This is a genomic window from Streptomyces sp. NPDC056486 (assembly GCF_042795295.1).
Classification (GTDB): Bacteria; Actinomycetota; Actinomycetes; order Streptomycetales; family Streptomycetaceae; genus Streptomyces.
Genome location: NZ_JBHTSF010000010.1, coordinates 1 through 108,406, shown reverse-complemented (window position 1 = coordinate 108,406; position 108,406 = coordinate 1). Strand labels below are relative to the sequence as shown.

Annotated in this window: 78 protein-coding genes and 1 pseudogene; 23 read left to right on the top strand and 56 right to left on the bottom strand. The window is 69.7% G+C overall.

Features of this window, described 5'->3' with window-relative positions:
• Positions 1 to 65: 65 nt before the first annotated feature.
• Complete coding sequence (locus ACFQ7F_RS07370; RefSeq protein WP_383267447.1) at positions 66 to 1,217, bottom strand: glycerate kinase; 1,152 nt, start codon at positions 1,215 to 1,217, stop codon at positions 66 to 68.
• A 300-nt stretch (positions 1,218 to 1,517) separates the two neighbouring features.
• On the opposite strand from ACFQ7F_RS07370, the gene ACFQ7F_RS07365 reads away from it, so the two are divergent.
• Both ACFQ7F_RS07365 and ACFQ7F_RS07360 read left to right on the top strand, forming a co-directional pair.
• On the top strand, positions 1,518 to 2,579 hold the full coding sequence (locus ACFQ7F_RS07365; RefSeq protein WP_383267444.1) for an ADP-ribosylglycohydrolase family protein: 1,062 nt from the start codon (positions 1,518 to 1,520) through the stop codon (positions 2,577 to 2,579).
• 54 nt (positions 2,580 to 2,633) lie between these two features.
• Positions 2,634 to 3,125, top strand: a complete 492-nt coding sequence (locus ACFQ7F_RS07360) for an NUDIX domain-containing protein (protein ID WP_383267441.1) — start codon at positions 2,634 to 2,636, stop codon at positions 3,123 to 3,125.
• 43 nt (positions 3,126 to 3,168) lie between these two features.
• On the opposite strand, the gene ACFQ7F_RS07355 is transcribed toward ACFQ7F_RS07360, so the two are convergent.
• The 6 genes from ACFQ7F_RS07355 to ACFQ7F_RS07330 form a co-directional block, all read right to left on the bottom strand.
• Positions 3,169 to 3,669: a methylated-DNA--[protein]-cysteine S-methyltransferase gene (locus tag ACFQ7F_RS07355; RefSeq protein WP_383267438.1), complete on the bottom strand. Its 501-nt coding sequence runs from the start codon at positions 3,667 to 3,669 to the stop codon at positions 3,169 to 3,171.
• Positions 3,670 to 3,728: 59 nt separating this feature from the next.
• A complete protein-coding gene (locus ACFQ7F_RS07350) occupies positions 3,729 to 5,234 on the bottom strand; it encodes an AlkA N-terminal domain-containing protein (RefSeq protein WP_383267468.1) in 1,506 nt (501 codons plus the stop codon).
• A 190-nt stretch (positions 5,235 to 5,424) separates the two neighbouring features.
• A complete protein-coding gene (locus ACFQ7F_RS07345) occupies positions 5,425 to 5,841 on the bottom strand; it encodes a hypothetical protein (protein WP_383267435.1) in 417 nt (138 codons plus the stop codon).
• A complete protein-coding gene (locus ACFQ7F_RS07340; RefSeq protein WP_383267432.1) occupies positions 5,838 to 6,356 on the bottom strand; it encodes a hypothetical protein in 519 nt (172 codons plus the stop codon). Before ACFQ7F_RS07340 ends, ACFQ7F_RS07345 begins: the two co-directional genes overlap by 4 nt.
• A gap of 161 nt (positions 6,357 to 6,517) precedes the next feature.
• Positions 6,518 to 7,039: an O-acetyl-ADP-ribose deacetylase gene (locus tag ACFQ7F_RS07335; protein ID WP_383267430.1), complete on the bottom strand. Its 522-nt coding sequence runs from the start codon at positions 7,037 to 7,039 to the stop codon at positions 6,518 to 6,520.
• A complete protein-coding gene (locus tag ACFQ7F_RS07330) occupies positions 7,036 to 8,445 on the bottom strand; it encodes a phytoene desaturase family protein (protein WP_383267465.1) in 1,410 nt (469 codons plus the stop codon). Before ACFQ7F_RS07330 ends, ACFQ7F_RS07335 begins: the two co-directional genes overlap by 4 nt.
• 98 nt (positions 8,446 to 8,543) lie before the next feature.
• Between ACFQ7F_RS07330 and ACFQ7F_RS07325 the strand changes: the two genes are divergently transcribed.
• Positions 8,544 to 9,143: a hypothetical protein gene (locus tag ACFQ7F_RS07325; RefSeq protein ID WP_383267427.1), complete on the top strand. Its 600-nt coding sequence runs from the start codon at positions 8,544 to 8,546 to the stop codon at positions 9,141 to 9,143.
• Here ACFQ7F_RS07325 and ACFQ7F_RS07320 read toward each other — a convergent pair.
• On the bottom strand, positions 9,079 to 9,909 hold the full coding sequence (locus tag ACFQ7F_RS07320) for an inositol monophosphatase family protein (protein ID WP_383267425.1): 831 nt from the start codon (positions 9,907 to 9,909) through the stop codon (positions 9,079 to 9,081). The genes ACFQ7F_RS07325 and ACFQ7F_RS07320 overlap by 65 nt on opposite strands.
• A 131-nt stretch (positions 9,910 to 10,040) precedes the next feature.
• The gene (locus ACFQ7F_RS07315) at positions 10,041 to 11,861 is read right to left on the bottom strand and encodes an alpha/beta hydrolase (protein WP_383267422.1); all 1,821 of its coding nucleotides are present in this window, start codon (positions 11,859 to 11,861) and stop codon (positions 10,041 to 10,043) included.
• 248 nt (positions 11,862 to 12,109) lie between these two features.
• Here ACFQ7F_RS07315 and ACFQ7F_RS07310 point away from each other — a divergent pair, with 248 nt between their 5' ends.
• Both ACFQ7F_RS07310 and ACFQ7F_RS07305 read left to right on the top strand, forming a co-directional pair.
• A complete protein-coding gene (locus tag ACFQ7F_RS07310; RefSeq protein ID WP_383267420.1) occupies positions 12,110 to 13,204 on the top strand; it encodes a chemotaxis protein in 1,095 nt (364 codons plus the stop codon).
• A 59-nt stretch (positions 13,205 to 13,263) separates the two neighbouring features.
• Positions 13,264 to 13,920, top strand: a complete 657-nt coding sequence (locus tag ACFQ7F_RS07305; protein WP_383267417.1) for a hypothetical protein — start codon at positions 13,264 to 13,266, stop codon at positions 13,918 to 13,920.
• Positions 13,921 to 13,948: 28 nt separating this feature from the next.
• On the opposite strand, the gene ACFQ7F_RS07300 is transcribed toward ACFQ7F_RS07305, so the two are convergent.
• Both ACFQ7F_RS07300 and ACFQ7F_RS07295 read right to left on the bottom strand, forming a co-directional pair.
• Positions 13,949 to 15,211, bottom strand: a complete 1,263-nt coding sequence (locus ACFQ7F_RS07300) for an arginine deiminase (protein ID WP_383267414.1) — start codon at positions 15,209 to 15,211, stop codon at positions 13,949 to 13,951.
• 46 nt (positions 15,212 to 15,257) lie between these two features.
• Positions 15,258 to 16,721, bottom strand: a complete 1,464-nt coding sequence (locus ACFQ7F_RS07295; RefSeq protein WP_383267411.1) for a basic amino acid/polyamine antiporter — start codon at positions 16,719 to 16,721, stop codon at positions 15,258 to 15,260.
• A gap of 163 nt (positions 16,722 to 16,884) precedes the next feature.
• On the opposite strand from ACFQ7F_RS07295, the gene ACFQ7F_RS07290 reads away from it, so the two are divergent.
• A complete protein-coding gene (locus ACFQ7F_RS07290; protein ID WP_383267408.1) occupies positions 16,885 to 17,940 on the top strand; it encodes a biotin/lipoate A/B protein ligase family protein in 1,056 nt (351 codons plus the stop codon).
• On the opposite strand, the gene ACFQ7F_RS07285 is transcribed toward ACFQ7F_RS07290, so the two are convergent.
• Positions 17,906 to 18,670, bottom strand: a complete 765-nt coding sequence (locus ACFQ7F_RS07285; RefSeq protein ID WP_383267405.1) for a DUF4232 domain-containing protein — start codon at positions 18,668 to 18,670, stop codon at positions 17,906 to 17,908. The two genes, ACFQ7F_RS07290 and ACFQ7F_RS07285, sit on opposite strands and share 35 nt — an antisense overlap.
• A 264-nt stretch (positions 18,671 to 18,934) precedes the next feature.
• Positions 18,935 to 19,156, bottom strand: coding sequence for a Sec-independent protein translocase subunit TatA (gene tatA, locus ACFQ7F_RS07280; protein WP_383267402.1), 222 nt, complete (start codon positions 19,154 to 19,156; stop codon positions 18,935 to 18,937).
• 169 nt (positions 19,157 to 19,325) lie between these two features.
• Between tatA and ACFQ7F_RS07275 the strand changes: the two genes are divergently transcribed.
• Complete coding sequence (locus ACFQ7F_RS07275) at positions 19,326 to 20,843, top strand: LCP family protein (RefSeq protein ID WP_383267399.1); 1,518 nt, start codon at positions 19,326 to 19,328, stop codon at positions 20,841 to 20,843.
• Here ACFQ7F_RS07275 and mgtA read toward each other — a convergent pair whose 3' ends face one another.
• The 3 genes from mgtA to ACFQ7F_RS07260 all read right to left on the bottom strand — a co-directional run bounded on the left by mgtA (position 20,844) and on the right by ACFQ7F_RS07260 (position 25,394).
• Complete coding sequence (mgtA, locus tag ACFQ7F_RS07270) at positions 20,844 to 23,441, bottom strand: magnesium-translocating P-type ATPase (protein ID WP_383267396.1); 2,598 nt, start codon at positions 23,439 to 23,441, stop codon at positions 20,844 to 20,846.
• On the bottom strand, positions 23,395 to 23,790 hold the full coding sequence (locus tag ACFQ7F_RS07265; protein WP_383267462.1) for an ArsR/SmtB family transcription factor: 396 nt from the start codon (positions 23,788 to 23,790) through the stop codon (positions 23,395 to 23,397). Before ACFQ7F_RS07265 ends, mgtA begins: the two co-directional genes overlap by 47 nt.
• Positions 23,791 to 23,873: 83 nt before the next feature.
• The gene (locus tag ACFQ7F_RS07260; protein WP_383267393.1) at positions 23,874 to 25,394 is read right to left on the bottom strand and encodes an NCS1 family nucleobase:cation symporter-1; all 1,521 of its coding nucleotides are present in this window, start codon (positions 25,392 to 25,394) and stop codon (positions 23,874 to 23,876) included.
• Between the two features lie 367 nt (positions 25,395 to 25,761).
• Here ACFQ7F_RS07260 and ACFQ7F_RS07255 point away from each other — a divergent pair, with 367 nt between their 5' ends.
• From ACFQ7F_RS07255 to ACFQ7F_RS07245, 3 genes are all read left to right on the top strand, one after another.
• On the top strand, positions 25,762 to 27,678 hold the full coding sequence (locus tag ACFQ7F_RS07255) for an NAD-binding protein (RefSeq protein WP_383267390.1): 1,917 nt from the start codon (positions 25,762 to 25,764) through the stop codon (positions 27,676 to 27,678).
• Between the two features lie 137 nt (positions 27,679 to 27,815).
• A complete protein-coding gene (locus tag ACFQ7F_RS07250) occupies positions 27,816 to 28,331 on the top strand; it encodes a hypothetical protein (protein WP_383267387.1) in 516 nt (171 codons plus the stop codon).
• 90 nt (positions 28,332 to 28,421) lie between these two features.
• Positions 28,422 to 29,852 (top strand): flotillin family protein, encoded by a 1,431-nt coding sequence (locus tag ACFQ7F_RS07245; RefSeq protein ID WP_383267384.1) that lies wholly within the window; start codon positions 28,422 to 28,424, stop codon positions 29,850 to 29,852.
• Between the two features lie 15 nt (positions 29,853 to 29,867).
• Here the strand turns inward: ACFQ7F_RS07245 and ACFQ7F_RS07240 are convergent, their stop codons facing one another.
• The 3 genes from ACFQ7F_RS07240 to sigJ all read right to left on the bottom strand — a co-directional run bounded on the left by ACFQ7F_RS07240 (position 29,868) and on the right by sigJ (position 32,379).
• The gene (locus ACFQ7F_RS07240; RefSeq protein WP_383267381.1) at positions 29,868 to 30,923 is read right to left on the bottom strand and encodes a PucR family transcriptional regulator; all 1,056 of its coding nucleotides are present in this window, start codon (positions 30,921 to 30,923) and stop codon (positions 29,868 to 29,870) included.
• Positions 30,924 to 31,101: 178 nt separating this feature from the next.
• Positions 31,102 to 31,257: a hypothetical protein gene (locus tag ACFQ7F_RS07235; protein WP_383267378.1), complete on the bottom strand. Its 156-nt coding sequence runs from the start codon at positions 31,255 to 31,257 to the stop codon at positions 31,102 to 31,104.
• 186 nt (positions 31,258 to 31,443) lie between these two features.
• Positions 31,444 to 32,379: an RNA polymerase sigma factor SigJ gene (gene sigJ, locus ACFQ7F_RS07230; RefSeq protein ID WP_383267376.1), complete on the bottom strand. Its 936-nt coding sequence runs from the start codon at positions 32,377 to 32,379 to the stop codon at positions 31,444 to 31,446.
• A 188-nt stretch (positions 32,380 to 32,567) separates the two neighbouring features.
• Between sigJ and ACFQ7F_RS07225 the strand changes: the two genes are divergently transcribed.
• Positions 32,568 to 33,038 (top strand): carboxymuconolactone decarboxylase family protein, encoded by a 471-nt coding sequence (locus tag ACFQ7F_RS07225; RefSeq protein ID WP_383267373.1) that lies wholly within the window; start codon positions 32,568 to 32,570, stop codon positions 33,036 to 33,038.
• A gap of 24 nt (positions 33,039 to 33,062) precedes the next feature.
• On the opposite strand, the pseudogene ACFQ7F_RS07220 reads toward ACFQ7F_RS07225, so the two are convergent.
• The 7 genes and pseudogenes from ACFQ7F_RS07220 to ACFQ7F_RS07190 all read right to left on the bottom strand — a co-directional run.
• A pseudogene (locus tag ACFQ7F_RS07220) lies at positions 33,063 to 33,308 on the bottom strand (LLM class flavin-dependent oxidoreductase); the annotation flags it as partial.
• Positions 33,309 to 33,578: 270 nt separating this feature from the next.
• Positions 33,579 to 34,730, bottom strand: coding sequence for an MFS transporter (locus tag ACFQ7F_RS07215; protein ID WP_383267459.1), 1,152 nt, complete (start codon positions 34,728 to 34,730; stop codon positions 33,579 to 33,581).
• Positions 34,711 to 35,229, bottom strand: a complete 519-nt coding sequence (locus tag ACFQ7F_RS07210) for a GNAT family N-acetyltransferase (RefSeq protein ID WP_383267370.1) — start codon at positions 35,227 to 35,229, stop codon at positions 34,711 to 34,713. The genes ACFQ7F_RS07215 and ACFQ7F_RS07210 overlap by 20 nt, the downstream gene beginning before the upstream one ends.
• Positions 35,230 to 36,387: a type III PLP-dependent enzyme gene (locus ACFQ7F_RS07205; protein ID WP_383267368.1), complete on the bottom strand. Its 1,158-nt coding sequence runs from the start codon at positions 36,385 to 36,387 to the stop codon at positions 35,230 to 35,232. It abuts the gene before it with no gap.
• An 8-nt stretch (positions 36,388 to 36,395) separates the two neighbouring features.
• The gene (locus ACFQ7F_RS07200; RefSeq protein ID WP_383267365.1) at positions 36,396 to 37,691 is read right to left on the bottom strand and encodes a DUF6271 family protein; all 1,296 of its coding nucleotides are present in this window, start codon (positions 37,689 to 37,691) and stop codon (positions 36,396 to 36,398) included.
• Positions 37,673 to 38,749 carry a phytanoyl-CoA dioxygenase family protein gene (locus tag ACFQ7F_RS07195; RefSeq protein ID WP_383267362.1) on the bottom strand — a complete coding sequence of 359 codons (1,077 nt, stop codon included), beginning with the start codon at positions 38,747 to 38,749 and terminating at the stop codon, positions 37,673 to 37,675. The genes ACFQ7F_RS07200 and ACFQ7F_RS07195 overlap by 19 nt, the downstream gene beginning before the upstream one ends.
• A gap of 93 nt (positions 38,750 to 38,842) precedes the next feature.
• Positions 38,843 to 40,357 carry a glycoside hydrolase family 3 protein gene (locus tag ACFQ7F_RS07190; RefSeq protein WP_383267359.1) on the bottom strand — a complete coding sequence of 505 codons (1,515 nt, stop codon included), beginning with the start codon at positions 40,355 to 40,357 and terminating at the stop codon, positions 38,843 to 38,845.
• A gap of 281 nt (positions 40,358 to 40,638) precedes the next feature.
• Here ACFQ7F_RS07190 and ACFQ7F_RS07185 point away from each other — a divergent pair, with 281 nt between their 5' ends.
• Positions 40,639 to 40,986 carry a hypothetical protein gene (locus ACFQ7F_RS07185; RefSeq protein WP_383267357.1) on the top strand — a complete coding sequence of 116 codons (348 nt, stop codon included), beginning with the start codon at positions 40,639 to 40,641 and terminating at the stop codon, positions 40,984 to 40,986.
• Positions 40,987 to 41,439: 453 nt separating this feature from the next.
• Here the strand turns inward: ACFQ7F_RS07185 and ACFQ7F_RS07180 are convergent, their stop codons facing one another.
• From ACFQ7F_RS07180 to ACFQ7F_RS07155, 6 genes are all read right to left on the bottom strand, one after another.
• Positions 41,440 to 42,462, bottom strand: a complete 1,023-nt coding sequence (locus tag ACFQ7F_RS07180; protein ID WP_383267355.1) for a TIGR03842 family LLM class F420-dependent oxidoreductase — start codon at positions 42,460 to 42,462, stop codon at positions 41,440 to 41,442.
• A 15-nt stretch (positions 42,463 to 42,477) separates the two neighbouring features.
• Entirely contained in the window at positions 42,478 to 43,881 is a 1,404-nt protein-coding gene (gene hydA / locus ACFQ7F_RS07175; protein ID WP_383267353.1) for a dihydropyrimidinase, read from the bottom strand.
• A gap of 75 nt (positions 43,882 to 43,956) precedes the next feature.
• Positions 43,957 to 45,240, bottom strand: coding sequence for an aspartate aminotransferase family protein (locus ACFQ7F_RS07170; RefSeq protein WP_383267350.1), 1,284 nt, complete (start codon positions 45,238 to 45,240; stop codon positions 43,957 to 43,959).
• The gene (locus tag ACFQ7F_RS07165) at positions 45,237 to 46,079 is read right to left on the bottom strand and encodes a nitrilase-related carbon-nitrogen hydrolase (RefSeq protein WP_383267348.1); all 843 of its coding nucleotides are present in this window, start codon (positions 46,077 to 46,079) and stop codon (positions 45,237 to 45,239) included. The genes ACFQ7F_RS07170 and ACFQ7F_RS07165 overlap by 4 nt, the downstream gene beginning before the upstream one ends.
• 191 nt (positions 46,080 to 46,270) lie before the next feature.
• The gene (locus ACFQ7F_RS07160; RefSeq protein ID WP_383267345.1) at positions 46,271 to 48,010 is read right to left on the bottom strand and encodes a hypothetical protein; all 1,740 of its coding nucleotides are present in this window, start codon (positions 48,008 to 48,010) and stop codon (positions 46,271 to 46,273) included.
• Positions 48,011 to 48,166: 156 nt separating this feature from the next.
• The gene (locus ACFQ7F_RS07155; RefSeq protein WP_383267342.1) at positions 48,167 to 48,817 is read right to left on the bottom strand and encodes a TetR/AcrR family transcriptional regulator; all 651 of its coding nucleotides are present in this window, start codon (positions 48,815 to 48,817) and stop codon (positions 48,167 to 48,169) included.
• Positions 48,818 to 48,876: 59 nt separating this feature from the next.
• Between ACFQ7F_RS07155 and ACFQ7F_RS07150 the strand changes: the two genes are divergently transcribed.
• Together ACFQ7F_RS07150 and ACFQ7F_RS07145 are read left to right on the top strand one after the other, a co-directional pair.
• Positions 48,877 to 49,347: a nuclear transport factor 2 family protein gene (locus tag ACFQ7F_RS07150; protein ID WP_383267339.1), complete on the top strand. Its 471-nt coding sequence runs from the start codon at positions 48,877 to 48,879 to the stop codon at positions 49,345 to 49,347.
• Complete coding sequence (locus tag ACFQ7F_RS07145) at positions 49,344 to 50,195, top strand: NmrA family NAD(P)-binding protein (protein ID WP_383267337.1); 852 nt, start codon at positions 49,344 to 49,346, stop codon at positions 50,193 to 50,195. Before ACFQ7F_RS07150 ends, ACFQ7F_RS07145 begins: the two co-directional genes overlap by 4 nt.
• A gap of 19 nt (positions 50,196 to 50,214) precedes the next feature.
• Here the strand turns inward: ACFQ7F_RS07145 and ACFQ7F_RS07140 are convergent, their stop codons facing one another.
• Positions 50,215 to 50,478 carry a helix-turn-helix domain-containing protein gene (locus tag ACFQ7F_RS07140; protein WP_383267334.1) on the bottom strand — a complete coding sequence of 88 codons (264 nt, stop codon included), beginning with the start codon at positions 50,476 to 50,478 and terminating at the stop codon, positions 50,215 to 50,217.
• A 30-nt stretch (positions 50,479 to 50,508) separates the two neighbouring features.
• The gene (gene ggt / locus ACFQ7F_RS07135; protein ID WP_383267332.1) at positions 50,509 to 52,320 is read right to left on the bottom strand and encodes a gamma-glutamyltransferase; all 1,812 of its coding nucleotides are present in this window, start codon (positions 52,318 to 52,320) and stop codon (positions 50,509 to 50,511) included.
• Positions 52,321 to 52,424: 104 nt separating this feature from the next.
• Here ggt and ACFQ7F_RS07130 point away from each other — a divergent pair, with 104 nt between their 5' ends.
• The 3 genes from ACFQ7F_RS07130 (at position 52,425) to ACFQ7F_RS07120 (ending at position 56,269) form a co-directional block, all read left to right on the top strand.
• Positions 52,425 to 53,183, top strand: coding sequence for a hypothetical protein (locus tag ACFQ7F_RS07130; RefSeq protein WP_383267329.1), 759 nt, complete (start codon positions 52,425 to 52,427; stop codon positions 53,181 to 53,183).
• Between the two features lie 145 nt (positions 53,184 to 53,328).
• Positions 53,329 to 54,537, top strand: a complete 1,209-nt coding sequence (locus ACFQ7F_RS07125) for an Ig-like domain-containing protein (RefSeq protein WP_383267326.1) — start codon at positions 53,329 to 53,331, stop codon at positions 54,535 to 54,537.
• A gap of 124 nt (positions 54,538 to 54,661) precedes the next feature.
• A complete protein-coding gene (locus ACFQ7F_RS07120) occupies positions 54,662 to 56,269 on the top strand; it encodes a CocE/NonD family hydrolase (protein WP_383267324.1) in 1,608 nt (535 codons plus the stop codon).
• A gap of 38 nt (positions 56,270 to 56,307) precedes the next feature.
• Here the strand turns inward: ACFQ7F_RS07120 and ACFQ7F_RS07115 are convergent, their stop codons facing one another.
• The 5 genes from ACFQ7F_RS07115 to ACFQ7F_RS07095 all read right to left on the bottom strand — a co-directional run bounded on the left by ACFQ7F_RS07115 (position 56,308) and on the right by ACFQ7F_RS07095 (position 60,081).
• Positions 56,308 to 57,177, bottom strand: a complete 870-nt coding sequence (locus tag ACFQ7F_RS07115; RefSeq protein WP_383267321.1) for an amino acid ABC transporter permease — start codon at positions 57,175 to 57,177, stop codon at positions 56,308 to 56,310.
• Positions 57,174 to 57,818: an amino acid ABC transporter permease gene (locus tag ACFQ7F_RS07110; RefSeq protein ID WP_383267318.1), complete on the bottom strand. Its 645-nt coding sequence runs from the start codon at positions 57,816 to 57,818 to the stop codon at positions 57,174 to 57,176. Before ACFQ7F_RS07110 ends, ACFQ7F_RS07115 begins: the two co-directional genes overlap by 4 nt.
• Before the next feature lie 9 nt (positions 57,819 to 57,827).
• Positions 57,828 to 58,733 (bottom strand): glutamate ABC transporter substrate-binding protein, encoded by a 906-nt coding sequence (locus ACFQ7F_RS07105; RefSeq protein ID WP_383267456.1) that lies wholly within the window; start codon positions 58,731 to 58,733, stop codon positions 57,828 to 57,830.
• 16 nt (positions 58,734 to 58,749) lie between these two features.
• Positions 58,750 to 59,493, bottom strand: coding sequence for an amino acid ABC transporter ATP-binding protein (locus ACFQ7F_RS07100; protein ID WP_383267316.1), 744 nt, complete (start codon positions 59,491 to 59,493; stop codon positions 58,750 to 58,752).
• A gap of 147 nt (positions 59,494 to 59,640) precedes the next feature.
• Positions 59,641 to 60,081 carry a DUF6278 family protein gene (locus tag ACFQ7F_RS07095; RefSeq protein ID WP_383267313.1) on the bottom strand — a complete coding sequence of 147 codons (441 nt, stop codon included), beginning with the start codon at positions 60,079 to 60,081 and terminating at the stop codon, positions 59,641 to 59,643.
• Between the two features lie 425 nt (positions 60,082 to 60,506).
• Between ACFQ7F_RS07095 and ACFQ7F_RS07090 the strand changes: the two genes are divergently transcribed.
• Positions 60,507 to 62,291, top strand: coding sequence for an SGNH/GDSL hydrolase family protein (locus tag ACFQ7F_RS07090; protein WP_383267310.1), 1,785 nt, complete (start codon positions 60,507 to 60,509; stop codon positions 62,289 to 62,291).
• A 48-nt stretch (positions 62,292 to 62,339) separates the two neighbouring features.
• On the opposite strand, the gene ACFQ7F_RS07085 is transcribed toward ACFQ7F_RS07090, so the two are convergent.
• The 17 genes from ACFQ7F_RS07085 to ACFQ7F_RS07005 all read right to left on the bottom strand — a co-directional run bounded on the left by ACFQ7F_RS07085 (position 62,340) and on the right by ACFQ7F_RS07005 (position 101,306).
• A complete protein-coding gene (locus ACFQ7F_RS07085; protein ID WP_383267307.1) occupies positions 62,340 to 63,119 on the bottom strand; it encodes an exodeoxyribonuclease III in 780 nt (259 codons plus the stop codon).
• Positions 63,120 to 63,164: 45 nt separating this feature from the next.
• On the bottom strand, positions 63,165 to 63,797 hold the full coding sequence (locus tag ACFQ7F_RS07080) for an MBL fold metallo-hydrolase (RefSeq protein ID WP_383267453.1): 633 nt from the start codon (positions 63,795 to 63,797) through the stop codon (positions 63,165 to 63,167).
• Between the two features lie 40 nt (positions 63,798 to 63,837).
• Positions 63,838 to 65,136 (bottom strand): 4-carboxymuconolactone decarboxylase, encoded by a 1,299-nt coding sequence (gene pcaC, locus ACFQ7F_RS07075; protein ID WP_383267304.1) that lies wholly within the window; start codon positions 65,134 to 65,136, stop codon positions 63,838 to 63,840.
• A 146-nt stretch (positions 65,137 to 65,282) separates the two neighbouring features.
• Complete coding sequence (locus tag ACFQ7F_RS07070) at positions 65,283 to 66,305, bottom strand: methyltransferase (RefSeq protein ID WP_383267302.1); 1,023 nt, start codon at positions 66,303 to 66,305, stop codon at positions 65,283 to 65,285.
• Between the two features lie 47 nt (positions 66,306 to 66,352).
• Positions 66,353 to 67,546 carry a cytochrome P450 gene (locus ACFQ7F_RS07065; RefSeq protein ID WP_383267300.1) on the bottom strand — a complete coding sequence of 398 codons (1,194 nt, stop codon included), beginning with the start codon at positions 67,544 to 67,546 and terminating at the stop codon, positions 66,353 to 66,355.
• 44 nt (positions 67,547 to 67,590) lie between these two features.
• Positions 67,591 to 68,781: a cytochrome P450 gene (locus ACFQ7F_RS07060; protein WP_383267297.1), complete on the bottom strand. Its 1,191-nt coding sequence runs from the start codon at positions 68,779 to 68,781 to the stop codon at positions 67,591 to 67,593.
• 184 nt (positions 68,782 to 68,965) lie between these two features.
• Positions 68,966 to 69,808 carry an ABC transporter permease gene (locus ACFQ7F_RS07055; protein ID WP_383267294.1) on the bottom strand — a complete coding sequence of 281 codons (843 nt, stop codon included), beginning with the start codon at positions 69,806 to 69,808 and terminating at the stop codon, positions 68,966 to 68,968.
• The gene (locus tag ACFQ7F_RS07050; protein WP_383267292.1) at positions 69,805 to 70,752 is read right to left on the bottom strand and encodes an ABC transporter ATP-binding protein; all 948 of its coding nucleotides are present in this window, start codon (positions 70,750 to 70,752) and stop codon (positions 69,805 to 69,807) included. The genes ACFQ7F_RS07055 and ACFQ7F_RS07050 overlap by 4 nt, the downstream gene beginning before the upstream one ends.
• 191 nt (positions 70,753 to 70,943) lie before the next feature.
• A complete protein-coding gene (locus ACFQ7F_RS07045; RefSeq protein ID WP_383267290.1) occupies positions 70,944 to 71,795 on the bottom strand; it encodes a DUF4097 domain-containing protein in 852 nt (283 codons plus the stop codon).
• 34 nt (positions 71,796 to 71,829) lie between these two features.
• Positions 71,830 to 72,345, bottom strand: a complete 516-nt coding sequence (locus ACFQ7F_RS07040) for a toxin-antitoxin system HicB family antitoxin (protein WP_383267287.1) — start codon at positions 72,343 to 72,345, stop codon at positions 71,830 to 71,832.
• Between the two features lie 170 nt (positions 72,346 to 72,515).
• A complete protein-coding gene (locus ACFQ7F_RS07035; RefSeq protein ID WP_383267284.1) occupies positions 72,516 to 73,712 on the bottom strand; it encodes a cytochrome P450 in 1,197 nt (398 codons plus the stop codon).
• A gap of 24 nt (positions 73,713 to 73,736) precedes the next feature.
• Complete coding sequence (locus ACFQ7F_RS07030) at positions 73,737 to 73,952, bottom strand: MbtH family protein (protein ID WP_383267281.1); 216 nt, start codon at positions 73,950 to 73,952, stop codon at positions 73,737 to 73,739.
• Positions 73,949 to 75,253 carry a lysine N(6)-hydroxylase/L-ornithine N(5)-oxygenase family protein gene (locus ACFQ7F_RS07025; protein WP_383267278.1) on the bottom strand — a complete coding sequence of 435 codons (1,305 nt, stop codon included), beginning with the start codon at positions 75,251 to 75,253 and terminating at the stop codon, positions 73,949 to 73,951. Before ACFQ7F_RS07025 ends, ACFQ7F_RS07030 begins: the two co-directional genes overlap by 4 nt.
• A gap of 56 nt (positions 75,254 to 75,309) precedes the next feature.
• The gene (locus ACFQ7F_RS07020; RefSeq protein WP_383267275.1) at positions 75,310 to 90,249 is read right to left on the bottom strand and encodes an amino acid adenylation domain-containing protein; all 14,940 of its coding nucleotides are present in this window, start codon (positions 90,247 to 90,249) and stop codon (positions 75,310 to 75,312) included.
• A gap of 350 nt (positions 90,250 to 90,599) precedes the next feature.
• On the bottom strand, positions 90,600 to 94,391 hold the full coding sequence (locus tag ACFQ7F_RS07015; RefSeq protein ID WP_383267272.1) for an SDR family NAD(P)-dependent oxidoreductase: 3,792 nt from the start codon (positions 94,389 to 94,391) through the stop codon (positions 90,600 to 90,602).
• The gene (locus tag ACFQ7F_RS07010) at positions 94,388 to 95,170 is read right to left on the bottom strand and encodes a thioesterase II family protein (protein ID WP_383267269.1); all 783 of its coding nucleotides are present in this window, start codon (positions 95,168 to 95,170) and stop codon (positions 94,388 to 94,390) included. Before ACFQ7F_RS07010 ends, ACFQ7F_RS07015 begins: the two co-directional genes overlap by 4 nt.
• Before the next feature lie 13 nt (positions 95,171 to 95,183).
• Positions 95,184 to 101,306 carry an amino acid adenylation domain-containing protein gene (locus ACFQ7F_RS07005; RefSeq protein WP_383267266.1) on the bottom strand — a complete coding sequence of 2,041 codons (6,123 nt, stop codon included), beginning with the start codon at positions 101,304 to 101,306 and terminating at the stop codon, positions 95,184 to 95,186.
• Positions 101,307 to 101,748: 442 nt separating this feature from the next.
• On the opposite strand from ACFQ7F_RS07005, the gene ACFQ7F_RS07000 reads away from it, so the two are divergent.
• From ACFQ7F_RS07000 to ACFQ7F_RS06980, 5 genes are all read left to right on the top strand, one after another.
• A complete protein-coding gene (locus ACFQ7F_RS07000) occupies positions 101,749 to 102,447 on the top strand; it encodes a thioesterase II family protein (protein WP_383267450.1) in 699 nt (232 codons plus the stop codon).
• Positions 102,448 to 102,467: 20 nt separating this feature from the next.
• Positions 102,468 to 103,298 (top strand): mycofactocin-coupled SDR family oxidoreductase, encoded by an 831-nt coding sequence (locus ACFQ7F_RS06995; RefSeq protein ID WP_383267263.1) that lies wholly within the window; start codon positions 102,468 to 102,470, stop codon positions 103,296 to 103,298.
• 50 nt (positions 103,299 to 103,348) lie between these two features.
• Positions 103,349 to 106,276, top strand: coding sequence for an amino acid adenylation domain-containing protein (locus tag ACFQ7F_RS06990; RefSeq protein ID WP_383267260.1), 2,928 nt, complete (start codon positions 103,349 to 103,351; stop codon positions 106,274 to 106,276).
• Positions 106,277 to 106,313: 37 nt separating this feature from the next.
• A complete protein-coding gene (locus tag ACFQ7F_RS06985) occupies positions 106,314 to 106,859 on the top strand; it encodes a hypothetical protein (protein ID WP_383267257.1) in 546 nt (181 codons plus the stop codon).
• Positions 106,860 to 107,647: 788 nt separating this feature from the next.
• The gene (locus ACFQ7F_RS06980; RefSeq protein ID WP_383267254.1) at positions 107,648 to 108,331 is read left to right on the top strand and encodes an LmbU family transcriptional regulator; all 684 of its coding nucleotides are present in this window, start codon (positions 107,648 to 107,650) and stop codon (positions 108,329 to 108,331) included.
• Positions 108,332 to 108,406 lie beyond the last annotated feature (75 nt).

Sequence of the window (108,406 nt, the reverse complement as noted above, 5' to 3'; positions counted from 1 at the left end):
ATCCGGGCCCGTAAGGGGCGCGGGGAACTGCGCGACCAGCCCCCACCGGCCCTAGGTGTGAGCGCTTAGCTCAGGAAGTCCCGGGCGATGCCCTCCGCCACCGTCTCCAGAATGGGCCCCGCCTCGGCGATGCAACGCGCCACATCCGGCTCCACGTCAGTGAGGGCGTACGCGCGCCGGATGCCCGCCTTACCCAGGGCCTCCGCCGGAAGAGCCAGGCGTCCGCACACCGCAACGACCTCGACGCCCGCCTCACGCGCCGCCGCCGCGACCCCCGCGGGGGCCTTGCCGTGGAGGGTCTGCTCGTCGAGCGAGCCCTCCCCCGTGATCACGAGCGACGCCCGCGCGAGCGCGGGGGCGAAACCGAGGACGTCCAGCATGACCTCGATCCCGGGGCGGAAACGCGCGCCGAGCCCGACGAGAGCGCCGTAGCCGATGCCACCTGCCGCTCCGGCTCCCGGGGACTCGGCGTACTCCAGGGCCGAGGAGCCCACCGACTCGGAGAGCACCTGCGCGAAGTGCGCGAGGGCCGCGTCGAGATCGGCCACGTCCTCGGGGGTCGCCCCCTTCTGCGGCCCGTACACCGCCGGGGCGCCCTTCGGTCCTGTCAGCGGGTTGTCCACGTCGCTGGCCAGGACCAGGTCCACCGAGGCGAACCGCTCGTCGAGCCCGGACAGGTCCGCCGTGGCGAGGGAGGCCAGCGGGCCGCCTCCCGGAGCCACCGGCGCACCGTCCGCGTCCAGGAACACCGCACCCAGGGCGGCCAGCATCCCGGCCCCGCCGTCCGTCGTCGCACTGCCCCCGACGCCGAAGACGATCGTCCGCGCGCCCGCGTCGAGCGCGGCGCGCAGCAGTTCCCCGGAGCCGTACGTCGTGGACGTGAGCGGGGCGAAGACGCCGTCGGGCAGCAGCTGGAGGCCCGAAGCCTCCGCCATCTCCACCACGGCGGTTCCGTCCCGCAGCGCGTACGCCGCGGTGACCTCGTCGCCGAGCGGTCCCGTGACCCGCACCTCACGGCGTTCGAAACCGGCCGCGACCGCCGCGGCGACCGTGCCGTCGCCGCCGTCGGCCACCGGCAGGGCCTCGACCTCCACCTGCGGGGCGACGCGGCGGAGCCCGGCCGTCACCCGCTCCGCGACCTGCACGGCCGTGAGAGATCCCTTGAACTTGTCCGCGGCGATGAGCACATGCCCCGCCGTCCCAGCAGCGTCCGCCACCTTGCATCCCCTTGCTTTCCGGGCCTTGCTCGCGTCAAGGCAGTCGCGCCGCTGCGACCATAACCGGAGGAGGGGGCACCTGCCCATGGGTGCCCGCATTCCGGAGCCCCGGAGTCCTCCCTTAAATCAGACCAAAGGGCGTTATAAGGGTGCGCCAAGGTCTCAGGAATGATCGATCAATGACCCCGGAGGGAACTCGGGAACGCACCCCCGGTCGAAATCCAGACAAACGTCTCATGATCCGCGCCGAACCGGTCACGTTGACCGCGCAAAGCGCACCGAATTCGGTAGACCGGACGCATGACCCCAGTGCATATGGAACTCGCCGACCGCGTTCTCGGGGGCTGGATCGGGCGGATCGCGGGCAACATGCTCGGCAAACCCATCGAGCGGGGCGACTACTGGACGCGAGAGCGCATCGAGCGCTATCTGCGGCAGGCCGACGCGCTGCCGCTCACCGACTATCTGCCCGAACCCCCCTCCTGGGTGGAGGAGTTCCAGCTGCGGCCCGAGTGGCAGCAGTGTGTGCGCGGCGGGGTACGCGGCAGCTGCCGTGACGACGACGTCGACTACGCGATCCTCGGACTGCATCTCCTGGAGACGCACGGGTTCACGTTCAGCACCGAACAGGTCGGCGAGCTGTGGCTGCTCCGCCTCCCCTATCTGCAGACGTTCACCGCGGAGCGCGCCGCGTACCGGAATCTGGCGAACGGTCTCAAGCCGCCGCTCACCGCCACGTACGAGAACTCCTGCCAGGAGTGGATAGGTGCCCTCATCCGCGCCGACATCTTCGGCTGGACGAACCCCGGCGCCCCGCGCCGCGCCGCCTCGCTCGCCCGCCGCGACGCCGTGCTCTCGCACACCGGCAACGGTGTGTACGGGTCGATGTGGGCGGCGGCGCTCGTTTCGGCCGCGTTCACGGTGACCACGCCGCGCGGCGCGCTCGACGCGGCGTTCGGGGTGATCCCGTCGAGCTGCCGGCTCGCGCGGACGGTGCGCCGGGTCGTCACGCTGCACGAGGCCGGGCTCAGCTGGGAGGAGACCCTCGCCACCGCCGAGGAGGAGACCGCAGGACTCGGCTGGGTCCACACCGTGCCGAACTCGGCCGTCCTGACCGCCGGGCTCCTCTACGGTGACGGCGACTTCACCCGCACCATCACCCTGACGGTGCGCGGCGGCCTCGACACCGACTCGAACGGCGCGACCGCCGGGTCCGTCGCGGGGGTCCTGTGCGGGGCCAAGGCGATCCCCGCGCAGTGGCGGGACCCTCTCGAAGACCGGGTGCGCAGTGCGGTGTTCGGATTCGACGGCGCGAGGATCAGCGAACTCGCGGCCAGAACAGTGGAGTTGGCGGAGGCCTAGCACGGCGCCTCCGCTCTCCCCCGCGCCCTCTCCCCTCGCGTCTACCCTTTCCAGGTGACCACTCAGGATTACGCCACGTACATCGCAGGCCTCCCGCGCATCATCGCCGGAGCCGCCGCGCTCTTCCGGGACTCCGGGGGACGTGTGCTGCTCGTCGAGCCGAACTACCGTGACGGGTGGGCCCTGCCCGGCGGCACCATCGAGTCCGACGAAGGGGAGACGCCTCGGCAGGGGGCACGCCGCGAGACCGCCGAGGAGATCGGCCTCGACGTCGAACTGGGCGCTCTGCTCGCGGTGGACTGGGTGCCGGGTACGACGCGGCCCCCGCTGGTCGCCTATCTGTACGACGGCGGGGTGCTCGGCGACGACCAGCTGAAGTCGATCAGGCTCCAGGAGGAAGAGCTGCTCTCCTGGCGCCTTGTGGCCCGCGCCGACCTTGCGGAGTTCCTGCCGGGCGAGCTGGGGCTGCGGGTGCGGGCCGGGCTCGCGGCGCTGGACGCGGGGACGGGGGCGGCGGAGCTGGAGAACGGGGTGCGGGTCGGCTGAGCCTTGCCGAGCGTGACTGAGCATGTCGAGCCTGGCTGAGCCTTCAGAAGAGGGCGTCCTCGCTCCCCTCGGTCGCTCCCTCGAACGCAAGAAGACGCTGCTTGCGGTCGAGTCCGCCGCCGTAGCCGGTCAGGGAGCCGCCCGCGCCGATCACCCGGTGGCAGGGCACGATGACCCCGATCGGGTTCTTGCCGTTGGCCAGGCCGACGGCGCGCGAGGCGTTGGGCTTGCCTAGGGCGGTCGCCAGTTCGCCGTACGTACGGGTCTCGCCGTACGGGATCAGCTGGAGCTGCTGCCAGACGGTGCGCTGGAACGGTGTGCCGTCCAGGCGCATCGGCAGGTCGAACTCCGTCAACTCGCCCGTGAAGTACGCCTCCAGCTGGCTGATCGTCTCCCCGAACGGCCCGGCGTCGCGGTCGCCGAAGGTCTCCTCGGGTGGGCGGTGGCGCTGCTCTGTCATGTAGAGGCCGCTGAGGATGCCGTCGGTGGCCACGAGGGTCAAGGGGCCGTAGGGGCTGTCGATGAGGGTGTGTTGGCGGTGCATGGGTCCTCTGTTCTCTGTTCTCTGATTTCTGATTTCTGATTTCTGTCGCTGGGGCTCTCTTAGGCCGGGATGTTGTTGATGGGGTGGTCGTCGGTCGCCCACAAGTACTGGACCGCGTACGCCCGCCAGGGGCGCCAGGCCGCGGCCCGTTCGGTCAGCGCCGCCGGGGTGTGCGGGATCCCGAGTTGCTGTGCCGCGCGCCGGATCCCGAGGTCGGTGGGGAGGAAGGCGTCGGGGTCGCCGAGCGCCCGCATCGCGATGACGTCCACCGTCCAGGGACCGAAACCGGGCAGTTCACCGAGCCGGGCGCGGGCCTCCTCCCAGCCGCTCTCCACGCCGAGCCGGAGCGATCCGTCGGCGAGGTGGCGTACGAGCGTGGTCAGGGTGGTGCGGCGGCTGCGCGGCAGGGCGAGTGCCTCCGGGTCGAGCGCGGCGAGGGCTTCCGGCGCCGGGAAGAGGTGGGTGAGGCCGCCCTCGGGGTCGTCGATCGGCTCGCCGTGCGCGGCGACCAGGCGTGCGGCGTGGGTGCGGGCCGCGGCCGTGGAGACCTGCTGGCCGAGCACCGCGCGTACGGCGAACTCCGCCTCGTCGACGGTGCGCGGCACGCGACGGCCCGGCGCCTTGGCCACCAGGGGTGCGAGCAGCGGGTCTGCGCTCAGCTGGGCGTCCACCGCTACCGGGTCCGCGTCCAGATCGAGCATCCTGCGGCACCGGCTGATGGCGATGGTGAGGTCGCGCATGTCGGTGAGGCTGAGGCGGCAGGCGATGTGGTCAGGAGTGGGGGTGAGGGCGACGACTCCGTGGCCGTACGGGAGGCGCAGCGTGCGGCGGTACGCGCCGTCGCGCCACTCCTCGACTCCGGGCACGGCGGTGGCGATGAGGTGGCCGAAGAGGTTGTCGGGGTTGAGCGGGGCGCGGAAGGGGAGGCGGAGCGAGAGGACACCCGGGGTGGCAGGGGTGGCGGAGGCGGGGGTGGCGGAAGCTGCCGCCTTCCTCGTGGTCTTCGGGGCGCGCTCCCGCAGTTCGCCGGGGGCCAGGGCGAAGACCTCGCGGACGGTGTCGTTGAAGGTGCGGATCGAGGAGAAACCCGCGCCGAAGGCGATCTCCGCCATGGGCAGAGCGGTCGTCTCGATGAGCAGACGGGCGGTCTGGGCGCGCTGGGCCCTGGCCAGGGCGAGGGGCCCCGCGCCGAGTTCCGCGAGGAGCTGCCGTTCCACCTGGCGGGTGCTGTAGCCGAGGCGGGTGGCGAGGCCGGGGACTCCGTCGCGGTCCACCACGCCGTCCGCGATGAGGCGCATCGCGCGGGCCACGAGGTCGGCGCGCTGATTCCACTCGGGCGAGCCCGGGCTGCTGTCGGGCCGGCATCGTTTGCAGGCCCGGAACCCTTCCTGCTGGCAGGCTGCCGCGCTCGGGTAGAAGCTCATGTTCTCGGGCTTCGGGGGAACGACGGGGCAGCTGGGGCGACAGTAGATGCGGGTGGTCAGAACCGCGGTGTAGAACCACCCGTCGAACCGGGCGTCCTTCGACTGCACGGCACGTACGCAGCGCTCGGCGTCGGTATGCATCGAGAGGGGCGGCGTGGCGGTGGCCGCGGCGTGCGGGTCGGTGGACATGCCTCAAGGATCGTGCACGCCGGGTGGGGATGGCTGGCGAGAATCCGACATGGGCGTTGCCGGGACGGCGCCGCCACTTCGCCGGATGCCCCCGCCGAAGTACGGCGGGGGCATCGTCAGTCACGGGACGGCGCGGAGCGGGTCACTTGCATTCCGACAGGTAGCGGTCGAAGGCATGGCTCTTCGCCTTCTGTGCGATTGCCTTGGAATACGCGTCCGTGTTCAGGACACCGACAGCGAGCCGGGTCTTGTCCTCGACGTTCTTTGTGTTCGCGCACGCCGCCACGACGATCCAGTCGTTGTGGGTACCGTCGTCCGAGATTCCGAATCTTGGCTTGGCGCCGGTGACGGGCTTCGACAAGTCGTACGACACCATCGAGGCGTCCTCCGGCACCTTGCCTTCCACCTGGGCGACGGACTGGCCGACGAGTGAGTCCACCGGCATCGGCGGCTCGTCCTGCGTGCCGCATCCCGCAAGCGCCATCGCTGCTGCCGCGATGCCCGCCACCGCGCTGCCGCGGGGCAGGATGCGCGCGACAGGTCCACGAAGATGGCTCATATAACCTTGCAACTTACTTTCGCGGGAGAGGGATCGAAGGCGTATTTCCACCCACTCGTGCCGGCCTTGTAATCAAGGGGCGTGGTGATGTGCTTCTCGATCTTGTACTTGTACCGCGTACCGATCGGATAGGCGACGAGCGAGTGTCCCTTGTTGACCTTTGCCGTGCATGTTACCGACACGGACTGCGTCCTGGCCTTGCTGATGTTCAGGCTGCCCGCGACGGCGTTGTAACTCAGACCGAACCCCGCGTCGATCGTGCGCGTCGCCGCCGACGTTTTGTTGATCATGCAGGTCATGCCCTTGGTCTGAGCCGTGCAGCGGGCGATCTCGTTCTTCGAGTTCGTATAGTTCTTCTTCGCCGTCTTGTTGATCAACTTGCTGTAATGCCCGACAGCCGCTCGGGGCGATATCTCACCCTCACGCGCATTCGCGTGAGCGGCGGTCGCCCCCAGAACGGTGGGCAGGAGCGTCAGTACAGCTCCGGCTGCTCGTGCGGTCGATCTACGAGTCATGGTTCCCCCTTTGTCACCGGCGGCCTGGGTCAGAAGCCGCCATCAGCAAGATCATACTGATAAGTAACTTCAACTCCCACTCGCCCTGCGATGTCCGGAGTGTGGAGGGGGGAGACCGGCACTCACGGCGGTCACGGCACCCGCGGCACCCGCGCCCAGCGCTACCCGTCGGCCAGCGCACCCGCGAACGCCGCGTACGCCGTCTCGTCGAAGAGGACGAAGCGGACCTCGGAGAACTGCTCGGGTGCCGCGTACTCCCGCACCGCTCGGACGGCGATTCGGGCGCCGTCGTCGAGAGGCCAGCGGTAGACGCCGGTCGAGATCGCCGGGAAAGCGACCGTCCGGGCGCCCAGCTCGGCGGCCGAGCGCAGGGACTCCCGATAGCAGGACGTCAGGAGGTCCGAGCGGTCCTCCGTGGCGGACCAGACCGGGCCGACGGTGTGGATGACGTGCCGGGCGTCCAGGCGTCCGGCGACGGTGGCCACCGCTTTGCCCGTCGGCAGGCCCTTTCCATAGTGCGAGGCACGAAGGCGGCGGCATGCGGCGAGGATCTCCGGCCCGCCGTTGCGGTGGATCGCGCCATCTACGCCTCCCCCGCCCAGAAGGGAGGAATTGGCGGCGTTGACGATGGCGTCGACGCTCTGCCGGGTGATGTCGCCCCGCACGAGGGTGATGGCCGTCATGACGCGCGCAGCCTGCGCCAGACCGCTTTCGCGGCATTGTGCCCCGACATTCCGTGCACGCCGGGCCCCGGCGGCGTCGCGGACGAGCAGATGAACACGGCCGGATGCGCGGTGCCGTACGGAAAGAGGGAGAGCTTGGGGCGGAGCAGCAGCTGGATACCGCTCGCGGCGCCGCAGGCGATGTCACCGCCGATGTAATTCGCGTTGCGCGCGACCAACGCGGCAGGCCCCGCGGTGGCGCGGGCGAGGACACGGTCACGGAAACCGGGGGCGAAACGCTCAAGCTGGCGCTCGATCGCGTCGGTGAGATCCCCGTCCCAGCCGTTCGGCACATGGCCGTACGCCCAGAAGACCTGCTTGCCCGCGGGCGCACGGGAGGGGTCGACGACGCCGGGCTGCACGGTGATCAGGAACGGTGGGTCGGGCGCGCGGTTCTCGCGCGAGGCGGCGCGCAACGCGGCGCCGATCTCCGCGCTGTCGGCCCCGACCTGCACGGTCCCCGCCGCCCTGGCCTCCTTCGCCGTCCAGGGGACGGGCCCGTCCAAGGCGTAATCGATCTTGAAGACGCTCGCGCCGTACCGGTAGTTCTCATAGCTGCGCCCCAGGCCCGCGATCCGGGCAAGGGCGGTGGGCGACGTGTCGAAGATGTACGCGCGCGCCGGGGGCAGATCGTCGAGCCGCTTGACCTCGTAGTCCGTGTGGACCGCGCCGCCGAGGTCCTTCAGATACGCGGTGAGCGCGTCCGAGATCGACTGTGAGCCGCCCCGGGCGACCGGCCAGCCGCGGGCGTGCGCGGCCAGCGCGAAGACCATGCCGACCGCGCCGGTGGCGACTCCGCCGAGCGGGGCGATGACATGGGCGACGAGCCCGGCGAACAGCGCGCGGGCCCGGTCGTCGCGGAAGCGCCGCATCAGCCAGGTGGAGGGCGGCAGGCCCGCGAGGCCGAAGCGCGCGAGGGTCACGGGGTCGCGCGGCAAGGCGGTCGACGGCAGCGCCATGAAGTCCTGAAGGAGGGTGTCCCACTTGTCGACGAAGGGCTCGATGAGGCGTCGGTACGCTCCCGCGTCACGCGGCCCGAACGAGGCGGCGGTCTCGGCGACGGACCGGGAGAGCACGGCGGCGCTTCCGTCGAGGAAGGGGTGCGCCATGGGCAGCTGCGGCTGGAGCCACTCGAGGCCGTACCGGTCGAGGGGCATGGTCCGGAACACGGGTGAGTTGACGCCGAGCGGGTGTGCGGCGGAACAGGGGTCGTGCCGGAACCCGGGAAGCGTCAGCTCCTCGGTCCGCGCCCCGCCGCCGACGGTGTCCTTGGCCTCGAACACGGCCACCGAGAAGCCGCGGCGGGCCAGCTCGACGGCAGCGGTCAGACCGTTCGGTCCCGCCCCCACAATGACGGCATCAAGCATCGACGGCACCTTCGGACTCCTTTGTCAGCCGATGGCCTCTGCCGCCCAGGATAGGCCGGGCCACCGACAGTGCCGTGGGCGCGGGTAGCCTCTGACGGGTGACGTACTGGTTTCACCAGGCTGACGCGGGTTCCGAGGACTGGTTCGAGACGGGCGACGACGCGATCGCCGTACGTCAGGCGTCCTTCCGCGGCCCGGACAGTTCTGCTTCCGTGGCGGCCTCGCGCTCCGAACTGGCCTGGGTTCTCGACAAGTTCGAGCCGCTGGGGGCACAGCTGTACGGGGCGAGGTACGGCGAGCTCGCGAACGGCCCCGTCGACGGCGGGGAGCCGGTCTCCGAGGCGGATTTCGAGACCGCGTGGCAGCGTGCACGCCACAGCCGGAACATCTCGGCGCCGGAAACGGTCGGCCCGCTCCCTCAGGGCACCCGCCTGACCGGCACGGTCAGCGTCCTTCCGTGGGGCCCTGGGACGGTCGGGCTCTTCGTCGACCTGGGGCTGCCGGTCGTCGGCTTCGTCGACATGGCGCAGCTTCCGTTCGACCCCGAGGGCTGGCCGGACGTCGGCACCGTCGCCGATTTCGAGGTCGCCACCGTGCGCTTCCACTTGGAGCCGCCGCGCAGTGCCCCGCAGATCAGGCTGCGGCAGCCAACAACTCCACCACTCGGTCAACCGTGGCAGCGTCCCGAGCGGCGGTGAACGGCAGCGCGTTCCCGCCCTCGATGCGGAAGGGCTCCCCGGCGACGGTCAGATTGCTGCCCCCGGCCTCGGCGACGAGGAGCAGCCCCGCCGCGTGGTCCCAGGCGAGCTCCCAGGAGAACGCGACCGCGTCCAACTCTCCCCGGGCGATGGCCAGATACTCCAGACCTGCCGAACCGCAGGGCCGCGGCGCGACGCCCTCCACGCGCAGGCCGAGCAGCGCGCGCTTCTGCTCCGGCGTGGTGAAGTCCGGGTGCGAGGTCGCCACTTCGATGACCTCCCCCGGTGAACCGGCCACAAGGCGCTCTCCGTCCAGCCAGGCGCCCTTGCCGCGCACCGCGACGGCCATCTCGTCGAGCGCCGGGGCGTACGTCCAGGAAGCGAGCACCTCTCCGCGCCACGCCAGCGCGATCAGCATGCAGAATCCGGGGTCGCCGTGCACGAACTGCCGTGTGCCGTCGACCGGGTCGACGATCCACACCGGCGCGTCGGCGCGTATCGCCTCGTAGCTCGAGGGGTCCGCGTGCACCGCTTCCTCCCCCACGACGACGGAGCCCGGGAGCAGTGTGCTGAGGGCTGCCGTCAGGTGCTCCTCGGCGAGCCGGTCGGCCACCGTCACCAGGTCGTGCGGCCCGCTCTTCTGGACGACGTCGTCGTCGGCGAGCTGCCGGAACCGCGGCATGACCTCGGCCGCTGCGGCCTTGCGGAGGGCTTCTTCGACATCGGGAACGCCACGTACAAGAAAGTCTTCGATCGCTTCGATCATGTATCCATGAGAGCACGCCGGACTGACAATCCGTACGGCTCGGCTGTACGGGCACTGGATACGAGATGAATCCCCCGTGAACTGGCCCCTGGGGGTGCCCTGGGAGTGCCCTGGGGATGCTCCGCCCCAGCTCAGTAGGGCGACTCCCGCTCCTCCATGTGCTGTCGCAGCCGCTCCGTGTCGTCCGGTGTCCAGCCCTCTCCGGGGACGATCGCCGCCCAGCCGTCCACCGGCGCCGTCCCGTACCGGTGGCCGTGCGGTGCCTCCACGCCGTACGACACCGCCATGTCGACCGAGGTCTGCCAGAAGGTGACGACGGGGAACCAGTGGATCGCCGGGGTGATGTCGGGGCCCAGTGGGTTGTCGAGCCACTGCGGGCGGTGCAGGAACAGGTCGGACGACCACCAGACGACCGGGTCGGACGCGTTCTGCAGATAGACGACCCGAGGGTTCTTCCAGGCCGTATCCGGAGACGGCCGCTTCAGGTCCCGCCCGGGGAACTGCGCGAACCGCACGTTCCTGCCCCCGTCGTACAGCGGTCGCCAGACCGGGCTTCCGGCATCCCGGTGCTCGCGGATCTCCCGCGACATCGGAGCGAAGTTGGGCGTGCCGACGATGAGTGCTCCGTCCGTCCGGGCCAGGAGATCGTCCACGCCGTCGAACGACGACTCGATCGCGAAGCCGCCCAGGCTCTCCCCGGTGACGACGAGCTTGGGCCTGTCGTCCTCGGGCAGGGCGGACCACTTCGCGAGGACCGCCCGGACGAGATGGCGCGTGGCCTGCGCGGCGCGCTCCTTGTCGACGAGGAAGGAGACCCAGCTGGGGAGGTAGGAGTACTGGACGGCGACGATGGCCGTGTTGCCGTCGTGCATGTACTCCAGGGGTTCAGTGATGTCGGCGTTGACCCAGCCGGTCCCCGTGGTCCCCGCGATGGCAAGGACGTCCCGGTCGAAGGCGCCGGTACGCTCCAGCTCCTCCACGGCGAGCCGGGCCTTGGCCTCGAAGGGGTCCCGGCTGCTGAAGGCCTCCGGCGCCGACGCGCTGACGTAGACGCGGACGGGATCCTTCGCGGGTCGGCCCGTGTACTGGGCGATCTGCTGCCCCGTCGGCGTGGAGCCCACGAAGTTGCGGCCCTGGAATCCGAGGTCCCGCCAGCGCAGGAGCGAACCGGGTCCGCCGGAGACCAGCGGGGAGGTCGGCCGCTGGACGCCTTCCTTGGTGCCGCCGTTCGTCGCGTACGCGATGCGGTCGGCGATGTCGATGACACCGCGCTGGAAGACGACGTCGCGCAGCCCGATCGTGACGATCAGCGCGCTGAGCGCGACGCCGAGGCCGATGGCGACGGGCAGCGGCACGAACCGGTGCAGGGCGCGGATCAGTCTGCGTGCCCCGAGGCGGATACCGCGGGCCGCGAGCAGGAACAGGGCACAGAGCAGGACGGCGATCAGCACGATGAGCGGCGTGTGCCAGGCCATCGACGGCGGCAGCCCCTGGAGCTCGCGCAGGCGGCGCTGCGCGTGGTCGCTCTCGGCGAGCAGCCAGACGGTGAGGACGAGCCCGAGGACCCAGTACACCTGCCAGAGACGCGCCCGCGCCTTCTCCCCCGGCCGCCACCGGAACAGCGCACGGAATACGGTGCTGCCGATCGAGCCGAGTCCATAGCCGATGGCCGCGGTGATCCCCCCGACGACGCCCTGCAGCAGCCAGGGCCGGGGTACGAGGGAAGGCGTGAGGGAGAGCCAGAAGAAGACGGTGCCGAGGCAGGCGGCGGTGAGGTCCGGCCAGCGTCTGACGAGATAGGTGGAGTCGGGCCGTTCCCAGTACGGCTTCCTGACGATCGCGCCGACGCTCCGCGCGAGCGGCACGCTCCGCACGAGCCGCACGAGCCGCTGCCGGGCACCCGCCCAGCGGGATTCCTCCCCGCCCGCTCGCCCGGGTCTGCTCTTCGCCAACCGCCTCAGCTCCGAGGTCCGGCGCGGCCGTCCGGTGACGGATGTCGCCGGGCGGGGGCGCGCGGGGGCACCGCCACCTCATGCTCACCCACCCCCCTATACCTCGCAAACCACACGCAAGCCGCCGAAGTGACCTTCTCCGGGTGATATGCCCCGACCGTGGAACCGGCATAGGGTGCATCTCATGGCGTAACGACCTCTTCACGGAGGCCCCTCATCCGCCGCCCCGCCCCGAAAGGGTGACTTCCATGCACCCCTCCCTCAACCCGGACACGCTGGCCGGGCTGCGTCAGCCGCGCCCCTACCCCGCCGTCACGGTCCTGCTGCCGACCCACCGCAGGGAGCCGGACAACGCCCAAGATCCCGTGCGGCTCCGCAACCTCGTCGCCGAGGCCAAGGAGCGACTGAAGTCCGACCCGGCCGTGGCCAGGGAGCAGCGGATCGAGGTGGCCGCGCAGCTCGACAGGGCGGTGGCGGAGATCGACCTCGTGCACGCCGAGGACGGTCTTGCCGTCTTCGCGGCTCCCGGGGAGCACCAGGTGTGGTCGCTCGCCAGGACGGTGCCGTCGAGGGTGGTGCTCTCGGACACCTTCCTGACGCGCAACGTCGTCGCGGCCCAGGCCGCCGAGCGCCCGTACTGGGTCCTCGCCGTCTCGGCCGACCGCGTCACGCTGTGGAGCGGTACCCCCGAGCGGGTCACCCAGCACAAGGCGGACGGGTTCCCGCTGACCCGGAGCCTCGACGACCCGGACGCCGAGCGCAAGGAGCGGATCGGCGACGTGCCGAGCACCTTCCGCGACGAGCACACCCGCAAGTTCCTGCGCGAGGCGGACCTGGCCGCGGCCGCTGTGCTCCGCGCCCATCCGCGACCCCTGTTCGTGGCCGGGGAGGCCGCGGCGCTCTCCCTCCTCGACGACACCGGCACGGTCACCAAGGGGGCCACGCGGGTGCCGCACGGCGGCCTTGCGCACGGCCCGGCCCAAGCGGTGTGGCAGACGGTACGCCCCTTCATCGCGGCCCAGGACAAGGCCGAACTCGGTTCCACGCTCCATGAGTTGGATGCGGCACAGGGCCGGCACCAGTACGCCGCGGGCCTCGACGAGGTCTGGCAGAACGTGACGACGGACCGGGTCCGCCTCATCGCCGTGGAGGACACCTTCCAGGCGACCGTGCGCGACGACGGCGGACATCTGGTGCCTGCCGAGTCCGACGATCTCGACGCGGTGGACGACGTGGTCGACGACATCGTCGAGCGGGCCCTGGACACCGGCGCCGAGGTCCGCTTCGTACCCGAAGGCACGCTCACCGACCGGGGCCGGATCGCCTGCGCCCTGCGGTACTGACGCCGCCCCCTCACGCCAAGCATCAGCAGCCATCAGCAGCAGGGAAAGGATCGCACCGGATGAACCCCATGCCACCCCGCGGGAAGCGGCGCCCCGCGCGTCGCGGGCCCGCGGTGTCCGCCGCCCTCACGCTCGCCGCCACGGTGACGGCCGCCGCCGCCCTCGTCTCGTGCAGCACCGAGAGCGACGCCCCGTCGGCCGAGGGCAGCCGGAAGGTCAGCGAGCGGCCGACCGCCCCCGACTCGTCGTCGTTCTCGCAGAAGACGGCTTCCCCGATGGAGTCGAAGGCATCCGAGGCCGCCGAGTCGGCCCGCGCATCGGCCTCCGAGGCACAGGCCTCCGCATCGGAGCGCGCAGACGAGTTCGAGGCGTCCGTGTCCGCCGATACGGAGCGCGCCAACCAGGCCGCCAAGAAGGCGCTGAAGGACGTCGACGGGCAGGGCAACGCGACGTCCGACGTCTCCATGACGGGCAAGCCGCGCTCCGACACCGGCGGGGTGCTCGCCTCCGTGGTGACCTTCACCAACAAGACCGACAAGACGGCGGACTTCGCCGTACAGGTCGATTTCCGGGACTCCTCCGGCAAGACCGTGGAGACCCGCTACATCGGCACGGAGAACCTCGAACCGGGCAAGCGGGCCCAGCGGTACGCCATCAGCCACGAGCCCCCGGAGCCGAAGCTCTCCGCGAAGCTGGTCAAGGCCCAGCGGTACTGAGCGACACCACGCGCCTCAGAAACGCTCCTCAGAAGTCGACGGCGTCGCGGATGAGCGGGCACGTCATGCAGTGCCCGCCGCCGCGACCGCGGCCCAGTTCGGCGCCGACGATGGTGATGACCTCGACCCCCGCCTTGCGCAGCAGGGTGTTGGTCTGGGTGTTGCGGTCATAGGTGAAGACCACGCCCGGCTCCAGGGCGACGGCGTTGTTGCCGCTGTCCCACTGCTGCCGCTCGGAGGCGTAGACGTCCCCGCCCGTCTCGATCACGCGCAGCTCGGGCAGACCGAGTGACTTGGCGACGACGTCGACGAACGCACGCGAGCCCTCGTCCGTAATCTCGACGCCCGCCGCCTTGCCGCCGGGGCGCAGCGTGAAGGAGTGCACGGCGTCCATGATCTTCGGGTAGAGCGTGACGATGTCGCGGTCGGCGAAGGTGAAGACGGTGTCGAGGTGCATCGCGGCCCGCAGCTTGGGCATGCCGGCGACGATGACCTGCTCGGCCGCGCCGTTCTCGAACAGTGCGGAGGCGACCTGGGTGACGGCCTGGCGCGAGGTGCGCTCGCTCATGCCCATCAGGACGACGCCGTTGCCGACGGGCATGATGTCGCCGCCCTCGAACGTCGCCTGGCCCCAGTCGAGTTCGGGGTCGCCCCACCACACCGTGGCGCCGGTGAAGTCGGGGTGGAACCGGTAGACGGCCTTCATCAGGAGCGTCTCGTCGTGCCGGGCGGGCCAGTACAGCGGGTTGAGCGTGACGCCCCCGTACAGCCAGCACGTCGTGTCGCGGGTGTAGAGCGTGTTCGGCAGCGGCGGCATCAGGTATTCGCGTACGCCGGTGGATTCGCGTACGAGCGCGACGTAGCCGGAGCGGAACTCGTCCGGCAGATCCGCGGTGGCCAGGCCCCCGATGAGGTACTCGGCGAGCTGCCTGGGCTCCAGCGTCTCGAGGAAGGCGCGGGTGCCGTCGATGAGCCCGATGCCGACCTCGTTCGCGGTGATCTTCCGGTCCAGGAGCCAGTCCTTCGCCCCGGGAACCGCCATGGTCCGGGCGAGCAGATCGTGCAGTTCGACGACCTCGACGCCGCGCTGCTGCAGCTTGATGACGAAGTCGGCGTGGTCGCGCTGGGCGTTCTCCACCCACATGACGTCGTCGAAGAGCAGGTCGTCGGCGTTGGTGGGGGTCAGCCTGCGGTGTGCGAGTCCCGGCGCACAGACAAGGACCTTGCGCAGCCTGCCTACCTCGGAGTGGACACCGAACGTGGGTGCGGCGGGGGTGTCGAGGCTTGTCACGGTGCGCCTTTCGTCGGTCGGTGGCAACAGAAGTTCGACGGCTCGGTCAGAGGTCGATCCAGCCCGCCGCGAGCGCGATCACGCCCACGACGGCGCCCGCGATCGAGACGGCGCAGATGACGGCCTCGCGAGGGGAGAACAGGCGCCGGTTCTGTTCCCGCCGGGCCTTGATGAAGAGGAGGGTCGCGGGGGCGTAGATGATGAAGGAGACCAGGACGAACTTGAGCCCGGCCGCGAACAGCAGGAACGCCATGTACAGCGTGGCGATCACCGCGATCACGAGCTCCTTGCGCGTGCTCTGCCCGGCGACCTTCATGTCCTCCGTGCCGGACCCGAGGGCGATCTTGACGGCGAAACCGGTCGCGAGCAGGAACGGGATGAGGCTCAGCGCGCTGGTCAGGTCGAGCGCGAAGTTGAACGCGTCGTCGGAGAACATCGTGACGACCAGGACCACCTGGCTCAGCGCGGTGGTCATCAGGAGCGCGGGGACCGGCACGTCCTCGGAGGTGGCCTTCCGCAGGAAGCGGGGCATGTCGTCGTCCTTCGCGGCGACGAAGAGCACTTCCGCGGCCATCAGTGTCCAGGCGAGGTAGGCGCCGAGCACGGAGATGATGAGTCCGACGCTGACGAAGACCTTGCCCCAGGTGCCGACGGCCTCCTCAAGGACCCCCGCCATGGAGGGCTGGCGCAGCTCGGCGATCTCGGCCATCGGCATGATGCCGTACGAGACGATGGTGACGGACGCGAAGACGGCGAAGACGCTGAGGAAGCCCAGGATCGTGGCCCTGCCGACGTCCTCGCGGCGCTTGGCGTGCCGGGAGTAGACGCTCGCGCCCTCGACGCCGAGGAAGACGAAGACGGTGGCCAGCATGGTGCCGCGCACCTGGTTGAACAGCGATCCGGCGTAGTCGGCGCCGCCGAAGTTGTCGGCGAACACGGACGGCTTGAAGAAGAAGAGGGCCAGGATCACGAAGACGAGGATGGGCACGATCTTGGCGACGGTCACGATCCTGTTGATCGCCGCCGCTTCCTTGACTCCGCGTCGGATCAGCAGGAAGAAGGCCCAGAGGCCGAACGAGGAGAGGACTACGGCGAGGAAGGTGTCGCCGTCGCCGAGGCTCGGCCAGATGGCGCCGACGGTCGACATGATGAGCACCCAGTAGGTGACGTTGCCGACGCAGGCGCTGGCCCAGTACCCGAAGGCGGAGAAGAAGCCGAGGTACTCGCCGAACCCGGCCTTCGCATAGGCGTAGACACCGGCGTCGAGATCGGGCCTTCGGACGGCGAGGGTCTGGAAGACGAACGCGAGCATCAGCATGCCCGTACCGGCGATGGCCCAGGCGATCAACGCGCCCGCGACACCGGTCTCCTGGGCGAACCGGCGTGGCAGCGAGAAGACGCCCGCGCCGACCATCGAGCCGACGACCATCATCGTCAGCGTCGTGAGCGTCAGTTTGACTGCCGGCGACGCTCCGGCGGTGGTCTGGTCGGTCGTCTCAGCATGGCTCATGGATTCCCCGTCAGCTCCCGTCAGGGCCGACGCCGAGGGACGGCTGACCACCCTGTGCGGGAATCTATCCCTAGTGGGTCGAGTTGTCCTGATATGAAATCGCAGGCTGACGGTGTTCGCGATTCGGCATGTTCGTGATTCGGCAAGGCCCGGAGGAAGCACAGTGCACGGTGAGTACAAGGTCCCCGGCGGCAAGCTCGTCGTCGTGGATCTGGAGGTCGAGGACGGCGTGCTGCGCCGCGTGCGGGTGGCGGGGGACTTCTTCCTCGAACCTGACGAGGCGTTCGACGCCCTGAGCCACGCCCTGGAGGGCGCCCCCGCCGACGCCGACGCGGCGGGCCTCGCCGCTCGCATCGACGCGGCGCTCCCGGAGGGCTCCGTCCTCTACGGGCTCACGTCGGAGGGGGTGGGCGTCGCGGTGCGTCGCGCCCTCGCGCACGCCACCGACTGGACGGACTACGACTGGCAGCTGATCCACGAGGCCCCGCAGTCCCCCGCCCTGCTCATGGCGCTTGACGAGGTGCTCACCGAGGAGGTCGCCGCCGGGCGCCGCCCGCCCACACTGCGCGTGTGGGAGTGGGAGTCCCCCGCGGTCGTCATCGGGAGTTTCCAGTCGCTGCGCAATGAGGTGGACCAGGAGGGCACCGAGCGGCACGGCGTTCAGGTGGTGCGCCGGATCAGTGGCGGAGGCGCCATGTTCTGCGAGCCGGGCAACGCCATCACGTACTCGCTCTCCGTCCCGGACTCCCTCGTGCAGGGCCTGTCCTTCGCCGACAGTTACGCCTATCTGGACGACTGGGTGCTCGAAGCCCTCGGCGACATGGGCATCAAGGCCTGGTACCAACCGCTCAACGACATCGCCACCGACGCCGGGAAGGTCGCGGGCGCCGCCCAGAAGCGGGTCGCGGGCGGGCACGGCGCCGTGCTGCACCACGTGACGATGTCGTACGACATCGACGCGGAGAAGATGGTCGAGGTCCTCCGCATCGGGCGCGAGAAGCTCTCCGACAAGGGCACGAGGAGCGCGAAGAAGCGCGTGGACCCGCTGCGCCGCCAGACGGGGCTCCCCCGCGAGGCCGTCATCGAGCGGATGCTCGACTCGTTCCGCACGCGGTACGGCCTGACGGAGGGCAGGGCCACGGTCGAGGAGATGGCCAGGGCGCGGGAGCTCGCCCGGACGAAGTTCAGCTCGCCGGAGTGGACGGCGCGGGTGCCGTAGGCCTGGTCGGGCTCGCGTCGTCCGCCGGCTCCCGCTGCCAGGCGGTGGTGCCGATGCGGCCGGTGTTGCCGAGGTCGATGCGGCCCTCCGGGGTCACGGTGCCGGATTCGCCGCCCGGCGCCGTGGTGACCTTCAGATAGGTGCCGCTGACGGCGGTCGTGGTCGTGTCGGTGACGGTGTTGCGCCAGACGAGCACGGTGTAGGCCGCCTCGCCCTTCTTGAGCGAGACGCGGTGGTCCGGGCCGGGGTCGTCGTCTCTCGTCATGATGGGTGCGGTGCCTTCGAGGATCTGTACGTCGAGGGGCTCGCGGTGCTCGTCGAGTACCCGCAGCTTCGGGTAGCCCTTCAGGCGGTAGGCGTCCTTGCCGCAGTTGGTGAGGGTCACGCTCATCGCGCGCAGGCCCATGGCGGCGCTGACGATGCCCGACTCGATGCGGATGCCGGAGGCGGGGCAGGAGGCCGAGGGCGCGTCGGGCACCTCCGGCGGCGCGGTCTCGACGGGTTGGCCCGTCGGCGTGTCCGGAAGAACCGTCGGGGCGGACCGACCGGCCCCCGCTTCGGACCGGTCGCTCTCGACAGGCGCCGTACGTCCGGGATCCCTCTCCCGCTCCAGCTCCTCCGAGAGCCCGCATCCGGAGGCGAACAGGACCACGGCCGAGAGGGCGGCCACGCGTCTGAGCCGGGCGACGTGCCTGAGCCGAGCGACGTGTCTGAACGGTATGACGGTCACGCGGAGATCATGCCATGGCCAGAGTTTTCCCTTTATGGCCTTACGTTTCCGACCTCACGGAGTCGCGCTTCCACCCCTCTACGGGGTCGCGTTGCCGCACTCCGTGCCGCGGCGACGATGGGCGCGGGCCTCCTCGACGAGTCCCGCCCGGGGACGCAGTCGTCTTCGTCCTGTCGCTCTGTCGCTCTGTCGCTCTGTCGCGCACCGCGGGCCGGACGGTGACCGCGTCGAAGCGGGCCTGCCCGGAGGAGGCGTTCCGGCCGCTCAGCGCTCTCCCGGCTGCTCGGCCCGCTCGGCGCTCTCCCCGGACCGCTCGACCTTCCCCTGCTCCCCGTCCTCCTTCATCGCCTTGGTCTCGCTCTTGAGGATCCGCAGGGACTTGCCCACCGCGCGGGCGGTGTCCGGCAGCTTCTTCGAGCCGAACAGCACGATGACCACAATCCCCACGATGAGCAGATGCCAGGGTTCCAGTCCGTTACGAAGCATCGTCGTCCGCCCTTCTCCATAGATGTCTCAGCCGCAGATGTCTCAGCCGCCGATCAGCTGCCGGTAGCCTCAGAAAAGATTGCTACATTGCGCAACTGTACAACCATGGGGAGGGCCGAAAGGTCCCTCTCCATGAAGGCGGAACGACTCGGACGGATAGGGCGCACCCATGACAACCAGCCACCGCGCAGCTGTACGCGGCCGTCGGCGCAAGCGCAGCCGTGCACGGCTCTCGCTCTGTATCGGCCTGTCGCTCCTCGTCCTCGTGACGGCCGGTGCCGGGTGGGTGTACTTCAGGCTGAACGGCAACATCGACACCTTCGCGGCGGACGGCGTCTCCGGCGATCGGCCCGACGCGGACGCATCCAAGGGCGAGAACGTCCTGGTCATCGGCTCGGACGCACGCACCGGCGGGAACAGCGCGCTCGGCGGCGGCGACAAGAGCGACATCGGGCGCTCCGACACCGCCTTCCTCCTTCACGTCTACGCCGACCACCGGCACGCCGTCGCCGTCTCGATACCCCGCGACACCCTCGTGGACCTCCCGCCCTGCAAGCTGCCGGACGGAAGCTGGACCAAGTCGCAGTCGAACGCGATGTTCAACGCCGCGTATTCCGTGGGCGAGACCGCCAAGGGCAACCCCGCCTGCACCCAGAACACCGTCGAGCACCTCACCGGACTGCGCGTCGACCACACCGTCGTCGTCGACTTCAAGGGGTTCGCGGAGCTGACGGACGTGGTGGGCGGGGTGAAGGTGTGCCTGCCGCAGGACATCTATCAACGCGACCTCAACCCCAACCGCGCCACCCGGGGAAAACGCCTCTTCGCCGAGGGAGAGCAGGAGGTGTCGGGCCAGAAGGCCCTTGATTACGTGCGCATCCGGCACGGCATCGGTGACGGCTCCGACATAGGCCGGATCAAGCGCCAACAGGCCTTTGTCGCGAGCCTGTTGAAGAAGGTCAAGAGCGACGGCCTCACCCCCACCAAGCTGCTTCCGCTCGCGGACGCCGCGACGAATTCCATGACCGTCGATCCCGGACTCGGCTCCGCGGACAAGCTGATCTCGTTCGCGATGTCCCTGAAGGACATCGACCTGAGCAACACCAAGTTCGTCACCATCCCTTGGCGGTACAAGGGTTCGCGGGTCGCCGTCGTCCAGCCGGACGCCGACGCGCTGTGGGCATCGCTCAAGAACGACCGCACGCTGGACGGGACGGACGCCAGCGGCAAGAACGGTGAGAACGGCAAGAACAGTAAGAAGAAGACGCCGTCCGGCGATGCGGCGACCACCGCGCCGGTCTCCGGGGACGGCGCCGCCGTGGCCGTGCGGAACGGCACCACCGTCACCGGCCTCGCCGCCCGCGCGGCCGAGACCCTCACCGAACACGACTTCGAGGTCACCGGCACCGCGACGGCCGGCACCCAGGACCACGCCACCACCGTGATCGCGTACGGCCCCGGCGAGCAGGCCAGGGCCAAGTCCGTCGCCCGCCTGTTCCCGGGCGCGGAGCTGGAGTCCGCGACGGCGTCCGGCGTCACCGTCACTCTCGGCCAGTCGTACGCCGACGCACCCTCGGCCTCACCCTCCGCCTCCGCCTCCGGTGAGCCGGAGCCCGTTCCCTCCAAGGTCGCCGACGACGCCCGTTCCGCCGACGACAACCCGTGCTCCGACCTCTCCTACGGCTGATTACGGCTGAACGTCCCACCGCCGCCGAGCCGCCCCGAGCGCGGCCGCGTAAAGACCGAGCACCACCGCGAGCAGCAGGTAGTACAGGCCCGGCAGAGCCGTCATGCCCAGGAGCGGGCCCAGCGGTGAGAGCGGGAGGAGCACACCGACGGCGGCGAGCGCGGCCACCGACAGGACGACCGGTCCGGGCTTCCTGCCCTCGGCCCGGCGGCGGCCGGTGCGCAGGAGCAGCATCACCAGGCCCTGGGTCAGCAGGTTCTCGGTGAACCACCCGGAGTGGAACATCGCCTGGTCGTCCACGGCGCCGGGGCCGTGCAGGGCGAGCGCGAGGAGAAGGAAGGTGGCGAGGTCGGCGAGGGCGTTGAGGGCGCCGAAGCCGGTGATGAAGCGCAGGAAAGCGCGGGGGCGCAGCACGGTGGGGCGGCGCAGGACCGCCGGGTGCGGGCGCTCGTAGGCGAAGGAGAGCTGCGCGGCGTCGAAGCACAGGTTCTGCACGAGGACCTGCGCGGGGAGCATCGGCAGGAACGGCAGCAGGAGTCCCGCGCAGAGCATCCCGATGACGTTGCCGAGGTTCGAGGAGAGCGTGACACGCAGATACGTGGCGATGTTGCCGCTGCTGTGGCGTCCGGCGAGGACCGCGTGGCCGATGGCAGTGAGGTCCTTGTCGGCGAGCACCACGTCGGCACTCTCACGTACGACGTCCACGGCGGCCCGCGGGGCGATGCCGACGTCGGCGGCCCGCAGCGCGGGCAGGTCGTTGACCCCGTCGCCGAGAAACCCGGTGGTGTGCCCGCGGGACCGCAGCGCCTCGGTGATGCGGGCCTTGTGCTCGGGGGTGCAGCGGGCGAAGACGGTGGTGCGCCCGGCGGTGTCGGCGAGTTCCGCGTCGGTGAGGGTGTCGACGCGGTCGGCGGTGAGGACTCCGCCGACGCCGATCCCGAGATCGCGGCAGGCCCGCTCAGCCGTCCCCGGGTGGTCACCGGTGAGGATCTTGACGGTGATGCCGCTCTCCGCGAGGTCCCGCAGGGCGGTGGCGGCGGTCGGGGCGAGTGCGTCCCGCAGGGTGAGGAAGCCGCGGAAGGTCAGGCCGCGCTCGTCGGCCGGGGTGTAGGCGCGGGTGCGGGCGGGCCGCTCCGCGGTGGCGACCGCGAGGAGGCGCAGGCCGGCGTCCGCTTCGTGGGCGGCGAGGGACAGGAGTTTTTCGCGCTCGGAGTCGTCGAGCACGCAGCGTTCCAGTACCGCCTCGACCGCGCCTTTGACCACGAGCGTGTGGGTGCCGATGCTTCCGGGGCCGCGTACGACGGCGGTGGCAAGGCGGCGTACGGGATCGAAGGGGAGCGCCGCTACCCCTTCGTACCGCATCGCCTCGTCGCCGCCGTCGTCCGCGGCGTCGAGGACCGCGTCGTCGAGCGGGTCGGCCGCGGGCAGCTCGGCGAGCTGGAGTGTCCACCAGGAGTTGACCGCGGCCCAGTGCAGCGCTTCGGGCGCGGCCCGGCCGTCGGCGCCCAGGGTGCGGTCCAGGACGGGGCGGTCCTCGGTGAGCGTGCCGGTCTTGTCCAGGCACAGGACGTCGACGGCGCCGAGGTCGTGCAGCGCGGGCAGCCTTTTGACGATCACCCCGTGCGTACGGGCCAGGAGCGAGGCCCCGCGCGCCAGGCAGATGGTGACGATGACCGGCAGCATCTCCGGCGTCAGGCCGACCGCCACGGCGACCGCGAACGGCAGGGTCTCGAGGCCGCGCCCGCGCAGAGCGGCGTTGGCCATCAGGACGAGCGGCGGGGTCAGCAGCATGAACCGGATGAGGACCCAGGAGATGCCGTGCACGGAGCGGTCGAAGGCGCTCGGCCCGCGCCGCCCCTGCATACCGTGCGCGGCGGCGAACCGGGTCCGCGCCCCGGTCGCGACGACCACCGCGGTGCCGCTGCCCGAGGCGACGCTGCTGCCCTGGAAGCAGAGATGAGGCTGCTCGAAGGCGCCCTCGGGGCGCCGCGGGCCCGGCACGTCCGCGGCGGCCTTGGGCACCGGCGCCGACTCCCCCGTAAGGGCCGCCTGACGCACGCTCAGCCCGCTCGCGCGCAGCAGTCGTACGTCGGCGGGGACGAGGTCGCCGGGGCCGAGCCGCACCACATCTCCTGGCACGAGGTCCTCGACCGGGATCTCCCGCTCCTCGGGGTTCTCGTCGCGCTCCGCGCGGCGCAGCACGGTCGCGGTGGTGGCCACCAGTGCGCGCAGTGCGGTCATGGACCGGTCGGCGCGGTGCTCGCCGGAGGTCCGCAGTACTCCGCTGACGACGACCAGGCACAGGATCACGCAGGCGGTGCCCCAGGAGGCGACGGTGGCCGACACCAGACCGAGGCAGAGCAGCACCGCGGTGAACGGATCGCGCAGGCTGCGGCCGAAGAGCCGGGGCCACGACACCGCACGCCGGTCGGGAAGGGTGTTCTCGCCGAACCGGGCACTGCGCCGCTCGGCCTCCGCGTCCGTCAGGCCGCGCGGGCCGCTGTCCACATGGCGCAGCACCTCGAGGGAGGTGAGCCCACCGGCAGCGGCCTCAGGCGCCAAGGCCGCGGAGCCGGCGTCCGGGAGACCGCACGGCATGATCGGCACTGTCGGCCCGGTCGACGCGGTCGGTCAGCTGGCCGACCATGAGGCGCACCACGGTCACCACGTCCGCGTCGTCGACGAAGTAGACCTGGCGCCGGCCCTCGCGCCGGGAACGCACGAGACCGGCGAGCTTCAGCTTGGTCAGATGCTGGCTGACCGCGGGCAGCGCGCCGCCGACCCGGTCCGCGAGACCGGTCACGTCGCACTCGCCCTGCGCGAGCGCCCACACGATGTGCAGCCGCGCGGAGGAGGCGAGCAGTCCGAATGCCGCGGCCGCCTCGGCGAGGACCTCGGCCGGTGGATCATCGAAGCCGGTGCCGTCTGCTCCGTCGACTCCGTCCACTCCCACGGTCGTCCTCCCTTCGCGCGGTCGCGCCTTCGCGCCCGGACTCGCGCGCACGAGGGTCTCGTACGCGAGGGTCCAGTCTAGGCCGCCGACCGGCCTGCCCCGGAGCCGTCGCGCCTGCCCACCGCCATCAGCCCCACGTAGACGACAAGGGCCGAAGCGAGCCCGATCGCCCACCCGTAGTCCGCGAGCGGCTTGAGGACCGGGATCAGGCCGTCCTTCGGGAACGGCCCCTTCCCCGGCGCCGAATGCGACCCGCCCACGGCGAGCAGGCCCCCGACCGTGAAGGCCGCGACGGCCCGCAGATTCCACCCGCCGGTGTACCAGTAGCGCCCCTCGGGGCGGTACAGATCGGCGAGGTCGAGGACCGTCCGCCGCACCACCCAGTAGTCGGCGATCAGGATTCCGGCGACCGTGCCGAGCAGGCCGCCCACGACGCCGAGCCAGACGAAGATGTAGAGCTCGGGCGTCTCGATCAGCTTCCACGGGAAGATGAGCACGCCCACGACACCGGTGATCAGCGCGCCCGTACGGAAGTTGATGAATTTCGGGGCGAGGTTCGCGAGGTCGTACGCGGGTGAGACCACGTTGGCCGCGATGTTCACGGAGACCGTGGCGACCAGGACCGTCACCAGGGCGTAGAGGAGCCCGAAGACGTTGTCGGCCTTGGCGGCCAGGTCGACGGGCTCCCAGATCGGCTCCCCGTACACCGCCTGCGAACCGGAGGTGACCAGGACGGACAGGAGCGCGAACGCGGTCATGGTGGTCGGAAGGCCGAGCGTCTGCCCCCACACCTGCGCCCGCTGTCCCTTCCCGAACCGGGTGAAGTCGGGGATGTTCAGGGACAGCGTGGACCAGAAGCCGATCATGCCCATCAGCGCCGGGAAGAACACCGGCCAGAAGTCGGCGCCCCAGCCCAGTGTGGACGGTTGGTCGAGCAGCGGGCCGAAGCCGCCCGCCTTGTCCGCGATCCACACGAGCAGCACGACGGCGCCGACGAGGACGAAGGGCGCCGCCCAGTTCTCGAAGCGGCGCAGTGCCTCCATGCCCCGGTAGATGATGGCCAGTTGGAGGACCCAGAACAGCACGAAGCAGAGCCACAGGGGCCACGGATAGCCGCCGATGCGCGACTCGTCGCTCCACGCTCCGTCGAAGGCCTGATTGAGCAGGACGTAGATCCCCTGGCCGCCGATCCAGGTCTGGATGCCGAACCAGCCGCAGGCCACGGCCGCCCGGATCAGTGCGGGCAGGTTCGCGCCGCGCAGGCCGAAGGAGGCGCGGGCGAGTACGGGGAACGGGATGCCGTACTTCGGGCCCGCGTGTCCCGTCAGGAGCATCGGCAGGAGCACGATCACATTGGCCGCCGCGATGGTGAAGACGGCCTGGCGCCAGTCCATGCCGAGTGCGACCAGGCCCGAAGCGAGCGTCCAGGAGGGGATGTTGTGGGCCATACCGACCCACAGGGCGGCGAAGTTGTAGGTGGTCCAGTGGCGTTCGGCGAGGGGGATGGGCCTGAGGTCGTCGTTGGCGAAGCGGCTGTGCTCCGGAAAGGCTCCGGGGACCAGTTCGACGCGGCCGTCGTCGGCGACGGTCTGGGACATCGCGCCGGGCTCCGCCGCGGGTGGCCCCGTGGGGACGGTGCCGCTCACGAGACGGTCGGATCGGCCTGCGGCACACGTCTGAAATCCATGCACGGACTCCTTAAGTCTTCGCCATGTTCCCCGACTTGTCGCGCCGACAATCATGCGCCCGGTCGGCCTGATCGCGACAGCGCCGTACCCCAACTACCTTGGTCCTCATGATCAATCGTGGTTCGCTGCCGCCATCGGGCTTCAGCACAGGAGAGGACGAGTCTTGAGTCACGGGAACCCGCAGCCCGTTCGCCGTCGTCCGGATCCCCGCCATCCGGATCCGGACGACGGGGCCTCGCTCCCCCCTCAGACTCAACGACCGCCGCAGAGCGGCCACATGATCGTGTGCGGTGACGACGCCCTCGCCGAACGTCTCGCCGCCGAGCTGCGCGCGGTGTACCGCGAGCGGGTGACGGTCGTCGTCCCTTCCGCGCCGGCGGCCGACGGTCCACGCTTCGGACCGGCAGGACGGGCGCGGGCCACCGCCCTACTTGGCCGGATGCAGGCCGTGATGGCGCGCGCGGCCGGTACGCCCGGCGGCGCGGACGGGGCGGCACGGCCCGAGGTTCCCCGAGTCATGGAGGCGCCGGAGCCCGACGAGGCGGCCCTCGTCGAAGCGGGCGTCCACGACGCCGCCGCGCTGGCCCTTGTGTACGACGACGACGAGACCAACATCCACGCCGCGCTCGTCTCCCGCCGTCTCAACCCCCGCCTGCGGATCGTGATCCGGCTCTACAACCGCAAGCTGGGCCAGCACCTGGAGGATCTCCTCGACCAGGCAGCCGCGGTCGCCTTCCCCGGCCTCGACCCGACCGAGGTGAACGCCTCCACCACCGTCCTCTCCGACGCCGACACCGCGGCGCCCGCCCTGGCGGCCACCGCCGTCGCGGGCACCAGCAAGGTCGTCCAGGCCGACGGGCTGCTTCTGCGCGCCGTGGAACGCGACCCGCGGGGCCGCGAAGCGACCGCCGACCCCGGCCTGTGCACGCTCGCCCTGCTCTCGTCGACCACCAACGACCCCGCGGGCTCGGAGGGTTCGGACGACGGCGGCCAGGACGGGCCTCTGCTGCTGCCCGACGACAGCACCGTCACCTCCGCCACGGGCAGGGGAACCGTGGTCCTGAAGGCCGTCTCGTACGCCGGGCCCGACCGGCCGGCCGGCCCCCTGGCCGGGCGCGGACTTCCGTTCGGCTCGCTCTTCTCGCCCCGCCTGCGCTGGTCGGTGGTGGGGCTCATGGCCTGTGTACTCGGCCTCGCGGTGGCGAACTGGCTCACCAGCAACGCCCATCCCCTGGCCGCCGCCTATCTGACCCTGCTCGACCTGTTCGCCATCGACGACCCGGCGATCGGCGAATCCACCGCCCGCCAGATTCTTCAACTCCTGTCCGGTCTGGCCGGGCTGCTCCTCCTGCCGGTGCTGCTCGCCGCCGTCCTCGAGGCCCTCGGCACCTTCCGCACGGCCTCTTCCCTGCGCCGTCCGCCGCGCGGCCTCTCCGGCCACGTCGTCCTGCTCGGCCTCGGCAAGGTCGGGACCCGCGTCCTGGCCCGCCTGCGCGAACTCGGCATCCCCGTCGTGTGCGTGGAGGAGGACCCCGAGGCGCGCGGCATCCCGCTCGCCCGCCGCCTGCGCGTTCCCACGGTCATCGGGGACGTCACGGACGAAGGCGTCCTGGAGGCCGCCAAGATCCACCGCGCACACGCGCTGCTCGCCCTCACCAGCGTCGACACCACGAACCTCGAAGCCGCCCTGTACGCCCGCTCGATCAAGCCCAACGTGCGCGTGGCCCTCCGGCTGTACGACGACACGTTCGCGACCGCCGTCTACCGCACCCTGCGCACCGCCCACCCGCAGGCCCTCACCCGCAGCCGCAGCGTCTCCACCCTCGCCGCCCCCGCGTTCGCGGGAGCCATGATGGGGCGGCAGATCCTGGGCGCGATCCCCGTCGAGCGGCGGGTGCTCCTGTTCGCCGCCCTCGACGTCGCCGGACACCGTCAGCTGGAGGGTCGGACCATCGCCGAATCGTTCCGGCCCGGGGTCTGGCGGGTCATCGCCCTGGATTCCACCGCACCGGACGAGCGGGTCCCGGACCTGACGGCCTCCCGGACCGACGAGGACACCGACCGGCCGGCAGGCCTCGTCTGGGACCTCCACCCGGGGTACGTACTGCGCTCGCAGGACCGCGTCGTCATTGCCGCCACGCGCCAGGGCCTGGCGGAACTGCTCGGCCGACGTACCCAGAGCCGGACCAGCTGAGGCGAGACGCGGCCCGACGCACAGACCGGCATGAAAAGAGCCTGATCATTGCCGGATCGTGGCAATGTGCGCGAACTTTCCCGCATGCGACGATTCCCGCCACACCGAGACATCCGGCAAGTTGGGGAGGTGCTCCGGTGACTGTCTTTCTGGGCCTCGGCATCGCGGGAATCGTGCTGCTGGTCCTCTCCCTCGTCTTCGACGGGGTTCTTGAAGGACTCTTCGACGGCATCGGAGTCCTCGACGGGTTCTTCGACGGGCTGCTGTCCCTTCCCGTCATCGCCGGGTTCGTGTCCATGCTCGGCTTCGGCGGCGCGATCGTGCTCGGCACGACCGGGCTCGGCGCAGTCGGTGCCACCGCTGTCGGTGCGGTCGTCGGCGTGGGAGCGGCCTGGCTGACCTGGAAGTTCAGCCGCGCCCTGATGCGGGATCAGACCGCGGCCACCCCGCGGGGCGACGATCTCGTGGGCACCGCGGGCGCCGTGGTCACCGCGATCCCGGTCGACGGGTACGGCGAAGTGCTGCTCCAACTGGCCGGCCAGCCCGTGAAGTTCTCCGCCAGGAGCACGGTGGCCGTCACCCGCGGCACGGAGGTCTGGGTGGAGTCCGCGCTGTCGCCGACATCGGTCGCGGTCCGCCCCGTACAGCGCTGACCACCGCACCGCACACACCCAGGCCCATATCCGGGCCCACGTACAACATCACCGATCTGCCGCCCTCCGGGAGGCAGGGGGGAATTCACCATGAGTCCAGTCCTGATCGCCGTCATCGGAGTCGTCGTACTCCTCGTCCTGCTCGCACTCGTCGTCGTGACCCGCTACAAGGTCGCCGGGCCCAGCGAGGCCTTCATCGTGACCGGGCGGCGCGGCAAGAAGTCCACCGACCCCGACACCGGCCGTGTCTTCACCGACAACAGCGGCCAGAAGGTCGTGGTGGGCGGCGGCGTCTTCGTCGTGCCGTTCGTCCAGCAGAAGTTCACGCTCGAACTCTCCTCGCGGCACATCCCCATCGCGGTGCGCGGCGCCGTCACTCTGCGCGGGGTGAAGGCCAACCTCGAGGGCGTCGCGATCGTCAAGGTCGGCGGTACCGAGGACTCCATACGCGCCGCGGCCCAGCGGTTCCTCGCCCAGCAGGGCGGGATCGTCGGCTTCACCCAGGAAGTGCTCTCCGGGGCGCTGCGCTCCATCGTGGGCCGGATGTCGGTGGAGGACATCATCCGCGACCGCGCCGCCTTCGCCGGGCAGGTCGCCGAGGAGGCCGAGGCGAGCCTGTCGGGGCAGGGCCTGGTGCTCGACGCCTTCCAGATCCAGGACATCACCACCGAGGGCTCCTACCTGGAGGACCTCGGCCGCCCCGAGGCGGCCCGCGCCCGGCAGGAGGCGGACATCGCCGAGGCCGTCGCCCGCCGCGCCGCCGAGCAGGCCCGTCTGAAGGCCGAGGAGGAGATCGCCGTCGCCCAGCGGACGTTCTACCTCAAGCAGGCCGAGATCAAGGCCGAGACCGACGAGGCAGCCGCACGCGCCGGGGCCGCCGGGCCGCTCGCCGAGGCCGCCCGCCAGCAGGAGGTCCTCACCGAGCAGGAGAAGGTCGCCCAGCGGCAGGCCGCCCTGACCGACCGCGAGCTCGACACCAAGATCCGCAAGCCCGCCGACGCCGCCCGCTACCAGGCCGAGCAGGAGGCGGAGGCCCGCCGCGTCTCCCTGGTCAAGCAGGCCGAGGCCGACGCCGACCGGGCGCGCCTCACCGGTGAGGGCGAGAAGGCCCAGCGTGCCGCGCTCGCCGACGCCGTACGCCTGGAGGGCGAGGCCGATGCCGCCGCGATCGGTGCGAAGGGTGCCGCCGAGGCGGAGGCGATGCGCAAGAAGGCCGACGCGTTCGCACAGTACGGCGACGCGGCGGTCCTTCAGATGCTCGTCGAGGTCCTGCCCAGCGTGGTGGCCAAGGCGTCCGAACCGCTCAGCGCGATCGACAAGATGACGGTGATCTCCACGGACGGCGCGAGCCAGCTCTCCCGCACGGTCGCCGACAACGTCGCCCAGGGCGTCGAACTCCTCAGCTCCACCACGGGCGTCGACGTCGCCGAACTCCTCAAGGGCATCACCGGCGGCAAGTCCCCCGCCCCCGCGGGCACGGCTCCCGCCAAGCTCAACGGCAAGATCGACGTCACCGACTGACCCTCGCACCGCGCCTCACAGCGAGGTGGCCGGCCAGCCGAGGAGCCGCGCGCCGATGACCGCCGTCTGCAGGGTGTAGCGGTCCAGCGGGTCGGCGGGGTCGGAACCTGTGAGGGTGCGGACACGCTCCAGGCGGTACGTCAGAGCTCGTACGCTCAGTGACAGCTGCCGCGCCGCCTGGGCCGCCACGCACCCTGTGTCGAAGTAGGCGAACAGGGTCTCAAGGAGCGGAACGGCTCCGCCCCGCGCCTCTTCCAGCGGGCCGAGCGTATTGAGCACCAGGTCCACCAGAGCCTGCCGGTCACGGGCCAGGACGGGGAAGACCAGGAGGTCGGCGGCGCGCAGCACGGGCTCGTCGAAGCCCATGCGCGTCGCGAGCTCCAGGGTGCTGACGGCTTCTTCGTAGCTGTGGGCGATGCCCGCAGAGCCGGGCCGGGACCGCCCGATGGCGATGCGGCCACCGTCGGTCGCGGCGTGCGCCCGCTTGGCGAAGTAGGCAAGGACCTCGTCCTGATGGGCGGGGGCGATGCACACGAGGCGGCCGTCCTTGGTGGTGAGCAGGATGTCGCGGTCACCGAAGCGGCCGACCAGTTCGCTCTCCACGTCCCGCGCCACGGGATCGGTCTCGTCGTAGGGGGAAGGCCCCTCCGCCACGGCCACCGCGTGCGCGTGGGACAGCCGGAGTCCGAATCGCTCGGCACGTGCGGCGAGGTGGCCCAAGTCCCCTCGTCCGTACAGCAGATCGTCGATCAGCTCGCGCCGGGCGGCCTCCTCCTGGCGTACGACCTGACGCTGTGCGTGTTCGTAGCCTTCGGCGAAGGCGTCGATGGCCTGCTCCGCGGTGGCGAGCAGGTGGTCCGGATCGCCGCTCGTGGGACGGTGGATCCGGGTGGCGTTGAGGTGTTCGCGGATGAGGACGCGCCACGCGTATCCGGCGTTGGCAGCCTGCGCGCCGAGCGCCCGGCGTGACGTCAGCTCCTCGCGGGTCAGACGGCGGCCGGTGGCGGCCGCCCCGGTGAGGATGTCGGCGTAGCCGTGGAGGAGTTGCTCGGGAATCTCCTGGGTGGTCATCTGCTCTCCCTCGTCGGGTCGATGGCCTACGGCCCGGCGCGGGTCGCCGACAGTGCGGCGGCTCACCGGCAGGAGGCGGACACGGCAGCGCGACACGGGCGCGCGACACTCATACCGTCGGGCGTGTGGGATGACAACAACTGGGCGCGGGACGTACGGAGTCGAGACTCCGGATGCGTCAGCGGCGCGGGCTGCTCGTCGTGGTGCCGTCGGTATCGGGCACGCTGTCGCGGGCGGAGTTGTCGACGCGTACGACCCTGGCGGCGCGCACCTCGGCGCGGTCACGCAAAGCGCCGGTCACGGGGGGCCGGGCGGCGCGCTTACTGCGACCCATCTCCTGCCCTCACCCCATCCGACCGTCGGCGATCACCGTCGCACGCTTGAATATTGAGCAACCGCACGCTCAACAGAGCACCTTGGCTCACTTCGTTAGTTTACCGTACGACAAAGGCCCTAAAAGACCCTTCGCACGCCACAAGCGGTGAAACCGGTAACGCGGGGGAGCCATGTGCCTCAGCCATCAGCACGTCGTCCAGGGTCGCAGCTTCTCGGGGTTCCGTACCGCCCAGCAGCGCTTGATCCTCTCGCCTGCGATCTCGAAGGCGATCACCGACGTGGTGACGCCGTCGTGCTGGACCACCAGGCCGGGCCGGCCGTTCACCGTGCGCTCCAGGATCGTCTGGGCGGGCACCATGCCGGTGACGGCCACCAGGTAGCGCGCGATCTCCTCGCCCCCCGCGATGGGGCGGGGCGCGGCGTTGACCAGGCCCCCGCCGTCGGCGAGCGCCGTGGCGTCGGGGTCGAGGAGGCCGATGAGCGCCTCGATGTCCTTGGCCTCCCACGCGTGCTTGAAGTCCCTGACGATGGCGGCGCGCCGGGCGGCCGGACGCGCGGGAGCGTGCGCGGCACGAATGCGTCGGCGTGCGGATGAGGCCAGCTGACGGCATGCCGCCGGGCTCCGGCCGACGATCTCGGCGACTTCGGCGAAGGAGTAGCGGAAGACGTCGTGCAGGATGAACGCGACGCGCTCGGCCGGGGTCATCGATTCGAGGACGACGAGGAACGCCATGTCGACCGACTCGTCGAGGGTGACCCGGTCGGCCGGGTCGGCGGCCGTGCCGCCCGGCCGCCCGCCGGTCCACTCCGTACGGTCGGGCAGCGGCTCCGGGATCCATTCGCCCACGTAGCTCTCGCGCCGGGCCCGCGCCGAGCGGAGCTGGTCGAGGCAGATGTGACCGGCGACCTTCATCAGCCAGCCTCCTGGGGATGCGATGGACTCCCGCCGCTGCCGGGACATGGCGTACCAGCGCGTGTAGGCCTCTTGTACGACATCCTCGGCATCGGTCAGAGAGCCGAGGAGCCGGTACGCGAGATTGATCAGCTGCCGCCGCTCACCCATGATCGCGCTCAGGCCCGGATCGAGCCCGACGTCTCCGTTCCGGAACTGGGTCCTCATGATGTCGCCGCTCCCCTTGCCGCATCTGCCGTCACCTGTACGACGAGACAGCCCCGCGGAATGTGATGTCGGCGCGTCGCCTCACATTCCGCGGGGCTGCCTCGTCGGTACTGCCGGGACACACACGCTCCCGCGAACAGCGGTTCCGTCCACGGGACCGACCGATCAGACAGGAAACGGAGATCACCATGGACACCCGTCTCGACTTCCTCGGCAATCCGGTCTCGGCCAAGGCCGTCAAGCACATCGTCGCCGCGGGCAAGGCGCTCACGGAATCGACGTTGCCCGCCGCGACTCAGGAACTGGTCGCACTCCGTGCCAGTCAGATCAACGGGTGCGGCTTCTGCATCGACATCCACACCAAGGAGGCCACGCACGCCGGGGAGACCTCGGTACGCCTCCACCTGGTCGCCGCCTGGCGCGAGGCCACAGTCTTCACGGATGCCGAACGGGCCGCCCTCGACCTTGCGGAGGAGGGCACCCGCATCGCGGACGCCGCCGGTGGCGTCAGCGACGAGGTGTGGGCGAACGCCGCCAAGCACTACGACGAGGACCAGCTCGCCGCCCTGGTGTCGGTCATCGCCGTCATCAACGCCTTCAACCGCCTGAATGTCCTCACTCAGCGGCCCGCGGGCGACTATCGGGCCGGGCAGTTCTGATGACCGGTGGGACCTGAAGCGGCGTCAGCTCCGCAGGGCCGGGATGACCGTGGTGCCGTACCCGTCGATGACGTCCTCGCGGGCGTCATGCATCGCGTACAGCGCGAACTGATCCACTCCCAGCCGCTTCAACTCCCCCATTTTCGCGATGTGTTGCTCGGCGGTGCCGATCACGCAGAAGCGGTCCACGATGTCGTCGGGGACGAAGGCCGTGTCGGGGTTGTCGGCGCGGCCGTGGTGGGAGTAGTCGTAGCCCTCGCGGGCGTTGATGTCCCGCCGAACCAGCGGGCATCAGCAACACAGCGGTGAACAGAGCGGCCCAGGACGCCCGCTCGGTTCCAAGAACAGGCGTCCCGCCACCAGGCACGATGTCGGCGAGACCGTGAAACGGGCCGACACCTTCAAAGAGCACGTCCGATTGAAGGGCCAAGTACCAAGCTAAGAGGGCCCGCTGCGGTACGAGACGGTATTGAATGCCTGAGGTTGTCCGTACGTGGCTGAAGGGCCCGTCGGCTCCGACGGGCCCTTCAGCCGTTGCGGTCAGGCGTCCGCGAGGGCCGGCCAGCGGATCTGGGTGGCGCATACGGAGACCAGGAGCGCCGAGGCCGCGACGGCCGCCATGCCCCACACCAGACTGCTACCGCTTGCTATGAAGCCGATCAGGGCCGGACCTGCCAGCAGGCCCGTCGTCCCCATGGCAGCGACCAGGGCCAGTGACTGCGGGCCTTGCCGTGCGGCGGCGACATAGACACACGGCGTCACGGCCGCGATGCCAAGGCCTACGCAGGCGAACCCGATCAGCGCCGTGACCACGCCGCCCGCAAGCAGCGCCAGGGCCAGTCCCGCACCGGCCAGCGCGCTGCCGAGACGGACGATGCGGGCGTCGCCCCAGCGGGTGCGCCAGCCGTCGGCGAAGAGGCGCGCGAGCACCATCATCACCGAGGTGACGGCGATGCCCAACGGCGCTATCTCCGCCGCCGCGTCGACGACATCTTCCATGTAGAGCGCCGACCAGTCGTTCATGGCACCTTCGGTCACGGTGCCGAACACCATGGCGCCGCCCATCCACAGCGTCATTCGAGACGGCATGCCCGACTTGGGGCGCTGTTTGTCCTCGGGCTCGGGGTCCTGAGTCAGGAGTCCGTTCCTGGCCAGTGCGACCAGGAGCAGCAGGAGGACGGCGGCCACACCGAAATGCGCTGCCAGGGACGGGGTGAACAGATTCACGCCGGAGGCGAGCAGCGCGGCACCCAGTGACCCAGCGCTGAACGTTGCGTGCAGCCGGGACATGGCCGTTCGCCCGTACTTGACCTCAAGCGCGGCTCCTTGCGCGTTCATGGAGACGTTCAGGCATCCGACGGCGACACCGTCGAGGCAGATAACCGCCAGGGCGACCGGGTAGTTCGGCGCCGCGGCCAGCGCTAGCAGCAGCAGGCCCAGACAGAGCGCGGACAGAAAGGTGAGTCGGCGGGAGCCCAGCCGCTTCATCAATATCCCTACGAGCGGGAACGAGGCCGCCGCGCCCGCACCACAGGCCATAAGGAGCAGGCCCAGTTGCGCTTCGCTCAGGTCGAGGTCCGCCTTGAGCGCTGGGAGCCGCGATGCCCAGGTGGCGTACTGGAATCCGAGGAAGCAGAACAGCGCCGAAATCGCCAACTGCGCACGGAGAAATTCATCGCGGATGCGAAACATGTTCATCAGCCTCCTTTGTCATGTAGACCGCGTCGGGGCCGTAACTCTGTGGGAGGGCGACGTCGTGGCGGCGCTGGAATCCATTTGCCGACCAGAAGGCGTCGGCACCTCCTAGCGCGACCAGGGAGATGTGCTCGTACCCTTTCGACCTTGCCGTGTCCATAAGGCGGTTCAGTAGCTGCCCCGACCAGCCCTTGCCGCGAAAGCTTTCAGCGACGACGAAATCGTGCAGATGCAGATTGCGCGAGCGGTAGACGGTCACCTCCCCCCGGGCCAGGTCCGGGTACTGGAACATCGGGTAGGGCAAGGCCAGGCAGTAGCCCACGATCTGCTGCTCCGAGTCCAGTACGAAGCTGGTGTCCGGCGACGCATTCCCTCTGGACTCCAGTGCTTCCCGCTCCTCCGAAAGATCACTGTCGATATAGGTTTCGGCTTCCAGCGCCACGATGCCGTCCCAGTCATCTTCGGCTATTTTCCGTATATGCATGTGCTGGCCCATCTACTGGATACATGCATACGGAAGCGGACTGAACCCGTTGAATCCTTGGGTCATATAGCTGGTGGCGTAGGCGCCGCTGGAGAAGATCCAGACCGGATCTCCCGACGCGGCCGCTCCCGGCACCCGAACGGGAAGGCCTTCATGCGCATAGGCGTCATCGCTGTCACAGGTGGGGCCTGCGACGATGGCCGGAACGTATTCCACGTCAGTTTCCGTATCGGCATGAGAGGGAAACTCAAGCCGGTACTGCAACTCATCCATTTCATAGAGGCCGTTGAACTTCCCGCAGCTCAGATACAGCCAGTGCTGACGTTCGCCGTCTCGTTGCTGTCTCGAGGTCAGACGGGACACATGGGCCCTGATGGCACCGTGGTCGGCGACCAGATGGCGCCCAGGCTCCATGATGAAGTCCAGGACGGATTCCGAGACTTGCCTGAGGCGCTCCATGCCCTCACGGATCACGGCGAACATCTTGTCCACCGGAGGATCAAGACGCCTTCCCAGCTTGTCGGAGTACCCGAGGGCCGGCAGTCCGCCACCGAGATCGACATGGTCCAGGAAGATCCCCCGCCGGTTCAGGGCCGTGAGCACGTCGGCGAGAGACTCGAAGGCGTCGTGCCAGGCGTCGGAGGTCATCTGCTGTGAGCCGACATGGACGGAGAGCCCAGCCGGTGTCAGGCCCGCCGCCCACGCCGCTTCGAGGACGCGTACGGCGTCGGCGGCCGAGCAGCCGAATTTGTGGCTGAGGCCCCAGAGCGCCCCGCCGCCGTCGGTGGCGAGCCGGCAGAAAACCCGGGCTCCGGGGGCATGGGCCGCGATCGCCGCCACGTCCTCCAGGCTGTCGGTCGCGAAGTCCCGTACCCCGAGACGATAGGCTTCGGCGATATTCCGGTCGGACTTGATGGTGTTGCCGTAATGAATCCGGTCAATGGGTACGCCGGTCGCGATTGCCTGCGCGATTTCGTTGGGACTCGCCGCGTCGAAGCCCGCACCCAAGTCCGCCAGACAGGTCAACACCTCGTCGACGGGGCAGGCCTTCATGGCGAATCGGACATCTATCGAAGGCAAATCCCGCAACAAAGTCGCGTACTGCTCTCGTATTCCTGCGAGATCGAAGATGATCTGGTCATGGGTGGCTGCGGCCAAGGCGGAACGCATATGTGTATTCACGCCCGGCTCGCCCGCGTCAGCGCTCCCCACGCCTCGATCAGCAACGCGAAGTCCCCGATGTCCTCGCGCGCTTCGTCGAGCAGTCGCTCACCGCGGGCCGCCAGCAGGTCAGCGAACTCGGCATATCTGCCACCCAGCTTTCGGTAGGAGCGGTCCAGGGCGGCCAGCCGGCGTACATTCTCCGACCGGTCGAGCCGGGTGCTCTCCCTGGCGACTTCGGCGATGGCCGAGGGGCGTACCTGATGCTGCTCGTCGAGGATTAACTCGCCGGTCATCGCCATCCGGTCGTAGACGTGATGGAAGTAGAGCATCGACAGGAAGAACTTCGTCAGCCGCAGCTGGTAGTCCATGAACCCGGAGTCGGTTCGCCGCTCGGCGGTGTAGAAGTTCACGATGTTGCGGTTGTGCAGGACGCCGGGCAGTGCGGTGTCGTACACCAGATGCATGAGGAAGTAGTCGCTGCCGATGGTGTTGGTCGCGGGCGGCAGCGGGACGCGGTCGTACAGCTCGTGCCGGAAGCTGATGTTGCACATGTCGACGCGCATGGGGTCGACGGTCGTCAGGGTCGAGTGGTCCTCGGTGAACAGGTCGGTTCCCGCTCCCCTGAAGGACTTGTCGACCAGCTGCCACTTCTGCTCGTCCGGCCATTGTTCGGGGGCCCACAGGCTCACCACGTCGTAGTAGATCCCGGGGTCGAGCTCCTTGACCTCACCGATGTCCACGGAGAGTTCACCCACGAAGGAGCTGCCCACGAGAACCACCGGCTTGTGCGCGTGCGCCGGGTCGAGGGCGGTCTCGGACACGCCGTCCGCCGCGTCGGCCGCGCGCTTTCCAAGCGACATCAGCTCGTGGTGGATGGGGAAGACGGGCTGCCCGTCCAGGACCTGGTAGCGGCTGTCGGAGTCCCGGCGGTGCACCGACTCGCAGTCGAGCGTGTTGGCGATCAGGAAGGCGCGATTGGTACAGGCGCCGTAGGAGACGTCGGCCGGGAGCATCAGATCGAGGATCAGGTCCGGTTTGGTGACGTCGGCGCGGTGGATCACCTCCTGCAGCAGGTCCCGCTGCCGCGCTTCGTCGAGGTGGTGCACGATCACGTTCGGGGCCCGGTGCGTCTGTGCCTCGCCGATGGCCTTGGCGTGGCCGGCGAATTCGGGCTCGTCGGAGGAGTCCAGGATCAGCAGGTGCACTTCGACGTCGAAGTGCTGTGCCGCGTAGTCCGCTTCCTCGGATATCGCCGATATCGTGGCGGCGCACTCCCGGTTCGTGGGCAGGGTCAGACAGATTTTGCGCATGTCAGCTCTCCGGCCGTCCCCTTGGGTGCCTGCTCGGATTCCTGTCCGCTCCAGGATTCGAGCCCGAGCAGCTTTGCGCCGAGGCCGTTGAGCGTGGCCCTGCCGTAGCGCAGCGACTCGTGCTTCGTCGCGTCGCCGATCAGCGTCTTGTTCCAGTTCGGCGTGGAGAGATGGCGCCAGGAGTCGATCCGGGACCGCCGCATCTCCTCATGTGACTCAAGGGCGGGCATCATCGAGAGGTACTGCACCGAACGCACCCCGCTCTGCGAGGTGTTGGGCGCCACTCCGTGGGCGAGGAGACCGTTCCAGATCAGCAGGTCGCCGGCCTTGAGCTCCGGGCGGATCACCGGGAACTCTGTCCTATCGGTCTCGGGCCTGATCGGATCGCGGTCCGCCGGCTGCCCGGCCTTCCACTGGTCGAAGCGGCGGAACAGCTCGGGCGAGCACTGGAAACCGCCGTACTCCGGCTGGGTGTCATTGAGCGCGATGATCCCTTGGACCCGCTGCGGCGGCACACTCAGGGTGCTGTCGACATCCCAGTGCAGCTCGATGTCGAAGCCCTTGTCCGTCGGCGCTATCAGCGCGCGGTCGCGGTCCTTGATGTTGGGCGGGTTGAGATTGAGCCGGTCCAGGGTCACCCACAGCTCTTCGCAGTCCCAAACATCAACGAACGCGTCGTAGACCCGCTGCGACTGGCGGCTGTCCCAGATGAGCTGGTGCTGGTATGCCTCTACGAATCCGTAGACGTGCAGATCCCTCTCCAGGTCCGACTGGAACTCCCGTTCCCCGTACCAGCTCTCCGGGCGTTCCGGGTCGAGCCCCTGGAAGTCCCAGGTGAATTCCAGCAGCTGACGGGCCGCGGATGCAGGTATCGCTTCCTTGACCACGGTATATCCGTACGTTTGCCAGCAGGCGAAGTCCTCTTCGGACAGTACCCGCAGGGGTTGTGACTTACGGAGATCTCGCAGCGGTGTCTGCGCCAGATACGACTCACCGTCTGCGCTGAAATAGGGGATTTCCGAAGGGGCTCGATGCAGATATCCATCGGGCGTGGGCATGTAGTGCTCCAAACCTCGCATGTGCTGCTGTGCTGTTGTGCTGTTGTGCTGTTGCTGCCAGGAGAGGCAGTCCAGGACGGTCCTGCCATCCGGTCAACGGACGCCGACGAGCACCTCTGCGGCGGCGGTGCCGGACACCCGGGTCGCGCCGTGCGTGGCCAGGTGTACGGCTCCGGGGCGCTTGTCGGTGGGGACGCCCATCTCGACGACCACGGCATCCGGGCGGCGGCGGACCAGGCTGGCCAGGGCCTGCGCCATCCAGCCGTAGCGGGCTACGTCACGGACGACGACGACCAGCGCACGACCGGTGGCTGGTCCGATCGCGACCCGGTCCAGAAGGTCATCTCCGACGGAGAGTTCGGACTCGCCGATACGCACGGACGTGGTGCCGGGACGCAGCGAGCGCAGCGGGTCGGCCACGCCCCACGGGGTGCCGCCGTCGATGGCAAGGTTCATCAGCGGGGTCAGTTCCACGACGTGGGCGTCGCCCACGAGCGGGAACTCGGCGCCGGTGTCCGGCTTGCGGTGTACGTGGACCGCGCGCCGGGCCGCCACCAGACCGATGTCGGAGTGTTTGTCATCGCGGGTCGCAGCGCGGGAGAGGCCCGCGGACCAGCTGGCGAACTCCCGTACCCGAGCGGCGGCCTCGCTGAGGCGTGCCTCGGGCAGGGTGCCGTCGAGGACGCCATGCACCAGCGCGTCGGCCAGCTCCGCGGTGGTGGACTCCTTGGCGCTCTCGCCGCCGACGCATACCGCGTCGACACCGCCAGCCACCGCCTTGACGGTCGCGCCGCCGATGCCGTAGCGGTCGGAGACTGCGCCCATCTCGATGCCGTCCGTCACCACCAGGCCGTCGAAGCCGAGTTCGCCGCGGAGCAGGCCCTCGATGATCCGGTGGCTGAGGGTGGCGGGCAGCTCGGCGTCGTAGGCCGGAATGAGCATATGGGCGGTCATGACCGTGCGCGCTCCCGCCTCCATCGCTGCGATGAACGGCGGCAGTGCGGTCCGGGCGATCGAGAGGGCGTCGGCAGACACCTGCGGCAGGCCGTGATGGGAGTCGACGTTGGTGTCGCCGTGGCCGGGGAAATGCTTGGCACAGGCGGCGACGCCGGCGGACTGCAGACCGCGAACCCAGGCGGCGGTGTGGCGGGAGACGACATCGGTACGGGCGCCGAAGGAGCGGACGCCGATGACCGGGTTCATCGGGTTGGAGTTCACGTCGGCGCTGGGCGCGTAGTTCAGTGATACGCCGACATCGCGCAGCGCGCGGCCGATGTCACGGGCAACCTGCTCGGTAAGGTCCACGTCGTCGATCGCGCCCAGGGCCAGGTTTCCGGGGCGGGAGGCTCCGGTGCGCGCTTCGAGCCGGGTGACGTCGCCTGCTTCCTCGTCGATGGCGATGATGAGGTCGGGATTCTCGGCACGCAGCGACGCGGTGAGCGCGGCGACCTGCTCCGGGCTGACGATGTTGCGGCCGAACAGGACGACCGAGGCAAGACCCTCGGCGATTCTGCGGCGTACCCAGTCCGGAGCGGTGGTGCCCTCGAACCCTGGCTGGAGCACGGAGTTGGCGAGCCAGGTGAGCTCCTGGCGGCTGTTGTCTGCCATGGATTCCTCCGATGTGTACGGGGTGCAGGCGCCGATGGATCGGAAGATCGCTGGGCCAGTGGTGCGCGTGGTGCAGGTCATGCGGGGCATGCAGTTGGTTCAGACCAATCGGATATTGGCCTATACCAATCCTCGATGTCAAGGGGGGAAATAGGGCCTGGAATCGACCGAAAGCGACCTACTGGTAAGCGAGTTGGCGAGAGTTGGCAAAGTCCTGGCCTTGTTTGACGTGACGGTCGGCCGGTGTAAATCTCCTGGTGATCCATTGGCCAGGGGGCTCCATGACCGGCACGACCGCGCCGCCGGGGCTGCTCTCCTGTCGCTACCGGGCCTGCACGCTCGCGGTGAGCGGCTTCCTCACCACCGGCATCATCGGCACCGTGCTGGCGGGCGGCTGGGCCAGCAGGTGCGGACCCACGCCCGCCCTGTTCGCGGGGCGCCTCGCCACCGACGCCCCGGTACCGGTGCCGCGCCCCCTAGAGGTGCTGGTGCGGGTGCGGGCCTGCACCGTGTGCAACTGCGGCGACCTCACGTATGACCACTACTACGGGCTGCGCGAGCACTGCGCCCAGGGCTGCTACGGCCACGCCGCTGACCACCGGCTACGCCGAATTCGCGCTGGCGCGTGAGATATCCGTGGGCGCGCTGCCGGATTCGGTGCCCTTCGAGCAGGGCGCGATCCTGCAACTGCTTCCGCTGACACCTCGACGGCTGGGGCCCTGAGCGCTCGACCCCTTCTCAGTGCCGACAGCACCCACCCCGTACGACGGCCCGCCGCGCGCTGCGAGGGCGTGCAGGGGCAGACTGTCCTGTGTGGTCATTGTGCTGATCTCCTTCGAGGCATCGACACTTCGAAGATCAGCCGGTGACCGTTCATCTCTGAGGGCACCCTCCTGATGCCGGAGCGAACCCCCGGATCAGGTCAAACCCATACACCATCCCCATGGACGCAACCGCCGACAGGGCCGTTCACCCCGCCCAGGCCGCAGGGGCACGACCACCCGAAACGCGTTCTGGCTCTGACCACGGCATACACCCTGGTCAGAGCCACAAAGACAGACGAGTCAGGCTGTACGCCGGGTTCAGTCGCGGAGAGCAGGGATGACGGTGGTGCCGTATCCGTCGATGACCTGTTCGCGGGCGTCATGCATGGCGTAGACGGCGAATTGGTCGACGCCGAGGGCCTTCAACTGCCGGAGTTTGGCGATGTGTTGTTCGGCGGTTCCGATGAGGCAGAAGCGGTCGACGATGTCGTCGGGGACGAAGGCGGTGTCGGGGTTGTCGGAGCGGCCGTGGTGGGAGTAGTCGTAGCCTTGGCGGGCCTTGATGTACTCGGTCAGTGCCTCGGGGACGAGGTCGGAGTGTTCGCCGTACTTGGCCACGAGGTCGGCGACGTGGTTGCCGACCATGCCGCCGAACCAGCGGCACTGCTCGCGGGCGTGGGCGAGTGCGGCGGGTGAGTCGCCCTCGGTCAGATACGCCGGGGCGGCGACGCAGATCTTCACCGCCGCCGGGTCGCGGCCCGCCGCAGCGGCCGCATCCCGTACCGCCTTGACCATCCACTCGGTCAGATACGGGTCGGCGAGCTGGAGGATGAACCCGTCGGCCTCCTCCCCCGTCATCTTCAAGGCCTTCGGCCCGTACGCCGCCATCCAGACCGGAAGTTGGGCATCAGGCTTGATCCAGGGGAACTTGACCACCGTGCCGCCGCCGAGGTCCGCCTCCTGACCCGAGGCCAGCGCCCGGATCACCTTCATCGCCTCGCTGATCCGGGCGAGGGTGTTCGGGGCCCGCCCCGCCACCCGCATCGCACTGTCCCCTCGGCCGATGCCGCACACCGTCCGGTTGCCGTACATGTCATTCAGCGTCGCGAAGGTCGAAGCGGTCACCTCCCACGTCCGCGTCCCCGGGTTCGTCACCATCGGGCCCACGATCAGCTTCTGCGTGTTGGCCAGGATCTGGGAGTAGATGACGAAGGGCTCCTGCCACAACACCGCCGAATCGAAGGTCCAGCCGTAGCCGAAGCCGTTGCGCTCCGCCCGCTTCATCAGGCTGATCACCTGCGCGGCCGGCGGATCGGTCTGCAGGACGAGTCCGAAGTCCATGGTGCGTCGCCTCCCCTAGCCGAGGTACTGAGTGGTGCCGCGCGGGACATAGGCGCCGTGCCCGGCCCGGCCGGTGAACTTCCGCCCGTCGATGACCACTTCGCCCCGCGACAGGACCGTCTCCACCTGGCCGGTGACGTGCTTTCCCTCGTACGCGGAGTAGTCCACGTTCATGTGGTGGGTGTCCGCCGACATGATCTGCTCGGCGGCCGGGTCGTAGATGACGACGTCGGCGTCCGCACCCGGCGCGATCGTGCCCTTCTTGCCGTACAGGCCGAACATCCGGGCCGGGCTGGCACAGGCGATCTCGATCCAGCGGCGGCGGCTGATGTGCCCGTCGATCACGGCCTGGTGGAGAAGGTCCATGCGGTTCTCGACACCCGGCAGGCCGTTCGGGATCTTGGAGAAGTCCCCGCGACCCAACTCCTTCTGCCCCACGAAACAGAACGGGCAGTGGTCGGTCGACACGACCTGGAGGTCGTTCGTGCGAAGGCCCCGCCACAGCGCGGCCTGGTGCTCGCGTGGCCGAAGCGGCGTCGAGCAGACGTACTTGGAACCCTCGAAATCGGGCTCCGCGAGGTTGTCCGTGGACAGGAACAGATACTGCGGACACGTCTCCCCGAACACCGGAAGACCCTCGTCGCGGGCCCTGGCAAGCTCGGCCACGGCCTCCTGCGCCGACACATGCACCACGTAGACGGGCGCACCGGCCACCTGGGCGAGCTTGATCACCCGGTGGGTGGCCTCCGCCTCCAGGAGGGCCTTGCGCACCTCTCCGTGGTAGCGCGGATCCGTCTCGCCCCGGGCGAGGGCCTGCTCCACCAGTACATCGATGGCGAGCCCGTTCTCCGCGTGCGTCATGATCAGCCCGCCGTTGACGGCGGCCTTCTGCATCGCCCGCAGGATCTGGCCGTCGTCACTGAAGAACACACCCGGATACGCGGTGAAGAGCTTGAACGAGCTGACCCCCTCCTCGATGAGGAGGTCCATCTCCTTCAGGGACTTCTCGTTGACGTCCGAGAGGATCATGTGGAAGCCGTAGTCGATCGCGCACTTGCCGTCCGCCTTGGCGTACCAGGCGTCGAGGCCCGCGCGCAGCGCCTGCCCCTTGGTCTGCACCGCGAAGTCCACGATGGTGGTGGTGCCGCCCCAGGCCGCGGCCCGGGTGCCCGTCTCGAAGTCGTCGGAGGAGAACGTGCCGCCGAACGGGAAGTCCATGTGCGTGTGCGCGTCGACTCCCCCCGGAATCACATACTTGTGGGAGGCGTCGATGACGCGGTCCGCTGTCCATGCCTCGGCGGCGCCCGATCCGTGCGCGGCGAGCGCGGCGATCCGGCCGTCCTCGATCAGCACATCGGCATGGGTCTCTTCGGCGGCGGTGATGACGAGTCCGCCACGGATCAGGGTGCGGGTACTCATGATGGGGCGCTCCCTTTCATGCTCGTACGTATCTGCACGTTCAAGCTCGTACGTTCCTGTCGGCAGACACGCGAACTAGACGCTCCGCAGGGCCTGTTCGAGGATGCCTGCCCCTTCTTCCGCCTCCGCGACGGTCAGCGAGAGGGGCGGGGCGATGCGCAGGACGCTGGTGTCGTGGCCGCCTCCCTTGCCGATCAGGAGCCCGCCCTCGCGGGCCGCTTCGAGCACGGCGGCGGCCGCCCGCGGATTGGCGTCGCCCGTCTCGGGGTCGATCAGCTCGACACCGATCATCAGGCCCCTGCCGCGCACTTCGCGTACGACGGGCAGCTGGGCGCAGATGGCGCGCACCCGCTCGATGAGCAGACCGCCGACGCGCCGCGCGTTGCCCTGGAGGTCGTGTTCCAGGAGATACGTGAGGTTGGCGAGGCCTGCCGCCATCGTGACCGGTGAGCCGCCGAAGGTCGAGATGGAGTTGGAGTCGAGGGAGTTCATGACGTCGGCGCTCGCGACGACGCCGCCGATGGACATGCCGTTGCCGATGCCCTTGGCGAAGGTGAGGATGTCCGGCGGTCCTTCGGCGGCGTGCGCCTGCCAGCCCCAGAAGTGGTCGCCCGTACGCCCCCAGCCGGTCTGCACCTCGTCCGAGATCCACAGGACGCCGTGCTCCCGCAGGACCTCACGGAAGGCGGCGTACAGACCGTCCGGAGGCGAGGTGAAGCCGCCGACGCCCTGAACGGGCTCGGCGATCAGCGCCGCCGCTCCCCCGCGCGCCTGCCCGAGCATGTCCTTCAGGTCGGCGACACAGGCCTCGATGAACTCGGCGTCGCTCAGGGCCGCGTACGGCCCTCGGCTGCGCACACCTCCGTGCACGTACAGCGTCTGGAGCGGCGAGAGGCTGGTCGGCGACCAGGCGTTGTTGCCGGTGATGCCGACGGCCGTGAAGGAGCGGCCGTGGTAGCTGTTGCGCATCGCCAGGATCTGGTTGGAGCGGCGGTGCGCGGTGGCCAGGAGCAGGGCCGTGTCGTTGGCCTCGGTCCCCGACGTGGTGAAGAAGACGCGGGCGTCCGGGATGCCGGAGAGGCCCGCGACGCGCTCGGCGAGGTCGATCATCGGCCGGTTGAGGTAGAGCGTGGACGAGTGGATGATCCGCCCGGCCTGCTCACTGACCGCCTTGGTGACCTCGGGCAGCGCGTGGGCGGTCATGGTGGTGAGGATGCCGCCGAAGAAGTCGAGGTACTGCTTGCCGTCCGCGTCCCAGACGTGGCGGCCCTCGCCGTGGGTGATCTCCAGCGGGTCGGCGTAGTAGAGCGCGAGCCAATCGGGCAGGACGGCCCGGTGGCGGGTGTGGAGGTCATTCACGGCTGTACCAGCCCTTCGTACGCGTCGGGGCGGCGGTCCCGGTAGAACGCCCACTGCTGGCGTACTTCCTCGACCAGGCCCAGGTCCAGGTCCCTGACGACGAGTTCCTCGGTCTTGTCGCTCGCCGTCTCGCCGACGAACTGTCCGCGCGGGTCGACGAAGTACGACGTTCCGTAGAAGTCGTTGTCGCCGTACTCCTCGACGCCCACGCGGTTGATCGCGGCGATGAAGTATTCATTGGCGACGGCCGCCGCGGGCTGTTCGAGCTGCCAGAGGTGGGCGGAGAGGCCGCGGGATGTCGCCGAGGGGTTGTAGACGATCTGGGCGCCGTTCAGGCCCAGCTGGCGCCAGCCCTCGGGGAAGTGACGGTCGTAGCAGATGTAGACGCCGACCTTGCCCACCGCCGTGTCGAAGACGGGCCAGCCCGCGTTGCCCGGCTTGAAGTAGTACTTCTCCCAGAAGCCCTTGACCTGCGGGATGTGGTGCTTGCGGTACTTCCCGAGATACGAGCCGTCGGAGTCGATCACCGCTGCGGTGTTGAAGTAGAACCCGGACTGCTCGACCTCGAAGACCGGAACGACGATGACCATGCCCGTCTCGCGTGCGAGTTCCTGCATCCGCGTGACCGTGGGCCCTTCCGGCACGGATTCGGCCCACCGGTAGTGCTCGGCCTCCTGCACCTGGCAGAAGTAGGGGGCGTTGAACACTTCCTGAAAACCGATGATCTTCGCACCCTGGCGGGCCGCCTCGCGGGCGTGCTCCTCGTGCTTGGCAATCATGGATTCGGTGTCGCCTGTCCAGGTTGCCTGGACCAGTGCGGCGCGTACGACGTTGGCCATGAGCTGCTCCTTCGACGGGACGTCAGAGAGCTTCTACGCCCGTAGACTTGATGCGTAGAGCAGAAAACGTAAGCCTCGTCGCCGGGCGGGGCAAGACCATCGCCGTTAACCGGCGCAGTCGATCATGTTTCGCACCCGAGCGGACGAGAACCGGGCAAGAACGCACAAACGAAGCGGGCGTGTCAGGCCCGTCAGGCACTGAATCCGGCGACGCGCAGCGCGTGCACGAGATCCCAGTGGCGCTCGTCCGACACCCCCTGGGCGGCCTGGAGGAGCAGCGGGATGAGGCGGTACGGATCGGTGTGCGCGCAGGTGGCCACGTCCTCGGGGGTACGGACGCGGAGATAGGCGTCGAGCAGGGCGCGGGCCTCGCGCTCGCGGCCCTCGTCCATCAGCGCGAGCACCGCCTCCGCGATCTCCGGGGCGGGCCGTGCGACCCCCTGCCGCAGCAGCTTGCGGCAGTCGTCGGCGCGGCCTGCCATGGCGAGAGCGTCGGCCAGCGAGACGAGCGGTTCGGGCGGCAGCGACGCGGCCTCCCAGAGCAGCGTCGACCAGTCGACCCCCAGCCCCGCGCGATGCAGCTCACCGGCGAGCGCGGGAAGGCGGGACGCGGGCCAGCCCGCCGCCTCGACGAGTACGCCGTGCGCCTCGCCGCTGCGGCCCTCGGCACGGAGCCGCACCAGGGCGGCGACGGTCTCTGCGGTGGCCTGCTCGGCCTCGCGGTCCGCTGCGACGAGGTCATGCCCCACGGCTTCATCGGTGCCGCCCTGCCCGTCGGGGGCGTGCGCGAACCGGGCGCCGCGCGGCCTGTTCTCGGCAGGCGGCAGCGTGGCCGTATCCGGCACGGCGAGCGAACCGGCTTCGGCGGCTTGCGCGTCCGTGTCCGCCCCGGAGAACCCCGCGAAACGGGCGCCTCGGGGGCGGCGCGGGCGGCGGAACGTGTCGCGTGGCTTGCGGCCCAGTTTCGGGACGCGGGGGGCGTCGCGGGGCGGCGGCGGGGTGTCGGGGTCCGAGGCGGATTCGGAGCCGGAGCCGGATTCGGTCGAAGTGGGGCCGGAGTCGGCCGAGCTGGAGTTCGAGCCGGAATCGGAGTCGACGGAGAGCGTGCGGGAGTCGGGAATCGGGGCGCTCCCGTCGGCCGGGGATGTCCCGAACTCTCGCGTCCGGGGCTCAAGTCCCGGCACAGGGGCGTCGAGTTCGCCCCCCGCGTTCTCCGGGGCCCCCGCGGCTGCGACTCCGAGGCCGTCCGTGCCCCGCGGCCTGAAGGAGGTCGACACCCCGAAAGGGGTCGACTCGTGCTCGTCGGAGTCGTCGAACTCCTCGGCTCCGAAGTCCCCCATCGACCAGCTCCTGAAGCCGCCCGGCGCAGGAGCGGCGGAGGCACCGGCCGCCCGGGCGTCGAAGTCATCCACCTCCTCCCCCGCGAAGTCGTCCGACAGCGGCGTCCCGAAGTCGACCCACTGCGGGCGATCCGCCCGGTCCAGCCGCTCGATGCGCTCCCGGATCTCCGCGCATCGCGCGGTCGCCCGCTCGTGGTCGTCGCGGGACCAGGCCAGATCGCGGCTGAGCCGCTCCACCTCGTCCGGCGTGACCGCGGCCGCGAGCGAGCGGCCCAGTTCCGCCTGGCGCTCCACGGCGAACCGCTGCTCGGTGAGCATCATGTCGAGGCGCTCGCCGAGCAGCCCGCGGCCACCGGGCCGCGCGTCGTGCGCGGCCAGCGACGCACCGTGCAGCTCCCGCGCGAGGCCCGTCTCGCGTTCGGCGGCCTGCGCCCCGCAGCCCGCGGCCAGATCGCGCAGCAGCGCCTCCATCACATCCCAGGGAGGCACTTCCACTCCGTCCAGGCAGGCCTGCATCCCGTCCGGGTCGCGGGACCAGAACACGCCGCACCACCCGGCGCCCCGATCCAGCTGCGCCAGGAGGTTCCTCAAGTAACTCGCGAACTCCCGAACATGGTCAGGGAGTTGTCCTACTGCCATCCGAGCCAGCACCGCCCATGGGAGACAGGGAGACTTCCGGTCCGGAACATAACACCAGTCGTGTTACGGGACGACTACACGGAGTTTTCCCGGCCACTCAGCGGCGCCTCACAAGTCGCCTTCCGCACCATCCGCACCGCGGGCGAGAACCGTGGCGCACAGCCGCCGCAGCCCCGCGTGCAGCTGCCCCGGACTCGCGCCCTGACCGGCCAGATGCTCGACCAAGTCGCTGCGGACGGCGGCGAGCAGCACGTGCGCGAGATAGTCGGCGCCCTCACGTCCGTGTACGCCGACCAGCATCCCGGCCACTTCCGAGTGCCACAGGTCGTAGGCCGGATTGAGGTAAGGACTGCCGGTCCCCGCCCGATCGAGGGCGAGCATCAGCGCGCGCTGGCTCAACTTGAGGTCGAGAAGTGCGGACATGAGCGCGGGCAGCCGCTCGGCCACCGGCGTGCCGGGACCCAGTGGCGGGGGTCCGTCGACGACTTGCTCGCGCAACTCCTGCGTCTCCTCGACGACCAGGGCTCTGACCAGGCCGATGCGGTCGGAGAAGTGCCGGAAGACCGTGCCTTTGCCGGCGCCGGCGGCCTGGGCGATATCGGCCATCTTGACGCTGTCGGGATCGGCGGCGTCCTGGAACAGCCGGGCGGCGGCGGCCAGCAGCGCGGCCCTGTTGCGGACGGAGTCGGCTCTCTCCTTGCGGGCGGTGATGGTTCCTCCTCGGTGGGCGGTACGAGCGGTACGAGCAGACCCCAGCATAAGTCGACCCTGGGTCCGGTACTTGTAACCGGACCCGGGGTCAGGTTAACGTCGTCGGCATGACGACTCACCCCGCAGCACCTCCCACCACCCACCCCTCGGCGACCGACGTGTTCACCCGCTCCCTCGACCTCCTCCTCGCCAAGGACATCGACGGCTGGGTCTCCCTCTGGGCACCGGACGGAGTCTTCGAATTCCCCTTCGCGCTCCCCGGGACCCCGCACCGGCTCGTCGGCCGCGACGCCGTGCGCGACTACATGGCCGACTACCCCGACCACATCGACCTGCGGAGCTTCGAGGACCTGGCCGTCCACCGCACCGACGACCCCGGGACCATCGTCGTCGAGCTGCGCGGCACAGGCCGTGCGGTCGCCACGGGGCGCCCCTTCGACATGCCGTACATCCAGGTCGTCACCGTCCACGACGGGCGGATCACACGCTTTCGCGACTACTGGAACGGCGCCCTTGCCGCAGACGCCTTCGACGGCGAGATCCCCGTCGGCGCCACTCACTCCGGAGAGACCCGATGACCAAGCGCTTCCTCATCACCGGCGGCACCGGCACCACCGGCCGCCGCGTCGCGACCGCGCTGGCCGACCGAGGCACGTCCGTACGCGTCGGAAGCCGCACCCCGGCGCCGGGCACCCGCCAGGTCCCCTTCGACTGGGCCGACCCCACCACCCACGGCCCCGCCCTCACGGGCACGGACGGCGTCTATCTGGTGCCGCCCATCGGGGACGCCGAGCCCGCCCGGCTCATGGTGCCGTTCCTGGAGCGCGCGCTGGACGCGGGCGTGCGCCGCTTCGTGCTGCTGAGTTCCTCCGCCATCGCCGAGGGCGGACCCGGAGCCGGTGAGGTCCACGCCGCACTGCGTCAACTGGCCCCGGAGTGGGCGGTGTTGCGTCCCTCGTGGTTCATGCAGAACTTCGTCACGCTCGGCCACCCGCACATCGAGAACATCCGCGCCGCGGATGAGATCGTGACGGCCACCGGGCAGGGGCGGGTGGCGTTCGTCGACGCGGACGACATCGCCGCCGTCGCCGTACGGGCCCTGACGGACGAGCGGCCGCACAACGCGGCGCACCTGATCACCGGGCCACAGGCGCTCAGCTACGCGGACATCGCGGAATCGGTCTCCAAGGTCTCGGGGCGCGAGATCCGCCATCGCTCCGTCCCCGTGGCGGACTTGCGCGAGCGGCACATCGCCACCGGGATGCCAGAAGCGTTCGCGCGCGTGCTCGCGGCCATGGACGACGGCATCGCGCACGGCTCCGAGGACCGCGTGGACCCCACCGTCGAGCGGATCACCGGCCGTCCGGCCCGCAGCTTCGCGGACTTCGCCGCCGAGCATGCAGCCGAGTGGTCACCGACGCCATGACGCATGGCGTCGGCAGCCCTCACACGGGGGCGAGCGGCGGCGCCAGGACGCACGCCTGAGCCACCTCGTCCAGCGAGAGACCCAGCGTCACCGCCAGCGCCGACACGGTGAAGAACGCGGGCGTCGGGGCCCGCCCCGTCTCGATCTTGCGGAGCGTCTCCGCGGAGAGCCCTGCGCTCCCGGCCACCTCCACCATGCTCCGCTCGCCGCGCGCCGAACGCAGCAGCAGACCGAGCCGCTCGCCGCGTTCGCGCTCTTCCGGGGTCAGGGGGGTGCGCACCATGCGGTCACTCTAGTCCGGCCCCCGCCCGCGTCAGCCGGGCCGCACCACCATCGCCGACCCGCCACCCCGGCGTACCTTCTCCGCCGCGGCGAGCCACTTCCCGCCCGGCAGCCGCTGCACTCCGGTGGCCGCCCCGATCTCGGGGTTCTGCTTGAAGGAGTGCCCGATCGCCTCCAGGTCGGCCCGCACCGGGCTGTCCCACAGGCCGGGCTCCAACTCGGTCTGTGCGGCGTTGCGTTGACTCGCGCGGGGCGCGGCGATCGCGTCGACGAGCGGAAGACCCCGGTCGACGAACCCCGTGAGGGTCTGCAGGACCGTCGTGATGATCGTGGCACCGCCCGGTGAGCCGAGCGCGACCACCGGCTCGCCCTTCTCCAGGACGATCGTCGGCGCGATCGACGACCGGGGCCGCTTCCCCGGGCCCGGCAGGTTCGGGTCGTGCACGGCCGGGTCGGCCGGCGCGAAGGAGAAGTCGGTCAGTTCGTTGTTGAGCAGGAATCCGCGCCCGGGCACGGTGATCGCGCTGCCGCCCGTCGACTCGATGGTCAAGGTGTAGGCGACGACGTTGCCCCACTTGTCGGCGGCCGTGAGGTGCGTCGTGTTCTCCCCCTCATACGTGGTCGGGGCGGCCTTGTCGCCGGACTTGCAGGCCGCCGGATCGCGCGGGTCCCCCGGCGCGAGCAGGCTCTTCAGGACCGCGTCGTCGCGGATCAGGCACTCCCGCGAGTCGGCGAACTTCTGCGAGAGCAGTTCCTTGGTCGGTACGTCCTCGAAGGCGGGGTCCCCCACCCAGCGCCCGCGGTCGGCGAAGGCGACGCGACTCGCCTCGATGTACCGGTGCAGGTACTTCTTCTTCGAGGCCTTCGAAAGGTCGGTCCGCTCAAGGATGTTGAGCGCCTCACCGACACTCGTGCCGCCGGATGACGAGGGAGCCATCGAGTAGACGTCGAGCCCGCGGTACGAGGTCTTCGTCGGCGCCTGCCGCTTCGCCCCGTAGGCCTTCAGGTCCTTCGCCGACAGATCGCCGCGCCGCACCACACGCCCCGACGCCGGGTCGACCGGCGGCTTGTTCACGGTCCGCACGACGTCCTTGCCGATGCCGCCCCGGTACATCGCCCCGACGCCCTTGCTCCCCAACTCCGCGTACGTACGCGCGAGATCGGGGTTCTTGAACGTCGAGCCGACCACGGGCAGCTCGCCGCCGGGCAGGAACAGCTTCGCAGTGTCGGGGAAGTCGGCGAACCGCTTCTGGTTCGACTCGGTCTGCGAGCGGAAGGTCCCGTCCACCGTGAACCCGTCGCGCGCGAGCCGCTCGGCGGGCTTCAGGAGCGTGCCGAGCCGCTTGCTGCCCCATGCGTCGAGCGCGGACCGCCAGGTCGCGGGGGTGCCGGGCGTGCCCACGCCCAGGCCGCTCGTGACGGCGTCCGCGAAGGGGATCGGCTTGCCGTTCTCCAGGAAGAGGCCGGAGTCGGCGGTGCGCGGAGCCGTCTCGCGGCCGTCGATCGTGCTCACCTTGTGGGTCTTCGCGTCGTAGTGGACGAAGTACCCGCCACCCCCGACACCCGAGGAGTAGGGCTCGGTCACGCCGAGGGCCGCCGCGGTGGCGACCGCCGCGTCCACCGCGTTGCCGCCCTTCTTGAGGACCTCGATCCCGGCGGCCGACGCGTCCGCGTCGACGCTGGAGACGGCACCGCCGTAGCCGACGGCCACCGGCGTCTTCTCCGGGGGCGACGAAGCCGGTTCAGCCGAGCGCGGAGACGAAGCGGGCACGGCCGCTCCGACCGACACCAACACCCCTCCGACCGCCAATAGCGTCAGATTCCGTACGACAGCACGACGCATCCGTACCTCCAGTCAACAACCGTCCGCGCAGCGTAACTTCGCGACCCCCGTCACGTCAGGACCACCTCGAACACCGGTCCTAAAGCCCGCTAGCATGCGCCCCCATGACTGAAGACGTGCGCAATATCGTCCTCGGCCTGATCGCGGCCGGCCTCGGGGCCGTGCTGGGCTGGCTCGCCCGTACCTACCTCTGGCGGCGCAAGCTCCGCCGCAAGCAGGCCTTCTTCGGGCTGCCGGACAACTCCGAGTCGCTGCTCGTGGTGAACCGTGAGGCAGCAGGGCCTGAGCTCACCGTCGTACGCCATGACGTGTCCGCGCTCCTGGAACTGGCCGCGCTGATCAAGGACTGCGGGGCACACGCCCAGCTCGTCGCGCACGACGCCGCTCAGCAGAGCTTCGGCGAACGCACCGAGTTCTGCGTCGGCTCTCCGACGGTCAATCGCCGTATGGCCGCGCACATGTCCTCCCTGCTGCCCGGCGTCCGCGTCAACGCCGACCCGGAGCCCGGCCCGGACCGCGGGGCCTTCCAGATCGGCAGCGAGCGGTACCGCATGGAGGGCGGCATCACGGAGTACGTGATCCTCGCGCGGCTCACGGCGGGGCAGGAGCAGGAGGCGAGACCCGTCTTCGTCTTCTGCGGCCAGCGCGCGATCACCAACCAGGCGGCCACCCGCTATCTCGCCCGGCACCACGAGCGCCTCGCCCGCAAGCACGGCGCCAACACCTTCGTGCTGCTCCTGAAGGTCGTCAATTCACAGGCGTACGGTCCCGACGTCGTCGAGCTCGTCGGGGACGTCACCCGCGCCGCACAGGCCCCGGCCCCGGCGATCACGCCGCCCCGCGCGTCCCATCGCGCCAAGTAGCGGGTCGATCACCGACCGCCGACGTCCACGCCGACCCATAACCCGCTTCTGTGACCTAGTCGGGAAATTCGGGGCAAGAGGCAACCCACCGGGACCTTTGGCCCTCTCACCGTGCAGTTCCACATTCGCACGGAGGTACGTTCCCTTGAGGTCCCAGAGCTCGTCGAGTCGCCGCCACTCCATACGCCCCCGCCGCACCGGGGCCGCGACCACGGCCGCGGGCCTCGCGGCGCTCGCCGCCGCCCTGACCGCCTGCTCGGGCGGCGCCTCGGCCGCGTCCGCCTCCGCCGACGTGGCCGCGGACAAGCCCGAGATCTCCGTGAACCCGCACGGCAAGCAGGCCGAGGCGGGCTCTCCGGTCAAGGTGACCCTGGCGGACGGCAAGCTGAAGCAGGTCACGGTCTCCGACTCGAAGGGCACGAAGCTCACCGGGAAGGTGGCCGCGAACGGCACCACCTGGACCTCGGACCGCAAGGCGGCGCCCGGCACCTCGTACAAGGTGAAGGCGACGACGGACGAGGGCGGCAGCGCGCGGACCTCCTTCAGGACGGCCGCCCCTGAGCAGGTGAACAAGCTGTCCCTGACGCCCGGCAAGGACACCACGGTCGGCGTCGCGCAACCCCTGTCGGTCGTCTTCGACCACGCGGTGAAGAACAAGGCCGAGGTCGAGAAGCATCTGAAGGTGAAGACCTCGAACGGCACAGCCGGATCCTGGGGCTGGATCAAGAACTACGACGGCAAGGACCGCGTCGACTGGCGCCCGAAGGACTACTGGAAGTCCGGCACCAAGGTGAAGCTCGACGCCCACCTCAACGGCATCGATTCGGGCACGGACGGCGGCTGGTTCGTCCGCGACTACTCCACCGGCTTCACCGTCGGCAAGAGCCAGAAGGTCAAGGTCGACCTCGACAGCAAGCGGGCGACGCTCGTGCGCGACGGGCAGAGCGTCAAGACGGTGCCGATGTCGGCGGGCACCCCCGGCGGCGACAAGGCGTCCTGGGGCGGCACGTCCGTCCTGATGGCCAAGGAGGGCACGATCAACATGCGCTCCGAGACGGTCGGCCTCGGCGACGCCTACGACAAGATGGTCGACAACTCGATGCGCCTGACCTGGTCGGGCATGTACGCGCACGCGGCCCCCTGGAACGCCTCGTACTTCGGCAACACCAACCACAGCTCGGGCTGCATCGGCATGAGCGACGGCGACGCGTCCTGGCTCTACGGCCAGGTCCAGGTCGGCGATCCCTTCGAGGTCTCCGGCAGCGGCTCGAAGGGCGTGCCCGACCCGGGCAACGGCTACGGCGAGTGGAACATCTCCTGGGCCGACTGGCAGACGAAGAGCGCGCTGAGCTGACCGCCGAGCTGACGGTCAAGCGCTCAACAATCGTTACCGGTGCGTAACTTACCGACGGGTTACCCCCGGTAAGCACCCGAGGTTACCGTCGGGTCACTTTGCTTGCACGAGTAAGGAGTGACCCGTGGGACAACCGCGCAAGGCTCTGCGTACGACCACCGTGGGCGCCGTGTCGGCGACTCTCGTCGCCGGCGCCGCCTTCGGCCTCGCCCCGGCCGCCCAAGCGGCTCCGGCGGCCGCTCCGGTGGCCGCTCCAGCGGCGGCGAGCTCCACCGACGTGCGCTTCGTCGACATCCCCGGCGACGGCGGCACGATCCTCAAGGCCAATGTCTTCACCCCCAAGGGCGCGAAGGCGGGCAGCAAGTTCCCGGCGATCGTGCTGCCCACCAGCTGGGCCATGCCGCAGATCGAGTACGTCGCCCAGGCCCAGAAGCTCGCGAACTCCGGCTATGTCGTGGTCAGTTACAACTCGCGCGGCTTCTGGCAGTCCGGCGGCGAGATCGAGACCGGCGGCCCCAAGGACATCGCGGACGCCTCCAAGGTCATCGACTGGACCCTGGAGAACACCCCGGCCGACCCCGGGAAGATCGGCATGGGCGGCGTCTCGTACGGCGCGGGCATCAGCCTGCTCGCCGCCGGGCACGACAAGCGGATCAAGGCCGTCGCCGCGCTCAGCGGCTGGGGCGACCTGATCGACTCGATCTACAGCGGCCGCACCCAGCACCAGCAGGCCGCAGGCCTCCTCGGCGGCGCCGGTGTCCTCACGGGCAGGCCGAGCCCCGAACTCCAGCAGACCCTCAAGGACTTCCTCGGGTCCAACCTGGACAAGGAGGACGAGATGATCGCGTGGGGCGCCAAGCGCTCCCCCGCGACCTACATCGACCAGATCAACAAGAACGGCGCGGCCGTCATGCTGGGCAACGCCTGGGGCGACACCATCTTCCCGCCCAACCAATACGCCAAGTTCTACGAGCAGTTGACCGGCCCCAAGCGCCTGGAGTTCCGCCCCGGCGACCACGCGACCTCCGAGCTGACCGGCCTGCTCGGCCTTCCCAACGACACCTGGACCTCCACCCAGCGCTGGTTCGACCGCTACCTCAAGGGCGAGAAGAACGGCGTCGACACCGAGCAGCCCGTCCAGCTCAAGTCCCGTTCGACAGGCGGCTACGAGGGCTACCCCGACTGGAAGTCCGTCGGCGCGACGAAGAAGAAGATCGACCTGGCGGGTTCCACCACGATCCGCGCGAACGTCGACTCCGGCGCCAACGGCGGCACCGTGCTGCTCTCCAACGCCCTCGACCAGTTCCTCAAGATCCCGCCGGTGGCCTCGGTGCCGCTGCTGCCGCGGCGCTACGCGGGCGTCTGGCAGTCGGAGAAGTACGACACGGCCCAGCAGGTGCGCGGGACGGTGAAGCTGCACACCACGCTCACCAGCACCAAGGAGAGCGGCACCCTCGTCGCGTACCTCTACGACGTGGGCCCGCTCGGCCTCGGCAAGCTGGTCAGCAACGCGCCGTACACCTTCCACGGCAAGACTCCCGGCCGGCCGTTCGGCGTGGACCTGGAGTTGTTCTCCACGGCCTACGACGTCCCGGCAGGACACAAGCTCGCCCTGGTGGTCGACACGGTCGACCCGCTCTACATCGAGCACAACCCGTCCGGCGCACAGCTGACCTTCTCCTCGCCCGCGTCCGACCCGTCGTACGTGTCGGTCCCGCTGCGCGAGAAGTGATCACCGGCTGCTGCCGGGTCGGGCCCTGGCCCCTTTAGCTACTGCTGACCCGGCAGCAGCGTCCCTGGTTCGGCCGATGCCACGTCCGCGGCCTCGGTCTTGGGATTGCGCCGCTGTCGTTTGGACACCCACTGGGCGAACCACGAGAGCAGCATGCACATCCCGATGTAGATCGGCGAGATCACCAGAACCACGGGGATGAAAGGTAGATCGTAGTCGAGGTTCGACGCGATCAGCTTCCCGGCGTGGAGGAACTCCTCATAGGTGATCAGGTAGCCGAGCGAAGTGTCCTTGAGGGCGACCACCAACTGACTGATGATGGCGGGCAGCATGGCCCGCACGGCCTGCGGTACGAGGACGTGCGTCATCACCTGCGTCTTGCGCATCCCGAGCGCGTACGCCGCCTCCCGCTGTCCGCGCTCCACGGAGTTCACGCCCGAGCGGAAGACCTCGGCGAGGACCGAGCCGTTGTAGAGCGTGAGCCCGGCGACCAGGGCCGGCAGCGGCTGGACCTTCAGCGCCACGAAGACGAAGAAGATCATCACCAGGACCGGCATCGCGCGGAAGAACTCCACGAGGAGCGTGGCGAGCCAGCGCACAGGACGGTGATCGGAGAGCCGCCCCATGGCGAGCAGACCGCCGAGCGCGAGCGCGAGCACCGCGGAGACGGCGAAGGCCTTGAGGGTGTTCCCCAGTCCCTTCAGGAGGAGTTCCTGGATGCCCTTGTACTCGAAGGGCGTCCACTTGGTCGCGGTGAACTGGTCGGTGTCGAAGAGCAGATAGATCAGCCAGCCGACCAGGGCGAGCAGGATCACGGTGGAGAGAAGCCCGTAGAGCTTGTGCCTGCGCTCGGTCTTCGGGCCCGGTACGTCGTAGAGGGCGGTGGATTCGTGGGAGAGGGCGTTCATCGGGCGACTCCCCAGCGCTTCTCGAGGACATTGAAGACGGCGCTGATGGCGAGGGTGATGATCAGGTAGCCGACCGCGATCCAGACGAACGTCCAGATGATGTTGTAGCCGAGCTCACTGAGCGTCTTGTACGTGCCGAGCAGTTCGGTGACGCTGAACGCGCCCGCGATGGCCGAGTTCTTGGCGAGGGCGATGAGGGTGGAGCCGACCGGCGGGATGACGGACCGGAAGGCCTGCGGGAGCACCACCATGGACAGCGTCTGTCCGAAGGTCATCCCCAGGCTGCGGGCGGCTTCGCCCTGGCCTCTGGGGACGGTGTTGATGCCCGAGCGCAGTGCCTCGCAGATGAAGGCGGAGGTGTAGCAGCCGAGCGCGAGGACGGCGAACACCTTGAAGGGCAGGACGAGTCCGAAGCGCGGAAGCCCGAGCAGCACCGCGAAGAAGAGCAGCGTGAGCGGGGTGTTGCGCAGGATCGTCACCCAGGCGGTGCCGATCGCCCGGAAGGAGCCGACCGGTGCCACCCGGAACGACGCCATCAGGAAGCCGAGCACGAGGGCCAGGACGGAGGCGTACACGGTGAGTTCGACGGTTCCGACGAACCCTTTGCCGAAGGTGGAGAAGTTGTCTGTCAGTACGTCCACGACGCCTCCTCAGCTCGCCGGGTAGCGGTCGATGGCGGGCGGCTTCGGCGCCGGGACTCCGGAGAGGCCGAGTGTGGCGTCGTAGGCCTTCTTCCAGTCGCCGTTCTTCTCCCGGGCGGCGAGCGCGTCGTCGACGGCGAACCGCAGGGCGGTGTCGCCCTTGGGGACGCCGATGCCGTAGGGCTCCTCGGAGAACGGCTTGCCGACCACCTTGAGCTCGTCGGGCACCTTGGCCGCGTACCCGATGAGGATCGCGTCGTCGGTGGTGACGGCGTCCACCTGGTAGGTCAGCAGGTTGTCGACGCAGACCGAGTACGTGTCGTACGCGACGAGCGTGGCCTTCGGGTAGTCCTTCTGGATGCGCTGGTAGGGGGTCGACCCGGCGGCCGAGCAGACCTTCTTGCCGTCCAGGTCCTGCGGCCCCTTGATGTCGTCCTCGTCGGAGCGCACGAGCAGTCCCTGCCCTGCCATGTAGTAGGGGCCGCCGAAGCCGACGAGCTTCTTGCGGAGGTCGTTGACGGTGTAGGTGCCGACGTAGTAGTCGATCTGCCCGTTCTGCAGGGCTGTCTCGCGGTTCGCCGACGCGATCGTCTTGAACGTGATCGACTTCGGGTCGAAGCCGAGCGAGGCCGAGACCATCTTCGCGATCTCGATGTCGAAGCCGGAGTACGCCCCTGTGGCGGGGTTCTTCTCGCCGAGGAACGGCTGGTCCTCCTTGGCCCCGACGACGAGGTGGCCGCGCCTCTTTGCCTTCTTCCAGGTGCCGGAGTCCGGCAGCGTGAAGCCCGTCGCCACCTGGTACTTGGGCAGTTCGTCGGGCTGCGGCCCCTTCACCGGGGGGCTGCCCTCCTTGCCGCAGGCGGTCGCGGCGCAGGCGGCGAGGACGAGCGCCGCGAGCAGACGTGTCGTACGCATCATGCCTGGCCCCCCGTCAGTGCTTGAGGATCTTGGAGAGGAAGTCCTTGGCGCGGTCGCTCTCCGGGTTGCTGAAGAACTCCTCGGGGGCCCGGTCCTCGACGACGCGTCCTGCGTCCATGAAGACGACACGGTTGGCGGCCGAGCGGGCGAAGCCCATCTCGTGGGTGACGACGACCATGGTCATGCCGTCGCGGGCGAGGCCCTGCATGACCTCGAGCACTTCGTTGATCATCTCGGGGTCGAGGGCCGATGTGGGCTCGTCGAAGAGCATCACCTTGGGCTCCATGGCGAGCGCGCGTGCGATGGCCACACGCTGCTGCTGGCCGCCCGAGAGCTGCGCGGGGTACTTGTCGGCCTGTGACGCGAGGCCCACCCGTTCCAGGAGCTCGCGGGAGCGGCGCTCGGCCTCGTCCTTCTTGCGGCTCCGCACCTTGACCGGCGCGAGGGAGACGTTCTGGAGCACCGTCTTGTGCGCGAAGAGGTTGAACGACTGGAACACCATGCCGACGTCGGCGCGGAGCGTGGCCAGTGCCTTGCCCTCACTCGGAAGTGGCTGCCCGTCCAGTGCGATGGCTCCCGACTGGATCGTCTCCAGACGGTTGATCGTCCTGCAGAGTGTGGATTTCCCCGACCCTGACGGGCCGATGACCACGACCACCTCCCCCTTGCCGACGGTGAGGTTGATGTCCTGTAGGACATGCAGCTCCCCGTAGTACTTGTTCACATCACGCAGCTCGATCAGCGGATCGACGGCCATGCCCTGCCCTGCCCACTCTCGGCGGTGTCGGTCCGCGCAAACTATCCACGTGAAAACGGGACTTATTGGACGACACGCACTTATGGGCATTAACCGTACTTGTCGTTACGTCATCCCACGGGCCCGGCCCGGCCCGAACGAGAGGCCCTACGCCTCCGACGCCTCCGCGTAGACCTGGGACAGTTCGGGAGCGCCCTGTACCGCCCAGTCGAGGCCCGCCTCCACCACCGGGATCTCCCGCCCCGACGCGAGCCGCACGACGGCGCCGCCGCCGGGCCAGACGTGCCAGGTGGTGCCGGGCACCGTACGGACGATGACCGAACCCAGGTACAGGCCCGCGTCGTTGCCGAGCCAGGGCAGCATCTCGGGGTCGTCGCGCCAGCGCGGCAGGAGTTGATCGAGGGCACTCAACGAGGCCGGTGAGTCGTCGAGTTCAAGGCCGGCGTCGGCCGCCTGCGAGCGCAGCAGCTCGCATTCGGCGAGGAGTTCGGCAACGCCTTCCGGATCCGCGTCGAACGCCGAGGCGAGCCCCGAGCCCGGCTCCGCGGACTGCTGCCGGCGCCACCTGCCGAAGAAGGAGATGTTCATGATCGGCCTCTCCATTGATTGTCACCGCCGGTTGCGCGGCCGGCGGGGTGGTTCCGGCGTGCGACGGACCGGCCGGGCTCACCCCGCCGGATCCTCGTCGACACGCGGTCGCACGAGATCATCTCCCACCCGCCTGCCCATTCCTGGGCAGCGGATGCCCGTATCTACAGGAACCTATCTTGCATCAGTTGATCACGGAATCGGGCGAATCGCGCCACGCGCGGCCCGCCGCCCCGCGGCGACGTCCGCAAGGGCATATGCCGCGAAGGCCCGCACCCGAACGGCCCTGCCGCGCTCGTCGCGATCGCCGTGGCATCCCGGCAAGTTCGGGTCATGTTCACGCGCACCTCATTGACGCGTCTCCCCGGCCTCCTTAGCTTCATGGCGCACCTGTCGTCACGTCAGCTACCGCCATGGGGGTCTTCATGCTCCACCGTCCAGGCCGACGTTCATGGGGAGCGGCAGCCGTACTCGCGGTGCTCGCCGGTGTCGTACCCGTGGCGTCGGCGCAGGCCGCCCCGCACAGACCCGGGCCGCTCCCTCTGGAGCGGCTCTTCGACAACAGGGCGGTCAGTGACGACGCGCGGCCCGGTGACGCGGACTTCGACGGCGCGGGCGGCTCGCTCTCCGCGCGGGACCTGACGGCGGCGGGCTGGACGCCGGGACGCTCGCTCGCCGTGGACGGGGCACGGCATACCTGGCCCCGCACGGGCGCGGGCAGAGCTGACAACGTCCGGGCCGACGGGCAGTCCGTGCGGGTGCGCGGGCGCGGGGACGCTCTGGCGTTCCTTGTCGCGGGCACGGGCGGCGAGGCGAGCGGCACGGGGACGGTGCGCTACCGGGACGGATCGAGGGGAACGTACCGCCTGACGGCACCCGACTGGCGCTCGGGCCCGCTCGCCACCAAGGCGGTCGCGCTGCCGCATGTGAACACCCCGGGCGGCCAACTCGCCGAGAAGGCGCGGCTGTACGCCGTGACCGTACCGGTGGCTCGGGGACGCGAGGTCGCTTCGGTGACCCTGCCGAAGGACCCCGGCGCCCCGGATCTGCATGTCTTCTCGCTCTCCGTACGGCAGGCGACGAAGGGGTGGACCGGCAGCTGGTCGGCGTCGACGGCCGGATACACGGCGGTGGGCCCGTGGGCCGACAGGACCGTGCGCCTTGTCGTCCATACCAGCACGGGCGGGCCGCGGGTGCGGATCCGGCTCGACAACACCTTCGCCTCGACCCCTGTACGGATCGGGAGCGCGACGGTGGCGGTGCAGGAGTCCGGCGCGGGGGCGCGGGGCGAGCCGCGGCCACTGTCCTTCGGGGGCCGGACCGGCACCCAACTCCCCGCGGGCGCGCAGGCGTTCAGCGACCCGCTCGACTTCGACGTACCCGAGGACACGAACCTCCTGGTGAGCTTCCACCTCCCGGAGACGGTGACCACCGCGCCCGTCCACAGCCAGGCCATTCAGCGTTCGTACGTGAGCGGCCCGGGCGACCACGCGGCGGAGGGCTCCCCGGAGGCGTACACGTCCACGATCTCGACCTGGCCGCTGCTCACGGGAGTCGACGTGTCGGGCGGGCCCGGCTCCGTGGTGCTGCTCGGCGACTCCATCACGGACGGGGTGAAGTCGACGCAGGATGCGAACCACCGCTGGCCCAACGTCCTTGCGACCCGGCTCCTTCGGCAGGACGATGTCCCGCGCTTCGGGGTCCTCAACCAGGGAATCTCGGCGAACCGCGTGATCGCGGACCGCTATCCCGGCGACGGTGTCTCCACCGACACGGGCGGCGTGAGCGCGCTGCACCGCCTGGACCGTGATGTGTTCGCCCAGACGTCGGCGCGTACCGTCGTCGTCTTCGAAGGCGTCAACGACGTCCGCTGGGGCGCGTCGGCGGATCAGGTGACGGCCGGCCTGCGGGAGCTCGCCGGGCGGGCACACGCGCGGGGCCTGCGGGTGGTCGCGGCGACGATCGCACCGTGCCAGGGCGAGTCCCTGTGCACAGCGGCGGCGGACGCGGAGCGGATGAAGATCAACAGCTATCTGCGGGACGGCGACGACTTCGACGCCGTCCTGGACTTCGACGCGGTGCTGCGGGATCCGGCTGATCCGGCACGGATCCTTGCCGCGTACGACAGCGGGGACCATCTGCATCCGGGGGACGCAGGGCTCGCGGCGATCGCGGAGTCGGTGGACCTGGGGGCGCTGGTCCCGGAGTAGCAGCAACGCGGTGCGGGGGCCAGCCATGTCCTGGCCCCCCTCACCCGCCTAAAGGTCCAGGTCCACCACGACGGGCGCGTGATCCGACGCGCCCTTGCCCTTGCGCTCCTCGCGGTCCACGTACGAATCCGTCACCGCCTTCGCGAACGGCTCGTTCCCGTACACCAGGTCGATGCGCATTCCCCTGTTCTTGGGGAAGCCGAGCTGGCGGTAGTCCCAGTACGTGAAGGGGTGGTCGTACTTCAGCGGCCGCGGCACGACGTCCGAGAGCCCCGCGTCCCGGAGCGCCGCGAGTGCCGCGCGCTCGGCGGGGGTCACATGGGTGGCACCCTCGAACAGGGCGGGGTCCCAGACGTCCTCGTCGGTCGGGGCCACGTTGAAGTCCCCGAGCACGGCGAACGGCCGCGCGCCCGCGGAGTCGTCGGCGACCGCGGCCTTCAGGGCTTCGAACCACTGGAGCTTGTACGCGAAGTGGGCGTGCTCCACCTCGCGGCCGTTCGGCACGTACACCGACCAGACCCGGGCGGGACCGCAGGTCGCGGAGATCGCGCGCGGCTCCTGCACCCCGTCGTACTCCGGGCCGCCGGGCAGGCCGACCGTCACGTCGTCGAGGCCGACCCGGGAGACCAGCGCGACGCCGTTCCACCGACCGGTGGCGTTCACCGCCGACTCGTAACCGAGCTCGCGCAGCTCGTCGGTGGGGAAGCCCTCGGCGGTCGTCTTGGTCTCCTGGATGCACAGCACATCCGTACCGCTGCTCTCCAGCCAGGCGAGCAGCCTCGGCAGCCGAGCGGTGATCGAGTTCACGTTCCAGGTGGCAATGCGCATGCTTCACAACCTACCGGCCGCCACTGACACTCTCAGTCCTGCCGGTCAGAGTTCGGCGGACTCCCCCGGCGTGAGCCGCAGGTGCTCGGCGCCGCCCAGGGACCCGATCTGCGCGTCGTAGATCGGCCGGGCCAGGTCGGTGAGCAGCGCGTCGTGGATGTCGTAGGCGCGCTGCGGCTTGACCTCGCGCACGTAGTCGATGACCTCGGAAATCTTGTTCCAGGGCGCCATCACGGGCAGCATCAGCGTGTCCACGGCCTGCTCGGGCACGGTCAGCGCGTCACCCGGGTGGAAGACCGAACCGTCGACCAGATAGCCGACGTTGGTGATCCGCGGGATGTCCGGGTGGATCACGGCGTGCAGTTCGCCGTGCACCTGCACGTCGAATCCGGCGGCCGTGAAGGTGTCGCCGTGCCCGACGGTGTGCACCCGGCCGGGGAAGGCGGCCGAGATCTTCTCCGCGACGGAGCGCAGGGTCCAGATCTCGGCGGCCGGGTTGGCCTCCATGCCGGCGCGCAGCCGGTCCTCGTCGAAGTGATCGGGGTGCTCGTGCGTGACGAGGATCGCGTCGGCGCCGAGCGCCGCGTCCTGTTCGCTGAAGGTGCCCGGATCGATGACGAGCCTCTGGCCGTCCCTCTCCAGGCGGACACAGGCGTGCGTCTTCTTCGTGAGCTTGATGCGCTTCGCGGCAGTCGTCATGCCCCCATCCTGCTACGCCTCACTCCTGGGGCGTGGTTTCCTCGCGGATCACGGCCTGGGCGACCTTGAAGGCGGAGTTCGCCGCGGGGACGCCGCAGTAGACGGCCGCCTGGAGCAGTACTTCCTTGATCTCCTGCGGGGTGAGGCCGTTGCGCAGGGCGGCGCGGGTGTGGAAGGCCAGCTCTTCCAGGTGGCCGCCCGCGACGAGCGCGGTGAGCGTGACGCAGCTGCGGGAGCGCCGGTCGAGGCCGGGCCGGTTCCAGACCTCGCCCCAGGCGTAGCGCGTGATGAGCTCCTGGAAGTCCGTGGAGAAGTCGTCCGCAGCAGCGAGCGCCCGGTCGACGTGTGCGTCGCCGAGCACCTCGCGGCGGACCTTGATCCCGGCCTCGTACGGGTCGGGTCGACCGCCGCCCACGGCTTCGGGCTGCTCCGTGGGACCGATCTCGGCGATGGGGAAGACCGGCATCGGCGGGGCGAGCACCGGCTTGATGGGCGGTGCGCTGATCGCCGCGTGTGTCCCGGTGCCCTCGGGGGCGAGCTGCCAGGCGGTGGAGAAGTGCCGTACGAGCAGGTCGGTGACTGCCGCGGGCTGCTCGACGGGAGCGAGGTGGGACGCTCCCGGCACCACGGCCAGGCGGGCGTCCGGGATGCCTGCGACGAGAGTACGGGCCTCGCCCTGTCCGGTGACCTGGTCCTCCGAACCCACCAGAACGAGAGTGGGCGCCCCGATCCGGCTCAGCTCGGCGCGCACGTCGAAGGCGGCGAGAGCCTCGCAGGCGGCGATGTAGCAGCCCGGGTCGGTCGTACGCACCATCTGTACGGCCCAGTCGGTGATCGCGGGCTGCGCGGCGGCGAAGCCGGGCGTGAACCAGCGCTCGGGGGACGTACGCGCGATGGGGTCGAGGCCGTTGCTCCGCACGATCACGCCGCGCTGGCGGAACTCGTCGGCGCTGCCGAAGCGCGGCGAGGCGGATATCAGTGCCAGGGAGGCGACGCGCTGGGGGTGCCGCAGGGCGAGCTCGGCGCCGATCGCGCCGCCGAACGCACAGCCCGCGTAGCCGAAGCGCTGCACGCCGACCTCGTCGAGCGTGGCGAGCAGCCGCTGGGCGATCTCGCCGACGGAGCCGCACGGGTGCGCGGGGGCACCGCCGTGTCCGGGCATGTCGAAACGGAACACCCGCCACTGCTTGACCAGCTCGGGCACCTGCCTGTCCCACATGTGCCAGGTGGTACCGAGGGAGGGCCCGAGGATCAGCACGGGGGCGTCTTCGGGGCCGTCGAAGCGGTATTGCAGGGCGGCAGTCGTCGTCTCACTCACCTGCTCACGCTCCCACATGTCGCAAGATCTCACGGACTCGGGTACTGGCCTGCACCAAACCGCCCCAGCTTTCCCCCGCGGGACAAAACACCAGAAGAGCCGCCCATCCCCCCATCGATTCGGAGGGGTGGGCGGCTCCGCGACGGTCAGGCGAGGGTGCCCTCGATCACGTGGAAGTCCGGCATGCCCGTGGGGACCGGCACGGCCACGGTCGCCGAGAGGGTGAAGCCCGCCGCGTCGAGCAGCTCGGCGTACTCGTCCCGGGTGCGTTCCCGCCCGCCGGTGAAGACCAGGTTGTTGAGATCCGTCAGGCCGTACGCGGCGGACTCCTCCGGGGCCAGAACCGGCGGCATGAGTGTCTCCACCAGGAGCAGCCGCCCCCCGGGCGCCAGCCCCGCACGGCAGTTGCGCAGCAACGCCGTTGCCCTCTCGTCGCCCCAGTCGCGGACGATGTTGTTCAGGACCAGCGCGTCGGCTCCGGTCGGCACCGGCTCGGCGAGGTCTCCGGCCACGACCTCGCACCGGTCCGCGACACCCGCGGCGCCCAGTACGGCCCGGGCCCGCTCCAGAGCGTCCGGCCGGTCGTAGAGCACACCCCGAAGGCCGGGCACCGCACCCAGAACCGCCGCGATCAAGGTGCCTTCGTCGCCGCCGAAGTCGGCGACCGTGCCGAACCGGGAGAAGTCGTACGCACCGACGACACCGGACGCGAACTCCCGAGTCGCCTGCGCCATGCCCGCACGCAGCTTCACCGACAGTTCCGGGTGCCGCAGCATCGCCTCGTGGGCCGTCAGGCCGGTGGCCGGGTCGTGGGCGGGCCCTCCGCTCCGTACGACGGTCGACAGCTCGCCCCAGGCCCGCCACAGCTCCGGGGCGGTGGAGAGCATGATGTCGTCCCGCTCGGAGTCCGGCACGTCGGCGCGCAGCCGACTGCCGAGCTCCGTGAGCGAGAAGCGTTCGGCGTCGTGCTGGGTGACCACGCCCAGTCCGGCGAGGGCCCTGAGCAGCCTGCGCAGCGCTGCCGGGTCCGTACCCGTCTCCTTGGCGAGACTGCCGAAATCACGCGGCGGGCCGTCCCCCAGCGCCTCGGCCACGCCCAGTTCCGCTGCGGCGTAGAGCACTTGCGCCGGCACATAGCCGAGCGTCATCTGGGTCAACGACTGTTCCATGGGGGCGGATTCCGCTTCCCCTCCGTTGGCGGACAAGCCTTTTCCTCTCAGGAGGTGCGCAGAGTCAGCGTGTTGACGCCGATCATGTCGGGTGTCGGGAAGAACGTGGGCGGCGTGGCCGGGTCGGTCCTGAGCACCGGGAAGCGGTCGAACAGCGCGTTCAGCGCGATACGGCCCTCGAGCCTGGCAAGACCGGCGCCGATGCAGAAGTGGATGCCACGGCCGAAGCCGAAGTGCGGGTTGGGGTCCCGGGCGGGGTTGTACGTCTCGGGGTCCTCGAACTGGCGGGGATCACGGTTGCCCGCGCCCAGCCAGAGCATGACGATCTGATCCTTGGGGATGAGCTGCCCGGCTATCTCCACATCGGCGCTGGTTCCCCGTGCGAGCGCCGCCGACGGGGACAGCAGCCGCAGCGCCTCCTCGATGGCGCCCGGCACCAGCGACCTGTCCGCACGGACCTTCGCGGCCACCTCGGGGTAGGCGTCCAGGCACAGGACCGTGTTGCCGAGCAGCATGGTGGTGGTGATGTGGCCAGTGATCAGCAGGATGTTCGCGACGTTCACGATCTCGTTGTCGGTGAGGCTCTCACCGTCGACCTCGGCCAGGGCCAGATGCGTGAGCAGGTCCTCGCGGGGGTGGCGACGACGATCGGTGACGTGCTCGGCCATGTAGTCGAGCAGCGGCCGCAGTCGCTCCGTGGCGTTGCGAACGTCCTGCTCGCCCTGCCCGCTGTCGTCGAGGAACGAGAACCCGCTGAAGCCCTCGATGATGTCGTCCGCCCATTTTTTGAACAGATCGCGATCGCTGGCCGGGACACCGAGCAGTTCGGCGATGACGATGACCGGCAGCGGGTACGCCAGGTCGGCGGCGATCTCGATCTCGGGCTTGCCCTCCACCGCGTCGAGCAGTTCGCCGGTGATCGTGTCGATCCGCGATTCCATGGCGGCGACAAGCTTGGGGGTGAAGGCCCGGCTGACGAGCTGGCGGTACTTGCGGTGGATGGGCGGGTCCATCTGCGACATGTCGCCTTCGAGCAGCGGAGCGTCGACGGACACGGGGAGGAGATGCGCCAGGTCGGACGTGAACGTCCCGTGGTTGTTGAGCATTTCCAGCGCTTCGGGGTATCCGTAGACGTTCCACACCCCCTGCGCCTCATCGAACTCCACCGGGGATGCGGGCCGCTTCCCACGCAGCCAGAGATGGTCGGGGTGAATGTTCCAGCGGTCGACGACCGTCGTCATCACACTTCTCCTTACCGGGATCCTACGGATTACTGGGTGACGACCTACTGGACGACTGGGAGTGTGGCGACGCCGCTGGCATCCACCACCTGCAGGAATGACGGGGCGTTCGCCGGGTCGGTCCGCAAAGTGGGCAAGCGGTCCAGCAGGATTTCCACTGCCGCCTTGCTTTCCATGCGGGCCAGCTGCCGGCCCACGCAGAAATGGATGCCGCGCCCCAGACCGAGGTGCGCGTTGGGGGATCGCCCCGCGTCGAACATGTCCGGGTTCTCGAATTGCCGCTCGTCACGGTTGGCCGCCCCGGTCCACACGAGCAGCAACTGATCCTTGGGGATGACCTGTCCGGCCACTTCCACCTCGACGTTGGTCGCCCGGCCCACTCCGCAGATCGGGCTCATGTACCGCATGGATTCCTCGAGCAGCGGCGGCACCAGCGAACGGTCCGCCCGCACACGCGCCCCCTGATCGGGGAAGGCGTCCATGCACAGCACGGTGTTGGCGATCAGCATGGCCGTGGTGAGGTGACCGTTGACGAGCAGCCGGTTGGCGATATTGGAGATCTGGCTGTCGTTCAGCCGCTCACCGTCCACCTCGGCGTGCACGAGCTGGCTGATCAGATCCTCACGGGGGTGTTTTCTGCTCTCGGCTGCCCGCTGATGCCAGTAGTCGCGCATCTCCCACAGCAGTTCCAGCTCTTTCTCGAGCTCCTTCTCCTGCTCCAGGACGGTCTCGGGCGACTCGAACTTCTCCGAGCCGTCGAGCATCTTGTCCATCCACTGCCGGAACAGGGCCCGGTCGCTCGCCGGGACGCCCAGCAGATCGGAGATCATGATCAGCGGCAGTGGCGCGGCGAAGTCCGCCACCAGATCGAACTGGCTCTTCCCCTCGATGCCGTCGATCAGCTCGTGGACGATCCCGTGCACCTGGGACTCGAGCTTGGCCACCAGGCCCGGGGTGAACGCGTGGTCGACAAGTCCGCGCAGCTTGCGGTGTTTCGGCGGGTCCGTGTGGCTGAAGTCGCCCTCGACTATCGACTCGTCGAGCTTGATGGGGTCAAGACGCATGGTGTCACTGGAATAGGTCTTGGGGTTTCCGAGTATCGCAGCGCACTCGGGATATCCGTAGACATTCCACAGCTGCAACTCTTCGTCATAGTCAACAATCTTCTCCGGCCGCTTTCCACGCATCCAGAACTGGCCGGGGTGAAACTCCCACTGGTCGACGGGCGAGGTCACAATTGTGTCCTTCCGTGAAAGAGTCATGAATGCCGATGAGAATGGGCGCCGAATTCAGCAGGCTGCTCCAGTGTTCAAGCGCGGCCTTTCCCATGTCAAGGTTCGCTTGAGTTCTCCATGTTCTCCGCGTTCTCCACGACCCTTTACTGTCCTGTTCCTGTCCTGGCGACGGGACACGGATGTGTCAGCCGACTCGCTGCAGGGCCTTCTCGCGGCGCTCGGCCATGGTCGAGCCGGACTCCCGCCGGGCCATTCGGCGCAGCACGATGGGCGCGAGGACCAGACCGAGGACGGCCCAGGCTCCCAGCACACCCACGGTCTCCAGATGGCGCCAGGAATCGCCGATCTCGACGGTGACCGCGCTGTCGGGCAGCAGGGCCGATCGCATGCCGAGCCCGAGCCAGTAGATGGGGAAGACCTGGGCGATCCACTGCACCCAGTCGGGCAGGGAGGTGACCGGGTAGAAGATCCCGGAGGTTCCGATCAACGCGAGGATCGGGAGCGTGAGGAGTCCCTGGCTGCGTGCGTTGCTGAACACCGATCCCAGCACCGCGCCGATCGGCAGGGTGGCCACCAGGCCGAGCACCAGCACCCAGCCCAGTGTGAGCCAGGAACTCAGGCTGCTGATCGTGAGGCCGGGAATGATGAACAGGCCGGGTACGAGGAAGATCGCGAGGTCGACGATGACGCCGCCCGCCACCGAGATGATCTTTCCGATCAAGTAGGCCGGCATGCCGTTCGGCGTCGCCTTGGCCCGCAGCAGCGTCCCGTCCTCGCGCTCGGCGGTGAGCAGTTGACTCATGGACACCATGGCCATCGCGGCGTTCATACCGAGGATGCCCGGCAGCACCAGGGTGCCGAGTTCGAATCCGCTGTCGCCGAAGGACACGTCCCGCAGGAAGAACGTCACGATCAGCATCAGCACGGGCCAGAAGAAGTGATTGAACAGGTCACCACCGTTGGTGAACGACTGTCGCAGTTCGATCAGGCCACGGGACCAGCCCGCTCGCAGTGCTGTCTCGTTCATCGGGTCACTTCCCCCAGCTCGCTCACGGCGTCTGCTTCTGCATCTGCTTCTGCTTCGGGTTCATCGGACGGCTGCCGTACCAGCGAGAGATAGGTGTCCTCCAGCGTGGCCTTCCGGACTTCGAGATCCGTGATGTCCTCGCCGTACTGCCGGAACAACTCGAAGGCGAACTTGGTGGATTCGCTGGTCGAGCGGACGAAGTCGCGGCCGTCACGGGACCAGCGCACCGTGTCCTCGCCGACGATCCGCTCGGCGAGCTCCTGAGCCGTGCCGTCGGCGACGATCTGCCCGCCGTTGAGGATCATGATGCGGTCCGCGAGCTTCTGGGCCTCGTGCAGATCGTGGGTGGTGAGCACGATCGTGGTGTCCTGCTCGTCGGCGAGACGGTCGACGAGGTCGTGGAACTCGCGCCGGGCCACCGGGTCGAGGCCGGCCGTGGGCTCGTCGAGGAAGAGCAGTTCGGGACGGCCCACGATGCCGACCGCGACATCCAGCCTGCGGCGCTGACCGCCGGAGAGCATACGGACCTTCTTGTCCGCCTGCGCGGTCAGGCCGACCGCGGCGATGAGTTCGTCCGGGTCCCACGGCCGCTCGATCTGCTCGGTGGAGTATCGGGCGTAGTACATGCCGAGGTGCGCAAGGAGCTCGCGCACCCGCCACCTGCCGTGGTCCCGCCACGATTGGAGCACCACACCGACCCGTGCCCGCCAGTTCTCGTCGCCGTGCGCCGGATCGGTGCCAAGGACCTCGACCCGGCCGGCCGATCGCATACGGAAGCCTTCGAGGATCTCGAGCGTGGTGGTCTTACCCGCCCCGTTCGGTCCGAGCAGGCACACCACTTCACCGTGGCGTACCTGGAAGTTCACGTCCTTGAGGACCTCGGTCGTGCCGTAGCGCATGCGGAGGCCATCGACATCCAGCACGACCGTCTCGCGCGTTGTCATAATTGATCCCTCATCTTCACACGTGTCTCTCCGGGTGTGGGCCTGGTTCGGGTGGCGGCCCGGGACCCCGCGGGGGATGGAGGTACCCGGGCCGCCTGGGCCACCGGCGGGCTCCTTGTCCTACGCCCGCCGGGGCCTGTCTCGTCTCGGCAGCGGCCGGTGATCCGGGCGCCGCCGTGTTCGCGGAACGGTCAGGAACGTCGGATGACGACGTCGCCGCTGTAGGTGCGGACGCGCAGTTCCACGATCTCGTCGGACCTCGCGGGGCTGTCGACGACTTTCAGGGAGTTGCGGACCGTGCCCGACAGCGTGCTCACGTCCAGCTTCGCCGCGGTCCCTTCCTTGATACCGATCTCGATCTCGGCGGAGGAAGCCGTCACCACGACCGAACCGCGGATGATCTCGGCGATCCGGACGCTGCCATGGGCCGTCTTGGCCTCGACACTCGCGTGCGCCCTTGCGACATGGAAGTCGCCGTTCATCCCGGTCAGACGCAGGTTCCCGGTGACGTCGCCGATTCTGGCCTCGCCCTGGTCGTTGCCGATCAAGGCTGCTCCGTCGATCTCGTCGACGCGTACGCCCCCGGAGCCATTGACGATCTTGGCGTTGCCGACCACCCGGAGCACGTTGATCTCGCCACGTGATGTGGTGAGGCGGAGCGGGCCGGTCTCCTCCAGGCGGATGTCGCTCTGCGCGGACTCGAACCGGCACTCGCCAAGACGGCCTTCGCCGCGCAGTGTCACCGAGGACGAACTACCGCGCACATGGGAGCCCTCGGGCAGCTCGATCGCCACGTCGACTGAACCGTCACGACGCGAGGAGCCGGGCCAGCGGAGCATCTGTGTCGGCGCCTTGATCTGCAACTTGCCCTGCGCGTAGTCGATCCGCGCCTGTTCCGCGGCCTTCACGTCGGCGGCATTGGAGCTGTCGGTCGGACGGACCTCGACCACCGTGTCGTCCCGTCGGCTCGCCGTGACGGAGATACTGCCCGCGGAGAACTCGATGGTGGCGGAGATCGGTTCGGGGGTGTCGAAAGTGGGCATGTCAGCCTTCCCTGATGAGCCGCTTGCGTGTGCGCTACCGCACCCAGCCGACGTTGTACTGGTCCCCCGGTGGCACCCGCCACTCGGAGCGGCCCGCGCCATTGAGGTTCGCGGTGATGGCTCGTACGAGCCATGCGTTGACCGAAAGCCCTTCCCGCCCCGCGGCCTCCTCGATCCGAGCCTTGAGGTGCTCGGGCAGACGGAAGTTGATGCGAGCCGGGGTGCCTTCCTCCTCGGCCGCCGGGATCACCGTGCCGTTCGCGGCAGCCGGGCCTCCGGCCGGGAAATCCTCGGCACCGAAGTCGGGCGGCGGCGCCGTCACCACGAAATTCGGTTCGAGGCCACGCAGGCGGAGGTCGACCGCCCCGGGCGCGAGATCACGGGAGATCTCGTCCGTGGCGGTCGACAGAGCGTTCAGCAGAGCGAGCCTGGCCGACGCGTCCAGCGAGGGCACGAGGCGCTCGGCCAACAGGAGATTCCCCTCGCCGGTGGCCTCCGCCGCGAGGAGGAACTCGCGGCGGAGACTGTCGACGTACGGCGTCAAGTTCATAACGCCATAGTGGCACAACAATGGCGCCATATGCAAATGGTGGCCGCCACCGGCAGTCGACGGCAGGCGGCCCGCACCCTTACGACACCATCAGTAGTCAGTGGCTACAGGCTGCGCCATGATGGCGTCACTGTGGACCACGACCGACCGCCCCGAGGTGCGGACCGTGACTACGACGAGGTGCGCAGCGGGAGCGTGCTGACGCCGGTGGTGTCGAAGCCCGGCATGAACGTCGGCGGCTTGTCCGGGTCCGTGAGCAGTTTCGGGAAGCGGTCGAACAGGATGTTGAGCGCGACCCTGCCCTCCATCCTGGCCAACGGCCCGCCGAGGCAGAAGTGGATCCCCCGGCCGAATCCGAGGTGCGGGTTGGGCCCACGCGTCATGTCGAACACGTCAGGATCGGCGAACTGCCGGGCATCGCGGTTCGCCGCCCCGTACCAGACCATGACCATCTGATCGGCCTCGAGCCGCTGCCCGGCTATCTCCACCTCCTTGGTGGTGGCCCGGTACGTGGCCGCCACCGGGCTCATGAACCGCATCGACTCCTCGAGCAGACCCGGCACAAGGAGACGGTTGTCGCGGACCCTCGCCGCCTGGTCCGGATAGCTGTCCAGGCACAGCACCGTGTTGCCGATCAGCATCGTGGTCGTCAGATACCCCGCGATCAGCAGCATCTTCGCGAAGTTGACGATGTGGTTGTCGGTCAGCCGCTGCCCGTTCAGATCCGCCTGGATGAGCGTGCCCAGCAGATCCTCCGCCGGCCGCCGCCGGCACGCGGCCGTGTGCTCGCGCAGATACTCGAGCATCTTGCGCATCGGCGCCATGCCGGCCTCGAAGATGCGCTCCTGCTCCTCGGCGTCGTCCTCCATCGACACATCGCCGAGGCTGTGGACCATCTCCGTCATCCACCCCTCGAACAGATGGCGGTCGCTGCTCGGAATGCTCAGCAGTTCGGCCACCACGGTCACGGGGAGCGGATACGCCAGACCGGCCATCAGGTCGAACTCGTCCCGGTCGGCCAGCGCGTCGAGCAGCTCGTGGGTGAGCGCGCTGATCCGCGGTTCGAGGTCGGCCACGATCTTCGGGGTGAAGGCGCGGCTCACCAGCTTGCGCAGCTCACGGTGGTCCGGCGGATCCGTCTGCAGCAGATCGCCTTCCGTGAACGATTCGTCCGCGCCCATGGGAAGCAGGCGCGCCATGTGGGACGAGAACGTCCCCGGGTCACCGAGGACCTCGAGCGCCTCGGGATAGCCGTAGACGTTCCACGCGTTCATCTTCTCGTCGAACTCAACCGGCTGCTCCGGTCGGCGCCCGTACAGCCAGAAGTGCTCGGGGTGAATACCCCATCGCTCGGCCGGAGTTGTCATGCCATTCCCTTTCAATGCGCTCTGTCAGTCCCCGGCCATGGCCTCGCGAAGGCTCCTCGGCCGCATGTCGACCCAGCTCGCCTCCACATAGTCGAGGCATTCCGCCCGGCTGCTCTCGCCGAAGACGGCCCGCCAGCCGTCCGGGACCGGGGAGAAGGCCGGCCACAGGGAGTGCTGGCCCTCCTCGTTCACCAGCACGTGGAACCGGCCGTTGTCGTCGTCGAACGGGTTGGTGCTCATGCGTTGATTCCCTTCTCCTGGGCCCTGGATCGCCGGGCCGTGATCGAGTGGGCGATCTCTCCGCTGCGGGTGGCTATGTTCGACAGGAGCGACGACGCCAGACCGTGCGTGTGCTCCGTCCCGCCCTGCAGATAGATCCCGCAGTCGAGTTCCGGGGTCGTGACCAACCGGTAGTCACGGCCGATGCTGTGCCGGCCCTCCGCGTCGCGTACGCAGTAGGCGTCGAGCTTGCCGAGGATCTCGGCGGGGTCCATCGGGTCGTAGCCGGTGGCGCAGACCAGGACGTCGACGTCCAGGTCGTACGACTCCTCGCTCTCCAGCGAGTGCACCGTGATGCGGGTGTCGTTGCCGACGCGCTTGACGTCGACCACGCGGGCCAGGTTGAGGAACTCCAGCCGGTCGCCCTTGCTGAACTCCTCCTCGTAGGCCCGCTCGTACAGGCCCCGGATCACCTCGTCGTCCACCACCGAGTAGTTCGTGTTCTTGTGGTACTGCCACACGGCGTCCTTGGACCGCTGCGAGCCGTGGTAGTAGCTGTCCACGGCATCGGGGTCGAACACCTGGTTGGCGAAGGGGGTGTCGTCGGCGATGGAGTACCCGTAGGACGGGATGATCGCGGACACTTTGGCGTCCGGCAGGTGGTCGTAGAGGTACCTGACGATCTCGGCCGCGCTCTGGCCGCCTCCGACGACCGCCACCCGTTTCAGGCCGGAGCCGTTGCGCTCGCGGAAGTTGTGCAGGAACTGCGAGCTGTGCCAGACGAATTCGTCGGGTTCCAGGCCGACCGGCATCCTGGGGACCAGTCCTGTGGAGACGACGACGTTCCGCGTGTCGACCTCGCGCGAACCACCGACCGCGTCGCGCACCGTGACCCGTACGCGGTCGATGACTCCCTGTGCGGCTGTCGGCGCCGGGCCGATCGCGGTCACCTCCGAGTTGTAGTCGACCGGCTGCGTCAGCTTCGACTCGGCCCATTCGAGGTAGTCGTGGAACTCCCGCCGGGTGGGGAAGAAGTCCTGGTTGTTGACGAACCTCGTGAGCCGTCCCACGTCGTGCAGGTAGCAGATGAAGCTGAACCGCGACGCCGGATTGCGGAACGTGGCCAGGTCCTTCAGGAACGAGACCTGCATCTTCGCCGACGGCAGCAGCATTCCGCGGTGCCAGCCGAGAGACGGCTGGCGCTCGAAGAAGGCGGTCGTGACAGGGTCCGGGCTCTCCTCCAGCGCGACGGCGAGTGACAGGTTGGACGGTCCGAACCCGATGCCCACGACGTCATAGATCTCTGGTTCACGCGATTCCATGCTGTGTCCCCTCAGTGAAAAGCTGAACTGAACTGGCCCGCCTGTGCAGTCATCCCTCAGTTCCCGGCGAGTTCCTGGCTGATGATGTTGCAGATCTCGGCTGCCGGTCCCGGCAGATACAGGTCCTCGTGGGCACTGTGGATGTCGTGCCGGCGCAGGGTGCCGAGGATGTACGGACGCCACAGGTCCGCGTACGAACCTTCCGGTTTCGGCACCGCGTTGAAGAGCAGGGCGTCGCCGCGGTAGGCGGGCACGGCGAACTCGGGCATGAGAGCGGTGTAGTTGACGCCGATCGCCACCGCGTTGTCCACGAACGACTCGTAGTCGTCCGCGCCCACCAGACTGGTCAGATGCTCCGCGAAGTAGTCACGGAACTCGGTCTCGGTGGGCAGCGGCCGGCCGGCCAGATAGCTGCTGGGAACGCTGTCAAGGAGGGCGAGCAGGGCCACTTCGTGCCCACGTCGCTGGAGTTCGGCGGCCATCGCGTGCGCGAGCGTGCCACCGCTCGAGAGCCCCATGAGGAAGTACGGGCCCTCGGGCTGGACGGCCAGCACCTCCGCCACATAGTCCGCGATCATCGCCTCGACCGACTCGGGCAGCGCTTTCGACCCGTCGAAGCCCTTCGCCTGGATTCCGAGTACCGGCCGGTCCTCGGGGAGCAGGTTGGCGAAGCCCAGATACGGCCAGCTCAATCCGCCACCGGGGTGGATCCACCACAGCGGCTCCTTGTCCCCCTCGCTCTTGAGAGTCAGCACCGGAGCGAACGCGTCCGCGCCATCGGCCGGGCCATTGCCCGATTCCAGGTAGGCGGCCAGTTCGGCGACGGTGGGCGACCGGAAGACGACGCGAAGCGGCAGCTCGGCCCCGAGCACCGCGCGAATGCGGGTGATGAGCCGGTTGACAAGGAGGGAATGGCCGCCGAGGGCGAAGAAGCTGTCGGCGACGCCCACCTCGTCGAGGCCAAGTACCTCGGCGAACAGACCGCACAGAATGGCTTCCCGCGTGGTCCGCGGCGCCTCACCGGTCGACGCGCCGGCGTAGTCCGGAGCCGGCAGCGCACGCCGGTCCAGCTTCTTGCTCGCGGTCAACGGCACCTCATCGATGATCATGATCGTGGACGGCACCATGTGCTTCGGCAGCCCTTCGTGCAGCGCGCTGCGCAGCTCGGCCGGGTCGGCACCCTCCGGGCCCGCCACCACGTACCCGGCAAGACGCCGGTCGCCCGGCCGGTCGTCGACCACGACGACGGCCTCCTCGACCGCGGGGAGCGCGCGCAGCGCCGATTCGATCTCGCCGAGCTCGATCCGGAAGCCACGGATCTTCACCTGCTCGTCCGTCCGTCCCCGGAAGACCAGGTCCCCTTCCGGCGTCCAGGCGACCACATCGCCCGTCCGGTACATCCGTTCACCGGGCCCTCCGAACGGGCAGGCCACGAACCGACCGGCCGTCAGATCCGGCCGTGCGACGTAGCCACGCGCCACGCCCGAACCCGCGATGTACAGCTCTCCGGCAACACCGGGCGGTACCGGCCGCAGGGCGTCATCGAGTACGTACACCCGGGTGTTCGCGACGGGCCGGCCGATCGGGCGGGCGCCGCCGTCCCCCACGAGCGGCGTGCTCATGGTGGCGCAGACGGTGATCTCCGTCGGCCCGTAGACGTTCACCATGCGCCGGCCGGAGGACCAGGTGGCGACCAGCTCCGGAGGAGCCACCTCACCGCCGATCACGAGGCAGGACACGGTGGAGAACGATCCGACGGGCATCGCCGCGAGCATGGTGGGCGTGAGCTGCACATGCGTCACCCGGTGCGTTTCCACCGTCTCGGCCAGGGGCGTTCCGGGCACCAGCCGCTCGGTGTCGGCCAGCACCACGCTCGCTCCCGAGAGCAGCGCGGTGAACACTTCGCACAGCGACACGTCGAAGCTCGGCGAGACGAGCTGGAGCATGCGGCTGTCCGCGGTCATCTGGAGCCGGTCGACGTGCGATTCCACGAGGGACGCCATTCCGCGGTGCGTGACGGCGACTCCCTTGGGCCGGCCCGTCGAGCCGGAGGTGTAGATGACGTAGGCGGTGTTGTCGACCAGCGCGGCGCTGTCGACCGCGCTGCCGTCGGCCCCCGGCAGCGGCTCGTCCACCCGCAGTCGGGGCACGGGCAGCTCGGACAGAGCCGCCTCGGTCGTCGCGTCCACGAGGGACAGGCACGCCCCGGAGTCCGACATCATGAGCGCGATCCGCTCCGCGGGAACGGCGGAGTCGACGGGCAGGTACACACCACCGGCCTTCAGCACGGCAAGGAGTGCGACGACCAGGTACGGCGATCGCCGTACCGACACCGCCACCACCGACTCCGGTCCCACCGCGCGCCGGATCAGTTCATGGGCCAGCTCGTTCGACCGGGTGTCGATCTCCGCGTAGGTCAGCGCCGTGTCCTCGAAGTGCACCGCGACCGCGTCCGGTGTCGCGGTGACCTGGCGCGCGAACTGTTCGGGGACGGTTCCCCCGGGTACGGGCACCGCGGTGTCGTTGGCCTCGGTCAGAATCCGGTCCCGTTCGGCGGGCAACAGCAGGTCGACCAGGCCGAGCGGGACAGCCGGGTCCGCCGCGATCTGCCGCAGGACCCGCGCGAAGCGTTCGGCGATGCCCTCGGCGGTGCCCTGGTCGAACAGGGACTCCTGGTACTGCATGGCCACCCGAAGATGCGGATCGGCCGTGGCCGCGATGCCGAGCGGGTAGTGGGTGCCGTTCTCCGCGCTGACCCGCGTGACGGAGATGCCGGCGGCCGTGTTCGCCTCCGTGATGGCCGTGCGGTCGACCGGGAAGGACTCGAAGACGACGACGCTGTCGAACAGAACGGGCAGCCCGGTCGCGCGCTGGATGTCGGCCAACCCGTGGTGGTGATGGTCCAGGAGCGCGGCCTGCCGGCTCTGCAGCGTGTTGAGCATCTGGCCGAGCGTGTCCCCGGGGGACAGCGGGACGCGTACCGGCAGGGTGTTGATGAACAGACCGACCATCGAGTCCGCGTCCGGCAGAGCCGGCGGCCTTCCCGACACGGTCGTGCCGAACACCACGTCCCGCCGCCCGGTCAGACCGGCGAGCACCATCGCCCAGGCACCCTGCAGAAGCGTGTTCAGCGTGACGCCCAACTCGGCGGCCCGCCGCGACAGTTCCTGGGAGACCTCCGAGGACAGCGGGATCTCCAGGTGCCCGACGCCGCTCTGCTCGGCGTCGGCCGGGGCCTTGAGGGCGATGAGGGTCGGTTCGTCGACTCCTTCGAGCTCGGCGGCCCACACCCGCTCGGACTCGGCACGGTCCTGCTGCGACAGCCAGGTCAGGAAGTCCCGGTACCCGCGCACCCTCGGCAGTACGGAGGCATCGCCCCCGGAGCCGTAGAGGTGCAGCAGATCCTGTGTCAGCAGCGGCAGCGACCACCCGTCGAACAGCACATGGTGGGCGGTGAAGACCAGTTCGGCCTCCGCCGGGCCGGTGAGTACCAGCGTCATACGCAGCAGCGGGGGCTCGGCGGGATCGAAGTGGACGGCCTGGTCCTCGGCCAGGAACCGCTCGAACGCCGCGTCTCGCCGGTCCTCGTCCAGACCCCGCAGATCGATCTCCCGCCACGGCAGCTCGACACCGTCCTGCAGGAGCTGAACGCGGTCGCCGACCAGATCGCTGACGAACGCGGTGCGCAAGTTGGCGTACCGGTCCAGCAGGGCCTGTCCTGCCGTGCGCAGCCGGGCCGGGTCCACCTCGCCGGTCAGATGGTGCACGAGCTGTACGTGGTAGGCGTCGTAGCCGGATTCGGCGAGCTGGGACTGGAACAGCAGACCCGACTGCAGATCCGTGAGCGGCCAGACGTCCACAAGACCCGGGTACTGCTTCTCCCAGGCCTCGATCTCGCTCTGGCGCACCGGCACCAGCGGCACGTCGGACGGGGTGAGCCCGCCCGCGCCGGGCGTCACGGCATACCGGGCGATGCCTTCGAGGCCATCGCTCCACAGGTCCGCCAGTTCCTGGACCTCGTCGCGGGTGAGCAGACCGGCGGGGAAGTCGAACCGGGCTTCCAGCTCGGGGCCCTGCGGCCGGTCGGTGACGTACGCGTTGATGTCCACGGTCGCCATGGCAGGCATGCCCGGATCGGTCGCCGTGGCGAGACCGGCCGCGTCGGCCGCCTCCGTCCAGCCGAGGCCCTGGAGGTGTTCGGGCATGTCGGACGAGGAGAAACGCCCCAAGTAGTTGAAGGCGATCTGACCGGTCGAACGAGAGGCGAGAACCGCACCCGTCTCATCGTTGAGATACCTCAGCAGACCATAGCCAAGACCCTTGTCCGGGATCGCGAGCAACTGCTCCTTGACCGACTTGACCACCGCACCCGCGGCAGACCCACCCGCGAACGCCTCATCCAGATCCACCTCCCCGACATCGAGCCGCACCGGAAAAGCACTGGTGAACCAACCCACCGTACGAGACAGATCAGCCCCCGCAACCACACCCTCCTCCCGGCCATGCCCCTCCAACCGGAACAACACCGACGACTCATCCACACCCCGCACCCGCCGCCACCGCGCCACCGCCAACGCAAGCCCCGCCAACAGACCGTCATTGACCCCACCACGAAACGCCGCAGGCACCTCACCCAACAACACCCGCGTCACCGACGCCGGCAGCCGCAGGGACACGCTTTCGACCGTGGAGCGGACGTCGAGCCAGGGATCAAGGGGACGTGTCCCGAGCAGCGGGTCCGGGCCCTCCAGAATGTCCTGCCACAGCGGCAGTTCGCCGGATACGCGGTCGGCGCCCGCCGCCTCGTCACGCAGGGCGTGTGCCCAGCGCCTGACCGATGTCACCGGCGCGGTCAGCCCGGGCGCCTCACCCTCACGTATCCGACCCCAGGCCTCCGCCAGATCCGGCAGCAGAATGCGCCAGGACACCCCGTCCACCACCAAGTGATGCAACACGATCAACAACCGCCCCGCACCGGCGAACCACACGAACTGCGCCATCACCCCCGCCATCGGATCCAACCGGCCCGCCGCCGCATCCAACTCCCCCTGCACATCCCCACCGGACCCCACACGGCGGATCAGCCGCGCGGCATCGACCGACCCCGGGGCGGCGACCCGCAGCCCGTCGTCCGCAAGGCGGGAGCGCAGCACGTCATGACGGTCGAGAACGGCGCCGAGCGTCGCCGCGAGTCCGGCCTCGTCGATGCCCTCGGGCAGCTCCACGACGGTCGACATCGCGAACCGGTCGATGTCCCCGCCCAGTTCGAGCAGGTACTGGGCGATGGGCAGCAGCGGCATCCAGCCCTCGCCCGCTCCTTCCAGCTCCGCCAGAACCGTGCCCATGCCGTTCTGGGCGCTCGCCGCCGCGGCCAGTTCGGCGACCGTGCGCAGTTCGAAGACCTGCCGGGGGCTGATCTCGACGCCCTGGGCCCGCGCCCGCGCCACCACCTGGATGGAGCGGATGCTGTCGCCGCCCACCAGGAAGTAGTCGTCGTCGACCCCGACCCGGTCGAGACCGAGCACCTCCGCGTAGACCCCGGCAAGGACGGACTCCGCCACGGTTCGCGGCGCCCGGTAGTCGCCGCCGGTGAACACCGGTTCGGGCAGGGCCCCGAGGTCCGTCAGCCCGTCCGGCGTCAGGGGCAGCCGGGCCAGTACGACGAAGACCGAGGGGACCATCGCGTCCGGTACACGGCCCGTCAGGAACTCCCGCAGCTGCACCGCGGAGACGCCGGACGTGAAGTCCATGCTCTCGCCGGTGTCCCCGGCACCGTCCGGGACGACATAGGCGACAAGGCGTCGGCCGGTGCCTCCGCCGTCGTGCGTGACGGCGACCGCTTCGGCCACCGCGGGATGCCCGGTCAGGGCGGCCTCGACCTCGGTCAGGTCGATGCGGGTGCCCTGGACGGTCGCCTGCCGCCCGGCACCCGCCCGCACCGGTTCGGCCGCACCGACCGGCGCGTCGGGCTCCGAGACGAGCTGTCGCAGGGTTCGTACGAAGCGGGAGGTGATCTCTTCGGCAGTGGCCCTGTCGAAGAGGTCGGTGGCGTACTCGAGGCCGCCGAGCACACCGGTCCCGGGGACATCGGCCATCGTGAGGAAGAGGTCGAACTTGGCGGTCTCCGTGGCGACCGTGTTCAGCGCCACCCGCAGGCCACTCAGCTCGAAGTCCTCGCGCACGATGTTCTGCCAGCCGAACATGACCTGGAACAACGGGTGGTACGCGGTGGAGCGGTCCGGGTTGAGCAGCTCCACCAGCCGTTCGAAGGGGACGTCCTGATGGTCGTACGCCGTCAGCGCCTTGTGCCGGACCTGGTCGAGGACCTCGGTGAACGAGGGGTTGTCCGACGTCCGGACGCGCAGCACCCAGGTGTTGACGAAGAACCCGACCAGATCCGCGAGGGAGTCCTCGGTGCGGTTCGCGATGGGGGAACCGATGGTGATGTCGTCCCCGCCGCCGAGCTGCCGCAGCAGGACCGCGAACGCCGACTGCAGCACCATGGAGACGGTCGCCCCACGGGCCGTGGCCAACTCCTCCACCGCCGCTGCCAGTTCGGGGTCCAGTGCGAAGTCCACCATGTCACCGCCGTGGCTGGACCGGGCCGGCCTCGGGCGGTCGGTCGGCAACTGCAGCGGCTGCGGCACATCGGCGAGCTCGTCCCGCCAGTAAGCGGACTGGACGGCCGCCACGCTCGAAGGATCGGTCTCGTCGCCGAGCAGTTCGCGCTGCCACAGCGTGTAGTCCGCGTACTGCACCGGCAGCCCTGGCCATCGAGGTGCCTCGTTCTCGCTGCGCGCCGCGTAGGCGGTGCCCAGATCGCGCATCAGCGGCGGGATCGACTCGCCGTCACCGGCGATGTGATGGAGCACAAGGACCAGGACGTGATCGTGCGCACCGCAGCGCAGCACGCTCGCCCGTACGGGGAGTTCGGCGGAGATGTCGAACACGTGGGCCACCGCTTCGGCCACCGCACCGTCCACACCGGCCGGGTCGCTGTCGACGACGGGCATCGAGAGCGGCATCTCGTCGGCCGGGACGACCCGCTGGAACGGCACGCCGTTCTCGTCCTCGTCGATGAGCGTGCGCAGCGTCTCGTGGCGGGCCACCACGTCGCGCAGGGCGCTCCGGAGAGTCGGCACATCGAGCTCGCCGGTCAGCCGGAGTACGAGGGGCAGGTTGTACGTGGCCGACGGCCCTTCGAAGCGGTCGACGAACCACAGACGGCGCTGCGCGTACGACAGCGGTACCCGCGGCGGCAGCTGTGCGCGGCGCCGCAGCTCGGGCCGGGCCGACGTCCCGCCCGACAACTGCTCGACGATCCTCGCGACGGTGGGCGAGTCGAAGACGGCCCGTACCGCAACCTCCGCCCCGACGGTCGCACGGATGCGGCTGACGAGCCGGGTGGCCAGCAGCGAGTGCCCGCCCAGCGCGAAGAAGTCGTCGTCGATGCCGACACGCTCCACTCCAAGGACCTCGGCGAACAAGGTGCACAGGAGCTCCTCGCGAGGATTCCGCGGCCCCCTGCTCTCCTCCGCTCCGCCGAACTCGGGGGCGGGCAGTGCCGATCGGTTCAGCTTGCCGCTGGACGTCATCGGCAGTGAGTCCAGGAGCACGAAGGCCGAGGGAACCATGTGGCCGGGCAGCCCCGCTTCGGCGTGCGCGCGGAGCGTGGCCGTGAGCCCGTCGGTGTCGTCGGTCGCGGGGACCGCGTAGGCCGCGAGGAGCCGGCCGCCCGCTGCCGATTCACGCACGACCACCACGACCTGCTCGACATCCGGGTGGCCGCCCAGCACGCCCTCGATCTCACCGAGTTCGATGCGGAAGCCGCGGATCTTCACCTGGTCGTCGGAGCGGCCCAGGTATTCGATGCTGCCGTCGGTGCGCCGGCGCGCCACGTCACCGGAGCGGTACATCCGGCTGCCGGGTTCGCCGTACGGGTTGGCGACGAAGCGTTCGGCCGTCAGACCGGCCTGCCCGTGGTAGCCGCGGGCCAGGTGGGGTCCCGCGATGTGGAGGTCGCCCGCGCACCCGACGGGCACCGGGCGCAGCGCGTCGTCCAGCAGATACACCTGAGTGTTGGGAAGCGGACTGCCGATGGGCGGCAGGGCCGAACCGCTGAGCGGCGCGCTCAGCGTCGCCACGATGGTGCTCTCGGTCGGCCCGTACGCGTTGATCATGCGGCGGCCCTCGGACCAGCGTGCCACCAGGTCCCCGCTGGTGGCCTCGGCGCCCACCACGAGGGTGCGCAGATCGTCGAGACCCTCGGGGTCGAGGGTGGCCACCAGGGAAGGCACCAGGAGGGTATGGCTGATGCGCCGTTCCCTCAGGAAGCTCTGGAGCGCTTCGCCGACGACGGGGCCGTGCGGCGGCATGACGAGCGTCGCGCCGTTGGGCAGCGCCATCAGCACCTCCATGACGGCGCCGTCGAAGCTGGAGGAGGCGAACTGCAGGACGCGGCTGTCGGGAGTGACGCACAGCCGGTCGGCCATCGCGGCGGCCAGGTTGGCGACGCCGGCATGGGTCACGAGAACGCCCTTGGGGCGGCCGGTCGAGCCCGAGGTGTAGATGACATAGGCGAGGTCGTCGGTGCCAGGACCGTCGGGTACGGGGGTGGCCGGCTGCTGCGCGATCCGGTCACGGTCCTCGGTGAGGTCGACGACGACGGCGTCGGTGGGGCCAAGCCCGGTGCGCGACTGCCGCTCGCTCACCACGAGGCGGGCGCCCGAGTCGCCCAGCATGTACGCGAGCCGGTCGGCGGGGTACCCCGGGTCGAGCGGAACGTAGGCCGCGCCCGCCTTCATGATGCCGAGCAACCCGACGACGAGGTCCGCTCCGCGTTCGACGCACAGGCCGACCACGGACTCCCGGCCCGCGCCCAGCGCCCGCAGATGGTGAGCGAGTCGGTTGGCGCGCTCCTCCAGCTCGCGGTAGCCGAGCCGGACCTGTTCGTCCTCCACGGCGAGGGCGTCGGGGCGTTCGGCGGCCTGCGCCTGGACGAGTTCGGGGAAAGTGGCGGGCGGGACGTGGCGCGTGGTGGCGTTCCACTCGACGAGGACCTGGTGCAGTTCCGCCGAGTCGAGCACGTCGAGCTGCCCGGCCACGAGCTCGGGGTCCGACGCCAGTTGTCGCAGCACGCGCTCGAAGCGGCCGGCGATGGCGGACACCGTTTCGTGGTCGAACACATGGTGGTGGTACTGCAGCGCCAGCCGCAGATGGGGGTCGGCGTCGGCCGTCACCACCAGCGGGTAGTGGCTTCCGGTGAACGGGGTGATGCCGGTGATCGCGACGCCGGCCTCGCCGTGCGCCGCGCTGATCCCGGCCCGGTCGACCGGGTAGGACTCGAAGACGACGACGGTGTCGAAGAGCGTGGGCAGCCCGGCGGCCTGCTGGATGTCGGCCAGTCCGTAGTGGTGGTGGTCGAGCAGTGCGGCCTGCCGGTCCTGCAGTCCGCTCAGCAGGCCGGCGAGAGAGTCCCCGGGCGGGCAACTGACGCGTACCGGAAGGGTGTTGATGAACAGCCCCACCATCGTGTCCACGTCGGTGACCTCGGGCGGGCGGCCCGAGACCGTCGTGCCGAACACCACGTCACGCCGGCCGGTGAGACGGCTGAGGAGCAGACCCCAGCTGCCCTGCACCAGCGTGTTGAGGGTGATGCCCAGTTCCGCGGCGCGCCTGGTCAGGGTCCGCGCCAGTTCGGCGGGGACCGGGACGGCGACCTGCCCCACTTCGGTGTGGAGTTCCGAACCGGCGCCGGGGGCGAGGAGGGTGGGTTCGTCGATGCCGTCGAGTTCGTCCGCCCAGGCGTCGGCGGCCGCCGTACGGTCCTGCCGTGACAGCCAGGTCAGGAAGTCCCGGTACCCGCGCACCCTCGGCAGTACGGAGGCATCGCCCCCGGAGCCGTACAGCCGCAGCAGGTCCTGCATCAGCAGCGGCACGGACCAGCCGTCGATCAGCACATGGTGGGCCGTGAGGACGAGTTCCGACCGTTCCGGTCCGGTCGTCACCAGCGTCATACGCAGCAGCGGGGGCTCGGCGGGGTCGAAGTGGCGTGCTTGGTCCTCCGCCAGGAACCTGCTCATCGCCTGTGCACGCTCGTCCTCGTCCGCACCGCTCATGTCGAGGTGCTGCCACGGCAGCTCCACTCCGTCGAGCACCAGCTGGACCTGGTCACCGGCGGCGTTCGCCGTGAACGCGGTGCGCAGGTTGGCGTAGCGGTCGAGCAGCGCCTGCCCGGCGGCCCGCATCCGGTCCGGGTCCACCCGTCCGGACAGGTGGTGGACCATCTGCATGTGGTAGGCGTCGAACGTGGTGTCGGCCAGCAGCGCGTGGAACAGCAGACCCGATTGCAGGGCGGTCAGCGGCCAGGCGTCCACAAGACCCGGGTACCGCTTCTCCCAGGCCTCGATGTCGCTCTGGCGCACCGACACCAGCGGCACGTCGGACGGGGTGAGCCCGCCCGCGCCCGGCGTCACGGCATACCGGGCCAGGCCTTCGAGGGCGGTGCACCACAGATCGGCAAGTTCTTGTACGTCCTCGCTGGACAGCACACCGGTGGGGAAGGCGAACCGGGCACTGAGCTGCGGCCCCTGCCCGTCGTCGGTCACCAGCGCGTTCACGTCGAGCAGGGACAGCGCCGGCATGTCGGCGTCCATCTCCGGGATCAGCTCGCCCGTGCCCGGGGAGCGGGTCCAGCCGAGGCCCTGGAGGTGTTCGGGCATGTCGGACGAGGAGAAACGCCCCAAGTAGTTGAAGGCGATCTGACCGGTCGAACGAGAGGCGAGAACCGCACCCGTCTCATCGTTGAGATACCTCAGCAGACCATAGCCAAGACCCTTGTCCGGGATCGCGAGCAACTGCTCCTTGACCGACTTGACCACCGCACCCGCGGCAGACCCACCCGCGAACGCCTCATCCAGATCCACCTCCGCGACATCGAGCCGCACCGGAAAAGCACTGGTGAACCAACCCACCGTACGAGACAGATCAGCCCCCGCAACCACACCCTCCTCCCGGCCATGCCCCTCAAGCCGGAACAACACCGACGACTCATCCACACCCCGCACCCGCCGCCACCGCGCCACCGCCAACGCAAGCCCCGCCAACAGACCGTCATTGACCCCACCACGAAACGCCGCAGGCACCTCACCCAACAACACCCGCGTCACCGCCGCCGGCAGCCGTACCCACAGGCTCTCCAGCGTGGACTGGACATCGACGGCGGGGTCCAGGGCACGCGCCCCGAGCAGCGGGTCGGGGCCCTCGACGACCGAGCGCCACAGGGCGAGCTCCGCCACTCGCTCCGCACCGACGGCATCGTCCGCCAGGGCGTGTGCCCAGCGCCTGACCGATGTCACCGGCGCGGTCAGCCCGGGCGCCTCACCCTCACGTATCCGACCCCAGGCCTCCGCCAGATCCGGCAGCAGAATGCGCCAGGACACCCCGTCCACCACCAAGTGATGCAACACGATCAACAACCGCCCCGCACCGGCGAACCACACGAACTGCGCCATCACCCCCGCCATCGGATCCAACCGGCCCGCCGCCGCATCCAACTCCCCCTGCACATCCCCATCGGACCCCACACGGCGCATGAGTGCCCGTATGTCCGTGGACCCCGGGGGGTCCACCTCCATGGCGCCGTCCACAAGGCGGGAGCGCAGCACGTCGTGACGGTCGAGAACGGCGGCCAGCGTGCTCACGACCCCGTCCTCGTCGATGCCGTCCGGCAGATCCACCACGGCGGACATCGCGAACCGGCCGATGCCGCCCCCCAGTTCGGTCAGGTAGCGGGCGATCGGCGTCAGCGGCATGCGTCCGACGCCACCGCCCTCGAGCTCCTGCAGCGTGGTGGCCTCACCGGTGCGCTCGCCGACCACGGAGGCCAGCTCGGCCACGGTTCGGCACTGGAAGATCTCGCGCGGGGTGACCTCCACACCCTGCGCCCGGGCCCGCGACACCACCTGGATGGAGCGGATGCTGTCCCCGCCGACGGCGAAGAAGTCGTCGTCGACCCCGACCCGGTCGAGACCAAGCACCTCCGCATAGACCGCGGCGAGAACCTCCTCCCGCGCGGAGCTCGGCGCCCGGTAGGTCTCGCCCGTGAACTCCGGCACCGGCAGCGCGGCCCGGTCCAGCTTGCCGTTCGGGGCGAGCGGAAGCTGGTCCAGCATCACGAAGGCGGACGGGACCATGAACTCCGGCAGCCGCTCGGAGACGAAGGCCCGCAGCTCCGCCACCGACACTCCGGCGGTCAGGTCGACCTCGAGTTGCCCGAGGCTCTCGACGGTGCCGCCGCTCGCGCCCGTGGAGACCACGTAGCCCACCAGTTGTCTGCCGCCGGGGCGGTCGTAGGTGGTCACCACCGCCTGTGCCACGCCGGAGTGGGCGGTCAGCGCGGCCTCGACCTCGCCCGCCTCGATCCGGAAGCCCCTGACCTTCATCTGTGCGTCGTCACGGCCGGCGAACTCCAGCTGCCCCTCGGCGTTCCAGCGCGCGAGGTCCCCGGTGCGGTACATGCGCTCCCCGGGCGGCCCGAAGGGGTCGGCCACGAAGCGCTCCGACGTCAGTCCGGCCCGGCCGTGATAGCCCCGGCCCACCGCGCCCGCGACGTACAGCTCTCCCACGACGCCCGGCGGTACCGGGGTCAGTCCCGGCCCCAGCACATAGGTCCGCATGTTGCCCAGCGGCACCCCGATCGGCGCACTGCCGGAACTGTCAGGTCCGGACTCCTGGGGGGCGACGTAGGTGGTGGCGTAGAAGCTCTCGCTCTGCCCGTAAGCATTGATGACCCGTACGCCCGGGAAGGCGTCCCGCACCCGTCGGACGAGGGACGCGGGCAGTGCCTCACCGGCGAACACCACGCTGTCGACCGTGGTCTTGCCCGCGATGTGGTCGATGAGCTCGCTGAAGACCGAGGGGACCGTGCTGATCACACTGCCCGCCCAGCCGCCCTCCTCACCCAAGGTCAGCACGTCGCGGACGACCTCTACGGTGCCACCGCTGGCCAGGGTGGTGACGATCTCGAACACCGACACGTCGAAGTTGACGGACGTCCCGGCGAGCATCCGCGATCCGGGCACCAGGCCCACGGACGACGCAAGGCGGGTCACACCGTTGACCACGCCGTGGTGGGTGATCGCGACGCCCTTGGGCGTCCCCGTGGAACCCGAGGTGTACATCACGTACGCCACGTTGTCCGGCCGGGGCGGCACGGCGGGGCGCTCTGCCGGGCCGCTCGTCAGATCGATCTCGTCGAGGTGGACGCGGGGAGTGCCGGAGTCCGGCAGCACGCCCGCGGTGCTCGTTTCGGTCAGGATCAGCTGCGGCCGCGCCTCGGAGAGGATGAGGCCGAGTCGTGCGCTGGGGTAGCGGGGGTCGATGGGCAGATACGCGGCACCGCACTTGAGGATGCCGAGCAGCCCGGCCACCAGGTCCGCGGAGCGGGGCAGCGCCAGGCCGACAAGCGTCTCCGGACCGGCGCCGCGCAGGGCGAGTTCGTGGGCGATCCTGTCGGCACGCGCGTCGAGCTGCGCGTACGTCAGTTCCTGCGAACCGGACACGACCGCTATCGCGTCCGGCGACAGAGCGGCCCGGCGCGCGAAGAGTTCGGGAACGGTCACGTCGGGCGTGTGGGCCGCCGTGTCGTTGCGTCCCGCGAGCAGCTCGTACTCGGCCGGTGCCAGGACGTCCACCGCGCCGAGCCGCGCGTCCGGCTCGGCCACGAGCTGCCTCAGCACCCGTACGAAACGCTCGCCCGTCTGCGCCACGGTCGCCCGGTCGAAGAGATCGGTCGCGTACTCCAGGGTGCAGCGCAGGCCCTGCTCGACGACCGCGAAGTTGAACTCCAGGTCGAACTTGGCCGTCTGCGTGGGAACGGCCTCGAGCCGCGCGGTCAGGCCCGGCAGATCGAGATCGAGGTGGGCGCTGCCCTGCCAGCTGAACATCACCTGGAAGAAGGGGTGGTAGGCCGTGGAGCGCTCGGGGTTCAGGGCCTCGACGAGCCGCTCGAAAGGCACCGCCTGGTTGTCGTAGGCGTTCAGGGCCTTGTCCTGTACCTGCTCGAGCACGTGGCCGAGGGACGGGTTGCCCGACAGGTCGGTCCGCAGCACCCAGGTGTTGACGAAGAAGCCGACCAGGTCCGTCAGCGCCTCGTCGGTGCGCCCGGCGATGGTGGACCCGATCGTGATGTCCTCGCCCGCGCCCAGGTGGTGCAGCAGTACGGCCAGAGCCGACTGCATCGCCATCGACAGCGTCAGGCCGCGCGCACGGGCCAGTTCCCCGACCGCCGCGGTGAGTTCGGAGTCGATCGTGAACTCGACCGCCTCACCACGGTGGCTGGCCTCCGACGGCCGCGGGTGGTCCGTCGGCAGCCGCAGCTGCTGCGGCGCCCCGGCAAGCTCGTCGCGCCAGTAGCCGAGCTGGGTGGACAGCACGCTTCCCGGGTCGTCGCCCTCCCCGAGCACCTCCCGCTGCCACAACGTGTAGTCGCCGTACTGCACGGGCAGTTCGGGCCACTGCGGCTCCTCGGACCGCAGCCGGGCCGCGTAGGCGGTGGCCAGGTCGCGGCCGAGCGGCGCCATCGACTCGCCGTCGGCGGCGGCATGGTGCACGACAAGCACCAGTGCGTGCTCCTCGGGGCCGCTGCGCAGCACCTGTGCCCGCACCGGGATCTCGGTGGAGAGGTCGAACCGGTGAGAGGCCGCCCGGGCCACCAGGGCATCGATGCCGGCGGATCCCACCTCGACGACCGGCACGGCCGACAGCAGGCCCTCGGCCGGCTGGACCAGTTGCACGGGCATACCGAAGGCGTCCTCGACGAACAGCGTGCGCAGGCTCTCGTGCCGGGCGACGACGTCGCGCAGCGCGGCGGAGAGCGCGCTCACGTCCAGCGCCCCGCTCAGACGCAGCACGAACGGGATGTTGTACGTCGCTGAAGGCCCCTCGAACCGGTCGATGAACCACAACCGCCGCTGCGCAAAGGACAGAGGGATCATTTCGCGTCTACTCCTCGATCGGTCATCCTGCGCGGACATGGACGGCGGCCGGATCATGCTCGGGCCTCAGCGCCAATCGCGCATGACAGTTCGGCGGTCGTGGGTTCTGGAAGCTCGGCTCTGGAAGCTCGAAGGAATGCGGTCCGGATTCCCGTTTCACATCGCACTGCGCCGCATCCTTGATTTCACGGGCGGCAGCGGGATTCCCACGTCGAATACTTTCCGGTCTGCGTGCTGTGGGGTCAAGCAAATGCACCGCCGGTGAGCACCCCGCCCAGCCGGATCATGTCCTGTCGACAGGACGCCGGTCCCCGGCAGGGCTGCTCACCCGCGGCTGTTTCGCGCTTCGGTCAGTTCGCTCCCTGCCGCTCGAGGATCTCCGCCATCCCGGCCACGGTCGGGTTCTCGTAGAGTTCCTGCGTCGCGACACGGACCGCGAACATGTCATCGACCAGCGTGAGCAGACGAGTTGCCCGGATCGAATTGCCTCCGAGGTCGAAGAACGAATCCTCCCTGCCGATTTCCGGCCGGTTGAGGGAGTTCGACCAGAGGGCCGCGACACGGCGCTCCAGATCGGTCTCGGGCGCCGTGAACCGTCGGCTCTTCTTGTCGGGCGCGGCGTCGAGCAGCAGTCGGGCGGCGTCCACAGCACCGCTCATGTCTCGCGGAATGTACGGCACTTCGACCAGACGCACCGGCACCTGACTGTCACGTATGCTCGGCGCGACAGCCGCACGGACCGTCTCAGGTTCGACCCCGTCGGCGGTGTAGGCGACGAGAATCTCGCTGGCCCGCAGCTGCTCGGGAACCAATTCGTCGACGATGGACGGATTCGCCAGGTCGAGGCCGACGATCAGCGAATGATGGGGCGCCGCGACGGCGTCGAGAAACAACCTCAATCCGTCGGCAGGTTCGATGGAACGGAATCCACGGCTGCGGGCCGGTGCGTCCGACTGCGTGCGGTTCATTCCTATGCCGGTCCACATGCTCCAGGACAGACACTGCACTGCACGACGGCGTTCGTAGTACCAGTGGTCGGCAAATCCGATGAGGAATCCGTTGGCCGCGGAATAGGCACCGAAGGAATGTCCGCCGAATTGCCCGTTGACGGAACCGAAAAGCACGAGCGAGGCGTCCGGGCGTACGGCGAGGACATCTGCCACGGCCAGTGTTCCGGCGACCTTGGCGCGGTACTGGACGGCGAAGCTCTCCGGCGACTCACGCGCGACCGTGTGCTGTTCGAGGTCGGCCCACTGACCGGTCGGATCGGCTCCCGCCAGGTGCAGCGCGCCGTCGAGCGGCCGCCCCCAGCGTGCCTCGGCCTCGGCGACCGCCCCTGCCAGGGCTGCCGTGTCGGCGACATCGACCTGCTGGTACACGACATCGCCGAGTGCGGCCAGTTCGGCGAGGCGGCCGGACTTCTCGCCATCGGCCGGCGAGCGGCCCACGAGTAGCAGCCGGGCCCCGTAGACGGCAACGAGGTAGGACGCGATGTCCTGTGCGATACCGCCGAGCCCGCCGGTGACCAGATACGTTCCGCCCGCGATCACGGGCGGCGCAGCGGTGTTCGGCCCGCTGTCCTCCCCGACGGGGGACAGTCGCGGTTGCCACCGCCGTCCTTGCCGTGCGGCGATGACCCCCGCGTGCTGCCGGTCGGCGAGTTCGGTGCGTACGGCCTGCGCCCACGCGCCGGTGTCGGCCGGCAGGTCGAGCTGGCGGATCGTCAGCGAGGCGCTCTCACTGACCGCGGTTCGTACGAGTGCGGGCAGGGCGCAGGTACCGAGGTCGACGCTGTCGCCGTCGTGCACGCGGACCGAGCCCGCGGTGAGGACGAGCAGCAGCGGATGATCTGACTCCGCATCGGTGAGCGCCCCGACCAGGGAGGTCACATCGGCGGTCGCCGCCGTGAGCCGGGAGAGGGGGTCTGAACCGGGCGCCGGAAGCAGGGCATGCACGACCGTCGACACCGGACCGTGCGCCGAGGTCACCGCGGTGAGCAGCCGCCGCAGCTCCGCCCTGTCGTCCGTCCTGACGCGGTAGCGGTCCGGCGCCTCCTCGGCGAACGCCTCGCCGCGACGGACGGTGACGAACGGCCCGTCGATGTCCAGGAGGCGCAGGTCGTCGTCCTCGGCGAACACGATCCTTACCCCGCGGTCGCCGCCCGTCGCCTCGGCGGCCGGGGGTGCTTCGGCCCACTGCCGCCGGAAGAGCCAGGTGTCCGGCTGTTCCTGCTCCTGCCGGTCACCGATCACCCGGCCGGCGTAGGTTCCGGCGCGCAACTCGTCCACGAGCGCGCCCCGCTGGATCTTTCCGCTCCCCGTCTTCGGGAACTCCGCCTCGGTGACGGGGACCAACAGGTCGGGTGCGATACCGACTTCGCGTACGAGGGTGGCGCGTACCGCCTCGGTGGCCACGGAGAGCGCGTCGCTGTCCCACTGGAGCGGCACGAAGAAGACCACGAGCTGATCGGAGCCCGCGCCGGGCTCACGCACACCGGCCGCGGCGGCAAAGGTGACGCGCACTCCGTCGACCTGCTCGACGACGCTCTCGATCTCGTGCGCCATGTAGTTGATGCCGCGCACGATGATCTGGTCCTTCTTGCGGCCCGCGATCACGACCTCGCCCCGGTGCACGAACGCGAGGTCACCGGTGCGGAACCAGCCGTCCTCGTCGTACGACTCGCGATTGGCGTCCTCGTTCGCGTAGTAGCCGTGCATCATCGTCAGGCCGCGGATGCGCAGCTCGCCGAGGCGCCCCTCGGGCACCACCGCACCGGTGTCGTCCACGACGCGGATCCGCACTCCGGGAAGGGGGCGTCCCACCGAGGAGAGCACCACGGCGTCCTTGTCGAGCGGGTCGACGTGACGGATGTTCCCGCTCAGCGAGGAAGGGTCGACGGAGACGGTGCCCGCGCCCCTGTCATCGAGGTGCTGGCGGGCGTACGTGACCCCCGAGCACGTCTCCGACATGCCCCACACCGGCCGCATGGCGTCGGCGGGCAACCCGTGCGGAGCCAGCAGCTCCAGGAACCGGTGGCTGGTCGACGCGACCACCGGTTCACCGGCGTTGGTGATCTCGCGCAGACAGGACAGGTCCCACGACCGCTGTGTGCGGATCTCCTCGGCGCGTTCGTTGGCCATGGCGAAGGCGAAGTTCGGCGCCCAGGTGTTCGTGGCGCGGTATCGGTCGACCCAGTCGAGCCAGAGCAGCGGGTCGCCCAGCGAGTGCTCGATCTTGGCGTTGATGTGCAGGCACCGCAGGAACACGTCGCGGACGTTGTACATGGCGACCGTGACATGGTCGAACGGCATCCAGATGAGGCTGATGTCGTCACCGGTCAGGCCGCAGTGCTCGGCGACGGCCAGCGACCTGGCGACGACGCTCGCGTTGGTGTGCTGCACGCACTTGGGCACACCCGTGCTCCCCGAGGTGAGGAGGTTGAGCACGGGCGATTCGGGGGTGGCATCGAACCACGCGGTGTCGGGCGGGCAGGCGGCCAGCTCGCCGACGGTCAGGATGCGCACCTCGGGTTCGCTCCAGAGCTCCCGTACCCCGGCGAGCGCGCCCGCGGTGGCGTCGTCGGTGAGGAGCACGGGGCGGCCGAGCAGGTGCCAGGCGTTGTGGAGTTTCCTGTTGGTCTCGTTCGGCGTCCGGTACGTCGTGGCGACGCCGACCGGGGTCGGCACGAATCCGCCGAGCACACAGGCCCAGAAGGCGGTGAGATAGGCCTTGTTGTCGTCGAACTGGAACAGTGCGGCGTCGCCGGGGCGCAGACCGGCGGCGCGGAGTCCGGCCAGCACGCGTTCGGCTTCGGCAAGCAGCGCGGGATAGGTCTGGAACACGTCTTCATTGCCCTTGGTGATGAAGATCGTGCCTTTGTCCGGCGCGAGTTCGGCCGCCGCGCGCAGAGCCTCCTGCAGGGTGCGGGGTGCGCCGTCCGGGATGCTCAGAGGACCGCCGTCGAGGTCGGCCGGTGCCGCATCCATGAGTGCGGGCTCCCGCGGGGCCTGGTCGGCAGCGCGCTGAGGCGCCGCTGCCCGCACGCCCTTGCGGACCACGGCGACCGCGTCGTCGACGCCGGGGACCTTCAGGGCGGCTGCGGTGATGTCGTCGAGAGCGCCGACCGCGTCCGGGGCCGTCATGCGGTCCTCCCGTTCACCGCGGGGGCCAGCATCTTCCCGGCGATGAGGGAGATCACTTCCGCGGGTTTCTCCAGAAAGTAGAAATGACCGCCCGGATAGAAGTGAGTGCTGCATCCGGCGTTCGTCTGCCTGCTCCACTCGCCGGCCGTCTCCTTCGGCGCCCGGGGGTCGCAGTCGCCTGCCAGGACGGTGATCGGGCAGTCGAGCGGGGGCTGGGGGGCCGTGGTGTGGCGCTCCCAGAGGCCGAAGTCGGCACGGAGCACCGGGAGGAGGGAGGCCATGACGAATTCGTCACGGACGATCTCTTCGTCGATGCCGCCGAGTCCGACCATTTCGGCGTGGAACTCGTCCTCGGGGAGGTCGTGCAGCTGTCGGATCCCGGTCACGCCCGGGGCCGGCTGTGCGGAGAGGAACAGCTGCTCCGGGCCCTGACGCCCCTGGGCACGCAGCGCCTTGGCCAGTTCGAAGGCGAGTGCCGCGCCGCAGGAATGGCCGAAGAAGGAGAACGAGCCGCTCAGGACGGGGCGCAGTGCGTGGGTGAGCACGTTCACGAGCGGTCCGACCTCGGTGAACGGCTCCTCGGCGATGCGGTTCTGGCGGCCGGGCAGCTGCACGGCGACCAGTTCGATCTCCTCCGGGAGTGCCGGGGCCCAGTCGGTGTACGTGGTCGCGCCCGCTCCCGCGTGCGGGAAGCAGATCAGCCGGTGGCGGCTCCGGGGTTGCCTGGCACGCCAGATGTACGGGGTTTCGGAGACAAGTTCCGTGCTCTGTACGGTCATTGCTTGAGGCTTCCTAACTCCTCTTGCGCAAGCGGGGACCGCTCGCTGTGGCGATGTCGTCCCAGTGCGAGGCCAGTTCGGCGATGGTCGAGTGGAGGAAGACGGACCGAATGGAGACCTCGGTCCCGAGCTCGTTGCGAATCCGGCCGATCAGCCGTGTCGCGAGCAGGGAGTTTCCGCCAAGCGCGAAGAAGTCGTCGTCGACACCGACCTGGTCGCGTCCCAGGACGTCGGAGAACAGCCGGGTCAGGAGTTCCTCGCGCTCGTTGCCCGCCGTCCGGCGTTGTTCGCCTGCGGCTTCGGGCAGAAGCTTGTGATCGAGCCGCCCGTTCGCGGTCGTGGGCAGCCGGTCCAGAGCCACGACCGCCAACGGCACGACGCGGTCGGGCAGCTGCCTGGCGACGAACGCCCGCAGCTCGTCGGTGGCGATCTCCACGGTGCCGGTGGCCACCACGTAGCCGACGTTTCCCTCTCCGGCCGCGACGACCGCGGCCCGGGCCACGTCGGGATGGGTCAGCAGGACGGTCTCCACCGCCTGCCGTGCGGCCCTCGCGCCGGGGTCGTCGAGCTGCTGCGGCCGTCCGTCGGCGGTGAGCCGCGCACGCACACCGGTCCGGTACATGCGCGAGCCCGCCGCGCCGAACGGATCCGCGACGAACCGCGCCGCGGTGTCCGAGCCGTGCCCCGGCCGACCGCGCCCGAACTCCCCGGCCACGTACAACTCGCCCACGGCGCCCGGCACGGTCGGTGCGAGGGAGGGGCTGAGCACATGGACGCGCGTGGGGTCGACGGGCGTGCCGTGCACTTCCAGGATGCCCTTGCGCACCTCGACCGTGCGGCCCGCGCAGAGGGCGAGCAGGAGGTCCGTCGGCCTCGTTCCGGGGCCGGTCTCCAGCGGTGCGGCGAACACGAAGCGGGGGACACCGGCGGCAAGACCACCATAGGTGAGCGCCACGCCGTACGGCTGCGCCGACGCGTCCGGTACGTATGCGACGAGAGCCAGGTGACCGGGCAGCGGGTGACCCCGACGGACACCGTCGGCAGGGGCGCTGTCCACGATGTCGGGCGCGATGTCGATCCGGGGCAGATCTCCCCACAGCGGGCCGTCCGCCGCCTTGTCGATCAGCACCGCCACCGGTTCGGCGTCGCGCAGAACCGCCTGCGACCACTGCGGCGGGTCCTTCGGGTCGATGGGCAGCACGCAGGCGCCTGCCTTCAGGACGGCGAGCAGTGCCGCGGCCTGGTCGACCGGGTCGGAGCAGCAGACCGCCACCACGGAGTCCGGGCCACAGGCGCTGCCGACGAGTTCGTCGGCGATGCGGTCGGCCCGGGAGTTCAGCTCCCGCCGGAGGGTCGGCACGCCGTCGACAAGGAGCGCGACGGCGTCCGGGGCCGCCTCCGTCAGCCGTGTGAACGACGTCGGGATCAGCTCGTCGGGGATGTGACCGGTCGTGGACGCGGACCGTTCCTCCCGCGTGAGAACCGCCGTCTCGCCGACCCGGCCGTGTGGATCGGCGAGGAAGGCCCGCAGCACCCGGAGCAGCCTGGCGCCGGTACGAGCCGCCGTGTCCCGGTCGGCGGCACTGTGCTTGTACTGCAGGCGCAGCCGGAGGCAAGGGTCCTGCTCCGCCATCACGACGAACGGGTAGTGCGATCCGGCGATGTTGCGGAAGGCGGGGACCGAAAGACCGGCGGCGGCGCTCGCCGCGGCGATTCCGGCATGGTCGAACGGATAGGACTGGAACACGACGAGGGTGTCGAAGAGCGCTCCGAGCCCGGTCGCCTCGTGGATGCCGGCCAGACCGCAGTGGTGGTGCTCCAGCAGGTCGGCCTGCGAGGTCTGCAGTTCGGTCACGACGTCGGTGAGGGTCTTCCACGGTGCGCAACTGACGCGTACGGGCACGGTGTTGATGAAGAGACCGACGCTCGTGTCCACACCGGCGAGCGCGGGCGGGCGGCCGGAGACAGTGGTGCCGAACAGGACGTCGGTGCTTCCGGTGAGTTCGGCGAGCACGATCGCCCATGCCGCCTGCACGACGCTGTTGAGCGTGCTGCCCGCTGCCAACGCCCGGGCGGCGAGGCCCTGCGCCTCATCGGGAGTGAGGTCCAGGTCCAGTTCACCGAAACCGACGGCGCCGTCCGCGACTCCGTCCACGGTCGCGGCCGGCGCGAGCAGGGTCGGCTCGGTGACGCCTTCGAGGGCGCGCGCGTGCACCCGGACCGACTCGTCGTGGTCGCGCAGCGCGAGCCAGGAAAGGAAGTCCTTGAAGGAACGCGGCTTCGGCAGGGCGTGGGCGCCGGTGCCGTCGGCGGCGTACAGCTCAAGGAGTTCGCGCAACAGGAGCGGTTCGGACCAGCCGTCGAAGAGGATGTGATGCGCGCTGAGAACCAGTTCGGTGCGGTCGGTGCCGATACGGACCAGGGCCATCCGCATCAGCGGAGGCGTCGCCGTGTCGAACGGCACGGTCCGGTCCTCGGCGAGGAAGCGTTCGAACTCCTCGTCGGTCAGCCGGACCTCGCGCCAGGGCAGCGCCACCTGCTCGACGACCAGCTGTACGACGTCCCCGGCGGCATTGGACACGTAGGCGGTGCGCTGGCCGGCGTGCCGGTCGAGCAGGGCTTGCCCCGCGGCCCGCATCCGCGAGGCGTCGACGGCTCCCTCGAACCCGAAGACCAGCTGCACCTGGTAGGTGTCGACATCGGTCTCCGCCAGCATCGTGTGATGCAGCAGGCCGGACTGCAGCGGGGTCAGCGGCCATGCGTCCACCAGGCCCGGATACTGCTTCTCCCACGCCTCGAGCTCGCCCTGCCCGACGGAGACCAGCGGCACGTCCGAGGGCGTCAGGCCCCCTGCTCCGGGCGCGGCGGTGTGCCGGGCAAGGCCTTCCAGCGCGTCCTGCCACAGTCCGGCAAGGTCGCGGACCTCGGCCGGGGACAGCACTCCGGCGGGGGCGCCGAACACCGCGCCGAGCCGGGGCCCTTCGGCGGTGTCGGTCACCGTCGCGTTGATGTCCACCTCGCAGAGCGCGGGCATGGCCGCGTCGTGTCCCGCGTCCAGCTCGGCCAGTTCGGTGAACTCGGCAAGATCGGCCGTCTGGGTCCAGCCGAGGCCTCGCAGCTCCTGGGGCATGTCGGCGGCCGAGAAGCGCCCCAGGTAGTTGAACCCGATCTGGCCCATCGTGTGCCCCCGCAGCACCTCGGAGGTCTCGGGGTTCAGATACCGAAGGAGCCCGTATCCGAGGCCTCTGCCGGGCACGGCGAGCAGCTGTTCCTTGACCGCCTTGACCACGGCGCCGGCGGCGGGACCACCCGCGAACGCCTCGTCGAGGTCGATGCCTGCCAGGTCCAGGCGCACCGGGAACACACTCGTGAACCAGCCCACGGTGCGGGAGAGGTCCGCGCCGGGCACGGCGTCCTCCTCGCGGCCGTGGCCCTCCAGCCTCAGCAGCGTCGAAGGCTCCTGCACTCCCCTGCCGCGGCGCCATTTGGCGACCGCGAGGGCCAGTGCGGCGAGGAGCGCGTCGTTGACTCCGCCCTGGAAGGCCGCGGGCACCGCGGTCAGCACTGCCTCGGTCACCGGCACCGGCAGTTGTACCCGCACCTTCTCCACCGTCGACTGCACATCCACGGCCGGGTCGAGCCTGCGTGTCCCGAGGACCGGGTCGGGCCCGTCGACGATGGATCCCCACTGCGCCAGCTCCGCCACCCGTTCCGGTCGCGACGCCTCGTCGACCATGGCGTGCGCCCAGCGCCGCACCGAGGTCGCGGGCTGCGGCAGCTCGGGGGTCCGCCCGGCCTTCACCGCCTGCCAGGCAGCGGCGAGGTCGGGCATCAGGATCCGCCACGACACCCCGTCGATCACCATGTGGTGGAAGCCGACCAGCAACCTGCCGGGACCGGTCGGCGGCCGGAACCACACGAACTGCGCGACGGTACCGGCCGTCGGGTCCAACCGCCCTGCCAGCGCGTCGAGTTCTCCCACGAGCATGTCCCGCCAGGACTCGCCCGTCCACCGGCCCTCGCAGGCCACGGACCGGATCAGCGATTCCACGTCCACCGAGCCCGGCTGCCCGACGGTCATTTCGTCGGGCAGCAGCCTCGCGCGCAGCAGGTCGTGCCGGTCGAGCACAGCGGTGAGGGTCGCGGCAAGGCCGTCGTGGTCGATGCCGTCGGGGAGTTCCAGGACCACCGCCTGCAGCAGCCGGTCGAAGCCCGGCCCCACCTCCTGGATCCAGTGCGCCACCGGCATCAGCGGCAGCTGCCCGACGCCTCCGCCGGCGAGCTCGGCAAGTACCGGCCCCCGGCCCGCCACCGCGTTGACAGCGGCGGCCTCGGCCAGCTCGGCCACGGTCCTGTGCCGGAAGATCTCCCGCGAGTTGACCAGTACGCCCTGGGCCCTGGCCCGCGACACCACCTGGATGGACTGGATGCTGTCGCCGCCGAGGGTGAAGAAGTCGTCGTCGATACCGACGCGGGCCCGGCCGAGCACCTCGGCGAAGACCCCCGTCAGGATCTCCTCGTCGGGCGTCAGGGGCGCCCGGTAGTCGGCGCCCGTGAACTCGGGTGCCGGCAGCGCCGCGCGGTCCAGCTTGCCGTTCGCCGTCAGCGGCAGCCGGTCGAGGACGACGACGGCCGCAGGGACCATGAACTCCGGCAGTCGCTCCGCCACGAACTCCCGCAGCTCGCCCGGCAGGACGTCGGAACCGGACGCGGTGCCGCCGTCCTGGGCGGGCACCACATAGCCGACCAGCTGTTTGGCCGTGCCGGTGCCGCGGTCCTCGCGGGCGACCACGGCCGCGTGCGAGACCGCCGGGTGCGCAAGGAGTGCCGTCTCGATCTCGCCCGGTTCGATCCGGAAGCCGCGCACCTTCACCTGCGCGTCCGCGCGGCCCTGATAGACGAGATCGCCTTCGGCGTCGCGCACCACCAGGTCCCCGGTCCGGTACATCCGTTCACCGGCGGCGCCGAAGGGGCAGGCGACGAAGCGCTCCGCTGTCTGCGCCGACCGGTGCAGATAGCCGCGCGTCACTCCCGTACCGGCGACGTACAGCTCCCCCGGCGTGTCCGGTGCGACCGGCCGCAGCCGCGCATCGAGCACATAGCCGTGCATGGCGTCCAAGGGACGCCCGACAGGGACCTCCGCGGCCGCGGGGGCGGCGGGATCGATCCGGTGGCTCGTGGCGAAGACCGTGGTCTCCGTGGGCCCGTAGCCGTTCACGAACACCGTTCCCGGGCAGGCCGCGACGGCCTCCTTGACCGCGGTCGGTGAGACACGGTCGCCGCCGACCCACACTTCCCGGAGGCCGGTCAGGCAGTGCGCGTCCTCCTCGACAAGAAGGTTGAACAGCGCGCTCGTGAGCCAGACCGCCGTGACATCGTGGCGTGCGACCTGCTCCGCCAGGACGTCCGGGGTCAGGTCCTCGGACGGGCCCACGACGACCCGGCCGCCGTTCAGGAGCGGCACCCACAGTTCGTAGACAGAGGCGTCGAAGGCCAACGGCGAGTGCAACAGCACCCGTTCATGCGCGCCGCCGTGCCAGCGACCGTCCGCCGCGAGACCCACCACATCACGGTGGGTGGCTCCGATGCCCTTGGGAGTGCCCGTCGATCCGGATGTGTAGATCACGTACGCGAGTCGGGACGGGTGCTCCACGGGGGCGGGCCTTGGGGCGTCGGCCCCCAGCTCTTCCAGCTCCTTCGGCTCCACGGCGGGGCAGGAACCGGGCAGGCCGTCGGTCGCGCCCGCGGTGGTCAGCAGGAGGACCGGCCGCGCGTCGCGGAGCATGAACTCGACCCGCTCGGCCGGGTAGTCGGAGTCCATCGGCAGATAGGCGGCGCCGGCCTTCAGTACGCCGAGGAGGGCGACGACGGCATCGGGGGATCGCGGCAGGGCGACCGCGACGACCGACTCCGGGCCGACGCCGCGCAGGACCAGGCCACGCGCCAAAAGGCCGGACCTGGCGTCGAGTTCGCGGTAGGTCAGCGAGCTGTCGTCGGACGCCACCGCTATCGCGTCCGGGGCCAGCTGGACCTGCCGCCCGAACAACGCGGTAATGGTCGCTTCATGGACCCGTTCACCCATGTCATTCATCGCCGTCAGCGACCGGTCCCGCTCCAACGGATTGTGCACATCCATCACCCCACGCGAACAAGCGGATCGGAGAATCGGTTCACATCACCAAGCTGCCCACGGCATGAATTGCCGGACAGGAAAGTCTCTGGTCGTACCCCCGATGAAATTAATGAGGCGCGTCGTTCAATCCCAGGACTTCCCACACCTTCATACGTGCGGGCTGCCGGGTCAAGCGTGGCGTAGGCCCTGACGCCGTGTCCGCGACGGCATGGTGTCCCGTCGACAGGACACCTGAATCCCTTTACGGTGTGGCGGGCGAGGTAATGGCCATCGGCATTTGCGAGTTCACACGGATAGTCGGTGGTCACCGACGCCGAACAGGCCGACGACCCGGGCCTCCCCTGGTCCTGCCTGCCCCTCCGCCCTGTCGACGGGACAGGTGTCGCCTCTGCTCACCTCCTCGCACAGGGCTCAGTCATCAGCTCGAGAAAGAACGGGGAAACCATTGCTGTCACATACCTTTCCGCTGGTTTGCTTGCCCTTTGCCGGGAGCGGCGCGGGATTCTACCGCGCATGGACGGAAGTCCAGGGGCAGGACGTCAAGGTGCTCCCGGTGCAACTTCCGGGACGCGAAGAGCTTTTCCTCGACGCGCCATTCACCGACGCGATCGACACAGCCAAGCAACTCGCACCGCAGGTCGTGGAGATCACCACGGAATTTCCGGCCTTCGGGCTCTTCGGTCACAGCCTGGGCGCCGTTCTGTGCTATGAAATCGCGCGGGAACTCAAGCGGATCGGCCATCCCGGTCTCACGCATCTCTACGTGAGCGGCTCTCCCGGCCCTTGGAACGGACGCGATTCCAGGGCAACGGGGCTGAACGACGACGAATTCGTCGAGCGGGTGCAGGAGTTCGCCGGGTACCGGCACGCGGCGTTCGACAACCCGGACCTGAGGGAGCTGCTGCTGCCCGTGCTCCGCGCGGACGTGGCCATGCACGAGAACTACAAGCCGTCCTCGAACGAGCCCCTCGGTGTTCCCGTCACATCGCTGCGGGGCGAAGACGACGCCCTGGTCTCCAAGGAGCACGCACAGCAGTGGGGCGAGATCACCAGGGATGAGTTCCGGTACGTCGAACTGCCGGGCGGGCACATGTATTTGGCCGAATCCGCCGAGGCGCTGCTGCGCATCGTCGCGGGGAGCTGAACGGAACGGGGCAGGGAGCCATGAGCACGTTACTGGAAGGCAAGACCGTCGTGATCACGGGAGCGGCCCGCGGTCTCGGCCGGGAGTGCGCTGTCCGGTTCGCGCACGAGGGCGCCGATCTGGCGCTCCTCGACATCGCGGGCGATCTCGACGGTGTGGGGTATCCGCTCGGCAGCCGGAGCCAGTTGGAGCACACCGCGGAGCTGTGCGAACAGCAGGGCAGTGCCGTGACGGCCGCGGCGGTCGACGTGCGCGACACTGCTCAGGTCGAGACCGCCGTCAAGGAGGCCCTGGCCCGGTTCGACACCGTCGACGTCCTCGTCAACAACGCGGGGATCGCGGCCCCGTCGGGCGTGGTGCTCCACGAGATCAGCGAGCCCGACTGGTCACTCATGCTGGACGTCGACCTCTCGGGCGCCTGGAGAATGATCAAGGCGGTGGCGCCGGCCATGACCGAGCAGAAGTCCGGCAGCATCATCAACATCTCGTCGACGGCCGGTCTGGTCGGCTACCGCAACTTCAGCGGTTACGTCACCGCCAAACACGGCCTCATCGGCCTGACGAAGGCGGCGGCACTGGACTACGCGCCCCACCGGATCCGGGTCAACGCACTGTGCCCCGGCTCCGTGCGCGACAACCCGCTGGTCGAAGGCCGCATGCTGGTGGAGATCGCGCGCTCGCTCGATGTCCCGACCGGCGAGTACGAAGGCCTCTTCCTACGCGATCAGCCGATGAACGCGCTCATCGAATCCTCGGACATCGCGGGCGCCGCCCTCTGGCTGGCCGGTGACGACTCCCGGCAGGTCACCGGCTCGGTGATCACCGTCGACGGAGGGTTCACGAGCAGGTGAACAGGTCTTTCGCACACGAGACCGCTCCGACACCGGCAGGAGACCGGATCATGGCGACACATCGCGAGTACACGGCTGAGAACACGGCTGACGCCAAGGGGCTCGGCACGCCTTCGGTATCCGGGCGAGGGCAGGCCGTGCTGCCGTATCAGCAGCGCCTGACGGAACGAGGCCGTGGCTGCCACGCTCTGGTCGCGGCCCTGCCCGCGCCCCTGGACACCACGGCGGTCCGCCGACGGCTTGACGAGGCGGCTCGGCGAAGGGGAGACGCGGGGACCTGGGAGCTGTGGGAGACAGCGGTGCCCGCACCGCAGGACGCTCCCACGGCGCGGGAACGGCTGCGGAAGGAAGCACTCCGGCCGGTTCGTGCCGATACCTCCCCCGTACGAGCTGTCCTGCTGCGGTACAGCGACGGCACCGGGCATCTCGTGCTCGTGGCCGACCGTCGGCGCATCACGCGCACTGCCCTCGGCCGACTGGCCGAGGTCGCCCTGTCCGGCGCCGACCGGGACGAGGTCCTGCCCTTCTCAGGCACCAATGGAATGGCGTCGCCCGCAGTGGCATCGACCCCGGTCGACTGGGGTCTCGGCGATCCGGGCCGCCGCGGGATTGTCACCGGCCGCCCGCTCACCCTGCCGCGCGGTGCGGTGAGCGGAGGGCCGCTGCTGGCCGCCGTCGCGCTGACCACCGCCAGATATCGGGGCGAGCGGACCGTGGAGGTCGGGTACCTCGACACGGAGTCCGGCGACGCGATCGCCCTGCTGCGGGTCGGGGAGATCGACGAGGAGCAGGGGCCCGCCCATCTGCTCGCGCTGCTGGACAGGACACAGCCCTCCCCGGTGGGGGCGGAGCTGCCCGGGGTCGGTCTTGTGGTGTCCGGCGCGGACGACCACGTGTACGTGGCCGGGCTGGCGCCGGTCTTCCCGCTCACCGTGTTCTGCACGGAGCGGTCCGACGGCACGGTCGAGGCCTCGGCCTGGTTCGACGCGGGCGCGGTCTCGCCGAACGTGGCCGAGATGTTCTGCGCTTCCGTGGAGCGGCTGGCCGCCTTGTCGGTGGCGGAAGTCGGCGAGTCCCCCCTGACGGGGGTGCCCGTGATGACCCCGCAGGACACGGCGGAGGTCCTGAGGCTGGGCGGCGCGGGCCACCGGCTCGGCGACGGCGGGCGGATCGACCGTCGCTTCGACGACGTGGCCCGCCGTTTTCCGGACGCGGTGGCCCTCGTCGACGAGAACGGTGAGCTGACGTACCGCGGTCTCAGTGAGCGCGCCGACGCCGTGGCGGCGGGACTGCGCGACCTGGGCATTACTCCGGCGACCAAGGTAGGTGTCTGCCTGGACCGCGGCATCCCCCTCGTCGTCGCGCTCCTCGGCGTCCTGAAGGCGGGCTGCGCCTACGTGCCGATGGACTTCCGCTATCCGGCCGACCGGCTGACGTACATCGTCGAAGATGCCCGACTCCCCGTCGTCATAGGCGACATCACACAGATGCCCGACATTCCGAATGTACGTGTCGTCGGCCTCGACGAGTTGGGCAAGCCCGGCGACGCCCCCGCGGCCACGGAGGCCGAGCAGGACGGAAGCCCGGACGACGCGGCCTACGTGATCTACACATCGGGGTCCACCGGCCGCCCGAAGGGGGTGGTTGTCCCCCACCGGAACGTGACCGCCCTCCTGGAGGCCACCGCCACGGACTTCGCGCTGGGCCCGGACGATGTGTGGACTCTCTTCCATTCGAGTGCTTTCGACTTCTCGGTGTGGGAGATCTGGGGCTGCCTGCTGACCGCAGGACGGCTCGTCGTCGTCTCGTACTGGACCGCACGGGACACCGATGAGTTCCACCGGCTGCTCGCCGACCAGCGGGTCACGGTGCTCAACCAGACCCCGTCCGCCTTCGCCCAGCTCGTACGCGCGGACCAGTCGGCGACGAGTGAACTCTCCGTACGCCTGCTGGTGTTCGGCGGCGAACCGCTCGACGTGCGGCTGCTCGGCCCGTGGTTCGCCCGGTACTCGCCCACCTGGTGCCGGGTGGTGAACATGTTCGGCATCACGGAGACCACCGTCCATGTGACCGCGAAGACGATCACGCCGGCCGATCTCGTCGCCGGGTCCCGCTCGGTCGGCCGCGCGCTGCCGGGCTGGTCGTTGTCCGTACGGGACACGAGGGGACGTGTCCTTCCCCCGGGCGCCACCGGGGAGATCTACGTCGGCGGCGCCGGTGTGGCGGACGGCTATCTCGGCCGGCCGAAGCTGACGGCACAGCGATTCGTCATCGACGAGGAGAGCGGTGAACGCCTGTACCGCAGCGGCGACAAGGGGCGGCTCCGGCCTGACGGGCTGCTCGACCACCTCGGCCGCCTCGACAACCAGGTCAAGATCCGCGGCCACCGCATCGAACTCGACGAGATCCGGTCCGTGCTGGCCGGCAACCCGGCGGTGACCGCCGCGGTGGTGGTCGCCAACCAGGCACCTCCCGGCGACTCCGCGAGCAGCCGTATCGACGCGTACGTCGTACTGGACCCGGACCACGCGCAGCACACCGGCACCCGCCAGGTGCTCGCCGACGCCCGCCGCATCCTGCCGGACTACATGGTCCCGTCCACGCTCACAGAGATCGCCGCCGTGCCGCTCACCGCCAACGGTAAACCGGACGTGACACAGCTGCCGCCCCCCGCGCCCGCCGGGCCCACGGTCCACGGGCACCTGACCGAGGTGAGAACCGAGGAACCGTCCGGTCGCCTCGGCGAGGAGATTCTGGACATCTGGCGGACGAGCCTGGACACGGACGTGGGCCAGGAGGACAACTTCTTCGAGCTCGGCGGCAATTCCCTGCTCGTGGTCCATGTCCTCACCACCATGCGCGAGCGGGGCCTGCCCAAGATCGCGCTCCGCGATTTCTACGCCAACTCGACCGCCGGCCAGTTCATCGGCCTCGTCGAAAGGGCGCGTGACAGCTCCGTACCGAGCGGGAACGACTGACTTGCACATCGCGCCACGTCAGCGTGAGGATGACGCCATGGAACTCATGCAGTATGTCGACAATCTGCGGCAAGAACTGCTTGTCGCGGCGGAGGCCGGAGACTCTCAGTCCCGCGAACTCGCCGAGCGTCTCGTCACGCCGCTGTCGTCCGCCGTCCGGCTCGTTCTGCTCGATGCCCTGTCGGCCGCCACGGACGAGATCACCCGTGAGCTGGCTCCGGGGGCCGTCGAGATCCGGCTGCGCGGCCTCGACCCCAGTTTCGTCGTCACACTGCCGCCGTCCGAGTACGCCTCCGACGACGCCGAGGACCTTGCCCGCGCACGCAATGGCGCCCTGGCGACGCCGTCGGCCGTTCCGCCGCCCGCACTAGGCGCCAAGGAAGGCGCCACATCCCGCATCAACTTCCGGCCGCCCGAGCAGTTGAAGGCCCGGATCGAGGAGGCCGCGGGCCGCGAAGGGCTGTCGGTCAACGCCTGGCTGGTCCGGGCGGCCTCCGCCACGCTGACCCACGACGAGCCCGCCCGCCGCCCCGAGCAGCGCACCCAGCAGGGCGGTCAGAGCTTTACCGGCTGGGTGAAATGATTCCGCCGGACCGGCACCCGACAGCTCACGAGTATTAGTCGTACGTTCCTCAACAAGAACGCGTTGCAGCTTTCCCCCGGGCTGACTCGCGTAAGCGGACACAAGCCGGCCGGACGATCTCTTCGTCCGGCCGAGCTCGAGTGGCGGCCCGTAGCCCGTACGCAGAATCAAACGGAATGCAATCCTCCGTAAGGGGAATTCCGACAGCGGCAGTGTCATGATCTTTGACACCCGAAAATTCACGTCCGCCGCCGACTTCCTGCTTGAATCATCTGCGGGTCCTGGGTTCTACTTGATCGACCTTGATAGAGGATCCCTTGGGATCCTCTCGACGCCGGCGGTCACACGCGCCGGCAACTGCCGTGTCTAGGGGGACTTGTGGTTGAGGCGTACGGGGCGACCGGTTGGGCACATTCCTGTAGATGCCGACCTGAGCGACGCCCCCGCAGATTCGAAGCACATGGCAAGCGGCAGGGATTCCCCATGCCGCGTGCGGCCGATTGCCGCGCTCTGTGACAGCGACCCGTAGGCCGGACGCGATCTCGCGCACACGGCCCCCGGTCAGCAGCTGACTGGAATCAGGCACGTTCAAATTCGGTGAGCAGCCGGAGCAACCGTTGCCCGATCGTCCGGCGATAAATGAACTCCCGTTCCTGCGTCGCCGTGCGCCGGGCAATCAATCCCGTGCCGATTCCAGTTACCACTGTCAAATCCCTCTGTATTTGCTCCTGTTCGGGAGCGGGCCGACCTGCCCTCATCCCGTGGACGTACATGCACTTGGAGGACTGATGATGAACCAGGCCGGCGACCTCGACGGATCCAAGGTCGTACTCTTCCGCAAGACCCCGGACTACGCGCCACGCCAGCGAAGAGCCGGCGGCGACGAGCCGCGCGGCCAGGTGCTCACGACGAACGTGGGGCTGCAGATACCCACAGGGCTGAAGTTCGACGACTGGGAACGAGCGGGGAGGCAGCTCTCCGGAATAGTGAATTCCTCGTCCTGGTGGTTGGGCGACTGGCTGGTCTACGGGAAGGACCACTACACCGACCGGTATCAGCGCGGAATCCGGGCCGCCGGTCTGCAGTATCAGACCTTGCGGAACTACGCCTGGGTCTCGCGGCGCTTCGACTTACACCGCCGTCGTGCCGGACTCACCTTCCAGCACCACGCGGAACTCGCCTCTCTGTCGGTCGAGGAACAGGACTTGTGGCTCGACCGGGCCGAGGCGATGGAGTGGACCACGAAGCAGTTGCGCGGTGCCATTCGACAGACCCGTGAGGCCGAGCGGCAACGGGGAAACCAGGTCGAACCCGTCCGGCAACTCGCCGTACCCGGAAATCGCTTCCAGTGGTGGCACAAGGCCGCGGAGCAGTCCGGAATCGACTTCGAGCAGTGGGTGCTCGCCACACTCGACGTCGCGGCCGAACGAGCCCTGGAGAAGCTGGAGGAACAGGCCGAGCTCAGCGCCTGATCCGGCGAGCCGACTTGACAGCGAACCCTCCTCACCGGAGCGCCGCCAGGGCGGCATGAGACGCAGGGCCCGCAC

What these genes read in the sequence shown, in the direction of transcription:
- ACFQ7F_RS07365 (WP_383267444.1), top strand. Translation starts at nt 1,518, where the DNA reads ATGACCCCAGTGCATATGGAACTCGCCGACCGCGTTCTCGGGGGCTGG.
- ACFQ7F_RS07355 (WP_383267438.1), bottom strand. Translation starts at nt 3,669, where the DNA reads ATGCACCGCCAACACACCCTCATCGACAGCCCCTACGGCCCCTTGACC.
- ACFQ7F_RS07350 (WP_383267468.1), bottom strand. Translation starts at nt 5,234, where the DNA reads ATGCATACCGACGCCGAGCGCTGCGTACGTGCCGTGCAGTCGAAGGAC.
- ACFQ7F_RS07345 (WP_383267435.1), bottom strand. Translation starts at nt 5,841, where the DNA reads ATGAGCCATCTTCGTGGACCTGTCGCGCGCATCCTGCCCCGCGGCAGC.
- ACFQ7F_RS07340 (WP_383267432.1), bottom strand. Translation starts at nt 6,356, where the DNA reads ATGACTCGTAGATCGACCGCACGAGCAGCCGGAGCTGTACTGACGCTC.
- ACFQ7F_RS07335 (WP_383267430.1), bottom strand. Translation starts at nt 7,039, where the DNA reads ATGACGGCCATCACCCTCGTGCGGGGCGACATCACCCGGCAGAGCGTC.
- ACFQ7F_RS07330 (WP_383267465.1), bottom strand. Translation starts at nt 8,445, where the DNA reads ATGCTTGATGCCGTCATTGTGGGGGCGGGACCGAACGGTCTGACCGCT.
- ACFQ7F_RS07320 (WP_383267425.1), bottom strand. Translation starts at nt 9,909, where the DNA reads ATGATCGAAGCGATCGAAGACTTTCTTGTACGTGGCGTTCCCGATGTC.
- ACFQ7F_RS07310 (WP_383267420.1), top strand. Translation starts at nt 12,110, where the DNA reads ATGCACCCCTCCCTCAACCCGGACACGCTGGCCGGGCTGCGTCAGCCG.
- ACFQ7F_RS07305 (WP_383267417.1), top strand. Translation starts at nt 13,264, where the DNA reads ATGAACCCCATGCCACCCCGCGGGAAGCGGCGCCCCGCGCGTCGCGGG.
- ACFQ7F_RS07295 (WP_383267411.1), bottom strand. Translation starts at nt 16,721, where the DNA reads ATGAGCCATGCTGAGACGACCGACCAGACCACCGCCGGAGCGTCGCCG.
- tatA (WP_383267402.1), bottom strand. Translation starts at nt 19,156, where the DNA reads ATGCTTCGTAACGGACTGGAACCCTGGCATCTGCTCATCGTGGGGATT.
- ACFQ7F_RS07275 (WP_383267399.1), top strand. Translation starts at nt 19,326, where the DNA reads ATGACAACCAGCCACCGCGCAGCTGTACGCGGCCGTCGGCGCAAGCGC.
- mgtA (WP_383267396.1), bottom strand. Translation starts at nt 23,441, where the DNA reads ATGCCGTGCGGTCTCCCGGACGCCGGCTCCGCGGCCTTGGCGCCTGAG.
- ACFQ7F_RS07260 (WP_383267393.1), bottom strand. Translation starts at nt 25,394, where the DNA reads ATGTCCCAGACCGTCGCCGACGACGGCCGCGTCGAACTGGTCCCCGGA.
- ACFQ7F_RS07255 (WP_383267390.1), top strand. Translation starts at nt 25,762, where the DNA reads ATGATCGTGTGCGGTGACGACGCCCTCGCCGAACGTCTCGCCGCCGAG.
- ACFQ7F_RS07245 (WP_383267384.1), top strand. Translation starts at nt 28,422, where the DNA reads ATGAGTCCAGTCCTGATCGCCGTCATCGGAGTCGTCGTACTCCTCGTC.
- ACFQ7F_RS07240 (WP_383267381.1), bottom strand. Translation starts at nt 30,923, where the DNA reads ATGACCACCCAGGAGATTCCCGAGCAACTCCTCCACGGCTACGCCGAC.
- ACFQ7F_RS07235 (WP_383267378.1), bottom strand. Translation starts at nt 31,257, where the DNA reads ATGGGTCGCAGTAAGCGCGCCGCCCGGCCCCCCGTGACCGGCGCTTTG.
- sigJ (WP_383267376.1), bottom strand. Translation starts at nt 32,379, where the DNA reads ATGAGGACCCAGTTCCGGAACGGAGACGTCGGGCTCGATCCGGGCCTG.
- ACFQ7F_RS07225 (WP_383267373.1), top strand. Translation starts at nt 32,568, where the DNA reads ATGGACACCCGTCTCGACTTCCTCGGCAATCCGGTCTCGGCCAAGGCC.
- ACFQ7F_RS07215 (WP_383267459.1), bottom strand. Translation starts at nt 34,730, where the DNA reads ATGTTTCGCATCCGCGATGAATTTCTCCGTGCGCAGTTGGCGATTTCG.
- ACFQ7F_RS07210 (WP_383267370.1), bottom strand. Translation starts at nt 35,229, where the DNA reads ATGGGCCAGCACATGCATATACGGAAAATAGCCGAAGATGACTGGGAC.
- ACFQ7F_RS07205 (WP_383267368.1), bottom strand. Translation starts at nt 36,387, where the DNA reads ATGCGTTCCGCCTTGGCCGCAGCCACCCATGACCAGATCATCTTCGAT.
- ACFQ7F_RS07200 (WP_383267365.1), bottom strand. Translation starts at nt 37,691, where the DNA reads ATGCGCAAAATCTGTCTGACCCTGCCCACGAACCGGGAGTGCGCCGCC.
- ACFQ7F_RS07195 (WP_383267362.1), bottom strand. Translation starts at nt 38,749, where the DNA reads ATGCCCACGCCCGATGGATATCTGCATCGAGCCCCTTCGGAAATCCCC.
- ACFQ7F_RS07190 (WP_383267359.1), bottom strand. Translation starts at nt 40,357, where the DNA reads ATGGCAGACAACAGCCGCCAGGAGCTCACCTGGCTCGCCAACTCCGTG.
- ACFQ7F_RS07185 (WP_383267357.1), top strand. Translation starts at nt 40,639, where the DNA reads ATGACCGGCACGACCGCGCCGCCGGGGCTGCTCTCCTGTCGCTACCGG.
- ACFQ7F_RS07180 (WP_383267355.1), bottom strand. Translation starts at nt 42,462, where the DNA reads ATGGACTTCGGACTCGTCCTGCAGACCGATCCGCCGGCCGCGCAGGTG.
- hydA (WP_383267353.1), bottom strand. Translation starts at nt 43,881, where the DNA reads ATGAGTACCCGCACCCTGATCCGTGGCGGACTCGTCATCACCGCCGCC.
- ACFQ7F_RS07165 (WP_383267348.1), bottom strand. Translation starts at nt 46,079, where the DNA reads ATGGCCAACGTCGTACGCGCCGCACTGGTCCAGGCAACCTGGACAGGC.
- ACFQ7F_RS07155 (WP_383267342.1), bottom strand. Translation starts at nt 48,817, where the DNA reads ATGCTGGGGTCTGCTCGTACCGCTCGTACCGCCCACCGAGGAGGAACC.
- ACFQ7F_RS07150 (WP_383267339.1), top strand. Translation starts at nt 48,877, where the DNA reads ATGACGACTCACCCCGCAGCACCTCCCACCACCCACCCCTCGGCGACC.
- ACFQ7F_RS07145 (WP_383267337.1), top strand. Translation starts at nt 49,344, where the DNA reads ATGACCAAGCGCTTCCTCATCACCGGCGGCACCGGCACCACCGGCCGC.
- ACFQ7F_RS07140 (WP_383267334.1), bottom strand. Translation starts at nt 50,478, where the DNA reads ATGGTGCGCACCCCCCTGACCCCGGAAGAGCGCGAACGCGGCGAGCGG.
- ggt (WP_383267332.1), bottom strand. Translation starts at nt 52,320, where the DNA reads ATGCGTCGTGCTGTCGTACGGAATCTGACGCTATTGGCGGTCGGAGGG.
- ACFQ7F_RS07130 (WP_383267329.1), top strand. Translation starts at nt 52,425, where the DNA reads ATGACTGAAGACGTGCGCAATATCGTCCTCGGCCTGATCGCGGCCGGC.
- ACFQ7F_RS07115 (WP_383267321.1), bottom strand. Translation starts at nt 57,177, where the DNA reads ATGAACGCCCTCTCCCACGAATCCACCGCCCTCTACGACGTACCGGGC.
- ACFQ7F_RS07105 (WP_383267456.1), bottom strand. Translation starts at nt 58,733, where the DNA reads ATGCGTACGACACGTCTGCTCGCGGCGCTCGTCCTCGCCGCCTGCGCC.
- ACFQ7F_RS07100 (WP_383267316.1), bottom strand. Translation starts at nt 59,493, where the DNA reads ATGGCCGTCGATCCGCTGATCGAGCTGCGTGATGTGAACAAGTACTAC.
- ACFQ7F_RS07095 (WP_383267313.1), bottom strand. Translation starts at nt 60,081, where the DNA reads ATGAACATCTCCTTCTTCGGCAGGTGGCGCCGGCAGCAGTCCGCGGAG.
- ACFQ7F_RS07090 (WP_383267310.1), top strand. Translation starts at nt 60,507, where the DNA reads ATGCTCCACCGTCCAGGCCGACGTTCATGGGGAGCGGCAGCCGTACTC.
- ACFQ7F_RS07085 (WP_383267307.1), bottom strand. Translation starts at nt 63,119, where the DNA reads ATGCGCATTGCCACCTGGAACGTGAACTCGATCACCGCTCGGCTGCCG.
- ACFQ7F_RS07070 (WP_383267302.1), bottom strand. Translation starts at nt 66,305, where the DNA reads ATGGAACAGTCGTTGACCCAGATGACGCTCGGCTATGTGCCGGCGCAA.
- ACFQ7F_RS07065 (WP_383267300.1), bottom strand. Translation starts at nt 67,546, where the DNA reads ATGACGACGGTCGTCGACCGCTGGAACATTCACCCCGACCATCTCTGG.
- ACFQ7F_RS07055 (WP_383267294.1), bottom strand. Translation starts at nt 69,808, where the DNA reads ATGAACGAGACAGCACTGCGAGCGGGCTGGTCCCGTGGCCTGATCGAA.
- ACFQ7F_RS07050 (WP_383267292.1), bottom strand. Translation starts at nt 70,752, where the DNA reads ATGACAACGCGCGAGACGGTCGTGCTGGATGTCGATGGCCTCCGCATG.
- ACFQ7F_RS07045 (WP_383267290.1), bottom strand. Translation starts at nt 71,795, where the DNA reads ATGCCCACTTTCGACACCCCCGAACCGATCTCCGCCACCATCGAGTTC.
- ACFQ7F_RS07040 (WP_383267287.1), bottom strand. Translation starts at nt 72,345, where the DNA reads ATGAACTTGACGCCGTACGTCGACAGTCTCCGCCGCGAGTTCCTCCTC.
- ACFQ7F_RS07035 (WP_383267284.1), bottom strand. Translation starts at nt 73,712, where the DNA reads ATGACAACTCCGGCCGAGCGATGGGGTATTCACCCCGAGCACTTCTGG.
- ACFQ7F_RS07030 (WP_383267281.1), bottom strand. Translation starts at nt 73,952, where the DNA reads ATGAGCACCAACCCGTTCGACGACGACAACGGCCGGTTCCACGTGCTG.
- ACFQ7F_RS07025 (WP_383267278.1), bottom strand. Translation starts at nt 75,253, where the DNA reads ATGGAATCGCGTGAACCAGAGATCTATGACGTCGTGGGCATCGGGTTC.
- ACFQ7F_RS07020 (WP_383267275.1), bottom strand. Translation starts at nt 90,249, where the DNA reads ATGATCCCTCTGTCCTTTGCGCAGCGGCGGTTGTGGTTCATCGACCGG.
- ACFQ7F_RS07015 (WP_383267272.1), bottom strand. Translation starts at nt 94,391, where the DNA reads ATGACGGCCCCGGACGCGGTCGGCGCTCTCGACGACATCACCGCAGCC.
- ACFQ7F_RS07010 (WP_383267269.1), bottom strand. Translation starts at nt 95,170, where the DNA reads ATGACCGTACAGAGCACGGAACTTGTCTCCGAAACCCCGTACATCTGG.
- ACFQ7F_RS07005 (WP_383267266.1), bottom strand. Translation starts at nt 101,306, where the DNA reads ATGGATGTGCACAATCCGTTGGAGCGGGACCGGTCGCTGACGGCGATG.
- ACFQ7F_RS06995 (WP_383267263.1), top strand. Translation starts at nt 102,468, where the DNA reads ATGAGCACGTTACTGGAAGGCAAGACCGTCGTGATCACGGGAGCGGCC.
- ACFQ7F_RS06990 (WP_383267260.1), top strand. Translation starts at nt 103,349, where the DNA reads ATGGCGACACATCGCGAGTACACGGCTGAGAACACGGCTGACGCCAAG.
- ACFQ7F_RS06985 (WP_383267257.1), top strand. Translation starts at nt 106,314, where the DNA reads ATGGAACTCATGCAGTATGTCGACAATCTGCGGCAAGAACTGCTTGTC.
- ACFQ7F_RS06980 (WP_383267254.1), top strand. Translation starts at nt 107,648, where the DNA reads ATGATGAACCAGGCCGGCGACCTCGACGGATCCAAGGTCGTACTCTTC.